Raw genomic sequence first — 112833 nt, 5'->3', positions numbered from 1 at the left:
CCTTCTACATGTCGGCCTATGCGGCCATCGCCTTCCTGATCGGGCTCTCCAAGGGCACCGCGGCGGGCAGTGCGGTCTCGGCGATCCTGCTCAACACCCCGGGGGAGCCCTCCTCGGCGGCCACCTGCCTGGACGGCTACCCCATGGCGAGCTCGGGCAAGCCGCGCAAGGCCCTCAAGGTGGGCCTGCTGGCCTCGGTGATCGGCGACCTGCTGGCCACCCTGCTGCTGATCGCGGTGGCCATTCCCTTCGCGTCGATCGCGCTGAAGTTCGGTCCCTACGAGCTGGCCGCGATCCTGCTCTTCGCGCTGGTGTTCATCGCCGGCATGGCGGGGGGCTCCTTTCTCAAGGGCCTGGCCGCGGGCGGCATGGGGGTGATCCTCGGCACCGTGGGACTGGACCCGGAGACCGGCGCCATGCGCCTGACCTTCGGCCATGCGGAGCTGATGGAGGGGGTGCCGATCCTGCCGCTGGTGATCGGGACCCTGGCGCTGGCCGAGATGTTCGTGCAGCTCGACGAGTACCGCCGCAACAGGGGCGGCCGCGTGATCAAGCTGGGCCAGGAGGCCGATGACGACCTCTCCTGGCCGGAGTTCAAGGGCACCCTGCCGACCATCTTCAGGAGCACCGGCGTGGGGGCCTTCGTGGGGGCGCTGCCGGGCCTGGGGCCGTCGGTGGGGGCCTTCATGGCCTATGGCCTGGCCAAGCGCACCGACAAGGACCCGGAGAGCTTCGGCAAGGGCAACCCCAAGGGCATCGCCGCCGCCGAGGCCTCGGACAACGCGGTGATCCCGGCCAGCTATATCCCGCTGTTCGGCCTGGGCATCCCCGGCAGCGTCTCGGCGGCGCTGCTGGTGGGGGCCTTCATGATCCATGGCATCCAGGTGGGGCCGCTGATGCTGCGCGACCACCCTCAGATGCTCTTCACCCTGTTCTCGGGAATGATCGTGGCAAGCCTCTTGATGCTGGCGGTGGGCTGGTACGGCCTGCGCCTCTTCGCCAAGGTCACCAGCGTGCCGGCCCACATCGTGATCCCGGTGGTGATCTTCCTGTGCCTGGCCGGCATCCAGGTCCAGGGCTACGGCACCTTCGGGCTGGTCACGGTGTTCGCCTTCGCGATCTTCGGCTACTTCCTGAAGAAGTTCGACTACTCCTTCGTGACCTTCCTGGTGGCCTTCATCGTGACCCCGATGCTGGAGATGAACCTGCGCCAGTCGGTGATCCTCTCCGGCGGCGACATCGCCATCCTGCTCGACCGGCCCATCGCCCTGGCCTTCGTCATCTTCACCGTGCTGATGGCGCTGCACCTGGGCTGGAGCAGCTACCGCCAGTGGCTGCGCAAGCGGCTCAAGGCGCCCAAGGCATGACCGATCGCCGGCCGTGCCGGCGCCCCGCGATCGACTTCGATCGCAACGCTCCACCGCGAGCGACGACGCCCCATAACGCTCCATAACAACGCAACCGTGAGGTTCTGATCATGAAAGTGAAACTGCTGGGCTCCGCCCTTCTCGCCTCCGCCGTGGCCCTCGCCGGCACCGGCCTGGCCCAGGCCGACGACTTCCCGAGCAAGCCGCTGACCCTGGTGGTCGGCTGGGGCGCCGGCGGCAGCACCGACATCCAGGCCCGGGTGCTGGCCGACATCATGAGCGAGGAGCTCGGTCAGCCGGTCAACGTGGTCAACCAGCCCGGCGCCGGCGGCGGCGTGGCCCTGGCCCGCCTGGCCAACAGCCGCGACGAGGGCTACACCTTCGTGTTCGGCACCTCCATGACCATCACCTTCGGCCCGCTCTCCTCCGAGACCACCTACGACCTCGACGACTTCCGCTACGTGGCCGGCGTGACCCTCGGCCAGTCGGCCATCGTCACCGGCGAGAACCGCCCCTTCGGTGACAGCTGGGAAGACCTGGTGGCCTACGCCCAGGAGAACCCGGGTACCAGCTACGCCACCCAGACCGCGCTCGACCGCATGATCATCGAGTACATCGCCCAGCAGGAGGGCCTCGACCTGCGCATCGTGCCCACCTCCGGCGGCGCCGGCATGGCCCCGCTGATCCTCTCCGGCGACGTCGACTTCGCCTACAGCGGCGGCACCCACTCCGGCTACGCCGAGACCGGCGAGATGCCGGTGCTGCTGAGCCTGGCCGAGGATCGCCTGGTGGCCTTCCCCGACGCCCCGACCCTGCAGGAGGCCGGCTACGACATCAACGCCGCCGAGATCCGCGTGGCGATGGTGCCGCAGAACACTCCGGACGCCCACGTCGAGCGCCTGGCCGAGGCCCTCAAGGCGGCCACCGAGGACGCGCGCTTCATCGAGATCACCGAGGAGCGCATCCTGATGCCGGTGACCTGGATGCCCGAGGAGGAGGTGACCCAGCTGCTCAGCGACCAGATCGAGGGCTACAAGGCGCTGATCGAGGAGCTCGGCGGCCTGCCCGGCCAGGAGTGAGCCGCACCGGCCCGGCCTCGCCGGGCCCGGTGAGACCCGATGACGGGCGCCCCGGGGCGCCCGTCTCGCGTTGACAGCCCATCGAAAGCGCGAATCCGCTATTACCTGGCCGGGGGAGCCTGTACAATGCGCGCCCTACATTCCCTGCCCCGCGCCTAGGGTACTTAACAAAACGTGTACATAGGTGCGTACATATCAGTGAGACACACCTCATGAGCACGACATCCAGTCATACCGACGTCAGCAACCTGCGCAACATTGCCATCATCGCCCACGTCGACCACGGCAAGACCACCCTGGTCGACAAGCTCCTCAGCCAGTCCGGCACCCTGGATCGCAAGGCCGAGGGGCAGGAGCGCGTGATGGATTCCAATGACCAGGAGAAAGAGCGCGGCATCACCATCCTGGCCAAGAACACCGCCATCCGCTGGCAGTCTCCGGATGGCCAGGACTACCGCATCAACATCGTGGACACCCCCGGACACGCCGACTTCGGCGGCGAGGTCGAGCGCGTCATGTCCATGGTGGACTCGGTACTGCTGCTGGTGGACTCGGTCGACGGCCCCATGCCGCAGACCCGCTTCGTCACCCAGAAGGCCTTCGCCCAGGGCCTCAGGCCCATCGTGGTGGTCAACAAGATCGACCGCCCCGGCGCGCGTCCCGACTGGGTCATCGACCAGATCTTCGACCTGTTCGACAACCTCGGCGCCACCGACGAGCAGCTCGACTTCCCGATCATCTACTGCTCGGCGCTCAACGGCATCGCCGGCCCCGAGCCGGACCAGCTGGCCGAGGACATGACGCCCATGTTCCAGGCCATCGTCGACATCGTCGAGCCGCCCAAGGTCGAGCTGGATGGTCCCTTCCAGATGCAGATCTCCGCGCTGGACTACAACAGCTACGTGGGCGTCATCGGCCTCGGGCGCATCAAGCGTGGCTCGGTGAAGCCCAACCAGCAGGTCACCGTGATCGGCACCGACGGCGCCACCCGCAAGGGCAAGGTCGGCCAGGTGATGACCCACATGGGCCTGGAGCGCGTGCAGACCGACGTGGCCACCGCCGGCGACATCGTCTGCATCACCGGCATCGACCCGCTCTCCATCTCCGACACCCTGTGCGATCCGTCCGCCGTCGAGGCGCTGCCGCCGCTCTCCGTCGACCAGCCCACCGTCTCCATGACCTTCCAGGTCAACGACTCGCCGATGGCCGGCCGCGACGGCAAGTTCGTCACCAGCCGCAACATCAAGGATCGCCTCGAGCAGGAGCTGATCCACAACGTGGCGCTGCGCGTCGAGCAGGGCGAGACCCCCGAGAAGTTCAAGGTCTCCGGCCGCGGCGAGCTGCACCTTTCGGTGCTGATCGAGACCATGCGTCGCGAGGGCTTCGAGCTGGCCGTGGGCCGCCCCGAGGTGATCATCCGCGAGATCGACGGCGTCAAGCAGGAGCCGTACGAAGAGGTGATCATCGACTGCGAGGAGCAGCACCAGGGCGCCATCATGGAGGAGCTCGGCTACCGCAAGGGCGAGCTCTCCAACATGAACCCCGACGGCAAGGGCCGGGTACGCCTGGACTTCATGATCCCCGCCCGCGGCCTGATCGGCTTCCGCGGCCAGTTCATGACCCTGACCTCCGGCACCGGCATCCTCACCAGCCGCTTCGACCACTACGGCCCGCTCAAGCCCGACGCCGCCATCGAGCGTCGCAACGGCGTGATGGTCTCCATGGTCGACGGCAAGGCGCTGGCCTATGCGCTCTACGCCCTGCAGGATCGCGGCAAGCTGATCATCGACCACGGCACCGAGGTCTACGAGGGCATGCTGGTGGGCATCCACAGCCGCGCCAACGACCTGGTGGTCAACCCCACCAAGGGCAAGAAGCTCGACAACATGCGCGCCTCGGGCAACGACGAGAACATCGTGCTGACCCCGCCGGTGAAGTTCTCGCTGGAGCAGGCCATCGAGTTCCTCGACGACGACGAGCTGGTGGAGATCACCCCGAACCACATCCGCCTGCGCAAGAAGTTCCTCAAGGAAAACGAGCGCAAGCGCGCCAGCAAGAAGTAAGGCGAGGCGATCGCGCCACGACGCCCGCCCGGGGAGCTCCCCGCGGCGGGCGTCGTCGTTCTCGGCCCCGGCATCTTCTATGCTGGTAGCCTGCCAACTCGATCCGCCATCCACAGAGGAGAACCGGCATGCACAAGCACGTGGAGTGGGACGACCCCGGCGCCGACAGCGTGATGCGCCACTTCGAGAAGGACCCCATGGGCCACTCGGCCCCCGGCCCCGGCGACATCCTCTCGGCGCGCTACCAGGGCGCCGTGGTTCGGGTGAAGGTGGAGGCCTACGTGGAGGGCACCAGCATCGGCGAGGTGGCGGCGATCATCGCCGTCAACAACGGCCGGCGGCTGAAGTCCCACGGCAAGCTCGCCCTGGGCGACACCGTGCGCCTGCCGGACGACTCCCGCGCCCTGGAGCCCCGCGTCGGCGAGGCCCGGGACGACGACGAGGATGACGACGAACAGCGCTAGTCGATAGCGACACCATCGCCGAACTTAACGGCCGATAAACGCTTGGTGGCTGGCTCCTGACCGCGTTTTGCCGCAAAGTTGCGACACGGGCCCACAAGGCCATCGATTCGCGTTCTGGAGCCACCATGAGCAAGCATAACGTCTGGACCCACAAGGGCACCTTCCTGCTGGCCGCCGTCGGCTCGGCGGTGGGTCTCGGCAACCTCTGGCGCTTTCCCTACCTGACCGGGGAGAACGGCGGCGGTGCCTTCATTCTGGTCTACGCCCTGACCATCTTCGCGGTGGGCATCCCGATCCTGATCGCCGAGACAATGCTCGGCCGCAGCAGCCGCCGAAGCCCGATCATGGGCATGCGCTTCCTGACCCGCACCCACAACACCTCGCGGGCCTGGGAGTCCATCGGCTGGCTGGGGGCCGCCTCGGCCTTCCTGATCCTCAGCTTCTACTCGGTGATCGCCGGCTGGGCGATCCACTACACCTGGCAGATGCTCACCGGCTCGCTGGCCGGCGCCGATGCCGCCACCATCGGCGCCGGCTTCGAGGCCCTGCTCGCCTCGCCGGCCCTGCTGACCCTCTACCACACCCTGTTCATCATCGCCTCGGGGCTGATCGTCGGCATGGGCATCCACAAGGGCATCGAGAGCGGGCTGCGCATCATCATGCCGGCGCTGTTCGTCATCCTGCTGGTGGTGCTCGCCTACGGCGTGGCCAACGGCGACTTCGGCGCCGCGGCCAGTTTCCTCTTCACCTTCAACCTCGCCGACCTGAGCCTGGAGGGCTGGCTGGCCGCCATGGGGCAGTCGTTCTTCACCCTGAGCCTCGGCATGGGCGCGATCATGGCCTACGGCGCCTACATGTCCAGCGACCTCTCGCTGACCCGCACCGCCGTCACCATCGTCGACACCGCCGTGGCCATGGTCGCGGGCCTGGCGATCTTCTCGCTGGTGTTCGGCGCCGGCCTCGACGCCGGCCAGGGCCCGGGGCTGATGTTCGTCACCCTGCCGCTGGCCTTCGCCGAGATGCCCTTCGGCGCGCTGATCGGCGGGGTCTTCTTCATCCTGGTGCTGGGGGCGGCCATCAGCTCCTCCATCTCGCTGATCGAGCCGGTGGCCGCCTTCCTGGTGGAGCGCTTCGACATGACCCGCCCCCAGGCGGTGTTCGCCATGGTGGTGGCCAGCTGGGCGCTGGGCCTGCTCACCGTGGTCAGCTTCAACGTCTACGCCGAGGGCACCCTCTTCCACGCCCTGTTCGGGCGCAGCGCCTTCGACTTCATCGAGCTGCTCACCAACATCTTCATGCCGCTGGGCGGCCTTCTGATCGCGCTCTTCGCCGGCTGGGCGCTGACCCACAGCGAGGTGATGAAGGAGATGCGCACCAACGAGACCTGGTTCGCCATCTGGCGCTTCCTGGTGCGCTTCGTGGCCCCGGCGGCGGTGGCCTTCGTCTTCCTGCGCGCCATCCCCCAGGTGGAGGGCTACCTGATCCCCACCGTCGGCGCCCTGGTGATCGTCGGTGCCTTCGCCGCCGGGCGCACCTTCCTGGTGGAAGACAGCCAGGAGCAGTGACGGTCGCGCCGCCGCCCCGGGCGGCGGCGCCTCGACCGCGCGAGCGGCAGCGAATTCGGCAAGCACAATGCACCTGGAACCATGCAACAAGAACAATGGAAGCATCCATGACACCCATGATCGACGTGCGGCACGTCCACAAGGCCTTCGGTGGCCTCAGGGTCATCAACGACTGCTCGCTCTCGGTGGCGAAGGGCTCCATCACCGGGCTGATCGGCCCCAATGGAGCGGGCAAGTCGACGCTGTTCAACATCATCGCCGGCGCCCTGCCGCTGGACAGCGGCCAGGTGCTGCTCGACGGCGAGGAGATCACCAACCGCCCCGCCAACGAGCTCTTCCACAAGGGGCTCTTGCGCACCTTCCAGATCGCCCACGAGTTCTCCCAGATGACCGCCCTGGAGAACCTGATGATGGTGCCCCCCGCCCAGGCCGGCGAGGGGCTCTTCAACGCCTGGCTCAAGCCGGGGCTGGTGCGGGCCCAGGAGGAGGGGGTGCGCCGCAAGGCCTTGGAGGTGATCGACTTCATCGGGCTCTACCACGTGCGCAACGAGCTGGCCGGCAACCTCTCCGGCGGCCAGAAGAAGCTGCTCGAGCTCGGCCGCACCATGATGACCGACGCCCGGGTGGTGCTGCTCGACGAGATCGCCGCCGGGGTCAACCGCACCCTGCTGGGCGACCTGGTGGAGAACATCGAGCGCCTCAACCGCGAGCTGGGCTACACCTTCCTGGTCATCGAGCACGACATGGACATGATCGCGAGGCTCTGCGACCCGGTGATCGTGCTGGCCCAGGGCAGCGTGATGGTGGAGGGTACGATCCAGGAGATCCAGAGCAACCCGGAGGTCATCGAAGCCTATTTCGGCTCCGCCTGACGCACGCTGCAGCGACATCCACAACGAACTCCAAAGAACAACACACCCAGGGACTCCCCCACGATGCCACTCCTAGATGCGCGCGACGTCCATGGCGGCTACGGCGGCATGAACATCCTCAACGGGGTGAACATGGCCATCGAGGCCGACGAGATCGGCGTCATCGTCGGCCCCAACGGCGCCGGCAAGTCCACCATGCTCAAGGCCGTGTTCGGCCTGCTGACCGTGACCCAGGGCGAGATCCTGCTGCGCGGCGAGCCGATCCACAACCTGCCCCCCAACAAGCTGGTGCAGCAGGGCATGGGCTTCGTTCCCCAGGAGAAGAACGTCTTTCCGAGCCTCACGGTGAAGGAGAACCTGGAGATGGGTGCCTTCCTCAAGCCCCAGAACGTCAAGCGCATGCTCAAGCGGATCTACGACTTCTTCCCACCGCTCTATGACAAGCGCCACCAGCCCGCCGGCGAGCTCTCCGGCGGCCAGCGCCAGATGGTGGCCATGGGCCGGGCGCTGATGGCCGAGCCCAGCCTGCTGCTGCTCGACGAGCCCACCGCGGGCCTCTCGCCGCTCTACATGAACGAGATCTTCGAGCAGGTGAAGCAGATCAACGCCGCCGGCGTGGGCATCCTGATGGTGGAGCAGAACGCCAAGCAGGCGCTGGCCATCGCCGACAAGGGCTTCGTGCTGGCCGCCGGCCAGAACCGCTTCACCGATACCGGTGCCGCCCTGCTGGCGGACCCGGAAGTGGCCAGGAGCTTCCTGGGCGGCTGAGCCAGGGACAGGAGAACAACCGTCGTGAACGAACTCGTCTTCTTCATCAACAACGTGATCATCGCCGGCAGCGTCACCGGCTCGATCTACGCCATCGGCGCCATCGGCGTGACGCTGATCTTCAGCATCATGCGCTTCGCCCATTTCGCCCACGCCGACATGATGACCTTCGGCGCCTTCATGGTGCTGCTGCTCACCGCGGCCTTCCCGGGCGTGGGGGCCGTCGTGGGGCTGCCCACCCCGGTGGTCATGCTGCCGGCGGCCATGGTGCTCACCGCCCTGCTCGCCGTGGGCATCGACAAGGCCTTCTACAAGCCGCTGCGCGCCCACGGGGTGAAGCCCATCGTCATCGTGATCGGCTCGCTCGGGGTCACCCTGATGCTGCAGGGGCTGATCCGGCTGTTCGCCGGCACCAGCGCCCAGAACCTCTACATGGCCGGCGAGCGCAAGGAGATCTACCGCCTCGCCCTGCCCTTCGAGGGGGTGCGCGCGCCCATCGTGATCACCGAGCCGCAGATCATCCTCTTCGTGCTGACCATCGCCTGCGTGGTAGGCCTGCACCTCTTCCTCAACCGCTCGCGGCTGGGCAAGGCGATGCGCGCCATGTCGGACAACCCCGACCTGGCCCGCGCCTCGGGGATCAACACCAACGCCATCGTGGCGGTGACCTGGGTGATCGCCGGGGGGCTCGCCGCCATCGCCGGCACCCTGCTGTCGCTGGACGTCACCTTCAAGCCGGACCTCAGCTTCTTCCTGCTGCTGCCGATCTTCGCCGCGGCCATCGTCGGCGGCGTGGGCCACCCCTACGGCGCCATCGCCGGCGGCTTCGTGGTGGGCTTCGCCGAGACCCTGGCGGTGTTCAACTGGTCGGTGCTGCTGCGGCCCATCGCCCACCACTTCCCGGAGTGGCTGGAGCTGCCGCGCAACCTGGCCTTCGTGAGCACCGAGTACAAGATCGTGGTTCCCTTCTTCATCCTGGTGGCCATCCTGGTATGGCGTCCGACCGGCATCTTCAAGGGCAAGGTGATCTGATGAACACGACCGACAAGCGCCGCGAGGACCTGGTCGCCGCCCCCTCGCGCTTCCCCCTCCGCGAGGTGGTGCTGTTTGCCGCCCTGCTGGCGGCCATCCTCGGGGTCTACATGGCGATGGGGGCGGCCTACAGCACCCGCATGCTGGTGGAGGCCGCCTGCTACGCCATCCTGGCCCTCGGCCTGACCATCCAGTGGGGCTACGCCGGCCAGTTCAATGCCGGGGTGATGGGCTTCGTGGCCCTCGGCGGCTACTGCGCCATGGCCTTCAGCGTCCCGGTCAACCCCGCCTTCTGGGAGAGCGAGCTGCCCGGCGAGCTGGCCCGGGTGCTGCTCTACGCGGCGGCCGCCGCCATGCTGGTGTTTGGCGCCACTAGGCTCGACCGCATCGGCGTGCCCAAGCGGCTGCGCACCCTGATCGCCATCGTGCTGGCGGTGGTGCTCTACCTGGTGGTGATCAGCCTGCTGCGCGGAGTCACCGGCGAGATCCAGTCACGGGCGGGCTTCGTCGGCGGCCTGGGCCTGCCGGCCTGGACCGGCTGGATCGTCGGCGGGGCGCTGGCCGGGGCGGTGGGCTACTTCATCGGCCATATCTGCCTGGGGCTGCGCAGCGACTACCTGGCCATCGCCACCCTGGGCATCGCCGAGATCATCAAGGCCTTCCTCAAGAACTCCGACTGGCTGACCCGCGGCACCGCCACCGTCTCGCCGCTGCCCTGGCCCACCCCGGGGCCGGCGGAGCTGGGCTTCACCCTGGCTCGGGCGCTCTACCTCTCGGTGACGGCGGTGATGATCGCGGTGATCTTCTTCCTGCTGCACCGCGCCTATAACGCCCCCTGGGGGCGGATGATCCGCGCCATCCGCGACAACGAGGTGGCCGCCTCCGCCATGGGCAAGGACATCAACCAGCGCCGCCTGGAGATCTTCGTGCTGGGCTGCGTCCTGATGGGGCTGGGCGGCGGGGTGCTGGCCACCTTCAACAGCCTCTTCGACCCCCAGGGCTACCTGCCGCTCAACCACACCTTCCTGGTGCTGGTGATGGTGATCCTGGGCGGGCCGGGCAACAACCTGGGCACCATCTTCGGCGCCGTGGCGGTCTACATCATCTGGATCATGTCGGAGCCGCTGGCGCTGGCGGTGATGAACCTGGCGGTGCACCTCGGCGACCTGTGGTTCGCCTGGGAGCCGCCGCGCAACATCGAGAGCCGCGCCCTGCAGGCCCGGGTCTTCGTGATCGGCCTGCTGATCACCCTGGTGCTGCGCTTCGCGCCTCAAGGACTCTTACCTGAAAAGGTCAGGCACCACGGGTAGGCTTTATCGAAAACTGTCTACGCTCGGCCATACGGCGTTAAAAATCAGCTCAAGGTACTCATTTACAGCTGTAAACTCCGTCCTTTCGCTGATTTTTGCCTTGTCTGGCCTTCGCTCGACGACTTTTCGAAAAAAGCCTTATCAACGTGAAAGGCCCCGGCGGGAAACCGCCGGGGCCTTTCTGGTCAGAGAGCTCGGATCAGCTCAGCGCGGGAGGCTCAGGGCTCGACGAAGCCCTTGCTGACGAAGCGGCCGTCCTCGACCACCATCTCCACCACCACGCCCGGCACGTCGCCATCCTCGTCGAACTCGTGGCTGCCGGAGGCGCCCTCGTAGTTGATCTCGGTGCCGGCGGCAATCAGCTCCACGGCCTTCTCCCACTCGCCGGGCAGGATGATCTCGCCCGGGGCACTGGAGACGCTGCGCAGCGCCGCGGAGAGCCCCTCGCGCTCGGCGCTGCCGTTCTGCTCGATGGCCAGCGCCACCAGGAAGGCGGCATCGTAGGCCTGGGCGGCGAACACCGCGCTGGGGTCGATGCCGGCGGCCTCGGCGGCCTCGTTGAAGATCTCGGTGCCCGGCAGGTCGGGGCTGCCCGGGCGGGTGGCGATCATGCCCTCCAGCACATCGGCGCCCACCGCCTCGACCAGGCTGTCGCCCACCATGCCGTCGGCGCCCACGTACTGGGTGAAGGTGCCCGCCTCATAGGCCTGGCGCAGCACCGTCTGGCCGGAGGAGTCGGCGTAGGCCAGCACCACCAGGGTGTCGGCACCGGTGGCCGACAGCGAGCCCAGCTCGGAGCGGTAGTCGGCGCGGCCATCCTCGTGGGCCAGGTTCTCGGCCACCTCGCCGCCACCCGCCACGAAGGCCTCGGTGAAGGCGTCCGACAGGCCGCGGCCATAGTCGTTGTTCACATAGGTCACGGCCACATAGTCGATGCCCTTGTCGAGCACCAGCTTGGCCAGCATCTCGCCCTGGAAGGCGTCCGAGGGCACGGTACGGAACACCAGGTCGTTGTCGTCGAGCTCGCTCACCGCCGGCGCCGTGGAGGCCGGCGAGACCATCACCACCCCGCCGGGGATCGCCGCGTTGTTGGCCGCGGCGATGGTCGCCCCGGTGCAGAGCGCGCCGACGATGGCGGTGACGTTCTCGGTGTTGACCATGCGGTCCGCCGCGTTGGAGGCCGCGGAGGCGTCGGCGCAGGTGGTGTCGGCGCTGGGCATCACCAGGGTCTGGCCGCCCAGGATGCCGCCCTGCTCGTTGACCTGCTGCACCGCCAGGCGGGCACCCTCGTAGATCGGTGGCGTCAGGCTCTCGATGGGGCCGGTGAAGCCGCCCAGGAAGCCGACCTTGACCTCGGCCTGGGCCGCGCCGGCCAGACTCAGTGCGGAGGCCGCGATGGCCATCGACAGGATGCTCTTCTTCATATTGTGTTCCCGTGCAGGTTGCGATGTTCAGGAGTCTTTGAGGGTTTCCCGATTCCAATCTGGAAGGCCTCGAGGAAAAACACAAGCCGTCGCTGCCAACGCTGGCTGCCCCATCGGTCAACTCCCTGCGCCGCCAGCAGGGCACGCCAGCCTGCCTATACTGAAAGGCCCCGACCCCGTCCGTTGCCTGGAGCACGCCATGCGCCCCCTGTCCCTCGTCCTGCCTCTGACCGCCACCCTGGTGCTTGCCGCCGGCGGCGCCCACGCCTACACCCCCGCCGGCACCGATCTCGTCTACGAGGTGAACGGCGAGGCCTTCGAGGGCTATCTCGCCACCGCCGAGGGGGAGGCCCGCGGCAGCGTACTGATCATCCACGACTGGGACGGCCTGGACGACTACGAGCGCCAGCGCGCCGACATGCTCGCCGCGCAGGGGTATGACGCCTTCGCCGTGGACCTCTACGGCCAGGGCAACCGGCCCCAGGAGATCGAGAACAAGCGCACCGAGACCGCCCGCCTCTACGAGGACCGCGAGCGCATGCGCACCCTGACCCTGGCCGGCCTGGCCGAGGCCCGCGCCCAGGGCGCCGCCGAGCCCAGCGTGATCATGGGCTACTGCTTCGGCGGCGCCGTGGCCCTCGAGCTGGCCCGCTCCGGCGAGGCCGAGGCGGTGCACGGCTTCGCCAGCTTCCACGGCGGCCTGGCCACCCCCGAGGGGCAGAGCTGGCCACAGGGCGCCGGGCCGATCCTGATCGCCCACGGCGGCGCCGACAGCGCCATTCCCATGAGCGAGGTCGCCACCCTGGCCGAGGAGCTGGAGGCCGCCGAGGCGACCTACGAGATCCAGGTCTACTCCGGCGCGCCCCACGCCTTCACCGTGTTCGGCAGCGACGCCTACCGGGCGCACGCCGATGCCCGCGCCTGGAGCGCCTTCCTGATCCTGCTCGACGAGGCACTCTGACCATGCTGCAGCAGCTGCTCACCGTCACCGAGCTCGGCGGCAGCCGCCGCGAGATCGGCCTGGCCCACGGCCGCACCCACGCCCGGCTGATCCAGCGCAGCCTGGAGGTCTACGACCGGCTCTTCCACGACTTCGTGGGCATACGCTGGGTGCGGGCCCGGGTCGAGGCGGCACGCTTCGGGCGCATGATCGAACGCGGCTTTCCCGAGATCCTCGAGGAGATGGACGCCATCGCCGAGGGGGCCGGGGTCGAGCCCATCGACATCCTCACCCTCAACTGCCGCAGCGAGATCTCGCTGACCCGCGCCAGCGGCGGCTGCTCCGCCTTCGCCCTGCAGCGCGCCGGCACCCAGTGGCTGGCCCAGAACTGGGACTGGCGCACCGACCAGCTGCACAACGTGGTGGTGCTGAAGATCCAGGGCGAGACCAGCGCCCCGCTGGTGAGCGTCGGCGAGGCGGGCATGGTGGCCAAGATCGGGTTCAACGCCCACGGCATCGGCGTCTGCCTCAACGCCATCCGTTCGCAGACCTGCGGCGAGGGGCTGCCGATCCACGTGGCGCTGCGCAAGATCCTCGAGAGCCCCGACATGGAAAGCGCCCTGGCGGTGGCCAGCCGCGACCGGGTCTGCTCCCCGGCCCACTTCCTGGTGGCCAGCGCCGAGGGCGAGGCGGTGGGGCTCGAGGTGCACCCCGGCGAGCCCGGCCGGCTGCCGGCCGAGGGCGGCGTGGTCACCCACACCAACCACCTCTACGCCCCGGACGCCACCGCCCAGGTGGCGGACTTCCCCCGTGCCGACTCGCGCCCGCGCCTGGCCCGCCTGGATGCCCTGCTGCGCCGGGAACCGGCGCCGAGCGCCCCTGTGGACGAGCGCGCCCTGTTCGAGATCCTCGCCGACCACGACGGCGAACCGCTCTCGATCTGCCGCCACTTCAACCCCGCCCAGCCCCCGGAGGAGCGCATGGAGACGCTGTTCGGGGTGGTGATGAACCTCACCGAGCGGCGCCTCGCCGTGCGCCACGGCAAGCCCTGCGAGTCCGAGGAGGCGCTGGTGGTGAGGCTGTGAGGCGTGCCCCCGGCACAGCGGCCCGGGGGACGCGACGTCCCGCGGGTCAACGCAAGGGCGGCCGGGACAGGCTATGATGGGGGCTGAATTTGCTGCATCGCAGTAACCCACCTCCGGAGCCGCCCCATGGATGCCCCCCACGACAACCGCTACATCGAGAACCGCACCTTCGACGAGATCCAGGTAGGCGACGAGGCGCACCTCGAGAAGCGCCTGACCCTGGATGACATCAAGCTGTTCGCCATCATGTCCGGCGACATCAACCCCTCCCATGTGGACGACGACTTCGCGCGCAGCTCGCGCTTCCAGGAGGTCATCGCCCACGGCATGTGGGGCGGCGCGCTGATCTCCACGGTGCTAGGCACCCAGCTGCCCGGCCCCGGCACCCTCTACCTGGGCCAGACGCTGAGCTTCCGGGCACCGGTCGCCCTCGGCGACGTGCTCAGGGTCAGCGTGCGCGTCAGCGCCAAGGACGATGCCCGCTCGCAGCTGACCCTCGACTGCCGCTGCGAGAACCAGCGGGGCAAGGTGGTGATCGAGGGCGAGGCCCGCGTGCTCGCCCCCACGGAGAAGATCCGCCGGCCCCGTGCCGTGCTGCCCACGGTGCGCCTGGCCGAACGCGGCCGCCTGCACGAGATCCTCTCCGCCGCCGACCACCCCCCCGCCATCCCCGTGGCGGTGGTGCACCCGGTGGACGATGTCTCGCTGACCGGCGCCGTGGCCGCCGCCCACCAGGGCCTGATCATCCCCCTGCTGGTGGGCCCGGAGGCGAAGATCCGCGCCGCGGCGGATGCCGCCCGGCTCGATATCAGCGAGTTCGAGCTGATCGACGTGCCCCACAGCCACGCCGCCGCGGAGCGCGCCGTGGCGCTGGTGCGGGAGGGACGCGCCGAGGCCCTGATGAAGGGGGCCCTGCACACCGACGAGCTGATGCACGAGGTGCTCAAGCGCGACGGCGGCCTGCGCACCGAGCGCTGCATCAGCCACGTGATGGCCTTCGACGTGCCGACCTACCCGCGCCCGCTGTTCATCACCGACGCCGCCATCAATATCTCGCCGAGCCTCGACCAGAAGCGCGACATCATCTGCAACGCCATCGAGCTGGCCCACGCCCTGGGCAACCAGGCCCCCAGGGTGGCCATCCTCTCCGCGGTGGAGACGGTCAACCCCCGGATCCCCTCCACCCTGGACGCCGCCGCCCTGTGCAAGATGGCCGACCGCGGCCAGATCTGCGGCGGCACCCTGGACGGCCCGCTGGCCTTCGACAACGCCATCTCGGAGAGCGCCGCGCGCACCAAGGGCATCGACTCCCCGGTGGCCGGGCGCGCCGATATCCTGGTGGCCCCGGACCTGGAGTCCGCCAACATGCTGATGAAGCAGCTGACCTACCTGGCCGATGCCACCGGCGCCGGCCTGGTACTGGGCGCCCGGGTCCCGATCATCCTCACCAGCCGCGCCGACGAGGCCATCACCCGCATGGCCTCCTGCGCCCTGGCCCTGCTGGTGGCCGACCACCAGCGGCGCCAGGGGCTGCCCGAGCCGGGAGCCTGAGATGCGTCATATCCTGACCCTCAACAGCGGCTCCTCCAGCCTGAAATTTGCCCTCTACCCGCTGGCGGGCGCCGCTTCCCTCGACGCCCTGACGCCCCGCTATCGCGGCAAGTTCACCGGGCTCAACGGCGGCGCCCCCGGCTTCACGCTGGCGGATGGCGAGGGCCGCCCGGTGGCGGCGGAGATGGGCGAGCTGCCCCCGCGCCTCGACCTGCCGGGCGCCACCGCACGCCTGCTGAGCTGGCTGGAGGCGCACCCCGACCTGGCGCTCGCCGCGGTGGGGCACCGCGTGGTCCACGGCGGCCGCGCCTACCATCGTCCGGTGCGCCTCACCCCCGAGATCACCGACGCGCTCAAGGCCTTCGAGTCGCTGGCACCCCTGCACCAGCCCTTCTGCCTGGCCCCGGTGGCGGCGCTGGCCGAGCGCTACCCCGAGCTGCCCCAGGTGGCCTGCTTCGACACCGCCTTCCATGCCGACCAGCCCGAGGTCGCCCGCTGGTTCGCCCTGCCCCGGGAGATGACCGAGCGCGGACTGATCCGCTACGGCTTCCACGGGCTCTCCTACGACTACATCAACCAGGTGCTGCCGGCCTGCCTGGGCGATGCCCCCCGCGAGCGGGTGATCGTCGCCCACCTGGGCAACGGCGCCAGCCTCTGCGCCATCCGCAACGGCCAGAGCGTGGCCTCCACCATGGGCTTCACCGCCATCGAGGGAATGCCCATGGGCACCCGCAGCGGCAGCCTCGACCCGGGGCTGGTGCTGCACCTGATCCAGCAGGAGGGGATGAGCGCCGACGAGGTCACCGAGCTGCTCTACAAGCGCTCCGGCCTGCTCGGCGTGTCCGGCATCAGCAGCGACATGCGCGAGCTGCTCGCAAGCCCCGCGGCGGAGGCCCGCGAAGCGGTGGCGCTCTACGCCTACCGCGCCGTGCGCGAGATCGGCAGCCTGGCGGCCGCCCTGGGCGGGCTCGACCAACTGGTCTTCACCGCCGGTATCGGCGAGCGCGCCGCCCCGGTGCGCGAGGCCATCTGCCGGGGCTGTGAATGGCTGGGCCTGGCCCTCGACCCCGACGCCAACCGCCGCGACGCCAGCCGCATCAGCCGTGCCGAGAGCCGCGTGGGCGCCTGGGTGATCCCCACCGACGAGGAGCGCATGATCGCCTGGTACAGCGCCCGCCTGCTGGGGCAGGCGTAGGCAGTTTTCGGACAGAGCCTAGTCCGCCAGCGCCTCCTCCACCAGGGCCCGCGCCGCGGGGCTCATGGGCAGGCCCAGCGCCAGCTCATGGGCCTTGGGCGACATCTTCTTCCAGGTCATCTGCACGATGCGGATCAGATGGTCGTGGTCGATCTGCCTGGCGAAGTCCGCGAAGTAGTTCTCCAGGAACACCAGGCAGGCGCAGTCCTCCACCGCCTGGGCGCCCGGGTCGCGCCCCAGGCCCTGCTTGCGGATCATGCGCTGCACCGCCTCGGCCGACTCGTCATCGAAGCCCGCCTCGCGCATCAGCGCGGCGGTGGTCTCGCCGGCACGCTGGCCCTGGTCGCGCCGCCAGGTCAGGTAGCCCACCCGCCCCTCCGGGTAGTCGCTGCGCGGCACCTGCCAGCGCTGCAGGTGCTGGCCGCGCACCGCCAGGCGCATCAGCTCGTCGGGGTGCTCATGCAGCCGCTCCAGCCAGGCGCTCATGCGCCCGGCGTGCCACAGCTCCCGGGGCACGGGCGCCGGCGCCCCCTCCACCTCCACATGGCGCGGGTCCTGCGCGTGCAGCGCATCCAGGGCGGCCAGGGTCTTCGCATAGGGGGTATCGGACATGCTCACTCCTTGTGATCGATGAAGGGCCCACTGCCACCCAGCATATCAGCGGACGCCCGCAGCGGGGCGAAGCCACGCCACCGGGGAGATACACTGAGCGGAGAACCGACCGGGAGAGGCGCCATGAAATACATCTTCGAGGTGCATATCCGCGACGGCTACCGGGCCGAGGAGTACGCCGAGGCCTGGGTGCGCGCCAGCGAGATCATCCAGCGGGCGCCGGGGGCGCGAGGCACCGAGCTGCACCGCAAGATCGACGACCCCACCACCCTGATCGCCATCGCCCACTGGGACAGCAAGGCCAGCCGCGACGCCATGGAGGCCAGGCGCGACCCGACGGTGAAGGCGATCATCAAGAGCGCCGCCCCCTGCTGCGAGATCCGCCTGATCGGCGAATTCGAGGAGCCGGAGTGGGTGGTGATGCCCCCCGAGGAATAGGGGCAGGGAAGCAGTAGGACGTTTCTGATTGCCGCCTGATTGCCACGAAGCTTAAGGCGACTGGTGGGAGATCGGCTCTGCCCGCGGTTCGACGCTTCGACGAATGGCGCCGCAGGCGCCCCGGCGGTGTTGGCTGCCGTCAGCTCATGCCACCCATGCCGGGCACAGGATGCTTAGCCTGCTCGCCTAGCGTAAGCTTGGGTAACCAATGCCCGCCCCGCCATCGACAAGCAGGATGCTGCCATGGACAAGAAGGCCCTCAGCGAACGGGACATCTGCACCAAGTTCATCACCCCGGCGCTGGCGCGCGCCGGCTGGGACATTCAGACCCAGGTGCGCGAGGAGGTCTCCTTCACCGCCGGGCGCATCATCGTGCGCGGGCGGATGCATATTCGCGGCAAGCGCCGCCGCGCCGACTACCTGCTCAGCTACCACAAGAACCAGCCCATCGCGGTGATCGAAGCCAAGGACAACAAGCACGGCCTCGGCGACGGCATGCAGCAGGCGCTCGACTACAGCGACGCCCTGGACGTGCCCTTCGTGTTCACCAGCAACGGTGACGGCTTCCTGTTCCACGACCGCACCGGCCTCGGCAGCCAGACCGAGACCGTGCTCGGCCTCGACGACTTCCCCTCCCCGGAGATGCTCTGGGAACGCTACTGCCGCTACCGGGGCCTGGGGCCCGCCGAGCGCCCGGTGGTGGAGCAGCCCTACTATGACGACGGCAGCGGCCGCAGCCCGCGCTACTACCAGCGCATCGCCATCAACCGCACCGTGGAGGCGGTGGCCCGCGGCCAGGATCGCATCCTGCTGGTGATGGCCACCGGCACCGGCAAGACCTTCACCGCCTTCCAGATCATCTGGCGGCTGTGGAAGGCCAAACAGAAGAAACGCATCCTCTTCCTCGCCGACCGCAACATCCTGGTCGACCAGACCAAGAACAACGACTTCAAGCCCTTCGGCCAGGCGATGACCAAGGTCACCAACCGCACGGTGGACAAGTCGTATGAGATCTACCTGTCGCTCTACCAGGCGGTGACCGGCAGCGAGGAGGAGCAGAACATCTACCGCCAGTTCTCGCCGGACTTCTTCGACCTGATCGTCATCGACGAATGCCACCGGGGCAGCGCCGCGGTGGATTCCGCCTGGCGCCGGGTGCTCGACTACTTCGCGTCCGCTACCCATATCGGCCTGACCGCCACGCCCAAGGAGACGAAAGAGGTCTCCAACATCGACTACTTCGGCGAGCCGCTCTACACCTACTCGCTCAAGCAGGGCATCGAGGATGGCTTCCTCGCCCCCTACAAGGTCATCCGCGTGGATATCGACCGCGACCTGCAGGGCTGGCGGCCCAGCAAGGGGCAGCGCGACAAGCTCGGCCAGGAGATCGAGGACCGCATCTACAACCAGAAGGACTTCGACCGCCAGCTGGTGCTGGAGCCACGCACCGAACTGGTGGCGCGCAAGATCACCGAGTTCCTGGAGGGCAGCGACCCCTACCAGAAGACCATCGTCTTCTGCGAGGACATCGACCACGCCGAGCGCATGCGCCAGGCGCTGGTCAACCTCAACCCCAAACGGGTGGCGGAGAACCGCAAGTACGTGATGCGCATCACCGGCGACGAGGCCGAGGGCAAGGCGGAGCTCGACAACTTCATCAACCCCGAAGAGCGCTATCCAGTCATCGCCACCACCAGCAAGCTGATGACCACCGGCGTCGATGCCCAGACCTGCAAGCTGATCGTGCTCGACCAACGCATCCAGTCGATGACCGAGTTCAAGCAGATCATCGGCCGCGGTACCCGCATCAACGACGACTACCACAAGCACTGGTTCACCATCCTCGACTTCAAGAAGGCCACCGAGCTGTTCGCCGACCCAGACTTCGACGGCGACCCGGTAAAGGTCTACCAGCCCGGCGCCGGCGACCCCGTCACGCCGGATGATGAGCAGGAAGCGAGCGAGACAGCAGTGGAAGGCGTCGAGGAAGAGCTCGCCGGCTACGAGCTGGAGGATGGCGCCACCTGGCAGAACGACGACGCCACGGCCGCGCCGGTGACCGCCTTCGGTGACGATGAAGGCCAGGGCAAGCGGGTGAAGTATGTGGTCGATGACATCACCGTCAGCGTGGTGGCCGAGCGAGTGCAGTACCTGGGCCCGGACGGCAAGCTGATCACCGAGAGCCTGCGCGATTACACCCGTCAGAAGGTGAAGGAGCAGTTCGCCTCCCTCGACGACTTCCTGCGCCGCTGGCACGACGCCGAGCGCAAGCAGGCGATCCTCGACGAGCTGGCCGAACAGGGCATCTTCTGGGAGGAGCTGATCGCCGAGCTCGGCAAGAAGCTCGGCGACGAGCCCGACCCCTTCGACGTGATCTGCCATATCGCCTTCGATCGCCCGCCGCTGACCCGCCGTGAGCGCGCCGAGCAGGTGAAGAAGCGCGACCTCTTCGGCCGCTACGAGGGCCAGGCGCGAAAGGTGCTGGAGTCGCTGGTGGAGAAGTACGCCGACGCCGGCATCACGCCCATCGAGGACCCCAAGGTGCTCACCCTGGCCCCCTTCAGCGCCATCGGCGCCCCCATGGAGCTGGTCAACGCCTTCGGCGGCAAGGCCGGCTACACTCGCGCCGTCCACGAGCTGGAAGATGCCCTCTACCACTCCAGCGGCTGACCGGTATCCTGTCGCCATTCGCCATCGCGCCACCCGGCGTTATCCACACCCCGATGCCGCTCCTCCCGCCTGTGGATGAACCGGCATCTGCCCAGCATCGCAAGGAATCGACACCCCCATGAGCATCAGCACCACCATCAAGTCCATCCAGGACATCATGCGCAAGGACGTCGGCGTCGATGGCGACGCCCAGCGCATCGGCCAGCTCGTCTGGATGCTGTTCCTGAAGATCTTCGATGATCGGGAGCAGGAGTGGGAGATGTTTGACGACGCCTACCGCTCGCCGATCCCCGAGCCGCTGCGCTGGCGCCGCTGGGCCGCCGACCCCGAGGGCATGACCGGCGACGAGCTCAAGGAGTTCGTCGACACCATGCTCTTCCCCGGCCTGCAGCAGCTGCAGCCCCGCGGCGACGACACCCGCGCCGTGGTGATCCGCAACGTCTTCGAGGACGCCTACAACTACATGAAGTCCGGCCAGCTGATGCGCCAGGTGATCAACCGGCTGCAGGACGGCATCGACTTCAACACCCAGGCCGACCGCCACCAGCTCGGCGACATGTACGAGCAGATCCTCAAGGACCTGCAGAGTGCAGGCAACGCCGGCGAGTTCTACACCCCGCGGGCGGTGACCGAGTTCATGGTCAACCGGGTGGACCCCAAGCTCGACGAGATCGTGATGGACCCGGCCTGCGGCACCGGCGGCTTTCTCACCTGCACCATCGAGCACAAGCGCAGCCGCTACGTGCAGACCCCGGAGGACGAGCAGACCCTGCAGGCCAGCATCCGCGGCATCGAGAAGAAGCCCCTGCCCCACCTGCTGGCCACCACCAACCTGATCCTCCACGGCATCGAGGTGCCGGAGCAGATCCGCCACGACAACGCCCTGGCCCGCCCGCTGATCAGCTGGGGGCCCAAGGAGCGGGTGGATGTGATCATCGCCAACCCGCCCTTCGGCGGCATGGAGGAGGACGGCATCGAGACCAACTTCCCCCAGGCTTTCCGCACCCGCGAGACCGCGGACCTCTTCATGACGCTCTTCATCCAGCTCTTGAAGGAGGGCGGCCGCGCCGCCGTGGTGCTGCCGGACGGCTTCCTGTTCGGCGAGGGCATGAAGACCCGCCTCAAGGAGAAGCTGCTTTCCGAGTGCAACCTGCACACCATCGTTCGCCTGCCCAACGGGGTGTTCAACCCCTACACCGGCATCAAGACCAATCTGCTCTTCTTCACCAAGGGCCGGCCCACCGAGCAGATCTGGTACTACGAGCACCCCTACCCCGAGGGGGCCAAGAGCTACAGCAAGACTCGGCCGATGCGCTTTGCGGAGTTCGCCACCGAGATCGACTGGTGGGGTGAGGAGAGCGACGGCTTCGCCGCCCGGGAGGAGACCGAGCAGGCCTGGAAGGTCGGCATCGAGGAGATCAAGGCGCGCAACTACAACCTGGATATCAAGAACCCCCACCAGGGTGAGCAGATCAGCCACGACCCAGAGGAGCTGCTGGCCAAGTACGCCCAGCAGCAGGCGGAGATCCAGGAGCTGCGCGACCAGCTCAAGGAGATCCTTGGCGATGCGCTGAGTCATGCGACTTCCAGGGAGGGCGAACAGGCATGAGCGCGCGCGAGCTGATTACCGACCACCTCGACCTCTGGACCGGAGCCGTGACCCAGAAGCGCAGCGGTGGCCGCGGCAACAATGGAAAGATCGAGCTGACCGGCATCAAGAAGCTGCGCGAGCTAATTCTGGAGCTCGCCGTGCGCGGCAAGCTGGTGGAGCAGGACCCCAGCGACGAGCCCGCCAGCGTATTGCTGGAGCGCATCGCCGAGGAGAAGGCCAGGCTGGTCAAGGAAGGGAAGATCAAGAAACCGCGACAGCTGCCCAAACTTGCAGGAATGGAAAAACCTTTTGACCTTCCTAATGGGTGGAGCTGGGGTCAGCTTGAGGATGTTGGGCACGACTGGGGGCAAAAGCAGCCAGACCAGCAACTTACATATATTGATGTTTCTGCAATTGACAACATCAAGGGGGAAATAAGAAGGCCTGAAGTCATTAGCGCGGATGATGCCCCTTCGCGTGCTAGAAAGAAGGTTATGCCTGGCACACTCATATACTCGACCGTTCGCCCCTATCTTCAAAACATTGCCGTATTAGAAGATCAGTTTGACCCTGAACCTATCGCCAGCACTGCTTTCGCCGTCATCAACCCTTTAGGCGGAATTCCAGCTAGATTTTTGCTTCACTACCTGAGAAGCCCTGCCTTCGTTCGCTACGTGGAGTCAGTTCAGTCAGGCATTGCTTACCCAGCCATCAATGACAAGCAATTTTTCTCGGGCTTAGTACCAATCCCACCGGCTCTGGAGCAACACCGCATCGTCGAAAAAGTCGACGAGCTAATGGCCCTATGTGACCGGCTTGAGCAGCAGGTCGGCGACCAGCTGGAAGCGCATGAGGTGTTGGTCGATACCCTGCTCGACGCCCTCACCCGCTCCGCCGATGCCGCGGAAGTGACCGCGAGCTGGGCCCGCATCGCCGAGCATTTCGATACCCTCTTCACCACCGAAGCCAGCATCGACAAGTTGAAGCAGACCATCCTTCAGCTGGCGGTGATGGGGCGACTGGTGGAGCAGGATCCCAATGATGAACCCGCCAGCGTGCTGCTGCAGCGTATCGCCGAGGAGAAGGCCAGGCTGGTCAAGGAAGGGAAGATCAAGAAGCCGAAGAAATTGCTGGAGGTTGCGGAGGAAGAGAAGTCGTTTGAGGCACCTCATAACTGGGCTTTTACAAGGATGACAGAGCTATACGATCTTCAAAACGGATACGCATTCAAAAGCGGATGGTTTAGCCATTCTGGCATTAAGCTTCTGCGAAATATAAACATTTCACATGGTGTAATTGATTGGAGTGAATGCGCCCTACTGCCGGAAAGCATGGCGAGTGAATATCAAAGATTCTCCCTGCGCAGTGGAGACTTGGTGATCTCACTCGACCGCCCTCTAATCAGCACTGGATTAAAATACTCAGTCGTTAAAGAAAAAGACCTTCCATGTCTTTTGCTTCAGCGTGTCGCTCGTTTCCAGCCGTATTCGGACACAGTTATCACTCGCTACTTAGAATACTGGCTCAACTCTGCTATGTTCACAAGCTCAATTGATCCCGGACGAAGCAACGGAGTACCGCACATATCTACGGGCCAGATTGGAAAAGTCGTCTTTCCACTCCCCCCGAAAGATGAACAACACCGCATCGTCGACAAAGTCGACGAGCTGATGGCCCTCTGCGACCAGCTCAAGGCCCGCCTGGGCGAGGCCGGCGCGACCCGCACTCACCTCGCCGAGGCAGTGGTGGAACAGGCGGTGAACTGATGGCTTAGACCACCTGAGCCATCCCGGGAGGACAGAGCAAGTAAGAACCCCCGCGTAAGCTCGTGAGAGCCAAGAGGCGGGGGCCGTGTTGACGCATGTGTACGGCGCTCAGCGCATCAGGCTCAAGCCTGCATCCGGAACACATTGGCCGGCATTGCCGGTCGGTCATCCAGTCGGATCCGGGTCAGTACATAGACCAGGGGGCGCTCTGGGCTGCCATTGATGCGAAATACCTCGCCGTCGAGGGCAGCACCCCGGTCCAGCATGCGGTGAAGCATGTCCAGGTGCCCCCGCGGAACATAACCGAGCTTTCGTCCGGCGCTCTCCATCCTGATAGCGTGTGCATCAACCTGGTTTTCAGGTTCCGGCACGAACTGCACGGGTTCGCCCTTGCTCAGGTCTGAGGCGTCGAGTTCTGCTTCATGGCGGAACCCAGCCACCTCCACCAGCACCTCGAAGGCTTCAGGCGGATCATCGAAGGGATGAACCAGCTCGAAGCCATCGTTGGGTAGCTTGGCACCGCTGTACCCCAGCAGGGCGAAGTCGCTGATCTCGGCATCGGCAGGGATGGCACGCAGCTCCAGATAGCGACTGAAATCGCCTCGGCTTCGCGGCGGCAGGCGCCGCTTGAAGGCCTCCATCACCTGGTGGCTGTGCTCCACCTGCTTCAGCGGGAAGGCGGGATAGCCTTCGAAGCCCATTTGCTTCGCCTCTGTCATCTCGGGGCCGTGGTCATATTGAAGCACTACCTGACCGCCCTTCATCACCAGCTGGCCCACGCGATAGCGAGAGCGTTTCTTGCTCTCGCGGGCCTGCCAGAAGAGCAGCAGCCGCTGTGGTTCCACCAGATGTTCGATAAAGCGGGTCATGTCAGTTCTCCAGCGCCTCCAGCAGGCGCGCTCTCCTTGTCAGCGTCAGGAAGGCAATAAATTCAGCACGTTGAGCTGTATGCGGGTGCGGAAGGTCGAACTGTGTGAGGCGGTACAGCATGGCCTCCAAGTCATCTTCGCACCATCTTTGCAGCCGTTCTATCAGTATCGGTCGGATATGGGGAAAGTGCCGACAGTACGCGACGACTCCTTCGATCAATGGTAGGCGCCGACTGTCGTCCCTGGCCCAGCGCATCTGATGCTGGCCCCTTCGCAGGTATCCCGCGAGCTCGTTCGGGTCGCGCATCATGCGCTGCATCTTCTCCGGTAACAACTCATGCCCCAGGCTGGTGCCGTTGTCGAAGTAGGGCGCGAACCGTGCCAAAGGCCCTTCCTCGCTCCAGATCAGCCCCCAGTTTTCCTGATGGCGGTCGGTGTTACCGATCAGCGCATCGAAACAGAGACACAGCCCCCAGTAGCGCCGCCAGTCATGGGTCAGCCACTTGCCACGCTCAAGAATGCGGCTGATCTCGATGATGGTAGCCAGGTTGTGCTGCTTCCCCTTTTCACGGTCATAGCCCGGAATACGGCGCTGCATGTAGTCGCCTCCGGGGAAATAGCGCTCATCTCCACTGCCGGGGTAGCCCATGAACCACTCGTTCAGGGTGCCGGGTTCATTACGCTCCGAATCGATCGCCACGAACACCGGCGGCAGGGTCAGCCCCATCAGGCGTCCGATGCGAAAGGCGATCAGCTCGGCCCAGTACTGATCGGGGTGACGTGGCTTGCCAGGGTCGTTGGCACTCTTGATGGCTTCCTTGAACAGGTAGTTATGGCCCGGCAAACAGAAGTCGAACGGAGCCGGATTCGGGCAGACCAGCAGCGACTTGTCCCGAGCGCCAACCGGGAAGACCTCGTATTCCTGATGGATGTCCCAGCTCGCAATATCGATGACCTGATCTGGTCCTTGCTCGACTCCCTCACGATCGATCATGGCGCGGTCCCTGGCAGCCCGGAATCAAAAAACCCCTCAGCAGCATCACCGCAGAGCGGATCCGCCGATCGGGGCCGTGTTGGTAATTACTATAACACCCCTGCAAAACCTGCCCACCACCCACAAAAAACCCCCACAAGGTGCGGGGGCGAAGGACGCGGTCCGGCCGGACATGCCGAGGGGACGGGGGAACCTGGGCCGGCCGCGTCGGGGAACACCATACATCGGGACCGGGCCTGGGCCCGGTCCGCGAGCCTTACGACTCGACCTTCTCCTGAACGCGCTGCATCAGCTCGGGGTCCTGCTGAACCGCCATGCCGATGGCGTTGAAGGTATCCACGTCGAGACCACCCTCCTCGACCGCTTCGACCATCTTGTCGTTGGCCTCCATCTGCACTTCCTGCTGGGCGGCTTCGTCCTCGGCGGCCTGCAGGCGCTCGGTGTACTCCTGGGAGATCACGACGATCTCCTGGGAGACCTCCGCAAACTGCTCGAGCTGCTCATCGGTGAAGTCCGTCGCCGGGGCCGCGGCCTGGGGCTGCTCGGGAGCGGCGGCCGGATCCTGCTGGGCGTGGGCGGTGGCCGACATCAGGCCGGCGCTGAGCAGGGCGGCGGAAAAAAGGGCTGTCATCCGTTTCATTGATACCTCCAGAGAATCACCCCAGGGGGGCGTTACGTGCATGTGCCCCCTGTGACGACACTCACCCACTCGCGTTCAACATTTTCCGGTAACCCTTGGTAACAGGTTGATTCATCAGGTGTCAGGCCGCGGTTCCCCTCGCCTCGGCATCCAGCCGCTGGGCGGTCTGGTCCACCGCACGCAGCCAGATCAGCAGCAGCGCCCCCAGGGCCACGAAGCCGCCGGCCAGCCACAGGCCGGTGTAGTAGTGGCCGGTGGCCTCGGCGAGCATGCCGGTGAGCGCCGGGGCGACGATCTGCGCCACGCCGTAGGCCAGCGTCATGCGCCCCATCATCCGCGCCGGGCTCTGGGGGTAGAGCCGGCCGGCCATGGTCAGCACCAGGCTCACACAGCCGAGGAAGGTGCCGCCGTAGAGCACGGCGCTGATCAGCACGCCGGCCAGGCTAGAGGTGAGCGCCGGCAGCACGATGCCCACCACCTGCAGGGCCATGGCCGCGATCAGCGCGCCCAGGTAACCGAAGCGCCGGGCGATCAGGTCCCACACCATCACCGCGGGGGCGGCGGCCAGGCCCACCAGGGCGAAGGTCCAGTTGCCGGCGCCGGCCAGCAGCGGCTCGCGCTCCACGATGGCCACGATGAAGGTGGCGCTGATCACGTAGCCGTAGCCGGCGCAGAAGTAGGCGGCCAGCATCAGCCGCATAAAGGTGCGGCTGCGCGGTATGGCCGCGGGCGCGGCACTCGCGGCGGCGCCTTCTACAGGCTTCGTCGGTCGCGGCAGCCAGCGCCAGGCAGGCACCAGCAGCGCCGCGGCCAAGGCGGTGAAGCCCCACCACTGGGCCTGCCAGTCGAAGGAAAGGCGCAGCATCAGCTCCACCGCCAGGGCAGCCACCAGCATGCCGAGCCCCACCCCGGCGAAGTGGATGCCCAGCTCGCCGCGCTGCCGGTGGCTGATCAGCCAGTGCAGGATCAGCCCCGAGGCCAGCAGCATGGCACCGCTGCTTGAGAAACCGGCCACGAAGCGCATGGCCGCCCACAGCCAGAAGCTGTCCGCGAGGGCCATGCCGGCGGTGGAGAGCACCGCCAGCACCAGGGTGAGGCGGTAGAGGGTGTCCTTGAGCCGGATGCTGTGGATGGAGGCCGCGGTGAGCGCCCCCAGCATGTAGCCGGCGTAATTGAGCGCGGCCAGCCAGCCGCCCTGGGCGTCGGAGAGCCAGGCCTGCTGCTGCATCACCGGCAGCAGCGGCGTATAGGCGAAGCGTGCCACGCCGATGCAGAGCAGCTGGCTGAACACCCCGGCCAGCAGCACCCGATAGCGCGGGGAGAGAAATCCCGGGGAAGGCACCCCGAGGGAGGATGACGAAGGCGTGGCCATGCCTGGCGCTCCTGAGGTCCGTGTTGTCGTTGTGTCGTTATGACGCTAAGGGTTCTACCTTACCCCGACTCGCCCCACACCACCCCCCCGACGAAAGCCAAGGAAGCGCCCCGCCGCATGACGTCGCCGAATACCGACATATCGCTGCCACATTGTCGGCATAACTTGCTACTCTCGGGCTCAGACCACCCCCAACAGGAGAGTGCCCCATGTGGGACGACCGCTACAGCACGGATGACTATGTCTACGGCACCGAACCCAACGACTTCCTGCGCGAGCAGGCCGGCCTGATCGGCGAGGCGCCGAAGCGTGTGCTCTGCCTGGCCGACGGCGAGGGGCGCAACGGAGTCTACCTGGCGGGGCTCGGCCACTGGGTCACCTCGGTGGACGCCTCCTCGGTGGGCCTGCGCAAGGCCGCCCAGCTGGCCGAGGAGAAGGGCGTGGCGCTGACCACCCTCAACGCCGACCTCACCGCCCACGAGTTCGCCCCCGAGTCCTACGACGCCGTGGTCTCGATCTTCTGCCACCTGCCCACCGCGGGGCGCCCCCACCTGCACCGCCAGGTGATCCGCGCCCTCAAGCCCGGCGGCGTGCTGATCCTCGAGGCCTATACGCCCCAGCAGGCGACCCGCAATACCGGCGGCCCCGGCACCCCGGACCGCACCCTCACGGCCGCCGAGCTCGATGCCGCCTTCGCCGAGCTGGAGATCCAGCTCAGCCGGGAGTGCGAGCGCGAGGTGCTGGAGGGGCGCGGCCATACCGGCCTGGGCGCCGTGGTGCAGTTCATCGCCCGCAAGCGCTGAGAACGAGGAACCCCGTGATGACGCTTTTCTCCCGCCTTCAGGACGTCGGCTCCCCCGCCATCGGCCTGGGCTGCATGAACCTCTCCCACGGCTACGGCCAACCGGTGCCCGAGGCGGAGGCGCTGCGCGCCCTGGATGCCGCCTTCGACATGGGCTATCGCCACTTCGATACCGCCACCCTCTACGGCGCCACCGCCAACGAGCGGCTGGTCGGCAAGGCCCTCTCCGCCAAGCGCGGCGAGATCCTGCTGGCCAGCAAGTGCGGCATGGCCATGGACCCCGAACAGGGCAGGAAGGTGATCGACGGCCGCCCGGCCACCCTGCGCCGCCAGTGCGAGGAGAGCCTCGAGCGCCTGGGCACCGACCATATCGACCTCTACTACCTGCACCGCTGGGACCGCCAGGTGCCCATCGAGGAGAGCGTGGGGGAGCTGGGCCGCCTGGTGGCAGAGGGCAAGATCGGCGCCGTGGGGCTCTCCGAGGTCTCGGCGGCCACCCTGCGCCGGGCCCAGGCCGAGCATCCCATCGCCGCGGTGCAGTCGGAGTACTCGCTGTGGACCCGCAACCCGGAGATCGCGGTGATCGAGGCGTGCCGCGAGGTGGGCGCGGCCCTGGTGGCCTTCAGCCCTCTGGGCCGCGGCTTCCTGGCCGGGGCGATCCAGGCCGACACCCCGCTGGCGGAGGGCGACATGCGCCGCACCATGCCGCGCTTCAGCGCCGAGCACCTGCCGCACAACCTGGCGCTGCTGGCCGAGCTTGAGGCCGTGGCAGAGCGGCTCGAGGTGACCACCGGCCAGCTCGCCCTGGCCTGGCTGCGCGCCCAGGGCGACGATATCCTGCCGATCCCCGGCACCCGCTCCATCGCGCACATGGGCGAGAACCTGGCCGCCGGTGAGCTGCGCCTGGAGGCCACCACCGTGGCGCGGCTCGATGCGCTGCTGGCCCCGGAGCGGGTGGCCGGCGGACGCTACGCCGAGGCGCAGCAGGCCGAGGTGGATACCGAGGAGTTCGCGCACGCCTGAGGCTCACCTGGGCAGCACAAATGAACCCCGCGCAGGCGTGAGCCTGGGCGGGGTTCTCGCTATCAGAGGCAGGCCGCCGGGGCGCCGGCCTCAATCCAGGGCGCGGTCGTCGTCCTCGCTGGGGAAGTCCAGGTCCTCCAGGCGGCCGGTCACCGCGGTGGCGATGTTGGCCAGGTGCGAGGCCACCCGCTTGTAGTGGCGGGCCAGCAGCGAGTAGGCCACCGCCTCGTGGAACTCGACCGCCTCCTCCTCGCGCAGCAGCGCCTCGATCAGCTTGTCGCAGCGGCTGCGGATCTCGCGGGTGGCGGTGATGACCCGGTGGGCCTTGGCCTCGTCGGAGTCGCGGGTGGCGGCGATCAACTCCTGGAACAGGCCGTTCAAGCGCTCGGCCATCTCGTCCAGCGGCTTCTGGTAGCTCGGCACGTGGAAGCCTTCGCTGTAGAAGACGCCGACCTCGAAGACGTTCTTGCAGTAGTCGCCGATGCGCTCGGCGTCCTTGGCCACGCTCATCAGCGCCAGGCAGATGGCCACGTCGTGGCCGGGGTTGACGGTGAGATGGCGCAGCACCTTGCGGCGGATGGAGCGCTCGAGCTCGTTGACGGCGCCATCGCGCTGGTAGAGCGGCTGGCGCACCTCCTCGGCGGGCACGGTGCTGTAGAGCACCTCGTTGGCGCGGGCGAACATCCAGGCGCCGTGCTCGAGCATCCCGGTCAGGTCCGCGTAGGCCTGGTCGATGCTGTTCTCGGAGGTGAGGGCGCTATAGAGCTGTCGAAACATGGGGAACCTCCCGGTTGGCCGCGCTCAGCGCAGGCTCATGAACAGTTCGGTGAGGGTGATGCCGACCAGCGGCACCACCAGAAATACGCCGATCAGGAACAGGAAGGCGTAGCGGATCTGCTTGCCGGCCAGGCGGCCGTACCAGGTGGCGATGCGCAGCGGGATGACCCGCAGCGGCCACCAGATGGCGGTACCCGTCAGGTTGAAGATGACATGGAACAGCGCCACCGTCATCGCCGCGGCGATGGGATTGGCGGTGGCGGCCAGCACGCTGGTCACCGTGGTGCCCAGGTTGGCGCCCATCATGAAGGGCAGCACCCGGCGCAGGCGCACCACCCCGGCCCCGGCCAGCGGCACCATCAGGCTGCTGGTGATGGAGCTGGACTGCACCAGCACGGTGGAAACCACCCCGACCCCGTAGGCACGGGTGTCGGTGCGGAAGAAGTAGGTGCGAAACAGGCCGTCCATGTGGCGCAGCAGGGCACCGCGCAGGTTCTGCACCATGAACACCAGGGCGGCGAACATCAGCAGCAGGCCGATGCCGGCCGTCAGCAGACCGGCCGCCGCCGGGCTCGGCATCAGGGTGGCACCGATCCAGTTGGCGCTGTCCACGATAGGCGCGGTGATCACCTTGATCGGGCTATTTGGGCGCGCGACCTCCTCCAGGCCGATCAGCTCCGCCAGCCAGGCGGCCAGCCGGGTGAAGATGCCGCGGCCGCCCTCGTGGAACATGCCGGTGAACCACTCGATCGGGAAGACGATCAGCACGGTCAGGATATTGAAGAAGTCGTGCATCATCGCCGCGGTGAAGGAGCGGCGGAAGTTGCGCTTGATGCGCACGTTGGCCAGCGCCACGATCACCCCGGTCACCGCGGTGCCGATGTTGGCGCCCATGATGGCGAACACGGCGGTGCCCAGCGTCATCTCGCCGCTGGCCACCAGGGTGACGATCAGCGCCGAGGTGAACGACGAGCTCTGCACGATCATGGTGACCAGCACACCCGCCATCAGGGCGATGAAGGGGTTCTCGCCATAGGCGAAGGCGCGGGTCAGCATATCGCTGTCGCTGCCGAAGGTGCCGAGCCCGGCGCCCAGCACGTTGAGGGCGGCCAGGAACAGGTAGAGGCACAGGCCGGCGTAGATGCCCCTCAGCCAGGCAGGCACCTCGTGAGTGGCCTGGCGGGCGAGAGCGGGACGATCGGTGGAAGGTCCTGGATTCGACATTAGCGGTCTGCCGTGTAGGTGAACGGTCCCTTCGTGACGGTTACGTGACGATTCCGTGTCAGTGGGCGCAACGTAGCGCCACTATGTGACACTTTGATGACACCCGCACCTTACATCGTCAGGAGTCGTCACGCGATGCTGTCCGCCGCACGCGGCGGCGCTGGCCCAGGCGGGAGATCCCGCGGCGCACCGGGCGCCATAGCCGGGTGAGCAGCCACAGCGCGGGAATGCCCAGCACCAGCCAGGGAGTGAGGAAGACCACCACCAGGATCACCTGGCCCACCGACTCGAAGAAGAGGCTGACGCTGCGGTCCAGGGCGCGCCACAGTGGGGCCAGGGGGCCGTGCTGGTGGGGCTCCACCCAGCGCTGCTGCTGGAAGCTGGCGGTCACCGAGACGCTCTCGGTGACCCGGGAGAGATGGCGCTGGCGGCCCTGCATCGACTCGATCTCGCCCTGCACCCGGGCCAGCTCCCGTTCCACCTGCAAGAGGTCCTGGATGCGCCGCTCGCTGAAGCCGCGCCCCTCCTGGGCCAGCTCGGCGAGCCGTTCGCGCAGCACCACCTGCTGGGCCAGGCGCGCCTCCAGGTCGATCATCTGCTGGGTACGGTCCTCGCGGGTGATCTCCGCGCCGCTCAGCGCCGGGGAATCGCCGAGGCGCTGCACCGGCTCGGCCTCGTCGATGCGGTCGCGGTCGATGCGCATCACCAGGGTGCCGCCGGCCAGCCCCTGGCGCGGGGTGTTGAGCCGCCCCTGCTCCACCTGGCAGCCGCCCATGCCCAGGCAGGCCTCATGGACCTCGTGGTAGGCGACCACCAGAGCGTCGGCGGCATCGAACTGCAGCTGGTAGTGGCGCCGCTCCTCGATGCGCGAGGCGTCCGCCTCGGCGCCCGCTTCCGGGGCCCGGGCACCGCCGGCCAGATCGGCCTGGCGTACCATGGCCTCGCCGGCGAACTCCTTGCCGGAAAACTCCTGGCCGGTGGCGTAGGGGTCGGAATAGGGCGAGGAGACCTGGCCGCCATCGAAGGCGTCGCAGCCGGAGAGCCCCAGCGCGGCCAGCAGGCCCAGGCCCGAAAAAAGGAGACCCGGCAGGCGGGGGCGGAAGGAGATAAAAGCACGGGAGGGCATGCCGGGGTCGTCCATGACGGGGAGAATGCCTGAAGCGTAGCACTTCACCGCCGTCAGCCGCTGCGCAGCGTTGCCGATGGGCGACGGTGGGCTCCCCCCGGCCGGCGGTGCTAGGCTTCCCCTGCCGGGTCCCGATGCGTCCCGATTCGCTGGAGATCGCCATGCCCCGTCTCGCCCGCTTCACTCGATTCACCCGCCTCGGCTGCCTGCTCGCCCTGCTGCTGCCCCTGCCCGCCCTGGCCCAGGCGCCGGACGGCGAATGGCAGGGCTATGAGGCCGCCCTGAATGACGGCGCCCGCCACGCCAACACCTGGCAGGTGGGCTGGACGACGATCTACGCCGGCAGCCTGGCGCTCAACGCCTGGCAGGCCAGCGAGGCGAGCGACCGCGACGACCGCTTTGATGCCCGCGTCGGCGTGGTGAAGTCGGCCCTGGCGCTGGGCGGCATGTTCCTCGATCGCCAGCCTCACCCCGCCGCCGCCCGGGAGCTTGCGGCAGGCGAGCCGGGCGATATCGAGGGCGCTCGAGCGCTGCTGGAGTCCGTCGCCGCCGAGGAGCAGCGGCGCCGCAGCTGGGAGGCACGCCTGGGGTCGCTTGCCGTCAACACCGCGGCGGGGCTCCTGATCGCCGTGGGCGACGGCCGCGAGCGCGACGGCGCCATCAACTTCGCCACCGGCATGCTGATCAACGAGCTGCAGCTGCAGACCCAGCCGCGCCAGGCCACGGCGGCGGTGAACCGCTTCCAGCCGGCCCGGGTGAGCCTCGGCGACCTGCATCTCGAGGGCGAGTACGCCCTGCTGGTGGGGCCGAACCAACTGGGCGTGGCGCTGCGCTACTGACGCCTGCCACGCCCCTCGCCGGCGTATTCCCGTGACGGTGGCCAGGATCGCTATTGTTATGTTATAACCTCCGCCATTCCGACGGAGGTTTCCCCATGGCACACCGTGCACACCGGCACCGCCCGGAAGGGCCCTGCCACTTCTCGCTGATGTCGCTCTCCGCCACCCGCCGGCTGCTGCTGGCGGCGGCACTGCCCCTGGCCGGCCTGTGGCTGGCGGTCTCCTGGGCTGCCGGGTGGTGGTCCTGATGTCGCGCCTGCAGCTCGAGGACCTGCAGCTCGCCCGGGGCGGACGCACCGTGCTGGAGCACCTGGACGGCCGCTTCCAGGATGGCGCCATCACCGCCCTGATCGGCGCCAACGGCGCCGGCAAGAGCACCCTGATCAGCGCCATCATGGGCATGCTGCGCCCGGTGGCCGGCCGCGTGGCCTGCCAGGTGCCCAAGGAGCGCTGCGCCTGGCTGCCCCAGCAGCTGGCCCTGGACCTCACCTTCCCGATGAGCGTGGAAGAGCTGATCATGACCGGCACTTGGCCCAGCCACGGCGCACTGAAGGGCTACTGTGCGGCCCACTACCGCCGCGGCCGCGAGATCATGGCCCGCCTGGGCATCTCCCACCTGGCCCACCGCCAGCTCGGCGAGCTCTCCGGCGGCCAGCGCCAGCGCGCCCTGCTCGGCCGCACCCTGATGCAGGAGGCCGAGCTGCTGCTGCTCGACGAGCCCTTCGCCAACGTCGACATCGAGACCGTCGACGTGCTGATGGAGGTGCTGCGCGACATGGCCCGGGAGGGCGCCACCATCATCGTGGTGCTCCACGACATGGAGCAGCTCTCGCGCCTGGCCGACGACGTGCTGCTGCTGGCCGGTGGCCACGGCCGCTGGGCCAGCCCCGAATCACTGCTCGAACGCTATGCCGGCCAGCCGCCCCGCGCGCCGCGCCTGCCCCTCACCTTCCCGGATACCCTGCATGCTGGAACTGCTTGACGCCTGGCTGCTCGCCCCCTTCGACTACGGCTTCATGAGGCGCGCCCTGGTGGCGGGCCTGGCCCTGTCGCTGGCCGCCCCGCCGCTGGGGGTCTTCCTGATGCTGCGCGGCATGAGCCTGATCGGCGATGCCATGGCCCACGCCATCCTGCCCGGCGTGGCGCTGGGCTTCCTGTTCGCCGGCTTCTCGCTACCTATCATGAGCCTGGGCGGCGTGCTCTCGGGCCTGCTGGTGGCGGTGCTGGCCGGCAGCGTCTCCCAGATGACCGGCCACCGCGAGGACTCCGCCATGGCCAGCTTCTTCCTGATCTCCCTGGCCGCCGGGGTGATGCTGGTATCGCTGGGCGGCAGCAGCGTGGACCTCACCCACGTGCTATTCGGCTCGATCCTGGCCGTGAACACCACCGCCCTGGTGCTGATCGCCGCCATCAGCAGCCTGATCGTGGTGACCCTGGCGGTGATCTTCCGCGCCCTGGTGGTGGAGTGCCTGGACCCGCTCTTCCTGCGCGGCCAGGGGCTGCACAGCGGGCTGATCCAGGGCGTCTTCCTGGGCCTGGTGGTGCTCAACCTCACCGCCGGCTTCCAGACCCTGGGCACCCTGATGGCGGTGGGCCTGATGATGCTGCCGGCCACCACGGCGCGCTTCTGGAGCAAGCGTCTGGAGGGGCTGATCGGCATCGCCGTGGCCATCGCCCTGGTCGCCAGCACCGGCGGGCTGCTGCTCTCCTACCACCTGAGCCTACCGTCCGGCCCCGCGATCATCCTGCTGGCCGGCGCGGCCTACCTGCTCTCGGCGCTGCTGGGCCGCCACCACAGCCTGCGCGAGCGCCTGCAGCGCCGCGCCTCGCCCCTGGGCGCCCCCGAATCCCACTGACCCCAACGACACGACACTCGAGGAACCCTGCCCCATGCGCATCGTGAACGCCTCCGCCGCCCTGCTCGGCGTCTCCGCCCTGCTGGCCCTGCCCGCCGCCTTCGCCGCCGAACGCGTGCAGGTGGTCACCAGCTTCAGCATCCTCGCCGACATGATCGAGAACGTCGGCGGCGAGCACGTCGAGGTGACCTCCCTGGTCGGCCCCGACAGCGACGCCCACGTCTACTCGCCGCGCCCCACCGACGCCCGGTCCCTGGCCGAGGCCGACCTGGTGGTCTTCAACGGCCTGCAGTTCGAGGGCTGGATGGAGCGCCTGATCGACGCCAGCGACTACGCCGGCCCCCTGGTGACCACCACCGAGGGCATCCGCAAGCTGGCGTATCACGGCCACGACCATGGCCATGCCCACGGGCATGACGATCACGGCCACGACGACCACAGCCACGACGACCACGGCCACGACGACCACGGGCATGACGATCACGGCCACGACGACCACGGCCATGACGACCACGGCCACGACGACCACGGGCATGACGACCACGGCCACGACGACCACGGCCACGACGACCACGGTCACGACGACCACGACGGCCATGATGACCATGACCATGGCGACCAGGACCCCCACGGCTGGCAGGACCTGGCCATGGGCAAGATCTACGTGGCCAATATCCGCGACGGCCTGATCGAGGCTGACCCGGACAACGCGGCCGCCTATCGCGAGAACGCGGAACGCTACATTGCCGAGATCCAGGCCATGGACGAGGAGATGCGTCGCCTGCTCGGCGAGATTCCCGCCTCCACCAGCGTGATCACCGGCCACGACTCCTTCGGCTACTTCGCCAACGCCTACGGCCTGCGCTTCCTCTCGCCGGTGGGTCTCTCCACCGAGGCGGAGCCGAGCGCGGCCAACATGGCGCGGCTGATCGACGTGATCCGCGAGCAGAACGTCCAGGCGCTGTTCCACGAGAACATGACCAGCCCGGCGATCATCAACCAGCTCGCCGAGGAGACCGGCCTGGCCATCGCCGGCACCCTCTACGCCGACGCCCTGGCCGCGGAAGGCGAGGCCAGCACCTACCTGGGCATGATGCGCCACAACGCCCAGACCCTGCATGACGCCCTGGCCCAGCCCGGCCATGACGACCATGGCCACGATGGCCACGAGGACCACGACCACGACCACGACGATCATGGCCACGGCCATCGCCACTGAGCGAACGGCTCGGCAGTGATGCACAGGGGCGCCTTCGGGCGCCCCTTGACGTTTACGGCACCCCTTCTCCCGCCTGGCCGGTTATGTCGGCATCCGGCCCCTTTCGTTTGCCTGCTTGATAAAAGCGCCCGCCAGATTGGCACGAAATGCAAAAACTCTGGCTCGATAGGTCAATTCCGGCCCGGCCTTTGCCCCTACCATGGGTGTCGGGCGCCGGCCTCGGCGCACCGGAAGAGACGCACAACAACAACGCGACCACGCAAAGGCCTCTCCATGATCAAGACCCGTCAGTTCGCCCTGGGCACCCTCGCCGCCTCCGTCCTGCTCGCCTCCCAGGCGGGTGCCACCGAGATCACCGACAACGAGATCCGCATCGGCTACCTGGCCGACATGTCCGGCGTCTACCGCGACCCCATCGGCCCGCTGGGTCTCGATGCCATCCAGATGGCCATCGAGGACGTCGGCGGCAGCGTGGCCGGCGCCGACATCGTGGTGTTCAGCGCCGACGACCGCAACAGCGCCGACGTGGGCTCCAGCGTCGTGCGCGAGTGGATCGACGAGCGCAACGTCGACATGGTCACCGGCCTGGTGGCCTCATCGGTCACCCTGGCCGCCGTGCGCCTGCTGGAGGAGGAGAACCGCCTGGGGCTGGTCAACGGCGCCGTCTCCTCCGGGGTGACCAACGAGAGCTGCTCGCCCAACCATATCCACTGGGTCTACGACACCTGGGCGATGTCCAACGGCACCGCCCGCGCCATCACCCAGGAGGGCAACCCCAACTGGTACCTGCTCAGCGCCGACTACTCCTTCGGCCACGCCCTGGAGAGCGACGTGGAGCGGGTGGTCCTCGAGAACGGCGGCAACATCGTGGGCAAGGCGCGCCACCCCTTCCCGAGCACCGACTTCTCCTCCTTCATGCTCCAGGCCCAGGCCTCGGGCGCCGACGTCATCGCCCTCAACAACGCCGGTGGTGACACCATCAACGCCATTGCCACCGCCAGCGAGTTCGGCATCACCCAGGCGGGCCAGATCCTGGCCGGCATGGTGCTGTTCAGCACCGATATCCGCAGCATCGGCCTCGAGGATGCCCAGGGCCTGCAGTTCACCAAGGCCTGGTTCTACGACCGCGACGAGGAGTCCCGCGCCTGGGCCGAGCGCTTCCGCGAGCGCACCGGCAGCATGCCGACCATGGTCCACGCCGGCCTCTACTCCAGCACCCTGCACTATCTGCAGGCAGTCGACGCCATCGGCACCGACGAGGCCCAGGCGGTACGCGAGCAGATGGCCGCCACGCCGATCAACGACATCTTCGCCACCGGCGGCTACATCCGCGAGGACGGCCGCATGGTGCACGACATGTACCTGGTGGAGGTGAAGTCGCCGGAGGAGGCGGTCGACGAGGACGACCTCTTCCGGCTGGTGCGCACTATCCCCGCCGAGGAGGCCTTCCGCCCGCTGTCCGACAGCCAGTGCCACCTGGTCAACAACGGCGCCTGAGGGGGGAACGACATGAGCCTCAACCCGAAGATCCAGCAGAACACCATCGGCGCCGCCCTCAACCGCAGCGCCCGCAAGCACGCCGACCGGCTGGCCCTGGCCTTCCACGACCGCGAGTGGCGCTATGCCGACCTGAACCGGGCCGTGAACCGGGTGGCCAACGCCCTGCTCGGCGCCGGCCTCGCCCCCGGCGACCGCCTGGCGGTCTACGGCAAGAACTCCGATGCCTACGTGATCGCCTGGCTGGCAGCGACCCGCGCCGGCCTGGTGCACGTGCCGGTGAACTACGCCCTCACCGCCGACGAGCTCGGCTACATCCTCGAGCAGTCCGGCGCCGCCGGCCTGCTCAGCGACCTGAGCTTGGCCGAGAACGTCGCCGCCGCCACGGAGGGTATGACGCTGCCTCTCACCGGCACCCTGCATGCCGGGGGCGATAGCGGCTTCGATGTGCTGGCCACGGCCACCGGCGAGGGCAGCGCCGCCGAGCCGGAGGTAGCCGTGGAGGGCGCAAGCCTTGCCCAGCTGCTCTACACCTCCGGCACCACCGCCGCCCCCAAGGCGGCGATGATGACCCACCAGGCGCTGCTCGCCGAGTACCTGGCCTGCATGGTGGAGCTGGACCTCAGAGGCGACGAGCCGATGCTGGCCGCCCTGCCGCTCTACCACTCCGCCCAGATGCACGTCTTCCTGATGCCGGCGCTGCTGCTGGGGGCGCCGGTGCACCTGCGCGAGGCGCCGCTGCCGGACGACTGCCTGGCCCAGATCAGCCGCCAGGGCATCGCCTCCTTCTTCGCCCCGCCCACGGTGTGGATCAGCCTGCTGCGCCACCCCGACTTCGCACGCTCCGACCTGAGCCGCCTGAAGAAGGCCTACTACGGCGCCTCCATCATGCCGGTGCCGGTGCTGGAGGAGCTGCGCCAGCGCATCCCCGGCGTGGGGCTCTACAACTGCTACGGCCAGAGCGAGATCGCCCCCCTGGCCACGGTGCTGCGCCCGGAGGAGCACGACGCGCGGCCAGCCTCGGCGGGCCGCCCGATCCTCACCGTGGAGACCCGCATCGTCGACGCCGAGATGAACGACGTCGCCCCCGGGGAGCACGGCGAGATCGTCCACCGCTCGCCCCAGCTGCTCACCGGCTACTGGGACAAGCCGGAGATGACCGAGGAGGCCTTCCTCGGCGGTTGGTTCCACTCCGGCGACGTGGGCTACTTCGACGAGGCGGGCTACCTCTACATCGTCGATCGCATCAAGGACGTCATCAATACCGGCGGCGTGGTGGTGGCCAGCCGCGAGGTGGAGGAGGGGCTCTTCCAGCACCCCGCCGTCTCCGAGGTGGCAGTAATTGGCCTGCCCGACGAGAAGTGGATCGAGGCGATCACCGCCGTGGTGGTGCTCAAGGAGGGCGAGGAGGTGAGCGAGGAGGCGCTGATCGCCCATGCGAAGGGCGTCATGGCGCCCTACAAGGTGCCCAAGCGGGTGCTCTTCGCCGACGCCCTGCCCAAGAGCACCGCCGGCAAGATTCTCAAGCGACACCTGCGCAAGGAGCTGAACGCGTGACCGAGGCCATCCCCCAGGACGAGCTGACCCCGCTCTTCCACGACATGATCTGCCGCTTCCTGGAGCAGGAGGTGGCGCCCCACTACGAGGCCTGGGAGGCGGCCGGCGAGCTGCCCCGCGAGCTCTGGAGGCAGATGGGCGAGGTGGGGCTGCTGGGCATCGACATGCCGGAGCCCCTGGGCGGCGCCGGGGTCGACTTCACCATCACCCAGCTGGTCATCGAGGAGATCTCCCGGCAGGGCTTCGGCGGCCTGGCCAGCGCCTACAACATCCACGCCAATATCGTGATGCCCTACCTGCTGCATATCGCCACCCCGGCCCAGCAGCAGCGCTGGCTGCCGGCCATGGCCCGCGGCGAGGTAATCGGCGCCATCGCCATGACCGAGCCCGGCGCCGGCAGCGACCTGGCCGCCATGAAGACCCGCGCCCAGCGCACCGAGGGCGGCTGGCGACTGGACGGCAGCAAGCTCTTCATCACCAACGGCCAGGTGGCCGACCTGGTGATCGTCTGCGCCAAGAGCGACCCGGAGGCGGGCGCCAGGGGGGTCTCGCTCTTTCTCGTCGACACCACCCTGCCCGGCTTCTCCCGGGGCCAGCCGATCAAGAAGATCGGCCAGCACGCCAGCGATACCGCCGAGCTCTTCTTCGACGGCATGGAGCTCCCCGCCGACGCCCTGCTCGGCGAGGAGGGCCAGGGCTTTGCCTACCTGATGCAGGAGCTGCCCCGGGAGCGGCTCGGCGTCGGCGCCCAGGCCCTGGGCGCCATGGAGGGGGCCCTGGCGCTGACCCTCGCGTATGTCCAGGAGCGCCGCGCCTTCGGCCAGCGGGTGGGCGACTTCCAGAACACCCGCTTCACCCTGGCCGAGGTGCAGGCCGACATCGAGCTCGGCCGCGCCTACCTCGAGAAGTGCATGGCGCAGTATCGCCAGGGCGCCATGGGCCCCACCGAGGCCGCCATTCTCAAGCTGCGCCTCACCGAGATGCAGTGCGCCACCGCCGACACCTGCCTGCAGCTCTTCGGCGGCTACGGCTACACCCGCGAGTACCCCATCTCGCGCTTCTATCTGGATGCCCGGGTACAGACCATCTACGCCGGCACCTCGGAAATCATGAAGGAAGTCGTTGCCCGCTCGCTGCTGGGCAAGGCCTGAACCGGGAGAGACCCCATGCAACTGGATTCCGTTGTCATTCTGGGCGGTGCCCGCACCGCCATCGGCGGCTTCGGCGGCAGCCTGGCCGGCCTCGCCCCCCACGAGCTCGGCACCGTCACCGCCCGGGAGGCGCTGGCACGCTCGGGCGTCGAGGCGGCGGCCATCGACCACGCCGTCTACGGCCATATCATCACCACCGGCCCCGAGGACGCCTACCTGGCGCGCCATATCGCCAGAGAGGCCGGCGTACCCGACGAGGCCGGCGCCTTCAACGTCAATCGCCTGTGCGGCTCCGGGGTGCAGGCGCTGCTCTCCGCCGCCCAGCAGATCACCCTGGGCGACAGCCGCCTGGCACTGGCCGGCGGCGCCGAGTCCATGAGCCGCGGCGCCTACCTGCTGCCGCCCCAGACGCGCAGCGGCCTGCGCATGGGGCACGCAGCGGTCACCGACCTGACCCTCGGGATTCTCAGCGACCCCTTCGGCAGCGGCCACATGGGCTGCACCGCCGAGAACATCGCCAGCCGCCACGGCCTGACCCGCGAGGCGGTGGACCGCTTCGCCCTGGAGAGCCACCGGAAGGCGGCAAGGGCCATCGCCGAGGGCCGCTTCGAGGAGCAGATCGTGCCGGTCACCGTGCGCGACGGGAAGGCGGAGCGCGTCTTCGCCCAGGACGAGCACGTGCGCGACGGCGTCACCCTGGAGGACCTGGGCCGACTCCGACCCGCCTTTCAGAAGGAGGGCATCGTCACCGCCGGTAACGCCTCGGGCCTCAATGACGGCGCGGCCAGCCTGGTGCTGGCCCACGCCGACGAAGCCGAGCGGCGCGGCCTCTCGCCCCGCGCACGCTTCCTGGTAGGCACCACCGCCGGGGTCGAGCCCCGTCTGATGGGGCTCGGCCCGATTCCCGCCGTGCGCCGCTGCCTGGAGCAGGCCAAGCTCACCATGGCCGATATCGACGTCATCGAGTCCAATGAGGCCTTCGCCGCCCAGGCCATGGCGGTGGCCGACGAGCTGGGCTTCCCGGCCGAGAAGCTCAACCCCAACGGCGGCGCCGTGGGGCTGGGCCATCCGGTCGGCGCCACCGGTGCCATCCTGACCATCAAGGCGCTGGCGGAGCTGGAGCGCACCGGCGGCCGCTACGGCCTGATCACCCTCTGCATCGGCGGCGGCCAGGGCATCGCCCTGCTGATCGAGCGCCTGTGACAAGACGCCAGGAGAGAGCACCATGACCACCGTCCACCCGAAGATCCTGCCGCCCACGCCCTCGGCCACCAACCCGCCGCTGCTGATCGGCGAGCTGCTGGAGAGCGGCGTGCGCATGGCCGGCGACAATCCCATCGTCTACCGCGACCTGAGCCGCCACAGCTACCGCCGCTTCCGCGAGCGGGTGCACCAGCTCGCCCACCTGCTCACCGCCCGGGGCGTGCGCGCCGGCGATGTGGTGGCGGTGCTCGACTGGGACAGCCACCGCTACCTGGAGGCCTTCTTCGCCGTGCCCATGCTGGGGGCCATCCTGCACACCGTGAACGTGCGCCTCTCCCCGGAGCAGATCCACTACACCATGGAGCACGCCGAGGACGCCTTCGTGCTGGTCCACCAGGACTTCGTGCCGCTGCTCGCCTCGCTGCATGAGCGGCTGCCGCGCATCCACGGCTACCTGCTGTGCCAGGACGAGCCCGGCGAGGTCGACACTCCCCTGCCGCTGGTGGGCGAGTACGAGGCGCTGCTGGCCGAACAGCCCGGCCACTACGACTTCCCCACCTTCGACGAGAACGCGGTGGCCACGCTCTTCTACACCACCGGCACCACCGGCAACCCCAAGGGGGTCTTCTTCACCCATCGCCAGCTGGTGCTGCACACCCTGGGCGAGGCCAGCACCTTCCAGGCGCCGGGGTTCGAGCTGCTCAACCGCGACAAGGTCTACATGCCGATCACGCCGATGTTCCACGTGCATGCCTGGGGCGTGCCCTACACCGCCACCCTGCTCGGCGCCACCCAGGTCTACCCGGGGCGCTACGAGCCGGAGATGCTGGTCAAGCTGCTGGTCAGCGAGAAGGTGGACTTCTCCCACTGCGTGCCCACCCTGCTCGGCATGGTGGTGGGCGCCGAGGCGATCGCCTCGGGTCGGGTCGACCTCTCCGGCTGGAAGGTGCTGGTGGGCGGCAGCCCGCTGACCGAGGCGCTGTCGCGCAGGGCCTGGGAGCTCGGCATCGATACCCGCAGCGCCTACGGCATGTCCGAGACCTGCCCGCTGCTCACCGCCGATATCCTGCCCCGGGACATCGTCGAGGCGGACTTCGAGACCCAACTGCCGTGGCGCTGCAAGGCGGGCGTGGCGGTGCCGCTGGTGCACCTGCAGGTGGTGGATGAGAGCGGCACCCCGCTGCCCCAGGACGGCGAGAGCGTCGGCGAGGTGCGGGTCCGCGCCCCCTGGCTCACCCAGGCCTACTACAAGGAGACCACCCGCAGCGAGGAGCTGTGGCGCGACGGCTGGCTGCATACCGGCGACGTGGCCACCCTGGACGAGCGCGGCTTCCTGCAGATCCGCGACCGCATCAAGGACGTGATCAAGACCGGCGGCGAGTGGGTCTCCTCCCTGGAGCTGGAGAACCTGATCGCCCAGTGCCCCGGCGTGGCCGAGGTGGCGGTGATCGGCGTGCCCGACGAGCAGTGGGGCGAGCGCCCCGCCGCCCTGGTGGTGCCCACGGACCTCAATGCGCCGCCGACAAGCGACGAGATCCTGGCCTTCCTCAAGCGCTTCGTCAGCGAGGGGCAGATCAACCGCTGGGCGCTCCCCTCCACCGTTCGCTGCGTCGACGAGATCCCCAAGACCAGCGTCGGCAAGCTCGACAAGAAACGCATCCGCCAGGAGGCGTGAGGGCGCAGGCCCGGGCGCTAGCGGGGCGTGGCCAGCGCCCGCCGATAGGCGGCGGGCGTATCGCCGGTCCAGGCGCGGAAGGCGCGGCTGAAGCAGGCCAGGTCCTGGAAGCCGAGGGACTCGGCGATGCCCGGCAGCGGCTGGTCGCTGCGGGTCAGGGCCTGGACGGCGAAGTCGCGCCGGCACTCGTCCTTGACCGCCTGGAAGCGGGTGCCCTCCGCCGCCAGGCGGCGCGACAGGCTGCGGACCGACATGTGCAGCGCCTCGGCGACCTCCGCCACGCTGGCCGAGTAGGCGTGCTGGCGGCTCAGGTGCTCGCGCACCCGATGGGAGAGCAGCCGCTCCTCGAAGGAGACGTAGAACCAGTCCGCCGGGGCCCGCTGCAGGAAGGCCCCCAGGTGTCGCTTGGTCTGGCGGATCGGCTCATCGAGAATCGCCCGGTCGAAGTAGATCGCGGTCTGCGGCCGATCGAAGGCCAGCTGCCCGGGATAGAAGTAGCGGTAATCGGCGCTGTGCTCCGGCTGGGGATAGGCGCACTCCATCATGATCGGCGGGATCTTGCGGGCGATCATCCACGACGCGATGCCGTGCAGCAGCTTGAGCATCAGCTCATGGACCAGGATGCGGTTGCCGGCGGGGGGCCGGCTCTCCACCAGGCCGATACGCACCAGGGTGTCGCCGTGGCTGACCGCGTAGCCGAAGTCGTCCAGCAGGATGCGGAAGAAGAGCTGGTAGCGATGCAGCGCCACCTTGAGGGTCGGCGCCTCCAGCAGGCTCAGGCAGAGCAGCTTGAGGGTGCCGCCACGCAGGGGGCGGGCGAAGAAGCCCGGCGTCTCGTCGTCGCACTCGTTGACCAGCAGGCGATAGAGGGTGGCGAACTGGTCGACGGTGACACGCCCGTGGGGTGACTCCAGCAGCCGCGGCGAGATGCCGGCACGGCGCAGCAGGGCGGCACGCTCGGCCGCGAGCGCCGGGACGCCCAGGAACAGCTCGCTGACAAAGTGTCTCGAGACGGTAACCGTCACGCCCTCTCCTCCCCCGGCCATGGGGCCGCCCATCCAGGTGTCCGGTTATACCCGATCGCCGCGCGGGCTTCATTGCTCCGTGAGTCGTCTGTGGCGGCGGGGCGTTCTGTGCCACCATGCCGGAGGGAACGCCACCGGGAACTCGCCATGCTGGAATTTCGCCAGGTCTACCGCGCCTACGCCACGCCCCAGGGGCCGCTCGAGGTGCTCGCCGGGGTCGACCTGACGCTGGCCCCCGGCGAGAGCCTGGCGCTGATGGGCGAGTCGGGCAGCGGCAAGTCGACCCTGCTGCACCTGGCTGCGGGGCTCGACCTGCCCGATGCCGGCGATGTTCGCCTGGGCGGCCGGATGATCTCGTCGCTCAGCGAGCCCGAGCGGGCCCGGCTGCGCCGCGAGGCAGTGGGCCTGGTGTTCCAGCAGTTCCACCTGGTGCCGAGCCTCTCGGTGCACGACAACCTGCGCCTGCAGGCGCGGCTGGCCGGCGTGGAGGACCCGGACTGGTCGGCGGAGCTGATCCGTCGCCTGGGCCTTTCGGGCCTGGAGCGGCGCTACCCCGAGCAGCTCTCCGGCGGCCAGCAGCAGCGCCTGGCCATCGGCCGCGCCCTGGCCCCGCGGCCCGCGCTGCTGCTGGCCGACGAGCCCACCGGCAACCTCGACGAGGCCAGCGCCGGCGAGGTGCTCGAGCTGCTGCTGGGCCTGGTGCGCCAGGCCGGCTGCACCCTGCTGATGGTGACCCACAGCCCCCAGGTGGCCGCCCCCCTGGACCGCTGCCTGGTGCTCTCCCGGGGCCGGCTCGCCCCCCGCGAGGCCGCCGAGGCAGACGCCTGATGGCCGTGGTGCTGGTCACCCTGCTCTCGCACTATAGGCGCCACCCCGGCCAGCTGGTGATGCTGCTGCTGGGCCTGTGGGTGGCCAGCGCCCTATGGAGCGGCGTCCAGGCGATCAACGCCTCGGCCCGGGACAGCTACGCCCGGGCCGAGGCGCTCTTCTCCACCGGCCTGGACCGCCTGGAGCGCCGCGACGGCGAAGCGCTGACCCGGGAGGACTACCTGGCCCTGCGGCTGGCGGGGCTGCCGGTCTCGCCGCTGCTGGAGGGCACCCTGGCGGCGCCGGACGGCACCCGCCTGACGGTGATCGGTATCGACCCGCTCACCCTGCCCGGCGACAGCGAGTTCGCCACCGCCGGCAGCCATTCCGCTTCACACCCGGGCGAGCTCACCGGTTTCCTCTCGCCTCCCTGGCAGACCCGGCTGGCGCCGGATCTCCTGGTCGCCTTCGGTCTGGCCCGGGCCGATGCCGAGGGCGCCACCCCGCGGCTGGCCGACGGCCGCCCGCTGCCGCCGCTGACCCTGGCCCCCTCGCTGCCGCCGGATACCCTGGTGATGGATATCGCCGCCGCCGCGGCCCTGCTGGAGAGCGGCGCGCGGATCACCCGGCTGGTGGCCGCACCGGGGGCGCTCGGCGAGGCGCCGCCGGGGCTGGCCCTGACCCGGGCCGATGTGCTGGTCTCGCCGGGCCAGCTCACCGAGAGCTTCCACCTCAACCTCACCGCCCTGGCCCTGCTGGCGCTGGTGGTGGGGCTCTTCATCGTCCAGGCGGCGCTGGGCCTGGCCCTGGAGCAGCGCCTGGGGATGCTGCGCACCCTGCGCGCCCTGGGGGTCTCCAGCCGCGCCCTGGTGGCGGCGCTGGCGCTGGAGCTTGTGCTGCTGGGCCTGATCGGCGCCCTGGCCGGCATCGCCGGCGGGGTGTGGCTGGCCCGGGCGCTGCTGCCCGACGTGGCCGCCACCCTGGGCAGCCTCTACGGCGCCGGCGTGGGCGCCGAGCTGCGCCTGCCCTGGCACTACTGGGTCGGCGGCGTGGCGGTCACCCTGGGCGGCCTGCTGCTGGCCGGCAGCGGGGTGCTGTGGCGGGCGGCGCGGCTCAGCGTGCTGGGGCTGGGGCAGGCCCAGGCCTGGCGCTCGGGGTTCCGCCGCCAGCTGGCGCTGATGGGCGCCGCAGGCGCGGTGGCGGCCCTCGTCGGCCTGGCGCTGGCGGCCTGGCTCTGGCGCCTGCCCCCGGGCGAGGGGCTGGTGGCCGGCTTCGGCCTGGTGGGCGCCCTGCTACTGGCCTGCGCCCTGTGGCTGCCCCCGCTGCTGGGCGCCGCCCTGGCCGGCCTCACCCACCTGGCGAGACGTCGCCCCCTGGCCCAGTGGGCCCTGGCCGACCTGCAGCTGCAGCTGCCGCGGCTGTCGCTTGCCATGATGGCGCTGCTGGTCGCGCTCTCCGCCAACCTGGGGGTGAGCAGCATGGTGGGGGGCTTTCGCCTCACCTTCCTGGAGTGGCTGGACCAGCGCCTGGTGGCCGACCTCTACCTGCGCCCACCGGCGGAGCAGTTCGCGGCGATCGACGCCTGGCTGGCCGAACGCCCGGAGGTGGCCGAGCGCCTGGCCACCCGGCGCAGCGAGTCGCGCCTGCTGGCCATCGAGCCCGGCAACGAGGCCTCGCGCCCGGCCCGGGAGCGCCACCTGCCGGTGGGGCTCTACGCCATCACCCCCGGCGAGACCCTGACCCCGAGCTGGCCGCTGGTCGCCACCCAGGACGGCCGCGAGGCGGCCTGGGGGGCATTTCGCGACGGCGCGGCCTTCGTCAACGAGCAGCTGGCGGTGGCCGAGGGCATCGCCCCGGGGGACCGGCTGCGCCTGGAGGCCCCGGGCGGCGAGACCCGGCTCGAGGTGGCGGCGATCTACCCGGACTACGGCAACCCCCGCGGCGAGGTGCTGCTGGCGGTTCCCCACCTGGCCGAGCGCTTCGGCGCACCGCCGGGCTCGCTGGGCATCGTGCTCGGCGATGGCGCCGACGGCGCGGCCCTGGCCGAGGCGCTGGCCGGGGAGTTCGGCCTGGGCCGCGACGGCATTCAGGACCAGCGCGAGGTGAAGCGCATCGCCACCGGCATCTTCGAGCGCACCTTCACCATCACCCGGGCGCTCAACGCCCTGACCCTGGGGGTGGCGGCCCTGGCGCTGCTGGCCAGCCTGCTCGCCCAGGCTGCGGAGCGCCGCCGCCGGCTGGCACCGCTGTGGGCCCTGGGCGTGCCCCGGGCCGAGCTCGCCCGGGTCCAGCTCGCCCAGTTGGGCGGCGCGGCGCTGACCACCGGTCTCATGGCGATTCCGCTGGGCATCGCCATCGCCTGGGGGCTGGTGGCGGTGATCAACGTGGCGGCCTTCGGCTGGCGCCTGCCGCTGCACCTCTTTCCCGGCGAGATCCTGCTGACCCTGGCCACCGCGGTGGGGGTGGCGCTCCTCGCCGCGGTCCTGCCGGTGCTGCGCCTGTGGCGAACGCCGCCGCGCGACCTGCTGGCCGAGGAGGAGGCCTGATGCCCCATTTCCTGCGCCCGCGCCTCGCCGCCCTGCTGCTGGTCCCCACGCTAGCCCTGGCCGGCTGCAAGGAGCCACCCCCCGAACCCCGCAGCGCGGGATTCGCGGGCCTGGGCGAGAGCGCGGAGGGCTATACCCAGGCACGCCCGGGCACGCCGCTGCGCTTCCCCGAGGATCACGGCGCCCACCCGGATTACCGCATCGAGTGGTGGTACCTCACCGCCAACCTCGAGGACGAGGCCGGCGACCCCCTGGGGGTGCAGTGGACCCTGTTCCGCCAGGCGCTCTCCCCTCCTGAGGAGGCACCGCCGGAGGCGCGCCCGGCGCCGGACGACTGGGTGGCCGACCAGCTGTGGATGGCGCACCTGGCGGTCTCCCGGGGCGAGCGGCACGCCGTGGCCGAGCGCTTCGCCCGCAGCCACTCCGCCGACCCGAGCGAGGGCCGCGCCGGCCAGGCCGGCGCCGTGGCCCAGCCCTTCCGCGCCTGGCTCGACGACTGGACGCTGGCCACCCGGGTGGAGGACCCGGACGCCGATACCTTCGAGCACCTCACCCTGACCGCCTTCGACGGCGAGGGGCAGGAACGCGTCGGCTACCGCCTCGAGCTCACCGCCGAGGGTCCGCTGGTGCTGCACGGCGACGCCGGCTTCAGCCAGAAGTCCGCCGACGGCCAGGGCTCGATGTACGTCAGCCAGCCCTTCTGGCGCGTGGAAGGCGAGGTGGTGCTGGAAGGAGAGACCCATGCGGTGAGCGGCCAGGGCTGGCTCGACCGGGAGTGGAGCAGCCAGCTGCTGGGCCCCGAGCAGGCGGGCTGGGACTGGTTCTCGCTGCACCTGGAGGACGGCCACCGGCTGATGGCCTTCCAGCTGCGCGGCGGCGGCGAGGCCGGCGGCGACTACCGCTCCGGCACCTGGATCACCCCGGCAGGGGAGCCCCGGGCGCTGGCGCCGGACGAACTCGTCCTCACGCCGCTGGCCACCTCGTCGGTGGCCGGCCGCGAGGTACCCACCCGCTGGCGACTCGAGGTGCCCGCGGCGGGGCTCGACCTGATCGTCGAGGCGCCCCATGCCGAGCGCTGGATGGCCACCACGGTGCCCTACTGGGAGGGGGAGGTGGTCGCCCGCGACCATGCCACGGGGGCGCCTCTCGGCCTCGGCTACCTCGAGATGACGGGCTATTGAGATGACGGGCTATTGACAGGCGATTCTTTCATAAGCCTGCTATCGATACTTCCGACCCGAGCCGCTATCCTGAAGGCATCCCTCTCCTGGAGCGCCCCATGCTGCCCAGCCTCTTCATCTCCCACGGCTCCCCCATGCTGGCCCTGACCCGGACGCCAGCCCATGACTTCCTGCGCGGGCTCGGCCAGCGGCTGCAGCCGAAGGCGGTGGTGGTGGTCTCGGCCCACTGGGCCAGCCGCCAGCTGCTGGTGAGCACCAGCGCCCACCCCGAGACGATCCACGACTTCGGCGGCTTCCCCCGGGAGCTCTTCGAGTGCCAGTACCCCGCCCCCGGCGAGCCCGAGCTGGCGCTGCGCCTGGCCCGCGAGCTCAACGCCGTCCCCACCGAGCGCGGCCTGGACCACGGCGCCTGGGTGCCGCTGTCGCTGATGTTCCCGCAGGCGGAGGTGCCGGTGGTGTCGCTGTCGCTGCCGGTGCAGTGGTCCAACGCCGAGCTGGCGGCTCTGGGCGAGCGGCTCGCCGCGCTGCGGGACGAGAACATCCTGGTGATCGGCTCCGGCAGCCTGACCCACAACCTCTACGAGATGCAGGCCCGCGACGCCGCCATGCCGGCCTGGGTGGGCGAGTTCGCCGACTGGGTCGAGGCGCGGCTCGCCGAGGACGATCGCGAGGCCCTGCTGGCCTGGGAGTCCGCTCCGAAGGCCCGCGAGAACCACCCCACGCCGGAGCACTTCCAGCCCCTGCTGGTGGCCATGGGCGCCGGGGGCCAGGCCGAGCGCCTGCACCACAGCGTCGAGCACGGCGTGCTGGCCATGGACGTCTACGCCTTCGGCTGAGGCAAGCGCCGGCCCTGAAACGCACGAAGGCGCCGCCCCTGAGGGGGCGGCGCCTTCGCATCAGGCCGTGCCCGGGTCAGTCGCCCAGGGCGGCCAGCCGGTCGGCCTGCACCACCTCGATCCAGTAGCCGTCGACGTCCTTCACGAACACCACGTTCTTCATCTTGCCCTGGTCTGCGCGCTTGACGAACTCCACGGCGTTGGCGTCGAACCAGGCCTCGGCGGCCTCGAGATCCGGCACGCTGAAGCAGATGTGCCCGAAGCCCTGGGGCTCGGCGTTGCCGTCGTGGTAGGAAAAGTCGGCCTGATTCTCGGTGCCCCAGTTGTGGGTCAGCTCCAGCAGCCCCTTCTGGCTGAAGGTCCAGACGGTGCGCTCGCCGGTCGCCTCGGGGACCTCCTCCCCCTCCTCCACTCGGGCCAGGAAATAGAGCGAGAACTGCATCTCCTCGAAGTCGAGGCGGCGCAGCACCCGCATGCCGAACACCCGGGTATAGAAGGCCAGCGCCTTCTCGGGGTCCTTCACCCGCAGCATGGTGTGGTTGAGGCGAAAGCCGGTGCTGTCGGCGGTGGGGGGCTGAACGCCGGGGTGCTGCTCTCCCTTGAAGCTCATGGGCTACTCCTGTCTGCCATGGGAATACTGTCTCGTGTAGATGGGGACAGCGGCGGGAGTTTTCCAGTTCCGGCGGCGTCAAACCTGTACAACACCTTTCATTACTAAATCACGAAGCCACGATGGCGAAACAATCACGGCAACAGCGCCCAAATAGCTCTACATTGATTATACAAGACCGACAATCCGCCACCCCCGGAGATCCCCATGTCTGCCCATGCCTACCAGCTGAGTGACCATATCACCCTCAAGGAGCTGGCCCGCGCCCTCTCCCAGGGCTTCTCACCCATCGTCGAGGTGGAGTCCCTGGACGGCATCTACACGGTACGCCTCCACCATGGGACCGGCGTCTCGGAGCTCTCGGATGCCGAGGGACGCACCCTGACCTTCCTGGGCACCGGCGAGATTCGCGACAAGCTCGGCGAGCTCGGCCTGACCCACGGGGTGCTGACCTGGTCCGACCAGTGCGGCGACGAGATGATCGGCGTGCCGGGCCATGCCATGACGCCGGACGAGATGCTCGCCAACGGGACCCGCATCGCCTTTCGCTGAGGCTTTCCGAGCCGGGCGGCAGGCGCTAATGTAGAGGCATGTCTGTCTCTGCGGAGCTCCCCGCATGCCCACCCTGCCCCGTCCGGCCGCCTGGCGACTCTCCGCGACCCTTGCGCTGCTCCTACTGCTGGCCGGCTGCGCCGGCCGGGAGCTGGCCGTGCATGACCCGGCTCCCGCAGAGGGGCTCTCCATCGAGCGGGCGCTGATCCTGGCCGCCGCCCAGAACGCCTTGGGCACCCCCTATCGCTTCGGCGGCAACTCCCCCGCGGGGCTCGACTGCTCGGGGCTGGTGGAGCTGGCCTACCGCGCCGCCGGCATCCCGGTGCCGCGCACCGCCGACGACCAGTTCCGCGCCCTGCCCGCCGCCCCCAGGGCCCGCCCCGGCGACCTGCTCTTCTTCGATATCGCCGGACGCGGCAAGGCGAGCCACGTGGGGATCTACCGCGGCGACGGCCAGATGATCCACGCCCCGGGCCGAGGCCGCCGGGTGGAGACGGCGCCGGTGGAGATCGCCTACTGGCAGGAGCGCTTCCTGGGCGCCGCGGCCGTGGCGCCCTGAGCCTTCGACAGCGGCCCGGCCGGCAGCCAGACCCGGGCCGACAATCCGCCGAGCGCCGAGCCCCCGAGCGTGAATCGCCCCCCATACAGGGTGACCAGATCGCCCACGATGGCGAGTCCCAGGCCGCTGCCGGGCTCCTGCTCGTCGAGCCGCACCCCTCGCGCCATGGCCTGGCGCCGCTGCGCCTCGCTCATGCCGGGGCCATCGTCCGCCACTTCGATCCAGCACTCGCCCCCCTCATCGCCGCCGCTCACCACCACCCTGGTGGCCGCCCAGCGCAGGGCATTCTCCAGCAGGTTGCCGACCAGCTCCTGGAGGTCCTGGGGGTCCATGCGCAGCGTCATCGTCTCCGGCAGCGAGTAGCTCAGGCGGATGCCGCGCCGCTCGGCCAGCCGGCCCAGCCCCTCCAGCACCGGCGCCAGCACCTCGAGGCAGCGGCTCGGCCGATGCAGCCCGGCGTCGCCGGCGGCGGAAGCCCGGGCCAGGTGGTGGCGCACGGCCTCGTCGATGCGCTTGAGCTCGGCCCTCATCTGCCACCGCCGGGGCTCCTCGAGGCCATCCGCCTGGGTATAGAGGACGCTCACCGGGGTCTTCAGGGCATGGGCCAGGTTGCCGGCGGCGTGGCGAGCGCGCTCCATCAGCCGCCGGTCCCGCGCCAGCACCCCGTTGATGGCGCCGGCCAGCCGCGACAGCTCGGCGGGCAGCCGGGTATCCAGGCCCTCGGCCTCGCCGTTCTCGACCTCATGCAGGCTGGCCTGCAGCCGCCGCAGCGGCGCCAGGGCCCAGTGCACCTGGGCCGCTAGCGCGGCCAGCAGCAGCAGCGCCAGCCCCAGCAGGGAGAGCACCAGCAGGCGGGTGAAGCCGGCGAGCTCCGCGTCCAGCGCTTCCCGGCTGATCGCCACCCCGACGTGCAGCGGCGCCTCGAGCGGGGCGAGGCGGATATCGCGCTCGATCAGGCGCAGCGGCACGCCCCTTGGCCCCAGGACGTCACGCACCTCGGGGCCCGAGGCCGACACCACCGGCAGCCGCTGGTCCCACAGCGAACGCGACGCCAGCACCCGCTCGCCGCCGTCGCTGACCTGCCAGTACCAGCCGGAGAAGACCTGCTCGAAACGAGGATCGCCCAGCGAGCGCTCGTACTGGAGCCGCTGCTCCCGCGCGTCGTAGCGCACCTCGACGATGACCACGTTGAGCAGGGCCGCGAGGCGCTCGTCGAAGGCGGCGGTGGCGGAGGCCCGGAAGTGATGGGCGAGGCCGAGGCCCGCCAGGGGCAGCGAGACCAGGATCACCACCAGGGCGGCCACCAGCAGGCGGGTCGCCAGGGAGGCGTGCGCCAGCGAGGGCAGGCGACTCATCCGGCCTCCTCGCCGCCCGTCAGCCGGTAGCCCTGCCCGCGCAGGGTCTCGATGTGCGCGGCCCCCAGCTTGCGTCGCAGCCGACTGACCTGGACATCGATGACGTTGGAGTCGGGCTCGTGGTCGCGGTCGTAGACATGTTCGGCCAGCTCGCTGCGGCTGACCACCCGCGGGGCGGCATGGGCCAGGTAGGCGAGCAGCCGCGCCTCCTGGGCGGTGAGGCTCACCGGGCAGCCGGCGCGGGTCACGCTGCCGGTGTGGGTGTCGAAGGCCAGGTCGCCGATGCGCAGCACCGGGTGGGCATGGCCGTGGCTGCGCCGCACCAGGGCACGCAGCCGGAACAGCACCTCGGCGGTCTCGAAGGGCTTGGTGACGTAGTCGTCGGCGCCCGCGGAAAAGCCCGCCGCCTTGTCGGCCCAGCGGGTGCGGGCGGTGAGCACCAGCACCGGCAGCTCGATGCCGTCCTCGCGCCACTGGCCCAGCCAGCGGGTGCCATCGCCATCGGGCAGCCCCAGGTCGAGGATCACCGCATCGTAGGTCTCGGTGCGCACCAGGAAGTCGGCCTCGCCACCGCTGGCCGCCCGCTCCACCAGCACCCCGCCCCCGGCCAGGGCCTCGCCCAGCGCCTCGGCCAGGGCGGGGTCATCCTCCACCAGCAGCACCTTCATGGGTGGCGCCTCATGCCGGCGATGCCGACCCCCTCGATGCCGATGAGCTCGCCGCTGGCGGCATCGAACTCGAACTCCACCCGCTGGCCCCGGGGGCCGAGCATCTCCACCTCGTACACCAGCCGGCCCTCTTCATTCTCCAGCGCCACCTCCAGCACCTGGCCCTCGTAGCGGGCCTCCAGCCAGTCGAGAATGGCGGTCATGGGCACCAGCTCGCCGCGATTCACGCGTCCGTGGAGCTCCTGCCAGTCGTCGTCGGCAGACGCCGGAAGCGGGCCGGCCAAGGCGAGCAGCAGCATCAGGGCGACGGCGAGGCCCGGGCGGAGAGAGGCAGGAAAGGGGAGTGAAGGGTTCATGGGGGCAGCTTGCCAGCCGTAACATGAATGCAGCATGAACGAGGCCGTCAGCTTCGGGCAAGGTCGCGGGTGATACAAGGGTGTCGTACCCAACAGAGAGGAGTTCACCCCATGACCATCAAGATGCTGATTGCCGGTTCCCTCGCCGCCCTGGCACTGGGCGCTACCGCCGCCCACGCCGATGACGCCCTGCCCGTGGGCAGCCTCGACGCCGTGCTGGAACGGGGTGCCGCCTACGGCTTCACCCACTACCTGGAGATCGAGGCCAAGGAGCGTAGCCAGGTGGAGATCGAGGGCTGGCTCGGCGACGAGTGGCAGGCCGAGGTGCGGCTCGCCCTGGAGAGCGGCGAGCTCTACAAGGAGGAGCGCAAGCGCAGGGAGAACGGCCCCTGGGGCATGAGCGAGGCCGAGGTGCGGCTGGCCATGGAGGTCGCGGTCGCCGAGGGCATGGCCGAGTTCGAGGAGATCGAGATCAAGCGTGACGACCTGATCGAGATCGAGGGGCGCGATGAAGGCGGCCGCGAGCTCGAGGTGACCACCCGCCGCAACGAGGAGACGGCAGTGAAGGTCGAGCGCGACTGAGCAACGGCCGACCATCGGAAGACGCGGCCCGGGGTGCCACCAGCGCCCCGGGCCGCTTGCGTCCGTAGGCACGGAAGCCCTCGAATCGCTTAAGCCTTCGTTAAGCTGCCGGGGCCAGGGTATCGGTGACACGTCATGGAGACGACCCGATGCCTGAACCTAAATGTCTGCCCTGCCTGCCGGCCGCGGCCACCCCCTCGCCGCTGCACTGGCAGGAGGCCCGGCACTGGACCGGGCGGCGCCGCCTGGAACACCTGATCCGACGCCGCTTCGCCGAGGAGCATGGCGCCGTCATCACCCACCTGCTGCCGCGGCTGTTCGGCCTGTGGCAGGGAGAGCAGGCCGAGGCCGCGGTGGGGGTACGCTCGGCGGCGAGCGGCCCGCTGTTCCAGGAGCGCTACCTGGACGTCCCCGCCGAGCGCCTGCTGGCCGAGCGCTTCGCCCGCCCCGTGGCGCGCCACCAGGTCGCTGAGATCGGCAACCTGGCCAGCCGCCGGCCCGGCCTGCAGCCCCCGCTCTTCCTGCACCTGGTGGAGCAGCTCGGCCGCGAGGGCATCGGCTGGCTGCTATTCACCGCCACCCCCGAGGTGGCCAACGGCATACGCCGACTGGGCCTCACCCTGGAGCCGGTGATGGCCGCCGACCCGGCACGCCTCGGCGCCGAGCAGGCCCGCTGGGGCCACTACTACCAGCGCCGTCCCTGGGTGATGGCCGGGGACCTCGCCCGCGCCCATCGGGAGCTCGCCGAACGGGGGCTGCTGCCCTCGACCCGGGCCCGCGCGAGCGAGGTGGCCCATGCGCACCTCGCCTGAGGCCTTCCTCGCGCGGCTGGCACGCCACGCCGGGGCGCAACCAACCCGCATCGCGCTGGACGACGGCGAGCGCCGCGTCACCTTCGCCGGGCTGTCGGGCGAGGTCGAGGCGCGCCGGCGGCGCCTGAATGATTGCGGTGCCAAGCGGGTCGCCCTGGCCCTGGACAACGGCATCGACTGGACGCTGTGGGACCTGGCGCTGCTCCGGGAGGGCCGCGTGGCGGTGCCGGTGCCCGCCTTCTTCAGCGATGCCCAGCGCCGCCACCTGGTGGATGCCGCCGGGCTCGACGCCTGGATCGGCCCCGGCGGCGGGGCCCACGGCTTCGCCGCCACCCGGGACCCGGCCATCGCCACCCGGCGGGTCGCCTCGCCCCCAGCCCTGCCTGCCGGCACCACCCGCATTACCTTTACCTCCGGCACCAGCGGCAGCCCCAAGGGGGTCTGCCTGGACGCCGCCGCAACGCTGAGCGTGGCCACGAGCATCGCCGCGGTGGTCGAACCGCTCGGCATCGAGCGCCACCTGGCGATGCTGCCGCTCACCACCCTGCTGGAGAACATCGGCGGCCTCTACGTGCCGCTGTGGCTGGGCGCCACCGCCTGCCTGCCCGGGGTCGCCGAGCTGGGCTGGAGGGGCGCCAGCGGCTTCGATCCACGTCGGGCGCTGGCCACCCTCGACGCCTGCCGGCCCCACAGCCTGATCCTGGTGCCCCAGCTGCTCCAGGCGCTGGTGGCGGCACGCCCGAAGGCCCCCGAGAGCCTGCGTTTCGTGGCGGTGGGCGGGGCGCGGGTCGCCGACACCCTGCTGGCCAGCGCCCGGCGCGGCGGCTGGCCGGTGTTCGAGGGCTACGGGCTCTCGGAGTGCGCCTCGGTGGTCTGCCTCAACCGCCCCGGGGAGCCCGCCCGCGGCGTGGGCCGGCCACTGCCCCATGCCGAGGTGCGCCTGGCCGACGACGGCGAGGTGCAGGTCCAGGGGGCCAGCATGCTCGGCTATCTCGGTGAGCCCCCGCCCGCCTCGGCCTGGCACGCCACCGGCGACCTGGGGCGCTGGGAGGGCAACGCCCTGGTTCTGGAGGGGCGGCGCCGCGAGGTCTTCATCACCGCCTACGGCCGCAACGTCGACCCCCAGTGGGTGGAGGGCGAGCTCTGCGCCCGCCCCGCCATCGCCCAGGCCCTGGTCCACGGCGAGTCGCTGCCCGCCAACCGGGCCCTGCTGGTGCCCGCCTCGGCCGAGGTCGATGACGCCATGCTGGCCGCCGCGGTGGCCGAGGCCAACGCCGGCCTGCCCGACTACGCCCGCATCCACGAATGGCGCCGCTGCGCCCCCTTCACCCCCGATAACCACCAGCTGACGGCCAACGGCCGCCTGCGCCGCGACGCTATCCTCGCCGCCCATGGCGACTGGCTGCCCGCTACCTCGTCCTGCCCACGGCTCGAACCGAGCTCGACCCTCAAGAAGGAGTGCCCCATGACCCCCTACCAGCAACTGCAGCAGGCCACCCGCGACGAGCGCGACTGGCTGCTCGCCACCCCGCTGCTGACCCGCGCCCTGGAAGGCCGCGTCAGCCGCGACGAGTACCTCGCCTTCCTCGGCCAGGCCTACCACCATGTGCGCTTCACGGTGCCGCTGATGATGGCCTGCGGCGCCCGCCTGCCCGACCGCCTGGGCTGGCTGCGCGACGCCCTGGTGGAGTACATCGAGGAGGAGCACGGCCACGAGCGGTGGATCCTCGACGACATCTGCGCCGCCGGCGGCGACGCCGAGGCGGCGGCCGCGCGCCCGGCGGATCCCGCCACCCGGCTGATGGTGGCCGCCGTGCGCGACCCCATCGAGCACGGCAACCCGGTGGGCTTCTTCGGCATGGTCCAGGTGCTGGAGGGCACCAGCACGGCGCTGGCCACCCAGGCCGCCGAGCGGCTGCAGGTGAGCCTGGCGCTGCCCGACGAGGCGGTGCGCTACCTGACCTCCCACGGCAGCCTGGACATCGGCCACCTGGCCTTCTTCGAGGGGCTGGTGAACCGCCTGGAAGCCGACGACCTGGCGGCGGTAGTCGACACCGCGAGGCTGGTCTACCGCCTCTACGGCGCCATGTTCCGGGGCGTCGAGGCGCGCTGTGCCGGCGACAGTGCCGCCCGGGAGCTCTGCGATGCGCTGGCCTGATCGCCGCGCCCGGCGCCCGCGGCTGCCGGAAGGGGGCTGGCCAGCCCAGCGGGTGCTGATCACCGGAGCCAGCGGCGGCATCGGCCAGGCGCTGGTGGACGAGCTGGCCGCCGCCGGGGCGCAGCTGCTGATCACCGGCCGCCGCGCCGAGGCCCTGGAAGCCACGGCGGCCCGCCACCCCGACCGCATCACCGCACTCCCCGCCGACCTGACCCGCGCCGAGGCGCGCGCCCGGCTGGTAGCCGCCGCGGACAGGGCAGGCATCACCATGCTGATCAACGCCGCCGGGGTGAACCGCGTGGCGCTGTTCACCGAGGGCTCGGATGCAGACCTCGAACGGCTCATCACCCTCAACCTCACCGCCACCCTCCAGCTGACCCGCGCCCTGCTCCCCGGGCTGATAGCGGCGCGCCAGGGCTGGGTGATCACCCTGGGCTCCACCTTCGGCACCCTGGGCTACCCCGGCCAGGTCGGCTACTGCGCCACCAAGTTCGCCCTGCGCGGCTTCAGCCAGGCCCTGCGCCGGGAGCTCGCTGACACCCGGGTGCGGGTGCTGCATGTCTCGCCCCGGGCCACCCGCACTGCCATGAACGCCCCCGAGGTGGAAGCCATGAACGCGGCCCTGGGCAACGCCATGGACAGCCCGGTGCGGGTCGCCCAGGCGGTGCGCCACGCCGTGGAGCGTGGCCGCCAGGAGGCCCAGCTGGGACGACCCGAACGCCTCTTCGTGCGCCTCAACGCCCTGCTGCCGGGGGTGGTGGACCGCGCCCTCGCGCGCCAGCTTCCCGTCATCCGCCGATTTATCGACGCTCCGGAGACCACGCCATGAACGCTCGACGACTCCCTTGCCTCGCCCTTCCACGGCTCCTGATCACCCTGCTGGTCGCCGCCCTCGGCGGCCTGTTCGCCATCGCATCCCTGGCCGCGGGCGACGGAGCCGCCACGGACCCGGCAGTGGCCCGTCTCCAGGCGCGCTGGGCCGAGATCCGCTACCAGCTGCCCGAGAAGCAGCAGGCCAAGGCCCTGGCCGAGCTGGGGGACGAGGCGGAGCGCCTGCTGGCCGAGCGGCCCGACTCCGCCGAGCGGCTGATCTGGGCCGGCATCGTCCGCGCAAGCCAGGCCGGCGCCGAGGGCAGGCTGGGGGCGCTGGGCCTGGTCAAGCAGGCGCACCGCCACCTGGAGGCCGCCCTGGCGCAGGACCCGCTGGCGCTCAACGGCTCCGCCTATACGAGCCTCGGGGCGCTCTACTACCAGGTGCCGGGCTGGCCGATCGGCTTCGGCGACGACGACAAGGCCGAGTGGCATCTCAGGCGGGCGCTGGCCATCGACCCCGACGGGCTCGACAGCCTCTACTTCTGGGGCGACTATCTGCATGAGCAGGGCCGCGACGGCGAGGCCCGCCAGGCCCTGGAGCGGGCCCTCCAGGCGCCGCCCCGGCCCGGCCACGAGCTGGCCGATGCCGGCCGCCGCGAGGAGGTCCGCCACCTGCTGTCACGACTGGAGCAATGACGACCCGATGCGCATCCTGCTGGTCGAAGATGACCCGAGCCTGGCCTCGGGCATCCGCCTGGCCCTCAAGCCCGAGCACTACACCGTGGACCACCTCGCCGACGGCGCCATGGCGCTGGCCGCCCTGCAGGGCGGCGAGCCCTTCGACGCGGTGATCCTCGACCTGGGCCTGCCCGGGCTCGACGGCATGCGGGTGCTGGAACGTACCCGGCACGGCGGCAATCGGGTACCGGTGCTGGTGCTGACCGCCCGGGACGCCGTGGACGACCGCATCAAGGGCCTCGACGCCGGCGCCGACGACTACCTGGTCAAGCCCTTCGAGGTGGCCGAGCTCAAGGCGCGACTGCGCGCCCTGCTGCGTCGTAGCCAGGGCCAGGCCAGCCCGCTGCTGGAGTGCCGCGGCATCCGCCTCGACCCCGCCAGCCGGGAGGTGTGCTACCGCGGCGAGGCGATCCCCCTGTCGCGCCGCGAGTTCACCCTCCTCCAGGAGTTCATGGGCCACCCGGGGCGGGTCTTCACCCGCGACACCCTGACCCGGCTGGTCTACGGCTGGGAGGAGGACGTGGAGAGCAACGCCATCGAGGTGCATGTCCACCACCTGCGCCGCAAGCTCTTCCCGGGGCTGATCCGCACGGTGCGCGGCATCGGCTACGTGCTGGACCACGCCCCCCGGGAGGCCGAGGCGTGACCTCCATCCGCCGCCGCACCCTGGGGCTGGTGCTGCTGGTGTTCGGGGTCAGCATGCTGGCCATCGGCCTGGTCAGCTACCGCTACGCCGCCCACGAGATCGAGGAGCTCTACGACGCCAGCCTGGCCCAGAACGCCCGTCTGCTGGAGGGGCTGGTCCAGGCGCCGCTGCCGGAGGCGCAGCGCGAGGCGCTGCTGGCCAGCCTGGAGAGTGCCCTGGCGCGCGCCGACCAGTCGGATAAGGACCTGCCCGGCCACCGCTACGAGAGCAAGCTGGCCTTCCAGCTGTGGGAGGGGGAGCGGCTGCTGCTGCGCTCGGCCAGCGCCCCGGTGGAGCCCTTCACCGAGGCGCCACCCGGCTATGCCAGCAGCCGGGTGGTGGACCACGACTGGCGGGTCTATGTGCTGGACGTGGCCGCGTCGTCGCGGCGCATCATGGTCGCCGAGCGCGACGATGTCCGCGGCGAGCTGACTCGCGCCGTGGCCCTGCGCACCCTGCTGCCGGACCTGGTCGGCCTGCCGCTGCTGGCGCTGCTGCTGTGGTGGGCCACCGGCCATGGCCTGCGCCCGCTGTCGCGGCTGGCGGCGGCGATCCGCCAGCGCGACCCGCATAACCTGCAGCCGCTGGTGATGCGCCCCCTGCCCCGGGAGCTGGACACCATCGTCGGCGCCCTCAACCGGCTGCTGGAGCGCATCCGCCACCTGCGGGTGCGCGAGAAGCGCTTCATCGCCGACGCCGCCCATGAGCTGCGCACCCCCCTGGCGGTGCTCGACCTGCATGCCCAGAACGCCCTAGCCGCCGAGGACCCCGCCGACCGGCGCGAGGCGCTGGAGGAGCTGCGCAGCGGCGTGGCCCGGGCCACCCGGCTGGTCACCCAGCTGCTGACCCTGGCGCGCCTGGAGCCCGAGGAGGAAGAGCAGGGGGCGAGCGCCCGGGTCGATAGCGACCTTCTGGCCGAGGTACGCGAGGCCCTCGCCGAGCTCTCGCCACTGGCGGTGGAGCGCGGCCAGTCGCTGGATCTCGCCGCCGACGAGGGCAGCGACTGGCGGCTGGCGACCGAGCCGGGCGCCATCGCCACCCTGGTGCAGAACCTGGTCGGCAACGCCCTGCGCCATACCCCGGACGGCGGCCGGGTGACGGTGGCCCTGGCGGCCGACGCGAACCGCCTGACGCTGCAGGTGGACGACCAGGGGCCGGGGATTCCCGCCGCGCAGCGCGAGCGCGTCACCGAGCGCTTCCATCGCGCGGGTGCCGGCGCCGGCGCCGGCCTGGGGCTCTCCATCGTCGAGCGCCTGCTGGCCCGCCATGGCGGCACGCTAGGCCTGGAGGAGGCGCCCGGGGGCGGGCTGCGCGCCGTGGCGACGCTGCCGCGGGGCACCTGAGCCGTCGCGCCAGGCGGCTGACAAGGCTTCGTTAGGCTTTGTCTGAAAAGTCGGCGAGCGAAGGACAGGCAAGGCAAGAAACAGCGAAAAAACGGGGTTTACGGGGTGTAAATGAGTACTTTGATCGGACTCGCGCACGAGCTGATTGTTAACGCCGTATGGTCGAGCGCAGCCAGTTTTCGGACAGAGCCTAAGACACACCGACCAGCATGGCGGCATGGCCTTTCCAGCTGCCGCGCCCCGCAGACCAGGGGATCGAGGGCTGGGTAGCGAGGCAGGCGCGACCCGGTCCGGAGCCTCAGAGGTCGTGGCCCGTCACTACTCGGCAGATATCGGCGAAGCTTTGCGCCACCGGGACACCGCTCAGCTTTCCGCCGTTCGAGCCCACCGCGCGACGAATGTCCGCCGCCGAGACCAGGCCGCGAATCCACTCGCGCCCCTGGTGGCCATGCTCGGTCACCAGCAGGTGCTGGTCGGTCATCGCCTCCAGCGACAGCAGCAGGTCCTCGATGGTCAGCGAGGCCAGCTGCTCCAGCGGCATGGCCGACAGCTTGTGCCAGGGGGTCATGATCATGCCCACGGTGACCTCGTCACGCGACAGGTCGCGCTCCTGCATGGCGAGGGTGATGCGCCGGTCGCCGATCACCTCCCGGGCGGTCAACACCCCGAGGCAGTGCCCCCGGTCATCGATGACCAGCAGCAGGCGAATGCCACCGTGACGCATCATCAGGTGCGCCTCGTCCACACCAACATCGGCAGCAATGGTGCGTGGCGTAAGCACCGAGAAGTCGGTGAGCACCTCGAGGGCGGAACTCGATGCGCTCAGCGGCGGGCGGTGCGGGTTGACCAGCAGCAGCGGGGCCGCGAGCTGGCGAAGCGGCTGGTGGGAAAGATTCAGGGTATTCATGGAAGGGCCTCCTCGGCAGGACAGTGGGGTGCCAACGGCACCTCTCGTCTCCAGGTTTCCAGAGCTCTCTTAAGGCAGGCTTAAGGCGGCGACACCCCCGCACGTCCCGTTGCGCGACAGCCAACGGCGCCACCCGGCGAGGCTCACGGCCGGGCGGCGCCGCTGCCTGACTCACACCATGCGCTTCAGGGTGTGGTCGCGCAGCCAGAACTGGTGGGCCAGGCTGGCCAGCACGTGCACGCCGATCAGCAGCCACAGCAGGTTGGCCAGCACCTCATGGCTCTCCTCGGCGGCCTCCTCCAGCCACTCGATCTCGGGGCCCGGAGCGATCAGCGCCGTGCCGAAGAATTCCACGCCGTGGCCGCTGCCCAGGGCGGCGAGCAGGCCGCTCACGGGGATCAGCAGCATCGCCGCATAGAGCGCCAGGTGCCCCAGCCGGGCCGCCCACTGCCAGTGCGCATGAGACTCGAGCCTGCCGTGGTTTACCCCGCGCCACAGCAGCCGGAACACCAGCAGACCCAGCAGCAGCAGCCCGACGCTCTTGTGCAGCGTCATCGCCTCCCGCTCGCTCATCCCGACGAGCTCCGCCAGCCACTCGGTGCCGAGCATCAGGATCAGCAGCGTGGCCATGCCCCAGTGAAGCGCCCGAGAGACGGCGCCGTAACGTTGTGCGGAATCCAGCCAGTTCATGTCGTCACCCTCCTCGTTCGATGGATGATGACCGTTCTACGCCAGTGCGGCTGACAGGAACCTTAACGCCCCGTTCATGGGGCGTTCATCCTCGCGTCGTGGCGCGCATCGACGGTCCCGAGCCGCTCAGTCCGCAACGGCGGTGTCACACCCCGGTCATGCCGCCGTAAGCCATCCTTAAGAAAGGGGCGCCACAGTCGGATGTGATGACGGATCACTCACGCGAGGCGACGCCATGACCCGGAGCGCAACGATGTTGCTCGATGCCACCCCCATCACCGAGAACCGCGCCCTCCTGCCGCTGCTGATCATGGGCCTGGCGCTGCTGGCGCTTGGCGTGCTGGCCGCCGGCTGGGATCCCGTGGAGCTGCCCATGGGGCTGGTCGCCCTGGGGGCCGCGACGGCCGTCCTGCTGGGCCCCGAACCGTGGCGGGGCAAGGAGGCACTGGAGGCCACCAACTGCCTGGTGCTGGCCAGCCTGATCACCCTGGTGGGGTTTCAGGTGATGGCCTGACCCCCCGCCTTTACAGCCCTGCCGCAGGCGTGGATAGTGGGTCCTGACGACAGGGGCGCCGCGCAGCAGCAGCTGGGCGGCTGAGAGGCACCCTTGGAACCTGAACCGGATCATGCCGGCGTAGGGAGTCGTGCAGCCCCGGCGCTCGCCTGCCTGCACCTCCCGCGCCCGGGAGGCCCCATGCTCACCCCCCTTTCCCCCTCGCTGGATGTCGCCGCCCACCTGGCCCGGGTGCGCGAGCGCGCCCCGCTGATCCACAACATCACCAACCTGGTGGCCATGAACACCATGGCCAACGTCCTGCTGGCCATCGGCGCCTCGCCGGCCATGGTTCACGCCCGGGAGGAGGCCGCGGAGTTCACCGCCCTCGCCGACGCCCTGACGGTCAATATCGGCACCCTCTCGCCCCACTGGGTGGACGCCATGGACGAGGCCGCCGAAGCGGCCCGCCTGACCGGCAGGCCCTGGGTGCTGGACCCGGTGGCGGTGGGTGCCACCGCCTACCGGCGCGAGACAGGCGCGCGCCTGCTGGAGCGCCTTCCCACGGTGATCCGCGGCAACGCCTCGGAGATCATCGCCCTGGAGGCCCGCGGGGCCGGCGGGCGCGGCGTGGACAGCAGCGACCCGGCCGCGGCCGCCGAGCAGGCCGCCGTGCGACTGGCCCGGCGCATCGGCTGCGTGGTGGCGGTGACCGGCGAGGTGGATCTCGTCACCGACGGCCGCCGCCTGGCCCGGGTGCGCGGCGGCCACCCGCTGATGCCGAGGGTCACCACCCTTGGCTGCTCGCTCACCGGGGTGGTGGCCGCCTTCCTGGTCGGGGCCGAGGATCCCTTCGAGGCCAGCGTGGCGGCGCTGGCCTGCTACGCCGCGGCCGGGGAGCTCGCCGGCGAGAGTGCCCGGGGGCCGGGCAGCTTCGCCGTGGCCTTCCTCGACGCCCTGCACGCCCTGGATGGCGAGACCCTGAGGGACCGACTGCGACTGGAGATGACCGATGAGACTTGATCTATCCCTGTACCTCGTTACCGACCCCGGCCTGTGCGCCGAGCGCGGCCTGGTGGAGACCGTGGTGGCCGCGGTGCGCGGCGGGGTGACCGTGGTCCAGCTGCGTGACAAGCACGCCGGCGACGGCGCGATGATCGACCAGGCGCGCCGGTTGAAGGCGGCCCTGGCCGGCAGCGGCGTGCCGCTGATCATCAACGACCGACTGGCGGTGGCCGTGGAGAGCGGCGCCGACGGCCTGCATATCGGCCAGGACGACGGTGAGGTGGCGGCCGCCCGCGCGGCGCTGGGCGAGCGGGCGCTGCTCGGCCTCTCGGTGCAGACGCTGGAGCAGATGGCGCGCCTCGATGCCGAGCGCCTCGACTACCTGGGGCTGGGGCCGGTGTTCGCCACCCCCAGCAAGCAAGACCACGCCGAGCCGCTGGGCTTTGCGGGCCTCGCCTCGCTGGTGGCGGCGAGCCCCCTGCCGGCGGTGGCCATCGGCGGGCTCAAGGCCGAGCACGTAGCGGCGGTCCGCCAGGCCGGCGCCCAGGGCCTGGCGGTGATCTCGGCGATCTGCGGACGCCCCGACCCGGAGCTCGCGGCGCGCGGTTTCTTCGGCTGATGCCGGTCAGGAGGTCGGGCGGCGCTTGAGCGTCGTGCGGCCTTCGCGGTAGGCGATGGCCAGGCCGCTGCCGATGATCAGGGCGCTGCCGACGAAGACCCAGAGGTCCGGCATCTCGCCCCAGAACCACCACCCCAGCAGCACCGCCCAGAGCATGGCGCTGTAGTCGAAGGGGGCGGCGATGGCCGCCGGCGCATGGCGGAAGGCCAGGGTGATGAAGGTGGTGGCCCCCACCCCGAACAGCCCCGACCCCAGGAAGGCGAGCCAGTGCCAGGGATGGGGGGTCTGCCACACCCAGGGCAGCGCCAGGGCGGTGATCACGAAGGGCACCAGGGTCATGTAGAAGACCATGGCCCAGAGGTGCTCGCGCCCGCCCCAGCGGCGCGCGGTGATCATCATCAGCGCATAGAAGAGCGCCGCGCCGATCAGCACCAGGGAGCCGGGATGGAAGGCTCCGCCCCCCGGGCGCACCACGATCAACACCCCCACGAAGCCCACCAGGGAGGCGACCAGCACCGGCCCCTCGATGCGCTCGCCGAGCAGCGGCACCGAGAGCAGGGTGACGAAGAGCGGCGCCACGAAGGCGATGGCGGTGGCCTCGGCCAGCGGCAGCAGGGTCAGCCCCAGCACGAAGCAGACCATGGTGCCGGTGTAGATCAGCCCGCGCAGCAGGTGCACCCTGGGGCGGCGCGTGCGCAGCTTGATCAGGCCGCCACCGAAGTGGGCCAGCAGCGCGATCAGGGGCAGCGAGACCAGGGTACGAAAGAAGATGATCTGCAGCGGCGAGTGCACCTCGCCGAGCCACTTGGCGATGGCGTCACCGATGGCCAGGCAGAGCACGCCCAGGCACATGAAGCCGATTCCCTTGAATGACGATGACATGCTCCCTCCCTGCACGACGCAACCGCGGACCCAAAGCGACCACCCCGCCGACCAGTGGGCGGCGGGGTGGTGGTCCCGTGAGGCTAGCGACTCTGCCGGCAGGCGGCAAGGCCGTGCGGGGTCGGGTCAGAGGCCGGCGTTGATCACCATGCAGTCGATGCCCTCGCGCGCCAGGTTGCGGCAGGCGCGATAGGCCTGGTTCTCGTCGAGGTTGACCAGCCGGGCACGGAAGATGGCCTGGGAGCCGCTCACCTCGTCGATATCCACCCGGGCATTGAAGAGCTCCTGGCTCAGGCGGTCGGCGGCGCGGCTGGCGTGCTGGCGGGCGTTGTCGGGATTGGAGAAGGCCCCGACCTGTACCCCCCAGCTGGCGCTTGCGCCCACCGGCTCGAGCCGGTGCAGGGTCTCGGCGCGCGGCGCCTCGGGCGCCTCGCTGCGGGCGATCAGGTCGCGAATGGGGTCGTTGGCCGAGCCCTGGGCGGTCTGCGGCAGCGAGGGCTGGACCGTGGGCAGCGGCTCCGGCGCCTGCAGGCTGGCCAGCTGGCGCTCGAGCTCCGGCGAGGGGCCGGCCGGCATCACCGGGGCGGCCGCCGGCAGGCCATCGCCGCTCATCCGGTCGCCGGAGAAGTCCGCCTGGGCCACCCAGTCGCCGCGCCCGAAGAGCGAGGCACGCACGAAGCCGCGATCGAGCAGGTCGGCCATATGGGTATCCCGGGAGGCGGCGGTGAAGCCGCCCATCACCACCGAGACCAGGCGGCGGTTGTCGCGCACCGCCGAGGTGGCCACGTTGAAGCCGGAGGCGCGGATGAAGCCGGTCTTCAGGCCGTCGGCCCCCGCGTAGTTGCGCACCAGGCGGTTGTGGCTGTTGTGGGTGGCGCCACGGTAGGTGAAGCTCTGCCGCGAGAAATAGTGGTAGTACTGCGGGAAGTCCTGCATCAGGCGGATGGAGAGGGTCGCCATGTCCCGGGCGGTGGTGGTCTGGCCGTTGTCGGGCAGGCCCGAGGCGTTGCGAAACACGGTGTTGGGCATCCCGAGCTCCCGCGCCCTGGCGGTCATCATCTGGCCGAACTGGCGCTCGCTGCCGCCCAGCGCCTCGGCCACCACCACGGCCACGTCATTGGCCGAGCGCACGATCAGCGCCAGGATCGCCTCCTCCACGGTGATGGTGGAGCCCCGCTTGAGCCACAGCTTGGAGGCCGGCATCGCCTCGGCCTGGGCCGAGACCGGCAGCGGCTGGTTGAGCCGCATGGTGCCCTTCTCCAGCTCCTCGAAGAGCAGGTAGAGCGTCATCATCTTGGTCAGCGAGGCCGGATAGCGCGTGGCATCGGCATTCGCCGCGTGCAGCACCTCCCCGCTCTCGACGTCCACCACGATGGCGGCGTAGCGCGGATTGGCCTGGGCCGTGGCGGTGATGGATATGGCCAGACACGCCAGCAGCGCGATCACGGCGATGCCATGGCGCCGGATTCTGGTTATGGTTGCGGTCACCATCTGCATTCCCTCTGGGTTCCCTGCGTGCCGTCAAAAACGGCACTGCCTCATCAAGCATTATGAACGGGAATGCTCGGCTGTACAGGGCGCCAGGGCAGGAAAAACGCCGCCATTTCGCGCTTTCACATTTCTCCTGCCCCGAGTTCAGTCGATGCGCCCCTCCTCCACCGCGTGGCAGGCCACCTCACTGCCGTCGCTGCGGGCGATCAATGTCGGCACCTCGGCCTTGCAGCGCGCCTCGGCGTGAGGGCAGCGCGGGTGGAAGGCGCAGCCCGAGGGCGGATGCACGGGGTTGGGCACCTCCCCCTCAATCACGGTGCGCTCGCGCCCCTCTCCCTCCAGCGAGGGCACCGCCGCCAGCAGCATCCGCGAGTAGGGATGGTGCGGGGTGGCGAACAGCTGATCCGACGGGGCGATCTCGGCGATGCGCCCCAGGTACATCACCGCGATGCGGTCGGCCATGTGCTTGACCACCGCCATGTCGTGGCTGATGAAGAGGTAGGTGAGCCCATACTGCGCCTGCAGGTCCTTCATCAGGTTGAGGATCTGCGCCTGCACCGATACATCCAGCGCCGAGGTGGGCTCGTCGCAGACCATGAACTCCGGCTCGTTGGCCAAGGCACGGGCGATGGAGATTCGCTGGCGCTGGCCGCCGGAGAACTCGTGGGGGTAACGGTTGGCGTCCGCCGCCGACATGCCCACCTGCTCGAGCAGCTCGCCCACCCGGCGGCGGCGGTCGACGCTGCTCATCTCGGGGCGGAAGAAGCGCAGCGGCTCACCGATGATGGTGCCCACCCGCCACAGCGGATTGAGGCTGGCGTAGGGGTCCTGGAAGATCATCTGGAAGCGCTGGCGGATCGCCGCCGACTGGCGGCCGGAGCGCCGGGCCAGGTCACTGATCTCCTGGCCGTCGAAGACCAGCCGACCGCGGGTCAGGCCATAGAGCCCGACGATCAGCCGCGCCACCGTGGACTTGCCGCAGCCGGACTCCCCCACCAGGGCGAGGGTCTCGCCGCGGCGGATGGTGAAGCTCACCCCGTCCACGGCCTTGAGCGTCAGCTTGTCGGCGCGCTCCAGCACCCGGTTGAGCCAGGGCCTGGAGACATCGAAGTGGCGCGCCAGGTCGGTGGCTTCCAGCAGCACCTCGCCGCCCCCGGCGGTCCGGGGGGAGCCGGCCTGAAGCGCCCCGGTCTGGCGAGACCCGGCCTGAGCGGGTTGCGTCTGGCTCATCGGGCCACCTCCGGAGTATCACGCGGCGCGTCACGGCGCGCCACGGGGTTGTCCGGGTCGTGCAGCCAGCAGGCCGCCTGGCCGGCGCCGGCGGGCAGCAGCTCCGGGCGCTCGGTGCGGCAGCGCTCGACGGCGTGGGGGCAGCGCGGATTGAAGGCGCAGCCCGTGGGGATCGCCGCCAGGCGCGGCATGGCCCCCTCGATCTGGTAGAGCCGCTCGCGGCGCTCGGCCAGGCCCGGGATGGAAGCCATCAGCCCCTCGCTGTAGGGGTGCTGCGGCCGGCGGATCACCTCCTTCACCGGGCCGATCTCGATCAGCCGCCCGGCGTACATCACGGCGACGCGGTCGGCGGTCTCGGCGATCACCCCCATGTCGTGGGTCACCAGCATCACCGCCGCACCGCGCTCGGCGCAGACCCGCTTGAGCAGCGCGAGGATCTGCGCCTGCACCGAGACGTCCAGTGCCGTGGTGGGCTCGTCGGCGATGATCAGCTCCGGCTCCGCGGCCAGCGCCAGGGCGATCACCACCCGCTGGCGCATGCCGCCGGAGAACTGGTGGGGGTAGCTGTCCAGGCGCGTCTCCGGGGCGGGAATGCCCACCTCGCGCAGCAGCGCCAGGGCCCGCTCCCGGGCCTGCCTCTCGTTCATGGGCAGGTGGGCGCGGATGGTCTCCACCAGCTGGTCGCCGATGGAGAAGAGCGGGTTCAGGCTGGTGAGCGGGTCCTGGAAGACCATCCCGATATGACGCCCGCGCAGGGGCACGAAATCCTCCTCTGGAAGGTCGTCGATGCGTCGCCCCGCCAGGTGGATCTCGCCGCCGGCGATATGGCCCGGCGGCTCGAGCAGCTGGATGACGGCGTTGCCGGTCATCGACTTGCCGGCGCCGGACTCGCCCACCACGCCGAGCACCTCGCCCGGGGCGATATCGAAGGAGACGTCGTCCAGGGCCACCAGGGTGGCGTGGCGGGTGGGGAACTCCACCCGCAGGTGGCGCACGGAGAGCACCGGCTCCCGCTCGCCGTCGGGCTTGCGGCCCATCGCGGCGGCGTTGCGGTCGCCCGGCACTTGCTCGGCGGCGCTTGGCTCGACGGTGCTTGGCTCAACGGAGCTTGGGGTTGAGGACATCACGCAACCAGTCTCCCAGCAGGTTGACGGAGAGCGCCAGCAGCAGCAGCGCCACCCCGGGGAAGAGCAGGATCCACCACTCTCCCGAGAACATGTAGTCCTGGCCGACCCGGATCAGGGTCCCCAGGCTTGGCTGGGTGGCCGGCATGCCGACCCCCAGGAAGGAGAGCGTCGCCTCGGCGATGATGGCGAGCGCCAGGCCAATGGTGCCGATCACCAGCACCGGGCGAAGCACGTTGGGCAGGATGTGCTGGAAGAGGATGCGGCGATCCGGCAGGCCGATCACCCGCGCCGCCTGCACGTACTCCTTGCCCTTCTCCACCATGGTCGCCCCGCGCACCGCCCGGGCGTACTGCACCCAGTCGGAGAGGCCGATGGCGATGATCAGCACGATGATCGCCACCTCCGCGTGCATGGAGCGCGGCAGGAAGCCGCGGATCACCCCGAAGATCAGCAGCGCCATCAGGATCGACGGGAAGGTGAGCTGGACGTCGGCGATGCGCATGATCAGGGCGTCGCGCCAGCCGCCGCGGAAGCCGGCCAGCAGGCCCAGCGCGGTGCCCAGCGCCAGGGCGAAGAGCACCGCAGCGAAGCCCACCAGCAGCGAGATGCGCGAGCCGTAGAGGATCGCCGAGAAGACGTCACGCCCCTGGCTGTCGCTGCCCAGCAGGTAGAAGTTGCCGGTGAAGTCCGAGGTGGTCAGCGGCGGCGTGAAGGCGTCGATCAGCTCCAGCTGGCGCGGGTCGAAGGGGTTCTGGGGGGCGATCCAGGGGGCGAACAGGGCCCCGGCGAACATCACCAGGGTGACCAGGGTGGCAAGAATCACCACCGGCTGGCGCTGCCAGGAGTAGACGATATCGCTTTCCAGGAAGGTCCTGAGCCGGCTCGGTTTCTTCGGGGCGATGGGCGCCGCGACGTGCGCGCTCTCGCGGGTCTTGAGCTGCTGGCTCATTTGGCACCTCCCTGCACGCGCAGGCGCGGGTCGACGGCGTAGTAGAGCAGGTCGACGACCAGGTTGATGACCACGAACACCAGGGCAATCATCATCAGGTAGGCGGCCATCACCGGGATGTCCACGAACCGCACCGCGGTGATGAACAGCGCCCCCACGCCGGGCCACTGGAACACCGTCTCGGTGATGATGGCGAAGGCGATGATGGTGCCGAGCTGCAGGCCGATGATGGTGATCACCGGGATCAGGGTATTCTTCAGCGCATGGCGCAGGTTGACCACCCGCTTCGACAGCCCCCGGGCCCGGGCGAACTTGATGTAGTCGGTGCGCAGCACCTCGAGCATCTCGGCGCGCACCAGGCGCATGATCAGCGTCAGCTGGAAGAGCCCGAGGGTGATGGCCGGCAGGATCAGCGAGCGCAGTCCGCTGGTCGTGAGCAGGCCGGTGGTCCACCAGTCGCCGAGGCGTACCGTCTGACCGCGGCCGAAGGCGGGCAGCCAGCCCAGCTCCACGGCGAAGACGTAGATCAGCAGGATGCCGATCAGGAAGGTGGGCAGCGACACCCCGATCAGCGAGGCGGTCATGATGAACTTCGACAGCCAGTTGCCGCGCTGGATGGCGGTGTAGATGCCGAGCACGATGCCCATCACCACGGCGAAGATCGCCGAGATGATGGCGAGCTCCAGGGTCGCCGGCAGGCGCTCCATGATCAGGTCGGTGACCGGCCGCGCCGAACGATAGGAGATGCCGAACTCGAACTGGGCGGCATTGACGATGAACTGCCAGAACTGCACCACCACCGGCTGGTCGAGCCCGAGCTGTGCTCGCAGCGCGGCGCGGTCCGCCTCGGTGGCCTCCTGGCCGAGCATGTTGAGTACCGGGTCGCCGACGTAGTGGAACAGCGAGAAGGAGATGAGCGCGACCACGAACATCACGAAGATGGCCTGCAGCACGCGCTGGATCAGGAAGGCTAGCATGGGGTCTCCACGTCACCGCCCCCCGGCCGCGGATGGCAGCCGGGGAGCGGGCACAGTCACGATCAGCGGTTGAACTTCAGGTACTTGAAGTGCGGGGTATTCTCGCTCTGCACCTTGAAGTCGATATCGTCACGCATCGACCAGGTGAGCATCTGATGGTGGATGGGCACGTAGACGATCTCGTCGTGCACGAGCTGCCACGCCTCCTCGATCATGGCGTTGCGCGCCTCCTCGTCGGTCTCCTGGCCCATGGCCACGGTCAGCTCGTCGACCCGCTCGTCGGAGTAGCCGGTGAAGTTCCAGCTGCCGCGGTCGCCCTCCTTGGTGTGGTAGAGGTAGTTGAAGACGTACTCGGAGTCCATGGTCGGCACGCCCCAGCCCAGCATGTAGAAGTCGTACTCCTCGCGGGCCAGCTCGGCGAAGTGCAGCGAGCGGGTCTGGGCGACCAGGTCCACGGTGATGCCGATGCGCGCCAGCATGCTGACCACCGCCTGGCAGATCTGCTCGTCGTTGACGTAGCGGTCGTTGGGGCAGTGCAGGGTGACCCGGAAGCCATCGCCGTAGCCCGCCTCCGCCATCAGCTCGTTGGCGCGGTCGATATCGGCGGGCAACACCTCGTCGAGTGCCTCCGAATAGCCGTTGACGAAGGGCGGCGCGATCATGCCGGCGGGCTGGGAGTTGCCGCGCATCACCGCCCGCTGGATGGTGGTCTGGTCCACGGCGAGATCGATCGCCTCGCGCACGCGGCGATCGGCGAAGGGGTTGTCGTCGGTGTCGGCGGTACGCAGCTCGGCGGAGCCGATATCCATGCCCAGGAAGATGGTGCGGTTCTCCGCCCCCTGCTCGTTCTTCAGGCCCGGGGCGTTGGCGAGGCGCTCGATGTCCTGCACCGGGGTCTCCTGGAGCAGGTCTACCTCGCCGGAGAGCAGCGCCGCCACTCGGGTGGCCGCCGACTCGATGGGGGTGAAGATCAGCTCGGAGATCTCCATGGGGTAGTGGTCGATGCCCCAGTAGTCGTCGTTGCGGACCAGCACGGTGCGCACGTCGGGCTCGCGGCTCTGCACCCGGAAGGGGCCGGTGCCGTTGGCGTTGCGCACCGCATGGGTCTCCTCGCCCGCGGCGTAGTTCTGCGGCTCCTCGACGCCGTGCGCCTCGGCCCACTCGCGGCTCATGATGAAGAGGTTGGTGAGGTTGTTGGGCAGCAGCGGGTTGGGGTCGTGGGTCTCCACGTGCACCGTGAAGTCGTCCGCGGCGCGCACCTCCTTGATGGAGGTGAGCAGGCCGCGCATGTCGGCATTCTCGTGACGCGCCCGGTTCAGCGAGAAGACCACGTCATGGGCGGTCAGCGCCTGGCCCTCGTGGAAGGTCACCCCCTCGCGGATCTTGAACACCCAGACGTGGGGGTCGTCCTCATGGACATGCCACTCGGTGGCCAGGCCCGGCTGGTACTCCACGTCCATGTCCTGATAGATCAGCACGTCGAAGATCTGGTGGTTCAGCGCGTGGGTCGGTCCCTCGTTCTGGGAGTGCGGATCCAGGGTCAGGCCGTCGGCGGAGCGGGTCCAGCGCAGGGTCTCGGCATGGGCGGCGGAGGCGACCATGGCGGCCGCCATAGCGGAAACGAGCAGTGTCTTCCTGAACATCTTGTTGTTCCTCGTTCAAGCGTTTGATGGGCACAGGCCCTGACAGGGTTTCTCCCATAACGTAGACGAGAAAGGAAGGCAGTGGCCGTCAACGCTTTCAGCGCCACCCCGCCCTCAGCACTCGATGGCGTTGACCGCCAGCCCTCCCATCGAGGTCTCCTTGTACTTCGCCTGCATGTCGGCCCCGGTGTCGCGCATGGTGCGGATCACCTTGTCCAGGGAGATGAAGTGCTCGCCGTCGCCGCGCAGCGCCATCTGGGCGGCGTTGATCGCCTTCACCGAGGCGATGGCGTTACGTTCGATGCAGGGTACCTGGACGAGCCCACCCACCGGGTCACAGGTCAGCCCCAGGTTGTGCTCCAGGCCGATCTCGGCGGCGTTCTCCACCTGGCCCACGCTGCCCCCCATCACCTCGGCGAGGCCGGCGGCGGCCATGGCGCAGGCGGAGCCCACCTCACCCTGGCAGCCCACCTCAGCGCCGGAGATCGAGGCGTTCTTCTTGCACAGGATCCCCACGGCGCCGGCGGCGAGCAGGAAGTCCACCACGTCGCGCTCACAGGCATCCGGCTGGAACTGCATGTAATAGTGCAGCACCGCCGGGATGATGCCCGCCGCGCCGTTGGTGGGGGCGGTGACCATGCGCCCGCCGGCGGCGTTCTCCTCGTTGACCGCCAGGGCATAGAGGTTGACCCAGTCCATGGCCGACATGGTCGAGGCGATCAGCGAGGGGCTCTCCTCGGCCGCCAGCAGCCGCTGGTGCAGCGAACGGGCGCGCCGGCGCACGTTGAGGCCGCCGGGCAGCACCCCCTCGGCCTCCAGCCCCCTGGCCACGCAGGCCTTCATGGCCTGCCAGATCCGGCACAGCTCGGCGCGCACCTCGGCCTCGCTGCGCCAAACCTTCTCGTTCTCCAGCATCAGCTCGCTGATGCGCAGGCCACTCTCCCGGCACATGCGCATCAGGTCGTCGGCGGTCTGGAAGTTGTAGGGCAGCGCCGTGGCGTCGCTGTCGAGCTCGCCCCGCTCGGCCTGGGCCTCGTCGATGACGAAGCCGCCGCCCACCGAGTAGTAGGTGTTCTGATAGAGCTCGCCGGCGTGGCCGTGGGCGATCAGGCGCATGGCGTTGGGGTGATGCGGCAGGCTGTCGGCGTGCAGCTGCATGTCGCGGGCCCACAGGAAGGGCACGCTGTGGCGCCCGTCCAGTCGCAGGGCGCCACACTCCTGCAGCTCATCGATGCAGGGGGCGATGATGGCGGGGTCGATGCGGTCGGGCCGCTCGCCCATCAGCCCCATGATCACCGCCCGGTCGGTGGCGTGGCCGATGCCGGTGGCGGAGAGCGAGCCGAACAGCTGGACCTCGAGGCGACAGACGCGCTCGAGCAGCTCACGCTCCCTGAGTTCGCCGACGAAATCATGGGCCGCCCGCATGGGCCCCACGGTATGCGAGCTCGACGGCCCGACACCGATCTTGAACAGATCGAAGACGCTGATTGGCATGGCTTGTCACTCTCGAAAACGGTTGTTGTTGTCAGGATCAGCGGTCGAAGACCACGGTGCGACCGGCGTGCAGGAAGACCCGCCGCTCCACGTGCAGGGCCACCGCCCGGGCCAGGGTGAGGCACTCGATGTCGCGCCCCTTGGCCACCAGGTCCTCCGGGTAGTCGGTGTGGCTGACCGGCTCGACCCCCTGGGTGATGATCGGCCCCTCGTCGAGGTCGTCGTTGATGTAGTGGGCGGTGGCGCCGACCAGCTTCACGCCCTTGTCGTAGGCCTGGTGGTAGGGCTTGGCGCCCTTGAAGCCCGGCAGCAGCGAGTGGTGGATATTGATCGCGCGGCCGCTGAGCCTCTCGCACATCTCGCTCGACAGGACCTGCATGTAGCGGGCGAGGATCACCAGCTCGGCGCCGGTCTCCTCGACCACTGCCCACACCTTCGCCTCCTGCTCGGCCTTGGTCTCGGCGGTGATCGGGAAGTGGTGGTAGGCAAGGCCGTGCCACTCCGCCAGGGGAGCCAGGTCCGGGTGGTTGGAGACGATGGCGCGAATATCGATCGGCAGCTGGCCGATGCGGTAGCGATAGAGCAGGTCGTTCAGGCAGTGATCGGCCCTGGAGACCATGATCACCACCGGCATTCGTGTGCCCGGGGCGGTCAGCTCGAAGTGCATCTCGAACTCGGCGGCGCGCTCGGCGAAGCCGGCCTCGAAGGCCGCCTGATCGAACCCTTCCGCCTCGGGACGGAACTCGGTGCGGATGAAGAAGCCGCCGCTCAGGCGGTCATCGAAGGAGTGCTGCTCGGTGATGTAGCAGCGGCGCTCCTTGAGGAAGCGGGTCACCACGTCCACGGTGCCGAGTCGGCTCGGACATTGAGCCACCAGAATCCAGTTGCTTTCCTTGGGCCCCATCATCCTCTCTCCTCTGTTTGTCGCGCCGAGCGTCTGGCTCGGCGCGACACTGGCTCAGGCGAACACGAAATACTTGCGAACGGTCTCGACGACTTCCCAGGTGCCCTTGAAGCCGGGCTCGACGATGAAGATGTCACCGGCCTTCAGGTGAATCGGCTCGCCACCCTCCGGCGTGAGCACGCAGTACCCCTCGCGAAAGTCGCAGTACTCCCACTTGGTATAGTTGACCGCCCACCTACCCGGCGTGCAGATCCAGGTGCCCATCGTCTTGGTGCCGTCCTCGGACGCATAGGCATTGAGGTTGACGGTGTGGGGGTCGCCGGAGAGCTTTTCCCAGGAGCTGGCGTCCAGCAGCACGTCCGGCTGGGCGTCACGCAACAGCTTGATCTTGTTGGTCATCATCCTTCCTCTTCTCAACGTTCAACGCCGATGGCGTATTCGCTTCCCGCATCCAGAATCCAGCGGTAGCAGTAGTCGGCGAAGCTGCGGCGCAGCACCAGCTCCCAGCGCTCCTCGCTGGGGCGGCGCAAGATCAGGTTGGCCTTGGCGAACACCGTGGTGACGCCCTTGCCCACCGGAAAGGCGTCCGGGTGCACGTCGTAGGGCGTCGACTTCATCAGAAGCTCCCGGGCCATCTCGCCCTCGAGCTCGATCAGGGTCTGACCGCCGCTGACGTTGACGATGGCGTAGTTTTTGACAGAGGTATCGCGGGCGCCGCCCAGGGCCTCGCGCAGCCTTCCCTCCAGGGCGAACTCCTCGCCGCCGGGCACGATCAGGAGCCACTCGTCGGGGGAGAGCCACTGGATCGAGCGCTCGCCGCCGTCGTCATGGGCCAGGGTATTGGGGCGCCCCGGCAGGCCGAAGCCGAGCACCTGGCGGACGGCCTCGTCGATGACGATGGCCCCGCCGCGCAGGATCAGGTGACCCAGCATGGCGCGCTCGCGCAGCACCACGCGGCTCTTCTGGCTGACCGCCGGGCGGCCGGTCCTGTGGTAGGACCAGGCCAGCGGGGACTCGGCGGGCACCTCGGTCTCGGGGCGCGCGTCGTAGAGGTTGAACCAGGTGGCAGTTTGCTCAGACATGCTGGCGCTCTCCCTTGGGATCGACAAAGATCGGGCTGACGATTTCGGCGGCGTGGGTCTTGCCGTCGGCCATGGGCAGGTAGACGGTCTCGCCCATCCGCGAGTGGCCGCCCTTGACCACGGCCAGTGCAAAGCCGCTCTTCAGGGTCGGGCTGTAGTAGCTCGAGGTCACGTGGCCCACCATGGGCATGGGGATGGCGTGATCCGGGTCGAAGACGATCTGGGCGCCCTCCTCCAGCACCACCGCCGGGTCCTTCGGCCTGAGGCCCACCAGCTGCTTGCGGTCGGCTCGCCGGGTATCCGAGCGCGACAGCGCCCGCTTGCCCACCCAGGAATAGGGCTTGTCGTAGCCGACGGCCCACTGCATGCCGAGATCCTCCGGGGTCACCGAGCCGTCGCTCTCCTGGCCGGCGATGATGAAGCCCTTTTCGGCGCGCAGGACATGCATGGTCTCGGTGCCATAGGGGGTCAGGCCGTACTTCTCGCCGTGCTTGAACAGCGTCTTCCAGACGTGCAGGGCGTAGTTGGCCTGAACGTTGATCTCGTAGGCGAGCTCGCCGGTGAAGGAGATGCGGAAGACCCGCGCCGGCACGTCGGCCACCCTGCCCTCGCGCCAGTCCATGAACTTGAAGCTGTCGCGATCGAGATCGATGTCGGTGATCTCGGCAAGGAGCTTGCGCGCCTCGGGCCCGGTCACCGTCATGGTCGCCCAGTGGTCGGTCACCGAGGTGAAGGTGACGTCGAGCTCGGGCCACTCGGTCTGGTGCCACAGCTCCAGCCACTCCATCACGCCCGCGGCGCCGCCGGTGGTGGTGGTCATCAGGAAGTGGTTCTCGCCCAGGCAGCTGGTGGTGCCGTCGTCCATCAGCATGCCGTCGTCGCGACACATCAGCCCGTAGCGGCACTTGCCGACGGCCAGCTTCTCCCACTTGTTGGTATAGATGCGGCCCAGGAACTCGCGGGCGTCCGGCCCCTGGATGTCGATCTTGCCAAGCGTCGAGGCGTCGAGGATGCCGACCTTCTCGCGTACCGCCAGGCACTCGCGGGCTACCGCCTCATGCATGGTCTCCTGCTTGCCGTTCACGCTCTTCGGGAAGTACCAGGGGCGCTTCCACTGGCCCACGTCCTCGAACTCGGCGCCGTTCTCCACGTGCCACTGGTGCAGGGCGGTGTAGCGCTCGGGGTCGAAGAGGTCACGGCAGTGGCGGCCGGCGATGGCGCCGAAGGTCACCGGGGTGTAGTTGGGCCGGAACACCGTGGTGCCCACCTCGGGGATCGACCTGTTCAGGCAGCGCGCAGCGATGGCCATGCCGTTGATGTTGCCGAGCTTGCCCTGGTCGGTGCCGAAGCCCATGGCGGTGTAGCGCTTGACGTGCTCGATGGACTCGAAGCCCTCGCGGGTGGCCAGTTCGATGGCCGCCGCGGTGACGTCGTTCTGCAGGTCGACGAACTGCTTGGGCGCACGCAGGGTGGGCTTCTCGTGGGGCACCTGGTAGAGCGCACAGGCCTTGCCCTCGCGGCGGGCGTCGACCTGGGGCAGCGCGATGGCCTGGGCCGTGAGGCCCAGCGCGGCCAGTGCCTCGCACGCCCTGGCCACGCCGTCGGCCAGCCCCTCGGCCAGGTCGTGGATCCCCCGGGCGCTGCCGGCGGCGTGCACGCCCTTCACCAGGCTGGGTACGAAGCCGAGGATCTCGTCGTTCCAGGTCGGCCGGGCACCGGTGTGGGAGGCCAGGTGGATCACCGGGCTGTAGCCGCCGGAGCTGGCGATGGTGTCGCAGGCCAGGGTCTCGGCCTGGCCGGTCACCTTGAAGGCCTGGGCATCGATGGTGGCCACGCGGGCGCCGCTGACACGGCTGCCGCCCTTGGCCTCGATCACCGCGGCACCTTCGATGATGCGAATGCCGCGGGCGCGGGCCTGCTCCACCAGCTCGCCGTCCGGCGCCTGGCGCGCATCGACGATGGCCACCACCTCGCGGCCGGCGTCATCCCAGTCCAGGGCGGCGCGATAGGCGTGGTCGTTGCTGGTGGAGAGCACCAGTCGGTTGCCCGGCACCACCCCAAAGCGGCGGATATAGGTGGAGACGGCGCCGGCCAGCAGGTTGCCCGGCACGTCGTTGCCGGCGTAGACCAGCGGCCGCTCGTGGGCACCGGTGGCCAGCAGCACCTGGCCGGCGCGCACGCGATGCATCCGCGACCGGGAGGGCCGGACGCCGTCGACCAGCGGCGCGGTCTCGCCGAGGTGCTCGGTGCGCCGCTCGTGAAGGGTCACGAAATGATGGTCGTGGTAGCCGTTGGCGGTGGTGCGCGGCAGCAGGGTGACGTTGTCGAGCCCGGCAAGCTCCTCTACCACACGCTGCACCCACTGGGCGGCGGGCTGATGGTCGAGCAGCTCGCGGCTGTCCAGCAGCGAGCCGCCCAGCTCCTCCTGCTCGTCACACAGGATCACCCGGGCGCCGCCGCGCGCGGCGGTCAGCGCCGCGGCAAGGCCGGCGGGGCCGGCGCCGATCACCAGCAGGTCGCAGTGCTGGTTGAGGTGGTCATAGGTATCCGGGTCGGACTCCATGGGGCTGCGGCCCAGGCCCGCGCCCTTGCGGATGAACTTCTCATAGGTCATCCACATGGAGGCCGGGGCCATGAAGGTCTTGTAGTAGAAGCCCGGCGGCATGAAGCGACCGCCCAGCTTGCCCACCAGGCTCATGGCGTCGCGCTGGACGTTGGGCCAGCCGTTGGTGCTGCGCGCCACCAGGCCGTCGAACAGCGCCTGCTGGGTGGCGCGCACGTTGGGCACCTGGGCCGCCTCGCTGCTGCCCAGCTGGACCAGCGCATTGGGCTCCTCGGCGCCGGCGGCGACGATGCCCCGGGCGCGCGAATACTTGAAGCTGCGGTTGACGATATCTACCCCGTTGGCAAGCAGCGCCGAGGCCAGGGTGTCACCGGCATAGCCCTGATAGCGCTTGCCGTTGAAGGTGAAGGTAAGCCGGCGGGAGCGATCGATGCGCCCGCCCTCGTTGAGGCGATTCGGCTGATTGGACGACTGGCTCATGCCTTGACTCCTTCCTTGCGCTCGACCACTTCCGCCCTGGGGGCGACGCTCTCGGCGGCCTCGGCCGGCCGGCCATCGGGATACTCGGCGGTGAAGCGTGGCCGCTCGCCGACCTTGTAGCTCTCGAGGATCTCGTAGCTCACGGTATTACGCGTGACGTTGAAGAACTTGCGACAGCCGACGGCGTGCACCCACAGCTCGTGGTGAATGCCGCGCGGATTGTCACGGAAGAAGAGGTAGTCACCCCACTCCTTGTCGGAGCAGGCCTCGGGCTCCGCGGGGCGCGCGATGTGCGCCTGGCCCTTGGGACGGAACTCCTCTTCCTCGCGGTGCTCCTCGCAGTGGGGGCAGTAGATAAGAAACATGGGATTGCCTCCTTAGTGAGCCACGCCGGCCGCACCGTGCTCGTCGACGAGAGCACCGGTGTGGAAACGGTCGATGGAGAACGGGGCCGCGAGGGGGTGGGCCTGGTTCTTGGCCAGGGTCCAGGCGAACACGTGGCCGGAGCCGGGGGTGGCCTTGAAGCCGCCGGTGCCCCAGCCGCAGTTGAAGAAGAGCCCCTTCACCGGCGTGGCGGAGAGGATCGGGCAGGCGTCCGGGCAGGTGTCGACGATGCCGCCCCACTGGCGGTTCATGCGCACCCGGGAGAAGATCGGGAACATCTCGACGATGGCCTGCAGGGTGTGCTCCACGGTGGGGTAGCTGCCGCGCTGGCCGTAGCCGTTGTAGCCGTCGATGCCGGCGCCGATCACCAGGTCGCCCTTGTCGGTCTGGCTGATGTAGCCGTGCACATGGTTGGACATCACCACCGTGTCGAGAATCGGCTTGAGCGGTTCGGAGACCAGCGCCTGCAGCGGGTGGGACTCCAGCGGCAGCTTGAAGCCGGCCATCCCGGCGAGCACGCCGGAGTTGCCCGCCGCCACGCAGCCCACGGTCTTCGCCTCGATGTCGCCACGGTTGGTGTGCACCCCGTAGACGCGGCCGTCGCGGATCTTGAAGCCGGTCACCTCGGTGTTCTGCAGCAGGTCGACGCCGAGTGCGTCGGCGGCCCGGGCATAGCCCCAGGCCACGGCGTCGTGGCGCGCCACGCCGGCCCGCGGCTGCCAGGAGGCGCCGAGGATCGGGTAGCGGGCGTTCTTCGAGCAGTCCATGATCGGCACGATCTCCTGGATCTGCTTGGGCGTGAGCACCTCGCCGTCGATGCCGTTCAGGCGATTGGCGTTGACCCGGCGCTGGATGTCACGCATGTCCTGCAGGGTGTGGCCCAGGTTCATCACGCCGCGCTGGGAGAACATCACGTTGTAGTTGAGGTCCTGGGAGAGCCCCTCCCACAGCTTCATGGCGTGCTCGTAGAGCGCCGCCGCCTCGTCCCACAGGTAGTTCGAGCGCACGATGGTGGTGTTGCGGGCGGTGTTGCCGCCGCCCAGCCAGCCCTTCTCGACCACCGCCACGTTGGTGATGCCGTGCTCCTTGGCCAGGTAGTAGGCGGTGGCCAGGCCGTGGCCGCCGCCGCCGACGATGATCACGTCGTACTGCTTCTTCGGCGTGGGATTGCGCCACTGGCGCTCCCAGTTCTCATGGTGGCTGAGCGCGTGCTTGGCCAGCCCGAATCCTGAATAGCGTTGCATCTCGTCTCTCCTCGACCGGCCCCGCCGAACGGGGCCGGTTCCACGGGGTTCAGGCGGTGGCGGTTTCGCGTGCCGGGGCTTCGCTGGAGGCGGTGGCGTAGACCGGATGGCGCTCGCAGAGCGCGGCGACCTTCTCGCGCACCTCGGCCTCCACGGCATCGCTGTTGCGCTGCTCGGCCAGCACATCGAGGATGTCGCAGATCCAGCCGGCCAGCTCGGTGCACTCGGCCGCATCGAAGCCGCGGGTGGTCACCGCCGGGGTGCCGATGCGCAGGCCGGAGGTGACGAAGGGGCTCTGGGGGTCGTTGGGCACGGCGTTCTTGTTGACGGTGATATGGGCGCGGCCCAGCGCCGCATCGGCGTCCTTGCCGGTCACGCCCTGCTTGATCAGCGAGACCAGGAAGAGGTGGTCGTCGGTGCCGCCGGAGACCACGTCATAGCCGCGCTCGATGAACACGCCGGCCATGGCGCGGGCGTTGTCGATCACCCGCTGCTGGTACTGGACGAACGCCTGGCTCATGGCCTCCTTGAAGGCCACCGCCTTGGCGGCGATGACGTGCATCAGCGGACCGCCCTGCTGGCCCGGGAAGACCGCGCCGTTGAGCTTCTTGTAGAGGTCCGCATCGCCGTGGGCGGAGAGAATCAGGCCGCCGCGGGGGCCGCGCAGGGTCTTGTGGGTGGTGGTGGTGACCACGTGGGCGTGGGGCAGCGGGCTCGGGTAGAGGCCGGCGGCGATGAGGCCTGCCACGTGGGCCATGTCGACCATGAACCAGGCGCCCACCTCGTCGGCGATGGCGCGGAAGCGGCGCCAGTCGACGACGCGGGCGTAGGCGGAGAAGCCGGCGATGATCAGCTTGGGCTTGTGGCTGCGCGCCAGACGCTCGACCTCCTCGTAGTCGATCTCGCCGGTCTCCGGGTTCAGGCCGTACTGCACGGCGTGGTAGTGCTTGCCGGAGAAGTTCGGCGCCGCCCCGTGGGTCAGGTGGCCGCCGTGGGCCAGGCTCATGCCCAGCACGGTGTCGCCCGGCTTGACCAGGGCCATGAAGGCCGCGGCGTTGGCCTGGGCACCGGAGTGCGGCTGGACGTTGGCGTAGTCGGCGCCGAACAGGTCGCAGGCGCGGTCGATGGCCAGCTGCTCGACCACGTCGACGTGCTCGCAGCCGCCGTAGTAGCGCTTGCCCGGGTAGCCCTCGGCGTACTTGTTGGTCAGCTGGGTGCCCTGGGCCTCCATCACCGCCCGGCTGGCGTAGTTCTCGGAAGCGATCAGCTCGACGTGCGCCTCCTGGCGCACCACCTCATCGGCGATGGCGGCGGCGACCTGGGAATCGAAGGCGGAAAGCGTGGCGTGGTTCATGGAGGACTCCTTTAATTGTTGGATCACGGTACATGCCCCATGCCAGCAATCTATTTTCCAAGGCGTCCAAGAACCAATTTGAAGGGCAAATGCCGGGATAAGGGGGGAGATCCTGCCCTAACCAGGCCGAGGGGAGCCCTGCAGAAGACGCAACAAGACCACGCCCGCAACGGTGTGCGGGCGTGGCCTTGTTTCCGATCAATCCGGCAGCTAACTCATGCGACTTGCCGACGATAGCCGGGTCGCCGGGTCAGCAGGGAGATGCCCACATAGCAGGCCGAGGAGACGGCACAGCCGGTCAGCGGACCGATCAGCCAGCCCACGTCGGCGAAGAGCATCATGTAGCCGCTGGTGAAGAAGCCCACCAGCATGGCACTGAGTGCCCCCCAGGCGCTGCCCTGCCAGAAGGTGGAGATGAACACCGGGCCGATCATGCTGGCCAGCAGGGTGCCGGAGCCGAGGATCCCCAGCCAGGAGAGCATGAAGGGCGGGGCATAGAGCATCATCAGCAGGGCCACGATGCCCAGCACCACCACCGCCGAACGGTTGATCGTCAGCGCCAGACGCTCGCTGGAGACCGCTCCGAACAGCGACAGGCGCAGGTCATGGGAGGTCGCCGAGGCCACCGTATGCAGCAGCGAGTTGGCGGTGGACTTCATGGCGAAGATGATGAACAGCGTGATCACCCCCTGGATCGCCGGATGCATGAACTGCTCCAGGTAGACCGGCATCGCCATGTCGGGGTCGGCCAGGTCGGGCACATGCATGCGCACGTAGAGCCCCACGATGGGGATCAGGCTCAGCAGGGCCCCCAGGATGGCCACATAGACGCCCACCTTGTGCAGCTTGACGTCCGGCCTCATGGCCAGGAAGCGGATGGCCATGTAGGGCAGCACGGCCGCGAACAGGAAGGCATAGGGCAGCACCAGGAAGACGGTGCCGATGGAGTCGCCGTAGTGTGCCCCGGTGGTGGGGTTGAGCAGCTCCGGGTCGATGGCGTTGAGCGACGCCTCCCAGGTGCCCAGGTCCACCGAGGTGAGGATCTGCACCAGGATGATGACCGCCGCCAGGGCCATGCCGCAGACCATGACCGTATCGGTCCAGGCGACGGCGGCCAGGCCACCGAGCATGGTGTAGACGATGATGACCGAGACCATCAGGAAGGCGCTCTGGTTGAGCTCGATCCCCAGCCAGCTGGCACCCAGCAGGCCCACGGCCTTGATCTGGCTGGTCAGGAACACCATCAGCAGCAGGATGGTGATGAAGCCGGCCACGCCCTGGAGCACCCGCCCCATGGCACCGCCGCCGTGGCTCTGGGCGATATACTCGGGAATGGTGTTGCTGCCCATCTCCAGAGCGCGTCGCTGCAGGAAGCGCGCGAAGTAGAGCACCGCGATCATCATGGCGGGGGCGAAGAAGAAGTTGCCCAGCACCTCGATGGCGCCGAACTGGTAGGTAACGCCGGGGGAGCCCATGAAGCCCCAGCCGCTGAAGCCGGTGGCCACGATGGTGCCGGCCGCCACGAAGGCCCCCAGCGATCGTCCGGCCACCAGGAAGCCACCCTCGTCACTCTTGTTCATGTATTTCGACGAGAGGAAGCCAAGATAGATCAGCAGGCCGAAGGTGAGAATCAACAGCCCCCAGTTGAACAGCTTGTAGGCATCCATGATCACCTCCTCAATGAGCTTTCAGCGGATTTACGCTTCAGCTCCCTGCGAAGGTAGGCGGCACCAGCATGGATCAACATGTAGCAGGTAAGCACCAGAAAAGTGCTCAACACCCAGGAATTCATCTGCACACCCTCTTGTTCTTGGTCCGGCCCTCGATGCGGGGCTAGTGGGTTGCCGCTTGCGGCATCATCAAGGTATTTTACGCCCTGATGACCCGCCAATTTGTATGCTCAATGGCCTCATAAAAGATCAAAATGGCATAACCATGACAAATATCCCCACTGACCTGCTGAGAACCTTCGTCACCATCAAGGATCTGGGCGGCTTCACCAGCGCGGGCGAGCTGCTCGGCCGCTCACAGCCGGCCATCAGCCTGCAGATCAAGAAGCTCGAAGAGATTCTCAATACCAAGATATTCCTGCGGGGATCCAGCCTGGAGCTCACCGAGGATGGGGAGTATCTCTACGAGGCCGCTCGCCAGATCCTGGAGATCAATGACCAGATCATCGCCAAGGTCCGTGGCGATCATGTTTCGGGGAAAGTCAGGCTCGGTATTCCCAACGATTTCGAGCTGGCTTTCCTGCCCAAGGCGCTGAGAAACCTGTCGCGGGTCTACCCCAATATCATCATCGAGGTCGACTGCGAGATCAGCAAGGTGATACTGCAGCGCTACCAGAAGGGGCACTACGATATCGCCCTGGCAATGGAGCGCGCCAAGCCGAATGAGGACCGGGATGCTCGCGACTATCGGCTGGAAAGCCTGGAGTGGGTCTACAAGGACAGCCGGCTCGTCAATGGCGATGATGACCCCATCCCGCTGATCGCCTACCCGCAGGGGTGCGTCTATCGCTCCATCATGGAGGAGGCCCTGCAGGGGCAGAAGCACCCCTTCCGCTTCATGTACACGAGTACCAGCCTGCTGGGGATCTTCTCCGCCGTCGAGGAGGGCCTGGGGATCACGGCGATGGCCCGGTCGGTGATTCCCGAGAACCTGAAGCACGCCAGCAGCACCCGGGACCTGCCGGAACTCGAGCGGGTCTGCATCGGCCTCTACTACAAGGAGCGCGAGCTCAACGTCGCCTCTCGCCATGTGCTCGACTTCCTGCGTTCGGGGCTGGCCAATATCTAGCCCGGCCGCACCGGCTCGCTGAGCCCCCAGGCGCCATCACGCAAGGGGCCCGGCAGCCTTGTCGGCTGCCGGGCCCCTCTTCAGGAGGCGCCGCCTCCTTCTCGCGCGACGCCGCTATCCATCAGGCCGAAGCGCTATCGCAAGCCGGCCCCACTCGGCTGCAGGCCGCCGTCGCTCACGGTCTGCATCTCGCCTTCGTCATCGACCTTCAGCACGAGGTTGGGGTCAGGGTTGTTCACCGCCTTCTCCAGCTCCTTGATCGAGCGATCCCGGTTGAGCAGCCGCCTGATCGTGTTGATGATCATCAGCAGGATCACGATCGAGAAGGGGAAGGCGCCGATGATAGTGCCGGTCTGCACCGTGTCGACGACGCCGCTGCCGCCCAGGGTCAGCAGGATCGTAGCCACCGCGCCGATGCTGAGCACCAGGACGACCCGGAACCAGGCGCCGGCCCGCTTCGGCGCCGAGACGAAGTCGGCGAGCGCGTAGGTGCCGGCATCCAGGGAGGTCACGTAGTAGGTCGCCACCAGCACCGTCGCGATCACCAGCAGCAGGCTGCCGACAACCGGGATCGACTCCAGCATGGCGAACAGTCCACTGGCGACGTTGTCGTTCACCGCCGCCGATATGCCGCGCCCAGAGCGATCATCGTAGTAGATGGCGGCCGATCCCAGCACGCCGATCCACACCATGACGATGAGGGACGGAATGACGGTCACGCCGATCACGAATTCACGCAGCGTGCGCCCCCGCGAGATCCGTGCGATGAAGCCGGCAACGAAGGGCGAGAAGGCGATCACCCAGCACCAGATGAACACGGTCCACCAGCCGTTCCAGCTCTGCTGCCAGGAGGTCAGCGGCTCGGTAGTGCTCGGAGCATCGGTCCAGAAGCTCATCGGCACGAAGTTGGTGACATAGGCGCCGAAGGTCTGGGTGATGTTGGAGATGATGAACAGCGTCGGCCCGAAGATGAAGGCCGCGACCACCAGCACGACACTGAGGATCGAGTTCGTTTCACTGATCAGGCGCATCCCGCGGCTGATGCCGAAGAAGGCCGAGATGGCCGCCGCCGTGCCCAGCCCTACGATGACGAACAGCCAGATGGCGGGGCTCGAAGCCAGCCCGGTAAAGGAGGTGAGGCCGGCGGTGAACTGCATCGCCGCGAAGGCGAAGGAGGTGGAGAGGCCGAGGATGGTGGCCATGATCGCCAGCAGTTCGACGACCACGCCGGCACCGCCCCGCGCCCAGCGTGGCAGGAGGTCGACGGTCGCCTCGCGGAACGTCAGGGTCTTGCCCAGGTTGTGGTGGGAATAGGCCAGGCACACCGCCACGACGCAGTACATCGCCCAGGCGGTGAAGCCCCAGTGGAAGTAGGCCCAGACCAGGCCGCCATCCGCCGCGTTGCCTTCGGCCAGCTGAATGACCGGGCTGTCATCACGCAACATGATCGGCTGGGCCACGGACCAGAAGATCAGGCCGATGCCCTGCCCGCACGCGAAGAGCATGGAGTACCAGGCGAAGTTGCTGTATTCCGGCTTCGCACCGGGGCCGCCCAGCCTGACCTGCCGTCCCAGCTTGCTGAACGCCAGCCAGGCACATACCGCCACGGCAAAGAGCGAATAGAGGATGAACAGCCAGGTGAAGCCGCCGGTGACGTAGGTTCGCATGTCGAAGATGACCGAGGCGACGCCGTCCGGCTTGCTCAGCACCATCACGATGAGCGCGATGATGGCGATAGGAGGAGTGAATTGAATGAACAGCCTGCCGATGGGCGGCAGGTCGCGTCCCGTGAATCGTGGGATCGTTACCGGTTCTTTCTTGGACATCTTGATACCTCACTATTCTTGTATTGGGCATCGTCCCTGATATCACAGGCCTCGAGGAGTGCTCGAGGCGCATGGCCAGTGAATCAGTTCAAGTGCGACAGGATTCCCGATATGCACTCCTCCAGGATCAGCTCGCCCTTTTCCGCCGTGGCTTTCAGCGGTGATGACAGGGTGCCGGAGGGCGCCACCCAGGAGGGGTCGGGCGGGAAGACATCGTAGGGAGGGAAGGTCGCCGGCTCCACATCGACGGCCTTGGACATGTCGACCAACTCCGGATGAAGCTTCAGCATGATCGAGGTTTCCAGCACCCCGCCATGCTCGACCGCCCAGCCGGTAAAGCCATCGGGGAAGACCTTCTCAATCGTCGCTTCGCTGATGAAATCCCAGTAGGAGAGCAGGTAGACCTTGACGCTGATTCCCTCCGATTTGCACTTGTTCACCAGCTTGTCGGCCGCCTCGCACAGGCACATGGAGTTCTCGAAGTGCCCATTGATCAGGATGAATTCCCGATTGCCATGATTCACATAGGCCTGGAGAACATCGAAGACATAGTTTTCCAGGGAGCTGGCGGAAACACAGGTCGTTCCCGGGAAGAAGTTGCCGCCACCGGACTTGACCTGCGACTTGTAGCCGTAGCTGATCGGAGGTGCCACCAGCATGTTGTCGCCGCGCGCCGCTACCTGTTCACTGATATGGCTGGGAATCAGCACGTCGGGGTTCAGCGACATATGCGGGCCATGCTGTTCGATGGCTCCAATCGGAAGAATGATCCTGCTTTTTCCGCTCGCGGTCAGTTCCTTGTAGGTTATCCAGTCCAGATTTTCGATCTTTACGTTCTTCATTTCGACTCCTGCCACCGCCGTACTGCCTTAGCCAATCTCGATATCTTCCCGCCACCATAGAACATAAGTGCATAAATAAATCATGAAACATGGCAGCAAGACGCGAGGTCCGGTACACCAAAAAGGGGGGAGCATGAGCTCCCCCCTGGATGGAAATTACTTGATGATATTATGCTCCGGACCGTACGGGAAGCCGGTGATGTTCTCGGCGCCGTGCTCGTTGACCACCAGGATATCGTGCTCGCGGTAGCCACCGGCTCCCGGCCGCCCTTCCGGGACCATGATCATCGGCTCCATGGAGACGACCATGTTGGGTTCGAGCACCGTCTCGATGTCCTCGCGCAGCTCGAGGCCTGCCTCGCGGCCGTAGTAGTGGCTCAGGGTGCCGAAGGAGTGGCCATAGCCGAAGGTGCGGTACTGCAGCAGATCGTGCTTGGCGAAGATCTCATTGAGCTCGTGGGCGATGTCGCAGCAGCGCACGCCGGGCTTGATCAGCTCCTGTCCGCGGCGGTGAACCTCGCAGTTCACTTCCCACAGGCGCAGGTGCTCGTCGGAGGCGTGGCCGAGGAAGAGGGTGCGCTCCAGGGCGGTGTAGTAGCCCGAGATCATCGGGAAGGTATTCAGGCTGAGGATGTCACCGGGCTGCACGCGGCGGCTGGTCACCGGGTTGTGGGCGCCGTCGGTGTTGATGCCGGACTGGAACCAGACCCAGGTGTCCATCAGCTCGCTGTTGGGGTAGGTCTTGGCGATCTCACGCACCATCGCCGCCTGACCGGCCAGTGACACCTCATACTCCGGCACCCCGGCATGAATGGCATCGCGCACGGCCACGCCGCCGACGTCGGCGATGCGCGCACCCTGGCGAATCAGCGCGATCTCCTCGGCAGACTTGACCATGCGCAGCTTCATGGTGGGCGCGCCGATATCCACCAGCTCCACGTCACCCAGGGCGGCCATGAGCTTCTGCTGGTTCTGCAGGGTCAGGTGGTCGAACTCGACGCCCACTCGACGCTTGCCTTCGCAGAGCTGCTTCACGGCCTTGAAGAAGTTGTCCTTCTGCCAGTCGGTGTAGACGATGTTGTCGCCGAGGCGATTGCGGCGATAGGGCTGGCCGCCGTCGATGTTTGCCGTCACCGTGGTGAAGCGGTCCTGGGTGACCACCAGGCCATAGTCGCGCCCGAACTTGCAGTAAACGAAATCGCTGAAGTAGTTGATGTTGTGGTAGGAGGTCAGCACCACGGCATCGACGTCATGGGCGGCCATGGTCTGGCGCAGGCGCGAGAGGCGCCCCTGCATCTCGGCATCCGAGAAGGTCGGCACCACCTTGTCGCCATTGGGGATCTCGATCAGTGACGGCAGTTTCATCTTGTTGTCTCCTCATTGTTCAATGGGTATCGCCTTGACCAGCCCGGGCGTATCCGGCTCCTTGACGTCGGCCGCGGTGCCCTTCGCTTGTCATCTCCCGCAGAGTCCTGCTGGTGATAACGACTATGGCCAGGCGCTCTCCGCGCGACCAATGACAAGTGCAAATGGCCGCATTGATGGACGAAATACCGAGCCTGAACAATGCGTTGGCCTTACTTACGCGATGCCTTTCAGGGTGGTGACGCAAGCCAGACCGCCCCCCCGGCATGCCGGAAGCGCAATCGGGGAGAGAGGAGGAGTGTGGAGAGAGGAGAAGAGAAGAGTAGAGTAGAGAGGCGTAACGGGGCCCGACGAAGGCGTCGGGCCCGTGAGACCGCTTAGCCGCCAGTCATGTTCATGAAGCGCACCACCTGGACATCGCCGTCGGTGGTGAAGTGGTGGCGTTCGGGCTTTCTCGCCATGGCGGCGACGATGGCGGCCTTGAGGCGCTCGGTGTCGCCGGGATGGCGGCGCAGCACGGCGCGCAGGTCCACCGAGTGCTCGTTGCCCAGACACAGCAGCAGGCGCCCCTCGGCGGTGACGCGCACCCGGTTGCAGGCGTCGCAGAAGTTGTGGCTGTGGGGCGAGATGAAGCCGATCCGACTCTCGGAGTCCGCCATGCGGTAGTAGCGCGACGGCCCAAGCGTCGTCTCGGTGGTGGGCACCAGGGCGTGGCGGGACTCGATGATCCCGCGCACCTCGTCACTCGAGCAGAAGGTGGTGGCGCGGTCGTGGCCGATCGCCTGGCCCAGTGGCATCTCCTCGATAAAGCTGATGTCCACCCGCTCCCGGCGGGCAAACTCGACCAGGTCGAGCACCTCGTCGTCGTTGCGCCCCTTGAGGATCACCGCGTTGAGCTTGATGCGCGCGAAACCGGCCTCCCGGGCGGCGCGGATGCCGTCGATCACCCTGGCGAGGTCGCCGGTGCGGGTCAGGGCGCGGAAGCGTGCCGGGTCCAGGGTGTCGAGGCTGACGTTGAGACGCTTGAGGCCGCCCTCGCGCAGGGCCCGGGCATGCTTGACCAGGCCGGCGCCGTTGGTGGTCATGGCGAAATCGCGCAGCCCCGGCAGGGCGCCGACCTCACCGACCAGGGTCTCGATGCCGCGCTTGACCAGCGGCTCGCCACCGGTGAGGCGGATCTTCTCCACGCCCAGCTCCACGAAGGCGCGGCAGAGGGTGGCCATCTCCTCCAGGGTGAGCACCTGGGCGCGGGGCAGGAAGGTCATCTCCTCGGCCATGCAGTAGACGCAGCGGAAGTCGCAGCGGTCGGTGACCGAGAGGCGCAGGTAGCGGACGGTGCGGCCGAAGCCGTCGACGAGGGCGCTCATGTCGTCTGCTCCGCCACTCGGGACTCGGCGTCCATGGGCAGCCGGGCGATCAGCTCGCCCACGTCGCTTGCCACCTCGGCGACGGTGGCCTCGTCATAGAAGTGCCCGCGGCGCTTGCGCAGGCCGCGCTCGTAGAGCCGAACGTGTTCGGTGGGGGTGACGCCGGCCCTGGCCAGGCAGTGGCTGGCGCAGTGCATCTGGCAGCCGTCGATGGCCACGATAGGGCGCCCGGAGCGGGCGGTACGGACCAGGCCAGGCACCCCGCCGCCGACGCCGGCGATGCAGGACATCTCGGCCACGCCGCCGTGGTCGAGGCGCAGCGCCACGTCGTTGGCGAGCTGGGCCACGTCGGAGCAGCCGGAGCAGGAATAGACCAGGGTGCGGGGCTTGCTCGCGGGTCGGGACATGTCGGCCTCCGGGGGACGGAACGACGGCCCTGCCAGGGGCAGGCTCAGTCGTCGGTCATCATGAAGTCGCGCAGCTTCTGCTCATCCAGTACGGTGAGCCGCTGACGGTCGATATTGATGGCGCCGCTGTCGCGCAGCTTGGCCAGCAGCCGCGACAGGGTCTCGGGCGTCATGGCGAGCTGGGCCGCCAGCCAGCGCTTGGGGATGGTCAGCCTGATCACCCGGGGCGTTCTCGAGCGTCCCGAGGGCAGCTGGCGCAGCACGTAGCTGACCAGCCGCGACATGGCATCGCCCTGGGTCAGCAGCGCCAGATCCTCGAGGCGGTCGGTGAGCTCCAGGGCCAGGCGGCTCATGAACTCGGCCCGGCAGGCCGGCTGACGATCCAGGATCTCGCGGCAGAGCGCCGCCGGGATCGACAACACGTTGGTCCGCCGCAGCGCCTCGGAGGAGTAGAGATAGACGCCGGCGCTGGAGACCATGCTCAGCTCGCCGAGGGTGCCGCCGCGCTCCACGCAGCGGATGGTGGCCATGCGGCCGTCACCGGCGGCACGCACCAGGCGCACGGTGCCGCTGATCACCACGTGCAGCCACTGGGCCGGGGTCTCCTGGCGGAACAGCCACTCGCGGGGCTTGAGGGTGCGCAGCTCGGATGCCTCGAGCAGCGCCTCGAGCTCGGCCTCCTCCAGGCCGGCGAGCCAGGGCACCCCCAGCACCAGCTCGCGCAGCTGGCGCGGGTTGAACAGCAGCTCAGTCGAGGAACTGGGCGGCGGGACAGTATTCGTAGGCATGGCCGTTCTCCACGTTGTTGTTGGCGTCGATCACCAGGTAGCCATGGGCCTGGCTTGCCGCGCTGAGCATGTGCGACCCCTGGCCGCCGGCCAGGCGCGCCACCGGCGTCCCCGCCGCCCAGTCGAGCACCACGCGCAGCAGCTCACGACGCCCCCTGGGGCCGCGCCGGGAGAAGCCGGCAGTCACCGGGAAGCGCTGCAGTGGCGCCGCCTCACGGCCCTGGCGGACCTGCACGAAGGGCAGTGCCAGCAGCTGCCAGCCCACCAGCGAGGCCACCGGATTGCCCGGCAGGGCAATCAGCGGCGTGCCGGCCTGGAGCGACTCGCCCAGGTAGCCGAGGGCGAAGGGCTTGCCGGGCTTCATGGCCACGCCGTGAAAGGCGATCCCGCCCAGCTGCTCGATGACCGGTCGCACATGGTCCTCTTCTCCCACCGACACACCACCGGTACACATTACCAGATCGGCCGTATCACGGGCCTCGGCAAAGGCGTGATGCAGGTCAAGGGGAGCGTCCGGAATGACGCCGAAATCAAGCAGTTCACAGCCGGCCTGGGCCAGCAGGGCCGCCAGCATGGCGCGGTTGCTGTCGTAGACCTGGCCGGGCACCCGAAGGGCACCGGGCTCGATCAGCTCGTCGCCGGTGGAGAGCAGCGCGACCTTGAGCCGGCGCACCACCGCCACCTCGCCGACGCCATGGCTGGCCAGCAGGGCGATGGCCGCCGCGTCGAGCCGGGCACCGGCCGGCAGCAGCAGCTCGCCCGCACGGGTCTCCTCGCCGCGGCGGCGGATATTGGCCCCCTCGCCGAGCTCGCCCTCGACGTGCATGCGCCCCTCGGCATCCAGGGTCACGCGCTCCTGAGGCACCACGGCATCGGCGCCCAGTGGCACCGGCGCACCGGTGAAGATCCGCGCGCAGCCACCCGCCGGCAGGTGCATCACGCCGGCCCCGGCGGGCACGCGCAGCGTCACCGGCAGGCCCTCGGGGGAGCGCTCGGCCAGGCGCAGCGCATAGCCGTCCATGGCGCTGTTATCGACCCCCGGCATGTCCAGGGTCGCGAGGACATCCTCGGCCAGCACCCGGCGGGCGGCCTCGGCGAGGGATACCCGCTCGGTGCCGTCGACGGGGCGGGCCGCCTTGATCATCCGCGCTCGGGCGTCGAAGAGATCGAGCAGGCCCGGGGTGATGACCTCGGCGCAGCCGCAGCCGCTCATGACTCCACCGCCTGGCGGGCCGCCTCGCCCTCGGCCGCCGGCCTGGGCGCCTGCCGGCTGGCGCAGCGCTCGGCCTGCGGCAGCACCATGGCCACGAAGTTGCAGGGCCGGGTGCGGGCATCGAGCTGGGCGGCCAGGATGCCATCCCAGGCGGTGGCGCAGGCTTTGGGCGAGCCGGGCATGGCGAACACCAGGGTGCGGTCGATCAGCCCGCCCACCGCGCGGGACTGGATGGTGGAGGTGCCGATGCTCGCAAGCGACAGGTGGCGGAACAGCTCGCCATAGCCGTCGATGGCCTTGTCGAACAGCGGCGAAAGCGCCTCGGGGGTCCTGTCGCGCGGGGTAAAGCCGGTGCCACCGGTGACCAGCACCACCTGGATGTCGTCACGCACCACCCACTTCGAGACCACCGCGCGGATGCGATAGATGTCGTCGGGCACGATGCGCCGCTCCACCAGGGCGTGCCCCGCCTCGGTGACGCGCTCGCTGAGCAGGTCGCCGCTGCCATCCTCGTCGAACCCGCGGGTGTCGGAGACGGTCAGCACAGCGATACCCAGCGGGGCGAAGGGGGTGTTGGCGTGGACATGGGCCATGGGGTCCTCCTGACCGCCCGCAGGACGGGCGGCGGCAAGCAAAGGGGAATCGCGAAACGGGAGGGCCGGGCGGCCCTCGGCTTACTGCATCAGGGAGTTGGCGCTGTCGTCATCCAGGGCCACCCCCTCGACGCCGATCTCCGACTCCAGCACCAGCAGGTAGTGGCGCAGAGCACGGCGGGTGGACTGCTCGCGCAGGCTATGGCGCACACGCTCGGCCACCTGCTCATAGGGCAGCTCGCGGCCCTCGCGACGCTCGTCGATGCTGACCAGGTGCCAGCCGTAGCGGGAGGCCAGCGGGCGGTCGTGCAGCCCGACGGGCAGGTGCTGCAGGGCGCGGTCCAGCTCGGCGACGGTCTGCCCCGGCGCCAGCCAGCCCAGCTCGCCGCCCTGCTCCTTGGAGGGGCAGGCGGAGTGGCGCATGGCGAACTCGGTGAAGCGCTCGGGAATGGCCGAGAGCTCCTTGAGCAGCTTCTCGCCCTGACGGTAGCCGGCATCCCGGGCCTCGGCGTCGTCCGGTGCCGCGGCCAGCAGGATATGGCGCACCCTCAGGAGGGTGGGCTCGCTGAAGCGCTCGGCGTGGGCGGCATGGAAGCGGCGGCAGTCCTCCTCGGAGGGCTCCGGCACGTCCAGCTCCTGCTCCAGCAGGGCGGCGATGGCGGCATCGCCCTCCTCCAGCTCGCTGCCGGCGGCCTCGGCCAGGCCAAGCTCGGCGGCGCGCTGGCGCAGCAGTTCGCGCACCACCAGCGCCCGGGCTGCCTTGAGCTGGGCGGTGCCGGCGGAATCCGCCGGGTGGTACTGCATCTCCTGGGCAATATCGGCCTCCTCGATGGTGACCGCGCCGACCTTGATGGGAGGGGGGCTCGCGCCCCCCGGGATCATCTCGATATCGATCTTCTGCATGGTGATAAATCCTTACAGCTCAATTCATGTCCCCAGCGCCGGCGAGAGGGGCTGATCCGGCGGCAGGCCCCGGAGCGCCGGACCGACGAGGAGGCGCTGTGAACCCATCCCTGGGCGCTACCGATGCCATCCCTGGCATAGGACCTCCTCTTCGGCCTGCCCCCGGCGCCCCTACCGAAACGCTTTGGCTCGACCGATCAGCCCCGCTTGCGCACGAGCTGGTAGCGACGAGTGATATAGCCGAGCGGAATGCTCCACACGTGCACCAGGCGCGAGAAGGGGAAGAGCAGGATGATGGTCAGCCCCAGGAAGATGTGCAGCTTGTAGATCCAGGAGACGTTCTCCATGTAGGCCGCCGCGCCGCCGCCGAAGAAGACGATGGCCTGGGCCCAGCTGGAGAGGGTCAGCATCATCTCGCCGTCCATGTGGCCCAGCGAGAAGATGATGGTGATCATGCCCAGGAAGGCCTGGAAGACGATCAGCCCGAGGATGGCGGTGTCCATGGTGCTGGAGGAGGCGCGCACCCGCGGGTTGGTGATGCGGCGATGCAGCAGCATGGCGCCACCCACCAGGCACATGGCCCCGGCGATACCGCCCACCACGATGGCCAGCAGCTGCTTGGTGCCGGCGTGCAGGAAGGGCGAGTAGACCCAGTGCGGCGTCAGCATGCCGAACAGGTGGCCGAAGAAGATCACGATGATGCCGATGTGGAAGAGGTTGCTGGCCAGACGCATGTTCTTCGACGAGAGCATCTGGCTGGAGCCGGTCTTCCAGGTGAACTGCCCGTGGTCGTAGCGCAGCAGGCTGCCGACCAGGAACACGGTGCCCACCAGGTACGGGTAGTAGCCGTAGATCAGGTGGTCGAGATAGGTGCCGAATGCGGACATGGTGATTCTCCTGTTAACGACCCGTCACCGGAGGCATCGCCTCGGGTGAGAGAATGCGAACGGCCTCGCTCTGCACGCCCTGCTTGCGCTCGGCCAGGCGTCGGCCCTCGGCGGACTGCAGGGCGCAGTCCTGGTCGGACTCGGCGGAGAAGCGCACCGCCTCCTCTTCCCAGACCGCATCCAGCGCCTCGGGGGTGTCATCGCGCGACTCGCCCTGGACCTCCTCGCGATGGGCGTCGGCCTCGGCCTCGGCGCCGATCAGCGCCAGCAGCGCGCGCGGCACCAGGGCATGATCGGCACCGCGCTCCTCGAGGCGCGCGGTGATCAGGCCGAGGATGTGGCGAATCTCGCCCAGCCAGCGGCCGATCTCGGCCTCCTCCCGGGTGGAGAGGTACTCCAGGAAGATCGGCAGGTAGTCGGGCAGCTCCCGGGCATCCAGCTCGAAGCCGGCGGCCTGGTACTCCGCCATCAGGTCGACCATGGCCTGGCCGCGGTCGCGGGACTCGCCGTGGACATGCTCGAAGAGCAGCAGCGAGGTGGCGCGTCCCTTGTCGAAGCGGGCCACGTACTCGGACTGCAGCTCGAGCAGGTCGCCGTCGGCAATGCGCTGGCACCAGTCCATCAGGGCGGTGCGCAGCGCCGCCGGCAGGCGGCGCTCCTGGTCGATGATCTCGATGAGCTCGCCGGCCGCGGCCTGGAGCTCCTCGGTGGGATAGTCGAGCAGGCGGGCCAGCACGCGCAGGCTGCGCATGCCAACCGCCGGCGCGGCCATCTTCAGGGCAGCATCAGCCATGACGGGCCTCCTCGGCTTTCGGGTCGAAGGATTCCACCGGCTTGACCAGGGTAGTGGTCTGGGAGCGGCCGTTGAACAGGCTCGGCTTGCTCTCGCCATGGCAACCGTCGCCGAAGGTGAAGCCGCAGCCGCCGCGCTCCGGGAAGGCCTCGGTGGCCATCTCGCGGTGGCTGGTGGGGATCACGAAGCGATCCTCGTAGTTGGCGATGGCCAGGTAGCGGTACATCTCCTCCACCTGCGCCTCGGTCAGCTCGACGTCCTCCAGCACCGCGGTGTTGGGCTGGCCGTCCACGTGCTTGCCGCGCATGTAGAGGCGCATGGCCATCAGACGCTTGAGCGCCAGCACCACGGGGGCCTCTTCACCGGCGGTGAGCATGTTGGCCAGGTAGCGCACCGGGATGCGCAGCGACTCGATCTTCGGCATCACGCCGTCGAACTCGATCTTGCCGGCCTCGGCGGCGGACTGGATCGGCGAGAGCGGCGGCACGTACCAGACCATGGGCAGGGTGCGGTACTCCGGATGCAGCGGCAGCGCCAGGCCCCACTCCATGGCCATCTTGTAGACCGGGCTCTCCTGGGCGGCCTTGATCACGTTGTCGGTGATGCCGTCCTTCTTCGCCTGGGCGATCACCGCCGGATCGTTGGGATCCAGGAAGATCTCGCACTGGCGATGGTAGAGGTCGCGCTCGTCCGGGGAGCTGGCCACTTCCTCGATGCGGTCGGCGTCATACAGCAGCACGCCGAGGTAGCGGATACGGCCCACGCAGGTCTCGGAGCAGATGGTCGGCTGACCGGACTCGATGCGCGGGTAGCAGAAGATGCACTTCTCCGACTTCCCGGTCTTCCAGTTGTAGTAGATCTTCTTATAGGGGCAGCCGGAGATGCACATCCGCCAGCCGCGGCACTTGTCCTGGTCGATCAGGACGATGCCGTCCTCCTCGCGCTTGTAGATCGCGCCGCTGGGGCACGAGGCCACGCACGCCGGGTTGAGGCAGTGCTCGCACAGCCGCGGCAGGTACATCATGAAGGTGTTCTCGAACTGGCCGTAGATATCGGCCTGCACCTTCTCGAAGTTCATGTCCTTGCGACGCTTGGCAAACTCGGTGCCGAGGATCTCCTCCCAGTTCGGGCCCCACTCGATCTTCTTCATGCGCTCGCCGGAGATCAGCGAACGCGGGCGCGCCACCGGCTGGTGCTCACCGATCTTGGCGGTGTGCAGGTGCTCGTAGTCGAAGGTGAACGGCTCGTAGTAGTCGTCGATCTCCGGCAGGTCGGGGTTGGCGAAGATGTTCGCCAGCACCCGCCACTTGCCGCCGATCTTCGGCTCGATCTTGCCGTCCTTGCGGCGCAGCCAGCCGCCCTTCCACTTCTGCTGGTTCTCCCACTCCTTGGGATAGCCGATGCCGGGCTTGGTCTCGACGTTGTTGAACCAGGCGTACTCGACGCCTTCACGGCTGGTCCAGACGTTCTTGCAGGTCACCGAACAGGTGTGGCAACCGATGCACTTGTCGAGGTTGAGGACCATGCCTACCTGGGAACGAATCTTCATTTCACGGCCTCCTGCACGTAGTCATTGCCCTCGCCATCCAGCCAGTCGATGTGCTTCATCTTGCGAACCATGACGAACTCATCGCGGTTGGAACCGACGGTGCCGTAGTAGTTGAAGCTGTAGGAGAGCTGCGCGTAGCCGCCGATCATGTGGGTCGGCTTCGGGCAGACCCGGGTCACGGAGTTGTGCATGCCCCCGCGGGTGCCGGAGACCTCGGAGCCCGGCACGTTCACCTGGCGCTCCTGGGCGTGGTACATCATCACCATGCCGGCCTTGACCCGCTGGCTGACCACAGCCCGCGCGGCGATGGAGCCGTTGGCGTTGTACAGCTCGACCCAGTCGTTGTCCTCGATGCCCACCTCGGCGGCGTCGGTCTCGGAGAGCCACACCACCGGGCCGCCGCGGTTCAGCGTCAGCATCAGCAGGTTGTCCGAGTAGGTGGAGTGGATCCCCCACTTCTGGTGCGGCGTGATGAAGTTCAGCGCCTTGCTCTTGTAGCCGTTGTCTGCCGGCGCCTCGAAGCTCACCAGGGTCTTGGTGTTGATCGGCGGACGGTAGATCAGGAGGCTCTCGCCGAAGGCGCGCATCCAGGCGTGATCCTGATAGAACTGCTGGCGGCCGCTCACGGTGCGCCACGGAATCATCTCGTGCACGTTGGTGTAGCCGGCGTTGTAGGAGACGTGCTCGTCCTCGAGGCCGGACCAGGTCGGGCTGGAGATGATCTTGCGCGGCTGGGCGACGATGTCGCGGAAGCGGATCTTCTCCTCCTCCTTGTTGATCGCCAGGTGGGTGTGATCCCGCCCGGTGATCTTGGAGAGCGCGCCCCAGGCCTTCACCGCCACCTGACCGTTGGTCTCCGGCGCCAGGGTCAGGATCATCTCGGCCGCGTCGATGGCGGTCTCGATCTGCGGGCGGCCCTTGGAGGAGCCCTCCAGCTTGCGATGGTTGAGCTTGCCGAGCAGTTCCACCTCGGAGTCGGTGTTCCAGCTGATGCCCTTGCCGCCGTTGCCGATGCTCTCCAGCAGCGGGCCCACGGAGGTGAAGCGCTCGTAGGTCTCGGGGTAGTTGCGCTTGATCTCGATCAGCGCCGGCATGGTCTTGCCGGGGATCGGTTCGCACTCGCCCTTCTTCCAGTCCAGTACTTCGGGCTGGGCCAGCTCGGCGGGGGAGTCATGCTGATGCGGCAGGGTGACCAGGTCGGTCTCCTCGCCCAGGTGCCCCACGCAGACCCGGGAGAACTCCTTGGCGATGCCCTTGTAGATATCCCAGTCGCTGCGCGACTCCCACGCCGGGTCGGTGGCCGCGGTCAGCGGGTGGATGAAGGGGTGCATGTCCGAGGTGTTGAGGTCGTTCTTCTCGTACCAGGTGGCCGTCGGCAGCACGATGTCCGAGTAGAGGCAGGTGGAGGACATGCGGAAGTCCAGGGTCACCACCAGGTCGAGCTTCCCTTCCGGCGCCTCGTCGTGCCACTTCACCTCTTCCGGCTTCTGGCCGCCGAAGTCGCCCAGGTCCTTGCCCTGGATACCGTGGCGGGTGCCCAGCAGGTACTTGAGCATGTACTCGTGGCCCTTGCCGGAGCTGCCCAGCAGGTTGGAGCGCCAGATGAAGAGGTTGCGCGGGAAGTTCTGGGGGTTGTCCGGATCTTCCGCGGCGAAGGCCAGCTTGCCGGCCTTGAGCTGCTCGACGGCATAGTCCTTGGTGGACAGGCCGGCGGCCTCGGCGGCCTTGGCCAGGCGCAGCGGGTTGGCCCCCAGCTGGGGCGCGGAGGGCAGCCAGCCCATGCGCTCGGAGCGCACGTTGAAGTCGATCAGGCTGCCGGTGTACTTGCTGTGGTCGGCGAGCGGGGAGAGGATCTCCTTGATCTCGAGCTTCTCGTAGCGCCACTGGGAGGAGTGGTTGTAGAAGAAGGAGGTGGAGTTCATGTGGCGCGGCGGACGGTTCCAGTCCAGGCCGAAGGCCAGCGGGGTCCAGCCGGTCTGCGGGCGCAGCTTCTCCTGGCCGACATAGTGGGCCCAGCCGCCGCCGCTCTGACCGATACAGCCGCACATGATCAGCATGTTGATCAGGCCGCGGTAGTTCATGTCCATGTGGTACCAGTGGTTCATCGCGGCACCCACGATGATCATGGACCGGCCCTGGGTCTTGTCGGCGTTCTCGGCGAACTCGCGGGCGATGCGCGCGACCTGCTCGGCGGGCACGCCGGTGATCTTCTCCTGCCAGGCGGGGGTGTAGGGCTTCACCTCGTCCAGGGAGGTGGCGCCGTCATCCTCACCGAAGCCGCGGTCGATGCCGTAGTTGGCACACATCAGGTCGAAGACGGTGACCGCCAGCACCTCGCTGCCGTCGGCCTTCTTCAGGCGCTTGGCGGGCAGGCTGTGGTAGAGCAGCTCGTCGCTGGCCCCGCCGCTCTCGACGTGGTCGAAGTGCTCGTGCTTGAGCCCGCCGAAGTAGGGGAAGGCGACCTTGGCGACGTCGTCGTGGTGGTCGGCCAGGGTCAGCAGCGGCTTGATCTCGTCACCGACGGCGTCGCGGGGCTCGAGGTTCCACTTGCCCTCCTCGCCCCAGCGGAAGCCGATGGAGCCGCGCGGCACCACCAGCTGGTCGCGGGTCTCGTCCCACGCCACGGTCTTCCACTCGGGGTTGTTCTCCTGGCCCATGCCGCCGTCGAAGTCGCTGGCGCGCATCTGCTTGCCCGGCACGTAGCTGCCGTCCTCGCGCTGCTCCAGCTCCACCAGGAAGGGCATGTCGGAGTACTGGCGCACGTACTCGGTGAAGTAGGCGCTGGGCCTCTCGAGATGGAACTCCTTGAGGATCACATGGCCCATGGCCATGGCGATGGCCGCATCGGTGCCCTGCTTGACCGACAGCCACTCGTCGGTGAGCTTGGAGACCTCGGCGTAGTCCGGGGTGATGGAGACGGTCTTGGTGCCCTTGTAGCGCACCTCGGTGAAGAAGTGGGCGTCCGGGGTACGGGTCTGGGGCACGTTGGAGCCCCAGGCGATGATGTAGCCGGAGTTGTACCAGTCGGCGGACTCGGGCACGTCGGTCTGCTCACCCCAGGTCTGGGGGCTGGCCGGCGGCAGGTCGCAGTACCAATCGTAGAAGCTCATGCAGACGCCGCCGATCAGCGACAGGTAGCGGCTGCCCGCGGCGTAGCTGACCATGGACATGGCGGGGATCGGCGAGAAGCCGATGATGCGGTCCGGGCCGTACTGCTTGGCGGTGTAGACGTTGGAGGCGGCGACCAGCTCGTTGAGCTCGTCCCAGTTGGCCCGCACGAAGCCGCCCATGCCGCGGGCGCGCTTGTACTGCTTGGTCTTGGCGGGATCCTCGACGATGGAGGCCCAGGCGTCGACCGGGTCCTTCTTCTCCTTGAGGGCGTCGCGCCACAGCTTGAGCAGCGGCTTTCTGATCAGCGGGTACTTGAGGCGGTTGGCGCTGTAGAGGTACCAGGAGTAGCTGGCGCCCCGCGGGCAGCCGCGCGGCTCGTGGTTGGGCAGGTCCGGGCGGGTGCGCGGATAGTCGGTCTGCTGGGTCTCCCAGGTGACCAGGCCGTTCTTGACGTAGATCTTCCAGCTGCAGGAGCCGGTGCAGTTCACCCCGTGGGTGGAACGCACGACCTTGTCATGCTGCCAGCGCTGACGATAGCTGTCCTCCCAGCCGCGGGACTCCTCGCGGGTCTCGCCATGCTCGTTGGCGAAGGGCTCGCGGGTCTTGCGGAAGAAGTTCAGCCGATCAATGAAGTGACTCATGGTCGATCTCCAGGCTTCTTGGAAAGTGGGTGTGACCGCCCTGGGCCACCCGGCCTGTCGTGCAGCGTGGCGCAGTGAACCGCACGCCAGACAGGAACCTTGCAGAGGATTCTGGGCGAACAATCGACGGATTACTGCCCGGTTACCTCCATATACCGCCCCTCTACCCCCAAGGTGATAGGCCCGCCGAACGAGGGGGATAAGCGCGACGGCTCAGGCCCGCCCGGCGCGGCCGCTGGCGTGGTCCCAGACCATCACCAGCATGCACACGACCAGCGAGCCGTAGAGGAACATGAAGCCGGCGGTGCGGATGCCGACCCACTCGTTGCCCACCACGAAGACCAGCGGCAGCAGGGCGGCGAAGAGCCCGCCCAGGCTCAGCGCCAGGCCACCCACCAGGGGCATCTCGTCACGATGGTCGCGGTGGATCAGGCGCATCAGGCTGCCCTTGCCGACCCCCATGGCCGCCCCCATCAGCGAGAGCAGCAGCAGGAAGCCCCACAGCGGCGCCTCGTAGTGCAGGGTGATGGGGGCATGCACCCCCTCGACCCGCATGGTGAAGGGGGGGTAGGAGAGCAGGAACAGGCAGACCAGCACGAAGGCGCTGACCCACCAGCGCAGGGCACGGAAGTCGCGCCGATCGGCCCAGGCCCCGCCGATCACCTGGCCGATACCCACCGCCAGGACGAAGGGCACCGCCGTCAGGGCGGCCTGCTTGAGTTCGAGGTGGTACTGGGCGCTCAGATAGGCCGGCAGCCACAGTGCCAGCGCCACGAAGGCGCCGTAGAAGAAGCTGTAGACCAGTGCCAGGCGCCACAGCCGCCAGCAGGCCAGGCGGGCCAGCAGTGCTGCCAGCGGCAGCGGCCGCGCGGGGCGAGCGCTCGGCTCCGCCTCGAGGTCGTCGGCAAAGAGCCACAGCAGGGCGGCCACCACCAGCACCGGCAGCAGGTAGAGCAGCGGCGCGCTGCGCCAGCCATAGGCCTGGCTGACCAGCGGCAGCAGCAGGTAGCTGAGCCCTGCGCCCACCATGCCGGCGCCATAGAGGCCCAACGCCAGACCAGCGTGGCGCCGTGGGCAGAGCCCCGCCACATAGACCAGCCCCGCCGAGAGCGACCCGGCGCCGAGGCCCAGGCCGGCACCGGCGAGCAGGAAGTGGTAGTAGTCCCGGGAGTGGGAGAGCCCCCACAGGAAGGGGCAGATCAGCAGCAGGCAGGCGATCATCACCCGCCGCCCGCCTAGTCGTTGTGCCAGCAGCGCCATGGGCAGCGCGGCCAGGGCACCCATCGCCATGGGCATGGCCAGCAGCACGGCGAAACGCGCCTCGCCGAAGCCAAGCAGTCCCTTGAGCTCGACCCCCAACACCGCGAAGATGGTCCAGCTGGCGAACACCAGCGCGAAGGCCAGCGGCGAGAGCAGCACGACGACCAGGGGCCGATAGCCCCCGGAGGGTTCCTGGTCGAGCGGGTGTGCGGCTGGCATCATCGAGGGCCGGAGAAGGTGTGGAGTCTCGAAAGAGTCTCGGGAGCTCACCCCCGGGGGTCAAAGGGGCATCGGAGGTATGCGTTCTACCCCCAAGGGTGTAGTAGACTGGCCAAGACCCCCGACCCATCTCGAGGCGCGATGAAACTGCTCCGACACTCCCTGGTGGCCCGGATCACCGCCTCCCTGCTGGCCATCAGCGCCATGGCGCTGGTCAGCATCGTGGTGACCATGACCGTGGCGGCCGACAGCCGCGGCGACGCCGCCGCCATCAATATGGCCGGCTCGCTGCGCATGAACACCTACCAGATCGTCAGCGCCCTGCAGCGCTATGAGCAGCGGCCCGGGGCCGAGACCCGCGCCCAGGTCGCCGAGCTGGCCGAGCGCTTCGAGCAGCGCCTGGCGAGCCCCGAGCTCAACAACGCCCTGCCCCGGGCCCAGGACCATGCCCTGCAGCATCAGCACCGCCAGCTCCAGACGCGCTGGGCCGAGGAGCTGGCCCCCCAGGTGGCGCGGGCGACCGCCGGCGGCGACGTCGCGCCCGACGCCCTGCGCGAGACCCTGGACGAGCTGGTCGCCGAGATCGACGCCCTGGTCACCCTGCTCGAGCAGAACAGCGAGTCGAAGATCCAGCTGCTCAGCGCCCTGCAGATCCTCTTCCTTGCCCTCACCGCCGTGGTGGTGGTGATCGCCCTCTACGATATCCGCCACAACCTGGTGATGCCGCTGCGCCACCTGGTGGTGCTGGCCCGGGAGGCCGCCCACCGCAACTTCGACCACCGCACCCGGCTCTCCGGCAACGACGAGCTGGCCCTGCTGGGGCGCACCTTCGACGCCATGGCAGAGGAACTGGGCGCCAGCTACGCCGAGCTGGAGACGCGGGTCTCCAGCAAGAAGGCGGAGCTCGAGCGCAGCAACCGCGCCATGCAGGTGCTGCACGACGGCAGCCGTGCCCTCTACGGCGGTGGCAACGACCTCTGCGCCAGCGCCGCCCCCATGCTGCGCCGCCTGGAGCAGCTGCTCCAGATCGGCCCCATCCGGCTGTCGCTCCACGACCCCCACGACGAGCGCGATATCCCGATACTCGCCACCCACTCGGCGCGCCGCCCCGAGTACTGCCGCGACCACGACTGCCACGCCTGCCTGCTCGACCCCCAGCCGCTGACGCTGCAGGCCACCGAGGCCGGCGAGTGCCAGCTGCTGCCGGTGAGCGTGGGCGACCTGATGCTCGGCACCCTGGAGGTCTGGTATCCGCGAGACGTGCCGCTCACCGACAGCGTAAAGCGCCTGCTCAACGCCCTGGCCGACCAGCTGGCCACCGCGGTCTACCTGCAGCGGCGCATCGAGGAACAGCAGCAGGTGACGCTGATGAACGAGCGCACCATCATCGCCCGGGAGCTCCACGACTCCCTGGCCCAGTCGCTCTCCTACCTCAAGATGCAGGTGGCCAGGCTCGAGCGCATGCAGGCCAAGGGGGTGGGGCCGGAGACCCAGGCCCCGGTGTTCGACGAGCTGCGCACCGGCCTGGACAGCGCCTATCGCCAGCTGCGCGAGCTGCTCACCACCTTCCGCCTCAAGCTCGAGGGTCCGGGGCTCGCCAGCGCCCTGCGCCAGACCGTCACCGAGTTCGGCGAGCGCCTCGAGACCCGCATCGACCTGACCGTCGACCTGCCGCCCCATCTGCTCAATCCCAACGAGGAGATCCACGTGCTGCAGGTGGTGCGGGAGTCGCTGGCCAACGTGGTCAAGCACGCCAACGCCCACTGGGCGGCGGTTTCGGTGACCTTCCACGCCGCCCGGCTCCACGTCATCATCGAGGATGACGGCGTGGGCCTCGCGGACGACAGCTCGCCGCCCATGCACTACGGCCTGGTGATCATGCGCGACCGCGCCGAGACCCTCGGCGGCAAGCTGACCCTGAGCAATCGCGCCCAGGGCGGCACCCGGGTGGAGCTGGTCTTCACCCCCCAGACCGCGCGCCTGATCAGCCAGCACGTCGGCGCCGGCAGCATCCCCGCCACCCTCGTCGACCCGCGGGCCGACGCCATCGCCACCGACCACCACGGGAACAGGGACTAATCCAGGCATGACCGACAAGACACCCGATACCCCCGCCAGCATCCTGATCATCGACGACCACCCGCTGCTGCGTCGCGGCGTCTCCCAGCTGCTCGAGCTGGAGGATGACATGGCGCTGATCGGCGAGGCCGGCGAGCCCGAGACGGGCATCCGCCTGGCCCTGGAGCGTGACCCCGACATGGTGCTGCTGGATCTCAACATGCCCGGCATGAACGGCATCGAGACCCTCAAGCGGCTGCGCGACGAGGGCTACGCCGGCCGCGTGGTGATGTTCACCGTCTCCGACCACGAGGAGGACGTGGTGGCCGCCCTGCAGGGCGGCGCCGACGGCTACCTGCTCAAGGACATGGACCCGGACGAGATGATCCGCCAGCTGCGCCAGGCGTCGCTCGGGCGCATGGTGATCAGCGAGAGCCTCACCGCCCTGCTGGCCGAGGCGCTGCGCAGCCAGCGCAGCCAGCCGGCGACGCCGGATATCCACAGCCTGACCCAGCGCGAGCGCGAGATCCTGCGCGAGCTGGCCGGCGGCCTCTCCAACAAGATGATCGCCCGCAAGCTGGACATCACCGAGGGCACGGTGAAGGTGCACGTCAAGCACCTGCTCAAGAAGCTCAACCTGCGCTCCCGGGTCGAGGCCGCGGTGTGGGCGGTGCAGGAGGGGGTAGACCGCTAGCCGGGGCGGTTCTGTGTGGATACCTCCAAATAATCCGGGGGCACCGCCAGCCCCCCACCGCCCCACCCTCCCCGCCACAAAGCTTTTTATAAACAGTCACCTGCAGATTATCCCCCCGTACCTCCCTGGAGGTATCCCCCCGCCTGGCGGCCGCCGAGGCCACGTTTCGCGCACCCGTACGGCGGCGTATCTTTGCCCCAGAGCTCCTGCCCTTGATACCGGTCAACCGCTATCGGGCACCACGAGCACACCGCTGGACCTCAAGGGGATACGCCATGACCAGGAAGAATGCCGACATCGAACACTGGGATGTCGAGAACGAGGAGTTCTGGGAGAAGGAGGGCAAGCGGGTTGCCAATCGCAACCTGTGGATCTCCATCCCGAGCCTACTGATGGGCTTTGCCGTCTGGATGATGTGGGGAATGATCACCACCCAGATGCAGAACCTCGGGTTCCCGTTCACCGTGAGTGAGCTGTTCACCCTGACGGCGCTGGCGGGCCTCTCCGGCGCCACCCTGCGCATCCCGGCCTCCTTCATGATCCGCATCGCCGGCGGGCGCAACACCATCTTCCTGACCACCGCCCTGCTGATGATCCCCGCGGCCGGTACCGGCTTCGCGCTGATGAACCCCGAGACGCCACTGTGGGTGTTCCAGGCCCTGGCGCTGCTCTCCGGCATCGGCGGCGGCAACTTCGCCGCCTCCATGAGCAACATCTCCACCTTCTTCCCGAAGAAGCAGCAGGGCTATGCCCTGGGCATGAACGCCGGGCTTGGCAACTTCGGCGTCACCTCCATGCAGATCCTGATCCCGCTGGTGATGACCGTGGGCCTGTTCGGCGTGATCGCCGGCGGCCCCATGGAGCTGCAGAACGCCAGCGGCACCCTGATCGGCCGCATCGAGGCGGGCACCGACACCTGGATCCAGAACGCCGGCTTCATCTGGCTGGTCTTCCTGATCCCGCTGGCCTTCGCCGGCTGGTTCGGCATGAACAACCTGCGCACCATCACCCCGGACCCGGGCTCCCCGGCGTCGGCCTTCGGCAAGATCCTCGGCCTCTACGCCGTGGGCGCGGTCACCAGCATCATCGGCATGATCGCCCTCAACCTGCTGGGCATGTGGGTCGCCCTGCCGCTGACCATCGTGCTGACCGTGGTGCTGCTGCGCCTGATTCCGGGCAGCATCAAGCCCAATATCCAGAAGCAGTTCGCGATCTTCTCGAACAAGCACACCTGGTCGATGACCGTCCTCTACATCCTGACCTTCGGCTCCTTCATCGGCTTCTCCGCCGCCCTGCCGCTCTCCATCAACGTCATCTTCGGCAACATGATGGAGATCGCCGCCGACGGCAGCGTGACCCGCGTCGCCAACCCCGATGGCCCCAGCGCCCTGACCTGGGCCTGGATCGGCCCCTTCGTCGGCGCCCTGATCCGCCCCATCGGCGGCTGGGTCTCCGACAAGGTGGGCGGCTCCATCGTCACCCAGATCATCTCGGTGGTCATGGTGGTGGCCTCCGCGGTGACCGGCTACGTGATGATGCTGGCCTACAACTCCACCGACCCGAACAGCTACTTCGCGATCTTCATGATCATGTTCGTGATCCTGTTCGCCGCCAGCGGCATCGGCAACGGCTCCACCTTCCGCAGCATCGGCGTGATCTTCGATGCCCAGCAGAAGGGCCCTGTGCTGGGCTGGACCTCCGCGGTCGCCGCCTACGGCGCCTTCATCGCCCCGGTGGTGATGGGCGGCCAGATTCGCGCCGGCACACCTGAGCTCGCCATGTACGGCTTCGCGATCTTCTACGCGGTGTGCCTGGTGATCAACTGGTGGTTCTACCTGCGCAAGAACGCCTACGTGAAGAACCCGTAACCCGCCACCTTCGCCCGGCGACCGGCCTCCCGGTCGCCCCGCCAGAGCCCTGCAGGAGAGACCCCATGAAGATCATGGTTGCCTATGACGGCTCCCGGAACGCCAAGCTCTGCCTGGCCCAGGCCGTGGAGATGTTCCGCTGCACCCAGCCGAAGCTGCTGCTGGTGGCCGTGGCCGAGAACCCCCGGGACTATACCGACGCCAACGAGGACCTCTTCCAGGAGGAGGTCCAGGAGCTGACCGCCGCCCTGGCCGAGGCCAAGACGTTCGCCGAGGCCGAGGGCTGTGAAACGGAAGTGCATATCGCCGAGGGAGACGCCCGCAAGCAGCTGCTCGAGGCCACCCGCAAGCTGGCCCCCGACCTGCTGGTGATGGCGCGCCACAGCCAGAAGCCCGACGGCGGCATCATCGCCCAGTCGCTGAGCTACTTCGTCGACGAGCTCGACTACATGACCTTCGGCAGCGTCAGCTCCTTCCTGGCCCGCCGCGCCGAGGTCCCGCTGCTGATCTTCCCCAGCCCCTAGGCGGAGAGGATCCCCTTGTCAGTGTCATCACGTCCTTCGCTTAAAGGATGACCCCATCATGAAAGTCGCCGACCTCTTCAAGGTTCGCACCCCGGAGATCAGGGCCCTGCACCTGACCTGGATCGCGTTCTTCATCACCTTCTACGTCTGGTTCAACATGGCACCGCTGGCCACCAGCATGCTGCGCGACGTCGACTGGCTGACCCAGGACCATATCCGCCTCTTTGCCATCTGCAACGTGGCGCTGACCATCCCGGCGCGCATCATCGTCGGCATGGCGCTGGACCGCTTCGGCCCCCGCCGGGTCTTCTCGATCCTGATGGTGACCATGGCGATCCCGGCCCTGGCCTTCGCCTTCGGCAACACCTTCACCCAGCTGCTGGTCGCGCGCCTGGTGCTGAGCTCCATCGGCGCCAGCTTCGTGGTCGGCATCCACATGACCGCGCTGTGGTTCAAGCCCAAGCACATCGGCTTCGCCGAGGGCTTCTACGCCGGCTGGGGCAACTTCGGCTCCGCCGCCGCCGCCATGACCCTGCCCACCATCGCCATCGTCTGGTACGGCGGCGACGAGGGCTGGCGCTGGGCCATCGCCCAGAGCGCCTTCGTGATGGCCGCCTACGGCGTCTACTACTGGTTCGCCATCACCGACGGCCCCTCCGCCACCTCCCACCGCAAGACCCGCAAGGCGATGGCCATGGAGGTCAGCAGCTGGGGCGACATGATCAAGCTGATCCTGTGGACCATCCCGCTGGTGGGCTGTCTGGCCATCCTGGTGTGGCGGATCCAGGACATGGGCTTCATGTCCACCACCGCGGCGGTGATCGCCTACCTGGCGATCCTGGCCATCGTCATCTATCAGGTGGTGCAGATCATTCGCGTCAACGTGCCGATCCTGAAGAAGGGCGTGCCGGAGGACGACAAGTACCACTTCAACAGCGTGGCCGCGCTGAATACCACCTACTTCGCCAACTTCGGCGCGGAGCTGGCGGTGATCTCCATGCTGCCGATGTTCTTCGAGCAGACCTGGGGGCTGACCGCCGCGGCCGCCGGCCTGATCGCCTCGTCCTTCGCCTTCGTCAACCTGGTGGCGCGCCCCATGGGCGGCGCGGTCTCCGATCGCATGGGCAACCGGCGCTTCGTGATGCTCAGCTACATGTTCGGCATCGGCATCGGCTTCACCCTGATGGGCATGATGAACGAGACCTGGCCGCTGATCCTGGCCATCGCCATCACCATCTTCACCTCCTTCTTCGTGCAGGGCTCCGAGGGCGCCACCTTCGGCATCATCCCCTCGATCAAGCGCCGCATCACCGGTCAGATCTCCGGCATGGCCGGCGCCTACGGCAACGTGGGGGCGGTGGTCTACCTGACCCTCTTCACCTTCGTCACCCCGACCCAGTTCTTCTACATCCTGGCGGCGGGCGCCTTCTTCAGCTGGCTGGTCTGCTTCATCTGGCTCAAGGAGCCGGAGAGCGGCTTCGCCGACGAGTACTACCTCTCCTCGGTGGACAAGATGATCGAGGAGCAGGAGCAGCTGAAGGCGGAAGGCAAGGCCTGACGCTCACGCCCACCACCCGACCCGCTGCGCCCGGCCCCGCCGGGCGCAGCCGTTTCCGGCCTCACCGGCCGCGACCTTGATTTCCGACAAAGACGCCGGGGGACTCGGGCGTCATAGTAGTATCCAGAATGCATCAAATCAGGCAGCACTCGACAGGAGCCAAGGCGACATGTCCCACACCGACACCACCCTCGCACCCGACACCCGGGGCCGTGGCCTGGCCGCGGCCATCTACGTGCTCTACCTGGGCAGCATCATGGCGGTGATCACCGCCCCCATCGGGGTGCTGATCGCCCATATCCGCCACGGTCGCGTCCCCCCCATGGCCGACAGCCACCTGCTGTTCCAGATCCGCACCTTCTGGCTGGGGGCCCTGGGCGGCGCCATCGCCCTGGCGGCCTGGAACCTGCTGGGCTGGGTCGGCGCCCCCGCCTGGGCCTCCTGGGTGCTGGGCTACGGCTTCTTCACCGCCTGCCTGATCTGGACCATCGCGCGCTGCGGCGTCGGCATCCAGCGGCTGATGGCCGCGCGCCCCGTCGACAACCCGCGCAGCCTGCTGTTCGGCGGTGCCGCCGTTCGCCTCGATGACTGACGGAGCCCCACCATGACGCACACCACGCTATCGCACCGGCCATCCGTGCCGCGCTCCCCTGCCGTGACCGGCCTGGCCTGGGGCTTCATCCTGTTTGCCCTCGCCACCCTGCTGCTGGTGATCCTGAGCCGCGCCCCGGGCGATGCCCTGGCCATGACCCTGGGCGTCGATGCCGGCAGCGGCGGGCTGACCGGGGGCGTGGCCTGGATGATCGAGCGCAGCACCCGGGTCGCCAGCCTGCTGCTGCTCGGCGCCCTGATCACCCTGGGTCTGGCCGTCGCCCTGCTGCGCCGCCTGCCCTGGGCGCGGCGCGCCTTCATCGCCCTGATGGCGGCGGGCTTCGTCGGCGTGCTGGGCGGCGCGGCCCTGACGCCGCTGACCTTCAGCCTGCTGCCGGACACCGCCACCACCGAGGCGGTCAACGTCGAGGACCCGGTGGCCGGTCTGATCGGCCTGCTCGGCGGGCTGATCCTCTTCGCCACCCTGCTCACCGCACTGTTCGCCTGGGCCGGCTGGAAGCTGACCACCCCGGCGGTGCGCGCCGAATTCGAGCGCACGCCCCTCCCCGCCGAGGGCTGAGATGACAAGGGCCGACATGGAGGGCCGACGTGGATAGGGCTGAAATGGACAGGGCTGACATGGAAAGGGCCGAGCGGAGCGAACAGGACGCCGGCCGGGAGCGCCCGCTGCCCAACCCGGGCTGGGGGCCGCTCTCGGCGCTGCCGGGCAACCCGCTGATGTGGGTGCTGATCCTGAGCGAGATGCTGGTGTTTGCCGCCTTCTTCGGCATGTTCGCCTGGCTGCGGGCCGCCGAGCGCGAGGTGTTCGATGCCTCCCAGCAGCTGCTCGACCCGGTGGCCGGCGGCCTCAACACCCTGGTGCTGCTGACCAGCGGCCTGTTCGCCGCCCTGGCGTGCCAGGCCATCGCCGCAGGAGAGGTTCGCCGCTGCCGCCAGTGGCTGGGCGGGGCCTTTGCGCTGGGGGTGGTGTTCTGCGTGGTCAAGGTGGTGGAGTACGCCGACAAGCTCGGCCAGGGGCTCATGCCCGAGACCAACACCTTCTTCACCTTCTACTACCTGCTGACCGGCTTCCACTTCGCCCATGTGCTCTTCGGCCTGGGGCTGATCGCCCTGGTGGCCTGGAAGGTCTCCCACGACAACGTGGAGACCGCCGCCGCCTTCTGGCACATGGTCGATCTGATCTGGATCCTGCTCTACCCGATCCTCTACCTGCTGAGGTAAGCCGATGAATGTCTCGACGAAGGCCGCCCCCGATGGCGCCACCCGCGGGCTGCTGATCACCTGGGCGGTGCTGATGGGCCTGACCCTGATCACCATGGCCTCGGCCCGGCTGGCCGGCGAGGCGCGCCTCGAGGCGCTGCCGCTGTGGTCGGCGGGCCTGCTGCTGGCCACCACCTTCTTCAAGGCCCATCGGGTGCTGATGGTCTACCTGGGTCTTCACGCCTCGACGCCGGCCTGGCGCGGCGCCTTTACCGGCCTCACCCTCTTCACCCTGCTGCTGGTGGGCGCCGGCTACCTGGTAGCCCAGGCGGCTTGAACTAGCCTCTCGCTGTCGCGGAAGCCTGTAACGAAAAGCGCCGCCCATCACGGGCGGCGCTTCTCGTTACTGCGGCAGTAAGGGTGAGCCTTCAGGGCGGCGGGCCGACGCCGGCCCAGTCGGCCAGGCGGCGCCCCAGCCAGATCAGTCCCCAGACGGCGAAGGGCACCACGAACATCACCAGGATGCCCCAGTCGCGGGTGTTGATCAGCCAGGCCAGCGGGGTGATCACCGCCAGGGCGACCAGCAGGCCCACGGCGACGGCAATGGCGGGACGGCGATTCGGCACGGCGGCGTTGCTCATGATGGTCGCTCCTCAGTGGCCGATGATCTGGCGGTAGATGCCCGGCAGCGCCAGGGCCAGGTGCTCGGGCCGATTGACGATGGCGTAGCTGCCGCGGCCGAACAGGTGCGAGACATACTGGTGCGCCTCGCGGTCCACGGTGACGCCGAACACCCGCACCTCCTGCTGGCGCGCCTCGAGCACCGCCTTGCGGGTGTCCTCGATGCCGTAGCGCCCCTCGTAGTAGTCGGTATCGTTGGGCTTGCCGTCGGTGATCACCAGCAGCAGGCGATGGCGGTTGGGGCGCTTGGCCAGCTCCCCGGTCACGTGGCGGATCGCCGGCCCCATGCGGGTGTAGTGGCCCGGCTTCAGCGCC

The 112833-nt window shown here is 68.7% G+C and carries 103 protein-coding genes and 1 riboswitch (2 of these 104 only partly in view); of the genes, 55 read left to right on the top strand and 48 right to left on the bottom strand.

The genetic code is table 11. The annotated features are described in order from the left end of the window. From D1793_RS06140 to D1793_RS06100, 9 genes are all read left to right on the top strand, one after another. On the top strand, positions 1–1367 hold the 3' portion of the coding sequence (locus tag D1793_RS06140; RefSeq protein WP_119021367.1) for a tripartite tricarboxylate transporter permease. The gene continues 151 nt to the left of window position 1, outside the view; the window shows 1367 of its 1518 coding nt (coding positions 152–1518); the start codon falls outside the window, past its left edge; the stop codon is at positions 1365–1367. Positions 1368–1477: 110 nt separating this feature from the next. Further along, positions 1478–2446 (top strand): tripartite tricarboxylate transporter substrate binding protein, encoded by a 969-nt coding sequence (locus D1793_RS06135; RefSeq protein WP_119021366.1) that lies wholly within the window; start codon positions 1478–1480, stop codon positions 2444–2446. 212 nt (positions 2447–2658) lie between these two features. Next, a complete protein-coding gene (gene typA, locus D1793_RS06130; RefSeq protein ID WP_119021365.1) occupies positions 2659–4509 on the top strand; it encodes a translational GTPase TypA in 1851 nt (616 codons plus the stop codon). Between the two features lie 128 nt (positions 4510–4637). Continuing rightward, the gene (locus D1793_RS06125; RefSeq protein WP_119021364.1) at positions 4638–4973 is read left to right on the top strand and encodes a hypothetical protein; all 336 of its coding nucleotides are present in this window, start codon (positions 4638–4640) and stop codon (positions 4971–4973) included. Between the two features lie 125 nt (positions 4974–5098). After that, entirely contained in the window at positions 5099–6538 is a 1440-nt protein-coding gene (locus D1793_RS06120) for a sodium-dependent transporter (protein WP_119021363.1), read from the top strand. 107 nt (positions 6539–6645) lie between these two features. Continuing rightward, positions 6646–7410 carry an ABC transporter ATP-binding protein gene (locus D1793_RS06115; protein WP_119021362.1) on the top strand — a complete coding sequence of 255 codons (765 nt, stop codon included), beginning with the start codon at positions 6646–6648 and terminating at the stop codon, positions 7408–7410. Positions 7411–7473: 63 nt separating this feature from the next. After that, positions 7474–8178 carry an ABC transporter ATP-binding protein gene (locus D1793_RS06110; protein ID WP_119021361.1) on the top strand — a complete coding sequence of 235 codons (705 nt, stop codon included), beginning with the start codon at positions 7474–7476 and terminating at the stop codon, positions 8176–8178. 24 nt (positions 8179–8202) lie between these two features. Further along, positions 8203–9210, top strand: coding sequence for a branched-chain amino acid ABC transporter permease (locus D1793_RS06105; protein ID WP_119021360.1), 1008 nt, complete (start codon positions 8203–8205; stop codon positions 9208–9210). Then, positions 9210–10520 (top strand): branched-chain amino acid ABC transporter permease, encoded by a 1311-nt coding sequence (locus D1793_RS06100; protein ID WP_119021359.1) that lies wholly within the window; start codon positions 9210–9212, stop codon positions 10518–10520. The genes D1793_RS06105 and D1793_RS06100 overlap by 1 nt, the downstream gene beginning before the upstream one ends. A 218-nt stretch (positions 10521–10738) precedes the next feature. On the opposite strand, the gene D1793_RS06095 is transcribed toward D1793_RS06100, so the two are convergent. Continuing rightward, complete coding sequence (locus D1793_RS06095; protein ID WP_119021358.1) at positions 10739–11944, bottom strand: ABC transporter substrate-binding protein; 1206 nt, start codon at positions 11942–11944, stop codon at positions 10739–10741. A 199-nt stretch (positions 11945–12143) separates the two neighbouring features. On the opposite strand from D1793_RS06095, the gene D1793_RS06090 reads away from it, so the two are divergent. From D1793_RS06090 to D1793_RS06075, 4 genes are all read left to right on the top strand, one after another. Beyond that, positions 12144–12905, top strand: a complete 762-nt coding sequence (locus tag D1793_RS06090) for a dienelactone hydrolase family protein (protein WP_119021357.1) — start codon at positions 12144–12146, stop codon at positions 12903–12905. 2 nt (positions 12906–12907) lie between these two features. Then, positions 12908–13969 carry a C45 family peptidase gene (locus D1793_RS06085; protein ID WP_119021356.1) on the top strand — a complete coding sequence of 354 codons (1062 nt, stop codon included), beginning with the start codon at positions 12908–12910 and terminating at the stop codon, positions 13967–13969. Positions 13970–14095: 126 nt separating this feature from the next. Then, positions 14096–15520 carry a bifunctional enoyl-CoA hydratase/phosphate acetyltransferase gene (locus tag D1793_RS06080; protein WP_119021355.1) on the top strand — a complete coding sequence of 475 codons (1425 nt, stop codon included), beginning with the start codon at positions 14096–14098 and terminating at the stop codon, positions 15518–15520. A 1-nt stretch (position 15521) separates the two neighbouring features. Then, the gene (locus D1793_RS06075; protein WP_119021354.1) at positions 15522–16715 is read left to right on the top strand and encodes an acetate/propionate family kinase; all 1194 of its coding nucleotides are present in this window, start codon (positions 15522–15524) and stop codon (positions 16713–16715) included. A gap of 18 nt (positions 16716–16733) precedes the next feature. Here the strand turns inward: D1793_RS06075 and D1793_RS06070 are convergent, their stop codons facing one another. Beyond that, the gene (locus D1793_RS06070) at positions 16734–17327 is read right to left on the bottom strand and encodes a DUF4202 domain-containing protein (RefSeq protein WP_119021353.1); all 594 of its coding nucleotides are present in this window, start codon (positions 17325–17327) and stop codon (positions 16734–16736) included. A 123-nt stretch (positions 17328–17450) separates the two neighbouring features. Between D1793_RS06070 and D1793_RS06065 the strand changes: the two genes are divergently transcribed. The 4 genes from D1793_RS06065 to D1793_RS06050 all read left to right on the top strand — a co-directional run bounded on the left by D1793_RS06065 (position 17451) and on the right by D1793_RS06050 (position 23792). Then, positions 17451–17765 (top strand): antibiotic biosynthesis monooxygenase family protein, encoded by a 315-nt coding sequence (locus D1793_RS06065; protein WP_119021352.1) that lies wholly within the window; start codon positions 17451–17453, stop codon positions 17763–17765. 243 nt (positions 17766–18008) lie between these two features. Further along, complete coding sequence (locus tag D1793_RS06060) at positions 18009–20435, top strand: DEAD/DEAH box helicase family protein (protein ID WP_119021351.1); 2427 nt, start codon at positions 18009–18011, stop codon at positions 20433–20435. A 118-nt stretch (positions 20436–20553) separates the two neighbouring features. After that, entirely contained in the window at positions 20554–22044 is a 1491-nt protein-coding gene (locus D1793_RS06055; RefSeq protein WP_119021350.1) for a class I SAM-dependent DNA methyltransferase, read from the top strand. Continuing rightward, on the top strand, positions 22041–23792 hold the full coding sequence (locus D1793_RS06050; protein WP_119021349.1) for a restriction endonuclease subunit S: 1752 nt from the start codon (positions 22041–22043) through the stop codon (positions 23790–23792). Before D1793_RS06055 ends, D1793_RS06050 begins: the two co-directional genes overlap by 4 nt. Before the next feature lie 122 nt (positions 23793–23914). On the opposite strand, the gene D1793_RS06045 is transcribed toward D1793_RS06050, so the two are convergent. From D1793_RS06045 to D1793_RS06030, 4 genes are all read right to left on the bottom strand, one after another. Further along, the gene (locus tag D1793_RS06045; protein ID WP_119021348.1) at positions 23915–24661 is read right to left on the bottom strand and encodes an HIRAN domain-containing protein; all 747 of its coding nucleotides are present in this window, start codon (positions 24659–24661) and stop codon (positions 23915–23917) included. A gap of 1 nt (position 24662) precedes the next feature. Then, positions 24663–25655 carry a hypothetical protein gene (locus D1793_RS06040; protein ID WP_119021347.1) on the bottom strand — a complete coding sequence of 331 codons (993 nt, stop codon included), beginning with the start codon at positions 25653–25655 and terminating at the stop codon, positions 24663–24665. A 256-nt stretch (positions 25656–25911) separates the two neighbouring features. Continuing rightward, positions 25912–26295, bottom strand: a complete 384-nt coding sequence (locus D1793_RS06035) for a DUF4168 domain-containing protein (RefSeq protein ID WP_119021346.1) — start codon at positions 26293–26295, stop codon at positions 25912–25914. 121 nt (positions 26296–26416) lie between these two features. Continuing rightward, entirely contained in the window at positions 26417–27667 is a 1251-nt protein-coding gene (locus D1793_RS06030; protein WP_119021345.1) for a YbfB/YjiJ family MFS transporter, read from the bottom strand. A gap of 209 nt (positions 27668–27876) precedes the next feature. Here D1793_RS06030 and D1793_RS06025 point away from each other — a divergent pair, with 209 nt between their 5' ends. Both D1793_RS06025 and D1793_RS06020 read left to right on the top strand, forming a co-directional pair. Next, the gene (locus tag D1793_RS06025; RefSeq protein ID WP_119021344.1) at positions 27877–28470 is read left to right on the top strand and encodes a class I SAM-dependent methyltransferase; all 594 of its coding nucleotides are present in this window, start codon (positions 27877–27879) and stop codon (positions 28468–28470) included. A gap of 17 nt (positions 28471–28487) precedes the next feature. After that, complete coding sequence (locus D1793_RS06020) at positions 28488–29492, top strand: aldo/keto reductase (protein ID WP_240407788.1); 1005 nt, start codon at positions 28488–28490, stop codon at positions 29490–29492. A 90-nt stretch (positions 29493–29582) separates the two neighbouring features. Here the strand turns inward: D1793_RS06020 and D1793_RS06015 are convergent, their stop codons facing one another. The 3 genes from D1793_RS06015 to D1793_RS06005 form a co-directional block, all read right to left on the bottom strand. Then, positions 29583–30269 carry a PhoU domain-containing protein gene (locus D1793_RS06015; RefSeq protein ID WP_119021343.1) on the bottom strand — a complete coding sequence of 229 codons (687 nt, stop codon included), beginning with the start codon at positions 30267–30269 and terminating at the stop codon, positions 29583–29585. Positions 30270–30293: 24 nt separating this feature from the next. Next, on the bottom strand, positions 30294–31493 hold the full coding sequence (locus D1793_RS06010; protein WP_240407787.1) for a Na/Pi cotransporter family protein: 1200 nt from the start codon (positions 31491–31493) through the stop codon (positions 30294–30296). 118 nt (positions 31494–31611) lie between these two features. Next, entirely contained in the window at positions 31612–32619 is a 1008-nt protein-coding gene (locus tag D1793_RS06005; protein WP_162899926.1) for a DUF4349 domain-containing protein, read from the bottom strand. A gap of 161 nt (positions 32620–32780) precedes the next feature. Here D1793_RS06005 and D1793_RS06000 point away from each other — a divergent pair, with 161 nt between their 5' ends. The 10 genes from D1793_RS06000 (at position 32781) to D1793_RS05960 (ending at position 43616) form a co-directional block, all read left to right on the top strand. Beyond that, complete coding sequence (locus tag D1793_RS06000) at positions 32781–33458, top strand: hypothetical protein (protein WP_162899925.1); 678 nt, start codon at positions 32781–32783, stop codon at positions 33456–33458. A gap of 95 nt (positions 33459–33553) precedes the next feature. Further along, on the top strand, positions 33554–33706 hold the full coding sequence (locus D1793_RS19390; protein WP_162899924.1) for a hypothetical protein: 153 nt from the start codon (positions 33554–33556) through the stop codon (positions 33704–33706). Next, positions 33706–34440 carry a metal ABC transporter ATP-binding protein gene (locus D1793_RS05995; protein WP_119021341.1) on the top strand — a complete coding sequence of 245 codons (735 nt, stop codon included), beginning with the start codon at positions 33706–33708 and terminating at the stop codon, positions 34438–34440. Before D1793_RS19390 ends, D1793_RS05995 begins: the two co-directional genes overlap by 1 nt. Further along, complete coding sequence (locus D1793_RS05990) at positions 34424–35314, top strand: metal ABC transporter permease (RefSeq protein ID WP_119021340.1); 891 nt, start codon at positions 34424–34426, stop codon at positions 35312–35314. Before D1793_RS05995 ends, D1793_RS05990 begins: the two co-directional genes overlap by 17 nt. A gap of 34 nt (positions 35315–35348) precedes the next feature. Next, positions 35349–36533, top strand: coding sequence for a zinc ABC transporter substrate-binding protein (locus D1793_RS05985; protein WP_119021339.1), 1185 nt, complete (start codon positions 35349–35351; stop codon positions 36531–36533). Between the two features lie 273 nt (positions 36534–36806). Next, on the top strand, positions 36807–38030 hold the full coding sequence (locus D1793_RS05980; RefSeq protein ID WP_119021338.1) for an ABC transporter substrate-binding protein: 1224 nt from the start codon (positions 36807–36809) through the stop codon (positions 38028–38030). A 12-nt stretch (positions 38031–38042) separates the two neighbouring features. Beyond that, positions 38043–39587 carry a fatty acyl-CoA synthetase gene (locus D1793_RS05975; protein ID WP_119021337.1) on the top strand — a complete coding sequence of 515 codons (1545 nt, stop codon included), beginning with the start codon at positions 38043–38045 and terminating at the stop codon, positions 39585–39587. A 44-nt stretch (positions 39588–39631) separates the two neighbouring features. Next, entirely contained in the window at positions 39632–40738 is a 1107-nt protein-coding gene (locus tag D1793_RS05970; RefSeq protein WP_119023598.1) for an acyl-CoA dehydrogenase family protein, read from the top strand. Positions 40739–40753: 15 nt separating this feature from the next. Then, on the top strand, positions 40754–41941 hold the full coding sequence (bktB, locus tag D1793_RS05965; protein ID WP_119021336.1) for a beta-ketothiolase BktB: 1188 nt from the start codon (positions 40754–40756) through the stop codon (positions 41939–41941). Positions 41942–41963: 22 nt separating this feature from the next. Next, complete coding sequence (locus D1793_RS05960) at positions 41964–43616, top strand: fatty acid--CoA ligase (RefSeq protein WP_119021335.1); 1653 nt, start codon at positions 41964–41966, stop codon at positions 43614–43616. 17 nt (positions 43617–43633) lie between these two features. On the opposite strand, the gene D1793_RS05955 is transcribed toward D1793_RS05960, so the two are convergent. Beyond that, positions 43634–44641, bottom strand: coding sequence for an AraC family transcriptional regulator (locus tag D1793_RS05955; RefSeq protein ID WP_119021334.1), 1008 nt, complete (start codon positions 44639–44641; stop codon positions 43634–43636). A gap of 147 nt (positions 44642–44788) precedes the next feature. Between D1793_RS05955 and D1793_RS05950 the strand changes: the two genes are divergently transcribed. The 4 genes from D1793_RS05950 (at position 44789) to D1793_RS05935 (ending at position 50011) form a co-directional block, all read left to right on the top strand. Next, positions 44789–45469, top strand: coding sequence for an ABC transporter ATP-binding protein (locus D1793_RS05950; protein ID WP_119021333.1), 681 nt, complete (start codon positions 44789–44791; stop codon positions 45467–45469). After that, entirely contained in the window at positions 45469–47994 is a 2526-nt protein-coding gene (locus D1793_RS05945; RefSeq protein ID WP_119021332.1) for an ABC transporter permease, read from the top strand. The genes D1793_RS05950 and D1793_RS05945 overlap by 1 nt, the downstream gene beginning before the upstream one ends. Continuing rightward, entirely contained in the window at positions 47994–49175 is a 1182-nt protein-coding gene (locus D1793_RS05940; protein WP_119021331.1) for a lipocalin-like domain-containing protein, read from the top strand. Before D1793_RS05945 ends, D1793_RS05940 begins: the two co-directional genes overlap by 1 nt. Positions 49176–49273: 98 nt before the next feature. Further along, on the top strand, positions 49274–50011 hold the full coding sequence (locus tag D1793_RS05935; protein ID WP_119021330.1) for a class III extradiol ring-cleavage dioxygenase: 738 nt from the start codon (positions 49274–49276) through the stop codon (positions 50009–50011). Positions 50012–50087: 76 nt separating this feature from the next. Here D1793_RS05935 and gloA read toward each other — a convergent pair whose 3' ends face one another. Next, positions 50088–50621: a lactoylglutathione lyase gene (gloA, locus tag D1793_RS05930; protein ID WP_119021329.1), complete on the bottom strand. Its 534-nt coding sequence runs from the start codon at positions 50619–50621 to the stop codon at positions 50088–50090. Between the two features lie 207 nt (positions 50622–50828). Between gloA and D1793_RS05925 the strand changes: the two genes are divergently transcribed. After that, positions 50829–51173 (top strand): DUF6482 family protein, encoded by a 345-nt coding sequence (locus D1793_RS05925; RefSeq protein ID WP_119021328.1) that lies wholly within the window; start codon positions 50829–50831, stop codon positions 51171–51173. A 64-nt stretch (positions 51174–51237) separates the two neighbouring features. Then, entirely contained in the window at positions 51238–51732 is a 495-nt protein-coding gene (locus tag D1793_RS05920; RefSeq protein WP_119021327.1) for a C40 family peptidase, read from the top strand. Here the strand turns inward: D1793_RS05920 and D1793_RS05915 are convergent. Genes D1793_RS05915 through D1793_RS05905 form a run of 3 tightly spaced genes read right to left on the bottom strand, consistent with a single transcriptional unit; the run spans position 51687 to position 54111 of the window. Further along, positions 51687–53087 carry a HAMP domain-containing sensor histidine kinase gene (locus D1793_RS05915; RefSeq protein ID WP_119021326.1) on the bottom strand — a complete coding sequence of 467 codons (1401 nt, stop codon included), beginning with the start codon at positions 53085–53087 and terminating at the stop codon, positions 51687–51689. The genes D1793_RS05920 and D1793_RS05915 overlap by 46 nt on opposite strands. Then, complete coding sequence (locus D1793_RS05910; RefSeq protein ID WP_119021325.1) at positions 53084–53755, bottom strand: response regulator transcription factor; 672 nt, start codon at positions 53753–53755, stop codon at positions 53084–53086. Before D1793_RS05910 ends, D1793_RS05915 begins: the two co-directional genes overlap by 4 nt. Further along, positions 53752–54111: a PepSY domain-containing protein gene (locus tag D1793_RS05905; protein WP_119021324.1), complete on the bottom strand. Its 360-nt coding sequence runs from the start codon at positions 54109–54111 to the stop codon at positions 53752–53754. Before D1793_RS05905 ends, D1793_RS05910 begins: the two co-directional genes overlap by 4 nt. A 111-nt stretch (positions 54112–54222) precedes the next feature. On the opposite strand from D1793_RS05905, the gene D1793_RS05900 reads away from it, so the two are divergent. From D1793_RS05900 to D1793_RS05870, 7 genes are all read left to right on the top strand, one after another. Beyond that, entirely contained in the window at positions 54223–54693 is a 471-nt protein-coding gene (locus D1793_RS05900) for a PepSY domain-containing protein (protein WP_119021323.1), read from the top strand. Positions 54694–54842: 149 nt separating this feature from the next. Further along, the gene (locus D1793_RS05895) at positions 54843–55505 is read left to right on the top strand and encodes a thermostable hemolysin (RefSeq protein WP_119021322.1); all 663 of its coding nucleotides are present in this window, start codon (positions 54843–54845) and stop codon (positions 55503–55505) included. Then, a complete protein-coding gene (locus tag D1793_RS20100) occupies positions 55489–57663 on the top strand; it encodes an AMP-binding protein (RefSeq protein ID WP_119021321.1) in 2175 nt (724 codons plus the stop codon). Before D1793_RS05895 ends, D1793_RS20100 begins: the two co-directional genes overlap by 17 nt. After that, complete coding sequence (locus D1793_RS05885) at positions 57650–58492, top strand: SDR family oxidoreductase (protein WP_119021320.1); 843 nt, start codon at positions 57650–57652, stop codon at positions 58490–58492. Before D1793_RS20100 ends, D1793_RS05885 begins: the two co-directional genes overlap by 14 nt. Then, positions 58489–59172 (top strand): hypothetical protein, encoded by a 684-nt coding sequence (locus tag D1793_RS05880; RefSeq protein ID WP_205527636.1) that lies wholly within the window; start codon positions 58489–58491, stop codon positions 59170–59172. Before D1793_RS05885 ends, D1793_RS05880 begins: the two co-directional genes overlap by 4 nt. A gap of 7 nt (positions 59173–59179) precedes the next feature. Further along, positions 59180–59860 (top strand): response regulator transcription factor, encoded by a 681-nt coding sequence (locus D1793_RS05875; protein ID WP_119021319.1) that lies wholly within the window; start codon positions 59180–59182, stop codon positions 59858–59860. Further along, entirely contained in the window at positions 59857–61242 is a 1386-nt protein-coding gene (locus D1793_RS05870; RefSeq protein ID WP_119021318.1) for an ATP-binding protein, read from the top strand. Before D1793_RS05875 ends, D1793_RS05870 begins: the two co-directional genes overlap by 4 nt. A 298-nt stretch (positions 61243–61540) precedes the next feature. On the opposite strand, the gene D1793_RS05865 is transcribed toward D1793_RS05870, so the two are convergent. Together D1793_RS05865 and D1793_RS05860 are read right to left on the bottom strand one after the other, a co-directional pair. After that, positions 61541–62149: a CBS domain-containing protein gene (locus D1793_RS05865; RefSeq protein ID WP_119021317.1), complete on the bottom strand. Its 609-nt coding sequence runs from the start codon at positions 62147–62149 to the stop codon at positions 61541–61543. Positions 62150–62320: 171 nt separating this feature from the next. Continuing rightward, entirely contained in the window at positions 62321–62839 is a 519-nt protein-coding gene (locus D1793_RS05860) for a cytochrome b/b6 domain-containing protein (RefSeq protein ID WP_119021316.1), read from the bottom strand. A gap of 253 nt (positions 62840–63092) precedes the next feature. Here D1793_RS05860 and D1793_RS05855 point away from each other — a divergent pair, with 253 nt between their 5' ends. From D1793_RS05855 to thiE, 3 genes are all read left to right on the top strand, one after another. After that, complete coding sequence (locus tag D1793_RS05855; protein WP_119021315.1) at positions 63093–63353, top strand: hypothetical protein; 261 nt, start codon at positions 63093–63095, stop codon at positions 63351–63353. 41 nt (positions 63354–63394) lie between these two features. Next, positions 63395–63497, top strand: a riboswitch (TPP riboswitch). Between the two features lie 36 nt (positions 63498–63533). Continuing rightward, positions 63534–64355, top strand: a complete 822-nt coding sequence (thiM, locus tag D1793_RS05850; protein WP_119021314.1) for a hydroxyethylthiazole kinase — start codon at positions 63534–63536, stop codon at positions 64353–64355. After that, the gene (gene thiE / locus D1793_RS05845) at positions 64345–64956 is read left to right on the top strand and encodes a thiamine phosphate synthase (RefSeq protein WP_119021313.1); all 612 of its coding nucleotides are present in this window, start codon (positions 64345–64347) and stop codon (positions 64954–64956) included. The genes thiM and thiE overlap by 11 nt, the downstream gene beginning before the upstream one ends. A gap of 6 nt (positions 64957–64962) precedes the next feature. On the opposite strand, the gene D1793_RS05840 is transcribed toward thiE, so the two are convergent. From D1793_RS05840 to D1793_RS05765, 16 genes are all read right to left on the bottom strand, one after another. Then, positions 64963–65838 carry a DMT family transporter gene (locus tag D1793_RS05840; RefSeq protein WP_119021312.1) on the bottom strand — a complete coding sequence of 292 codons (876 nt, stop codon included), beginning with the start codon at positions 65836–65838 and terminating at the stop codon, positions 64963–64965. Between the two features lie 126 nt (positions 65839–65964). Beyond that, the gene (locus D1793_RS05835) at positions 65965–67329 is read right to left on the bottom strand and encodes a serine hydrolase (protein WP_119023596.1); all 1365 of its coding nucleotides are present in this window, start codon (positions 67327–67329) and stop codon (positions 65965–65967) included. A gap of 144 nt (positions 67330–67473) precedes the next feature. Further along, positions 67474–68559 carry an oligopeptide/dipeptide ABC transporter ATP-binding protein gene (locus D1793_RS05830; RefSeq protein WP_119021311.1) on the bottom strand — a complete coding sequence of 362 codons (1086 nt, stop codon included), beginning with the start codon at positions 68557–68559 and terminating at the stop codon, positions 67474–67476. After that, positions 68556–69683 carry an ABC transporter ATP-binding protein gene (locus tag D1793_RS05825; RefSeq protein WP_240407786.1) on the bottom strand — a complete coding sequence of 376 codons (1128 nt, stop codon included), beginning with the start codon at positions 69681–69683 and terminating at the stop codon, positions 68556–68558. The genes D1793_RS05830 and D1793_RS05825 overlap by 4 nt, the downstream gene beginning before the upstream one ends. Further along, entirely contained in the window at positions 69658–70635 is a 978-nt protein-coding gene (locus tag D1793_RS05820; RefSeq protein WP_119021310.1) for an ABC transporter permease, read from the bottom strand. Before D1793_RS05820 ends, D1793_RS05825 begins: the two co-directional genes overlap by 26 nt. Next, positions 70632–71612 carry an ABC transporter permease gene (locus D1793_RS05815; RefSeq protein WP_119021309.1) on the bottom strand — a complete coding sequence of 327 codons (981 nt, stop codon included), beginning with the start codon at positions 71610–71612 and terminating at the stop codon, positions 70632–70634. Before D1793_RS05815 ends, D1793_RS05820 begins: the two co-directional genes overlap by 4 nt. Positions 71613–71674: 62 nt before the next feature. Next, positions 71675–73255, bottom strand: a complete 1581-nt coding sequence (locus tag D1793_RS05810; RefSeq protein WP_119021308.1) for an ABC transporter substrate-binding protein — start codon at positions 73253–73255, stop codon at positions 71675–71677. Between the two features lie 114 nt (positions 73256–73369). Continuing rightward, positions 73370–74749 (bottom strand): L-serine ammonia-lyase, encoded by a 1380-nt coding sequence (locus D1793_RS05805; protein WP_119021307.1) that lies wholly within the window; start codon positions 74747–74749, stop codon positions 73370–73372. A gap of 37 nt (positions 74750–74786) precedes the next feature. After that, entirely contained in the window at positions 74787–75653 is an 867-nt protein-coding gene (gene purU / locus D1793_RS05800) for a formyltetrahydrofolate deformylase (RefSeq protein WP_119023594.1), read from the bottom strand. Between the two features lie 54 nt (positions 75654–75707). Then, complete coding sequence (locus D1793_RS05795; RefSeq protein WP_119021306.1) at positions 75708–76052, bottom strand: cupin domain-containing protein; 345 nt, start codon at positions 76050–76052, stop codon at positions 75708–75710. A gap of 14 nt (positions 76053–76066) precedes the next feature. After that, positions 76067–76735 (bottom strand): sarcosine oxidase subunit gamma family protein, encoded by a 669-nt coding sequence (locus D1793_RS05790; RefSeq protein WP_119021305.1) that lies wholly within the window; start codon positions 76733–76735, stop codon positions 76067–76069. After that, a complete protein-coding gene (locus tag D1793_RS05785) occupies positions 76728–79778 on the bottom strand; it encodes a sarcosine oxidase subunit alpha family protein (protein WP_119021304.1) in 3051 nt (1016 codons plus the stop codon). The genes D1793_RS05790 and D1793_RS05785 overlap by 8 nt, the downstream gene beginning before the upstream one ends. Continuing rightward, positions 79775–80143 carry a sarcosine oxidase subunit delta family protein gene (locus D1793_RS05780; RefSeq protein ID WP_119021303.1) on the bottom strand — a complete coding sequence of 123 codons (369 nt, stop codon included), beginning with the start codon at positions 80141–80143 and terminating at the stop codon, positions 79775–79777. The genes D1793_RS05785 and D1793_RS05780 overlap by 4 nt, the downstream gene beginning before the upstream one ends. A gap of 12 nt (positions 80144–80155) precedes the next feature. Next, a complete protein-coding gene (locus tag D1793_RS05775) occupies positions 80156–81406 on the bottom strand; it encodes a sarcosine oxidase subunit beta family protein (RefSeq protein ID WP_119021302.1) in 1251 nt (416 codons plus the stop codon). Between the two features lie 49 nt (positions 81407–81455). Continuing rightward, the gene (gene glyA, locus D1793_RS05770) at positions 81456–82760 is read right to left on the bottom strand and encodes a serine hydroxymethyltransferase (protein WP_119021301.1); all 1305 of its coding nucleotides are present in this window, start codon (positions 82758–82760) and stop codon (positions 81456–81458) included. Between the two features lie 215 nt (positions 82761–82975). Further along, positions 82976–84427, bottom strand: coding sequence for a sodium:solute symporter family protein (locus D1793_RS05765; RefSeq protein WP_119021300.1), 1452 nt, complete (start codon positions 84425–84427; stop codon positions 82976–82978). 268 nt (positions 84428–84695) lie between these two features. Here D1793_RS05765 and D1793_RS05760 point away from each other — a divergent pair, with 268 nt between their 5' ends. Continuing rightward, on the top strand, positions 84696–85559 hold the full coding sequence (locus D1793_RS05760; protein WP_162899923.1) for a LysR family transcriptional regulator: 864 nt from the start codon (positions 84696–84698) through the stop codon (positions 85557–85559). Positions 85560–85693: 134 nt separating this feature from the next. Here the strand turns inward: D1793_RS05760 and D1793_RS05755 are convergent, their stop codons facing one another. From D1793_RS05755 to D1793_RS05690, 14 genes are all read right to left on the bottom strand, one after another. Next, positions 85694–87385: a BCCT family transporter gene (locus D1793_RS05755; protein WP_119021298.1), complete on the bottom strand. Its 1692-nt coding sequence runs from the start codon at positions 87383–87385 to the stop codon at positions 85694–85696. Positions 87386–87468: 83 nt separating this feature from the next. After that, a complete protein-coding gene (locus D1793_RS05750) occupies positions 87469–88227 on the bottom strand; it encodes a creatininase (protein WP_119021297.1) in 759 nt (252 codons plus the stop codon). A 156-nt stretch (positions 88228–88383) separates the two neighbouring features. Beyond that, a complete protein-coding gene (locus D1793_RS05745; RefSeq protein ID WP_119021296.1) occupies positions 88384–89592 on the bottom strand; it encodes a M24 family metallopeptidase in 1209 nt (402 codons plus the stop codon). A gap of 377 nt (positions 89593–89969) precedes the next feature. Beyond that, positions 89970–90959: a GTP 3',8-cyclase MoaA gene (gene moaA, locus D1793_RS05740; RefSeq protein WP_119021295.1), complete on the bottom strand. Its 990-nt coding sequence runs from the start codon at positions 90957–90959 to the stop codon at positions 89970–89972. Then, the gene (locus D1793_RS05735) at positions 90956–91366 is read right to left on the bottom strand and encodes a putative zinc-binding protein (protein ID WP_119021294.1); all 411 of its coding nucleotides are present in this window, start codon (positions 91364–91366) and stop codon (positions 90956–90958) included. Before D1793_RS05735 ends, moaA begins: the two co-directional genes overlap by 4 nt. A 44-nt stretch (positions 91367–91410) precedes the next feature. Further along, entirely contained in the window at positions 91411–92154 is a 744-nt protein-coding gene (locus D1793_RS05730; protein ID WP_119021293.1) for a Crp/Fnr family transcriptional regulator, read from the bottom strand. After that, positions 92114–93367 (bottom strand): gephyrin-like molybdotransferase Glp, encoded by a 1254-nt coding sequence (gene glp / locus D1793_RS05725; RefSeq protein WP_119021292.1) that lies wholly within the window; start codon positions 93365–93367, stop codon positions 92114–92116. Before glp ends, D1793_RS05730 begins: the two co-directional genes overlap by 41 nt. Continuing rightward, the gene (gene moaB / locus D1793_RS05720) at positions 93364–93960 is read right to left on the bottom strand and encodes a molybdenum cofactor biosynthesis protein B (protein WP_119021291.1); all 597 of its coding nucleotides are present in this window, start codon (positions 93958–93960) and stop codon (positions 93364–93366) included. Before moaB ends, glp begins: the two co-directional genes overlap by 4 nt. An 81-nt stretch (positions 93961–94041) precedes the next feature. Further along, positions 94042–94863, bottom strand: coding sequence for a peptidylprolyl isomerase (locus D1793_RS05715; RefSeq protein ID WP_119021290.1), 822 nt, complete (start codon positions 94861–94863; stop codon positions 94042–94044). A 197-nt stretch (positions 94864–95060) separates the two neighbouring features. Then, positions 95061–95750, bottom strand: coding sequence for a respiratory nitrate reductase subunit gamma (gene narI / locus D1793_RS05710; RefSeq protein ID WP_119021289.1), 690 nt, complete (start codon positions 95748–95750; stop codon positions 95061–95063). A 13-nt stretch (positions 95751–95763) separates the two neighbouring features. After that, on the bottom strand, positions 95764–96543 hold the full coding sequence (narJ, locus tag D1793_RS05705; protein WP_119021288.1) for a nitrate reductase molybdenum cofactor assembly chaperone: 780 nt from the start codon (positions 96541–96543) through the stop codon (positions 95764–95766). Next, the gene (gene narH / locus D1793_RS05700; RefSeq protein WP_119021287.1) at positions 96536–98092 is read right to left on the bottom strand and encodes a nitrate reductase subunit beta; all 1557 of its coding nucleotides are present in this window, start codon (positions 98090–98092) and stop codon (positions 96536–96538) included. Before narH ends, narJ begins: the two co-directional genes overlap by 8 nt. After that, positions 98089–101844, bottom strand: coding sequence for a nitrate reductase subunit alpha (locus D1793_RS05695; protein ID WP_119021286.1), 3756 nt, complete (start codon positions 101842–101844; stop codon positions 98089–98091). The genes narH and D1793_RS05695 overlap by 4 nt, the downstream gene beginning before the upstream one ends. Before the next feature lie 213 nt (positions 101845–102057). Continuing rightward, entirely contained in the window at positions 102058–103323 is a 1266-nt protein-coding gene (locus D1793_RS05690; protein WP_162899922.1) for an MFS transporter, read from the bottom strand. Positions 103324–103464: 141 nt separating this feature from the next. On the opposite strand from D1793_RS05690, the gene D1793_RS05685 reads away from it, so the two are divergent. From D1793_RS05685 to D1793_RS05645, 9 genes are all read left to right on the top strand, one after another. Next, positions 103465–105402 (top strand): type IV pili methyl-accepting chemotaxis transducer N-terminal domain-containing protein, encoded by a 1938-nt coding sequence (locus D1793_RS05685; protein WP_119021284.1) that lies wholly within the window; start codon positions 103465–103467, stop codon positions 105400–105402. A gap of 7 nt (positions 105403–105409) precedes the next feature. Further along, complete coding sequence (gene narL, locus D1793_RS05680) at positions 105410–106075, top strand: two-component system response regulator NarL (RefSeq protein WP_119021283.1); 666 nt, start codon at positions 105410–105412, stop codon at positions 106073–106075. A gap of 275 nt (positions 106076–106350) precedes the next feature. After that, positions 106351–107943 carry an MFS transporter gene (locus D1793_RS05675; RefSeq protein WP_119021282.1) on the top strand — a complete coding sequence of 531 codons (1593 nt, stop codon included), beginning with the start codon at positions 106351–106353 and terminating at the stop codon, positions 107941–107943. A 65-nt stretch (positions 107944–108008) separates the two neighbouring features. Next, complete coding sequence (locus D1793_RS05670; protein WP_119021281.1) at positions 108009–108467, top strand: universal stress protein; 459 nt, start codon at positions 108009–108011, stop codon at positions 108465–108467. 58 nt (positions 108468–108525) lie between these two features. Continuing rightward, the gene (locus D1793_RS05665; RefSeq protein ID WP_119021280.1) at positions 108526–110025 is read left to right on the top strand and encodes an MFS transporter; all 1500 of its coding nucleotides are present in this window, start codon (positions 108526–108528) and stop codon (positions 110023–110025) included. Between the two features lie 169 nt (positions 110026–110194). Then, positions 110195–110617, top strand: a complete 423-nt coding sequence (locus tag D1793_RS05660; protein WP_119021279.1) for a hypothetical protein — start codon at positions 110195–110197, stop codon at positions 110615–110617. Positions 110618–110629: 12 nt separating this feature from the next. Next, positions 110630–111196, top strand: coding sequence for a hypothetical protein (locus D1793_RS05655; RefSeq protein ID WP_119021278.1), 567 nt, complete (start codon positions 110630–110632; stop codon positions 111194–111196). 59 nt (positions 111197–111255) lie between these two features. After that, entirely contained in the window at positions 111256–111858 is a 603-nt protein-coding gene (locus D1793_RS05650; RefSeq protein ID WP_119021277.1) for a cytochrome c oxidase subunit 3, read from the top strand. Positions 111859–111862: 4 nt separating this feature from the next. Continuing rightward, positions 111863–112174 (top strand): cytochrome C oxidase subunit IV family protein, encoded by a 312-nt coding sequence (locus D1793_RS05645; protein WP_119021276.1) that lies wholly within the window; start codon positions 111863–111865, stop codon positions 112172–112174. A gap of 91 nt (positions 112175–112265) precedes the next feature. On the opposite strand, the gene D1793_RS05640 is transcribed toward D1793_RS05645, so the two are convergent. Both D1793_RS05640 and D1793_RS05635 read right to left on the bottom strand, forming a co-directional pair. After that, positions 112266–112478 carry a hypothetical protein gene (locus D1793_RS05640; RefSeq protein ID WP_240407785.1) on the bottom strand — a complete coding sequence of 71 codons (213 nt, stop codon included), beginning with the start codon at positions 112476–112478 and terminating at the stop codon, positions 112266–112268. 12 nt (positions 112479–112490) lie between these two features. After that, a protein-coding gene (locus D1793_RS05635; RefSeq protein WP_119021275.1) for a VWA domain-containing protein crosses the window boundary here: on the bottom strand, positions 112491–112833 show its end. The gene runs 1598 nt beyond the window's last position; only the last 343 of its 1941 coding nucleotides appear in the window; its start codon lies beyond the right edge, outside the window; its stop codon occupies positions 112491–112493.

The sequence above is a fragment of the Halomonas sp. JS92-SW72 genome (assembly GCF_003547075.1).
Lineage (GTDB): Bacteria > Pseudomonadota > Gammaproteobacteria > Pseudomonadales > Halomonadaceae > Halomonas > Halomonas alkalicola.
This window is presented reverse-complemented; position numbering and strand designations above follow the sequence as displayed.

What these genes read in the sequence shown, in the direction of transcription:
- D1793_RS06015 (WP_119021343.1), bottom strand. Translation starts at nt 30,269, where the DNA reads ATGTTTCGACAGCTCTATAGCGCCCTCACCTCCGAGAACAGCATCGAC.
- D1793_RS05685 (WP_119021284.1), top strand. Translation starts at nt 103,465, where the DNA reads ATGAAACTGCTCCGACACTCCCTGGTGGCCCGGATCACCGCCTCCCTG.
- D1793_RS05730 (WP_119021293.1), bottom strand. Translation starts at nt 92,154, where the DNA reads ATGCCTACGAATACTGTCCCGCCGCCCAGTTCCTCGACTGAGCTGCTG.
- D1793_RS05695 (WP_119021286.1), bottom strand. Translation starts at nt 101,844, where the DNA reads ATGAGTCACTTCATTGATCGGCTGAACTTCTTCCGCAAGACCCGCGAG.
- D1793_RS05830 (WP_119021311.1), bottom strand. Translation starts at nt 68,559, where the DNA reads ATGAGCCAGACGCAACCCGCTCAGGCCGGGTCTCGCCAGACCGGGGCG.
- D1793_RS05905 (WP_119021324.1), bottom strand. Translation starts at nt 54,111, where the DNA reads ATGAACCCTTCACTCCCCTTTCCTGCCTCTCTCCGCCCGGGCCTCGCC.
- D1793_RS05975 (WP_119021337.1), top strand. Translation starts at nt 38,043, where the DNA reads ATGAGCCTCAACCCGAAGATCCAGCAGAACACCATCGGCGCCGCCCTC.
- D1793_RS05750 (WP_119021297.1), bottom strand. Translation starts at nt 88,227, where the DNA reads ATGAAGAACGTAAAGATCGAAAATCTGGACTGGATAACCTACAAGGAA.
- D1793_RS05925 (WP_119021328.1), top strand. Translation starts at nt 50,829, where the DNA reads ATGTCTGCCCATGCCTACCAGCTGAGTGACCATATCACCCTCAAGGAG.
- D1793_RS06090 (WP_119021357.1), top strand. Translation starts at nt 12,144, where the DNA reads ATGCGCCCCCTGTCCCTCGTCCTGCCTCTGACCGCCACCCTGGTGCTT.
- D1793_RS06070 (WP_119021353.1), bottom strand. Translation starts at nt 17,327, where the DNA reads ATGTCCGATACCCCCTATGCGAAGACCCTGGCCGCCCTGGATGCGCTG.
- D1793_RS20100 (WP_119021321.1), top strand. Translation starts at nt 55,489, where the DNA reads ATGCGCACCTCGCCTGAGGCCTTCCTCGCGCGGCTGGCACGCCACGCC.
- D1793_RS05760 (WP_162899923.1), top strand. Translation starts at nt 84,696, where the DNA reads ATGACAAATATCCCCACTGACCTGCTGAGAACCTTCGTCACCATCAAG.
- D1793_RS05745 (WP_119021296.1), bottom strand. Translation starts at nt 89,592, where the DNA reads ATGAAACTGCCGTCACTGATCGAGATCCCCAATGGCGACAAGGTGGTG.
- D1793_RS06055 (WP_119021350.1), top strand. Translation starts at nt 20,554, where the DNA reads ATGAGCATCAGCACCACCATCAAGTCCATCCAGGACATCATGCGCAAG.
- D1793_RS05785 (WP_119021304.1), bottom strand. Translation starts at nt 79,778, where the DNA reads ATGAGCCAGTCGTCCAATCAGCCGAATCGCCTCAACGAGGGCGGGCGC.
- D1793_RS05655 (WP_119021278.1), top strand. Translation starts at nt 110,630, where the DNA reads ATGACGCACACCACGCTATCGCACCGGCCATCCGTGCCGCGCTCCCCT.
- D1793_RS05970 (WP_119023598.1), top strand. Translation starts at nt 39,632, where the DNA reads ATGATCTGCCGCTTCCTGGAGCAGGAGGTGGCGCCCCACTACGAGGCC.
- D1793_RS05690 (WP_162899922.1), bottom strand. Translation starts at nt 103,323, where the DNA reads ATGCCAGCCGCACACCCGCTCGACCAGGAACCCTCCGGGGGCTATCGG.
- D1793_RS06000 (WP_162899925.1), top strand. Translation starts at nt 32,781, where the DNA reads ATGCCCCGTCTCGCCCGCTTCACTCGATTCACCCGCCTCGGCTGCCTG.
- D1793_RS05645 (WP_119021276.1), top strand. Translation starts at nt 111,863, where the DNA reads ATGAATGTCTCGACGAAGGCCGCCCCCGATGGCGCCACCCGCGGGCTG.
- glyA (WP_119021301.1), bottom strand. Translation starts at nt 82,760, where the DNA reads ATGAACCACGCCACGCTTTCCGCCTTCGATTCCCAGGTCGCCGCCGCC.
- D1793_RS05805 (WP_119021307.1), bottom strand. Translation starts at nt 74,749, where the DNA reads ATGCCAATCAGCGTCTTCGATCTGTTCAAGATCGGTGTCGGGCCGTCG.
- narL (WP_119021283.1), top strand. Translation starts at nt 105,410, where the DNA reads ATGACCGACAAGACACCCGATACCCCCGCCAGCATCCTGATCATCGAC.
- narI (WP_119021289.1), bottom strand. Translation starts at nt 95,750, where the DNA reads ATGTCCGCATTCGGCACCTATCTCGACCACCTGATCTACGGCTACTAC.
- D1793_RS05985 (WP_119021339.1), top strand. Translation starts at nt 35,349, where the DNA reads ATGCGCATCGTGAACGCCTCCGCCGCCCTGCTCGGCGTCTCCGCCCTG.
- D1793_RS05880 (WP_205527636.1), top strand. Translation starts at nt 58,489, where the DNA reads ATGAACGCTCGACGACTCCCTTGCCTCGCCCTTCCACGGCTCCTGATC.
- narJ (WP_119021288.1), bottom strand. Translation starts at nt 96,543, where the DNA reads ATGGCTGATGCTGCCCTGAAGATGGCCGCGCCGGCGGTTGGCATGCGC.
- moaB (WP_119021291.1), bottom strand. Translation starts at nt 93,960, where the DNA reads ATGGCCCATGTCCACGCCAACACCCCCTTCGCCCCGCTGGGTATCGCT.
- D1793_RS05815 (WP_119021309.1), bottom strand. Translation starts at nt 71,612, where the DNA reads ATGCTAGCCTTCCTGATCCAGCGCGTGCTGCAGGCCATCTTCGTGATG.
- D1793_RS05640 (WP_240407785.1), bottom strand. Translation starts at nt 112,478, where the DNA reads ATGAGCAACGCCGCCGTGCCGAATCGCCGTCCCGCCATTGCCGTCGCC.
- D1793_RS05875 (WP_119021319.1), top strand. Translation starts at nt 59,180, where the DNA reads ATGCGCATCCTGCTGGTCGAAGATGACCCGAGCCTGGCCTCGGGCATC.
- purU (WP_119023594.1), bottom strand. Translation starts at nt 75,653, where the DNA reads ATGGGGCCCAAGGAAAGCAACTGGATTCTGGTGGCTCAATGTCCGAGC.
- D1793_RS05885 (WP_119021320.1), top strand. Translation starts at nt 57,650, where the DNA reads ATGCGCTGGCCTGATCGCCGCGCCCGGCGCCCGCGGCTGCCGGAAGGG.
- D1793_RS06050 (WP_119021349.1), top strand. Translation starts at nt 22,041, where the DNA reads ATGAGCGCGCGCGAGCTGATTACCGACCACCTCGACCTCTGGACCGGA.
- D1793_RS06110 (WP_119021361.1), top strand. Translation starts at nt 7,474, where the DNA reads ATGCCACTCCTAGATGCGCGCGACGTCCATGGCGGCTACGGCGGCATG.
- D1793_RS06020 (WP_240407788.1), top strand. Translation starts at nt 28,488, where the DNA reads ATGACGCTTTTCTCCCGCCTTCAGGACGTCGGCTCCCCCGCCATCGGC.
- D1793_RS05915 (WP_119021326.1), bottom strand. Translation starts at nt 53,087, where the DNA reads ATGAGTCGCCTGCCCTCGCTGGCGCACGCCTCCCTGGCGACCCGCCTG.
- D1793_RS06075 (WP_119021354.1), top strand. Translation starts at nt 15,522, where the DNA reads ATGCGTCATATCCTGACCCTCAACAGCGGCTCCTCCAGCCTGAAATTT.
- D1793_RS05855 (WP_119021315.1), top strand. Translation starts at nt 63,093, where the DNA reads ATGTTGCTCGATGCCACCCCCATCACCGAGAACCGCGCCCTCCTGCCG.
- typA (WP_119021365.1), top strand. Translation starts at nt 2,659, where the DNA reads ATGAGCACGACATCCAGTCATACCGACGTCAGCAACCTGCGCAACATT.
- D1793_RS05835 (WP_119023596.1), bottom strand. Translation starts at nt 67,329, where the DNA reads ATGGTGACCGCAACCATAACCAGAATCCGGCGCCATGGCATCGCCGTG.
- D1793_RS05715 (WP_119021290.1), bottom strand. Translation starts at nt 94,863, where the DNA reads ATGCAGAAGATCGATATCGAGATGATCCCGGGGGGCGCGAGCCCCCCT.
- D1793_RS05990 (WP_119021340.1), top strand. Translation starts at nt 34,424, where the DNA reads ATGCTGGAACTGCTTGACGCCTGGCTGCTCGCCCCCTTCGACTACGGC.
- D1793_RS05660 (WP_119021279.1), top strand. Translation starts at nt 110,195, where the DNA reads ATGTCCCACACCGACACCACCCTCGCACCCGACACCCGGGGCCGTGGC.
- D1793_RS05910 (WP_119021325.1), bottom strand. Translation starts at nt 53,755, where the DNA reads ATGAAGGTGCTGCTGGTGGAGGATGACCCCGCCCTGGCCGAGGCGCTG.
- moaA (WP_119021295.1), bottom strand. Translation starts at nt 90,959, where the DNA reads ATGAGCGCCCTCGTCGACGGCTTCGGCCGCACCGTCCGCTACCTGCGC.
- D1793_RS05825 (WP_240407786.1), bottom strand. Translation starts at nt 69,683, where the DNA reads ATGTCCTCAACCCCAAGCTCCGTTGAGCCAAGCACCGTCGAGCCAAGC.
- D1793_RS05945 (WP_119021332.1), top strand. Translation starts at nt 45,469, where the DNA reads ATGGCCGTGGTGCTGGTCACCCTGCTCTCGCACTATAGGCGCCACCCC.
- narH (WP_119021287.1), bottom strand. Translation starts at nt 98,092, where the DNA reads ATGAAGATTCGTTCCCAGGTAGGCATGGTCCTCAACCTCGACAAGTGC.
- D1793_RS05780 (WP_119021303.1), bottom strand. Translation starts at nt 80,143, where the DNA reads ATGTTTCTTATCTACTGCCCCCACTGCGAGGAGCACCGCGAGGAAGAG.
- D1793_RS06040 (WP_119021347.1), bottom strand. Translation starts at nt 25,655, where the DNA reads ATGATCGATCGTGAGGGAGTCGAGCAAGGACCAGATCAGGTCATCGAT.
- D1793_RS05935 (WP_119021330.1), top strand. Translation starts at nt 49,274, where the DNA reads ATGCTGCCCAGCCTCTTCATCTCCCACGGCTCCCCCATGCTGGCCCTG.
- D1793_RS05735 (WP_119021294.1), bottom strand. Translation starts at nt 91,366, where the DNA reads ATGTCCCGACCCGCGAGCAAGCCCCGCACCCTGGTCTATTCCTGCTCC.
- D1793_RS05950 (WP_119021333.1), top strand. Translation starts at nt 44,789, where the DNA reads ATGCTGGAATTTCGCCAGGTCTACCGCGCCTACGCCACGCCCCAGGGG.
- bktB (WP_119021336.1), top strand. Translation starts at nt 40,754, where the DNA reads ATGCAACTGGATTCCGTTGTCATTCTGGGCGGTGCCCGCACCGCCATC.
- D1793_RS05980 (WP_119021338.1), top strand. Translation starts at nt 36,807, where the DNA reads ATGATCAAGACCCGTCAGTTCGCCCTGGGCACCCTCGCCGCCTCCGTC.
- D1793_RS05765 (WP_119021300.1), bottom strand. Translation starts at nt 84,427, where the DNA reads ATGGATGCCTACAAGCTGTTCAACTGGGGGCTGTTGATTCTCACCTTC.
- D1793_RS05860 (WP_119021316.1), bottom strand. Translation starts at nt 62,839, where the DNA reads ATGAACTGGCTGGATTCCGCACAACGTTACGGCGCCGTCTCTCGGGCG.
- D1793_RS05820 (WP_119021310.1), bottom strand. Translation starts at nt 70,635, where the DNA reads ATGAGCCAGCAGCTCAAGACCCGCGAGAGCGCGCACGTCGCGGCGCCC.
- D1793_RS05775 (WP_119021302.1), bottom strand. Translation starts at nt 81,406, where the DNA reads ATGCAACGCTATTCAGGATTCGGGCTGGCCAAGCACGCGCTCAGCCAC.
- D1793_RS06030 (WP_119021345.1), bottom strand. Translation starts at nt 27,667, where the DNA reads ATGGCCACGCCTTCGTCATCCTCCCTCGGGGTGCCTTCCCCGGGATTT.
- D1793_RS06080 (WP_119021355.1), top strand. Translation starts at nt 14,096, where the DNA reads ATGGATGCCCCCCACGACAACCGCTACATCGAGAACCGCACCTTCGAC.
- D1793_RS05960 (WP_119021335.1), top strand. Translation starts at nt 41,964, where the DNA reads ATGACCACCGTCCACCCGAAGATCCTGCCGCCCACGCCCTCGGCCACC.
- D1793_RS05940 (WP_119021331.1), top strand. Translation starts at nt 47,994, where the DNA reads ATGCCCCATTTCCTGCGCCCGCGCCTCGCCGCCCTGCTGCTGGTCCCC.
- D1793_RS05865 (WP_119021317.1), bottom strand. Translation starts at nt 62,149, where the DNA reads ATGAATACCCTGAATCTTTCCCACCAGCCGCTTCGCCAGCTCGCGGCC.
- D1793_RS06100 (WP_119021359.1), top strand. Translation starts at nt 9,210, where the DNA reads ATGAACACGACCGACAAGCGCCGCGAGGACCTGGTCGCCGCCCCCTCG.
- D1793_RS05675 (WP_119021282.1), top strand. Translation starts at nt 106,351, where the DNA reads ATGACCAGGAAGAATGCCGACATCGAACACTGGGATGTCGAGAACGAG.
- D1793_RS06085 (WP_119021356.1), top strand. Translation starts at nt 12,908, where the DNA reads ATGCTGCAGCAGCTGCTCACCGTCACCGAGCTCGGCGGCAGCCGCCGC.
- D1793_RS06045 (WP_119021348.1), bottom strand. Translation starts at nt 24,661, where the DNA reads ATGACCCGCTTTATCGAACATCTGGTGGAACCACAGCGGCTGCTGCTC.
- D1793_RS05895 (WP_119021322.1), top strand. Translation starts at nt 54,843, where the DNA reads ATGCCTGAACCTAAATGTCTGCCCTGCCTGCCGGCCGCGGCCACCCCC.
- D1793_RS05755 (WP_119021298.1), bottom strand. Translation starts at nt 87,385, where the DNA reads ATGTCCAAGAAAGAACCGGTAACGATCCCACGATTCACGGGACGCGAC.
- D1793_RS05650 (WP_119021277.1), top strand. Translation starts at nt 111,256, where the DNA reads ATGGAAAGGGCCGAGCGGAGCGAACAGGACGCCGGCCGGGAGCGCCCG.
- D1793_RS06120 (WP_119021363.1), top strand. Translation starts at nt 5,099, where the DNA reads ATGAGCAAGCATAACGTCTGGACCCACAAGGGCACCTTCCTGCTGGCC.
- thiM (WP_119021314.1), top strand. Translation starts at nt 63,534, where the DNA reads ATGCTCACCCCCCTTTCCCCCTCGCTGGATGTCGCCGCCCACCTGGCC.
- D1793_RS06025 (WP_119021344.1), top strand. Translation starts at nt 27,877, where the DNA reads ATGTGGGACGACCGCTACAGCACGGATGACTATGTCTACGGCACCGAA.
- D1793_RS06115 (WP_119021362.1), top strand. Translation starts at nt 6,646, where the DNA reads ATGACACCCATGATCGACGTGCGGCACGTCCACAAGGCCTTCGGTGGC.
- D1793_RS06005 (WP_162899926.1), bottom strand. Translation starts at nt 32,619, where the DNA reads ATGCCCTCCCGTGCTTTTATCTCCTTCCGCCCCCGCCTGCCGGGTCTC.
- D1793_RS06010 (WP_240407787.1), bottom strand. Translation starts at nt 31,493, where the DNA reads ATGTCGAATCCAGGACCTTCCACCGATCGTCCCGCTCTCGCCCGCCAG.
- thiE (WP_119021313.1), top strand. Translation starts at nt 64,345, where the DNA reads ATGAGACTTGATCTATCCCTGTACCTCGTTACCGACCCCGGCCTGTGC.
- D1793_RS05840 (WP_119021312.1), bottom strand. Translation starts at nt 65,838, where the DNA reads ATGTCATCGTCATTCAAGGGAATCGGCTTCATGTGCCTGGGCGTGCTC.
- D1793_RS06095 (WP_119021358.1), bottom strand. Translation starts at nt 11,944, where the DNA reads ATGAAGAAGAGCATCCTGTCGATGGCCATCGCGGCCTCCGCACTGAGT.
- D1793_RS05900 (WP_119021323.1), top strand. Translation starts at nt 54,223, where the DNA reads ATGACCATCAAGATGCTGATTGCCGGTTCCCTCGCCGCCCTGGCACTG.
- glp (WP_119021292.1), bottom strand. Translation starts at nt 93,367, where the DNA reads ATGAGCGGCTGCGGCTGCGCCGAGGTCATCACCCCGGGCCTGCTCGAT.
- D1793_RS19390 (WP_162899924.1), top strand. Translation starts at nt 33,554, where the DNA reads ATGGCACACCGTGCACACCGGCACCGCCCGGAAGGGCCCTGCCACTTC.
- D1793_RS06135 (WP_119021366.1), top strand. Translation starts at nt 1,478, where the DNA reads ATGAAAGTGAAACTGCTGGGCTCCGCCCTTCTCGCCTCCGCCGTGGCC.
- D1793_RS05920 (WP_119021327.1), top strand. Translation starts at nt 51,238, where the DNA reads ATGCCCACCCTGCCCCGTCCGGCCGCCTGGCGACTCTCCGCGACCCTT.
- D1793_RS05795 (WP_119021306.1), bottom strand. Translation starts at nt 76,052, where the DNA reads ATGACCAACAAGATCAAGCTGTTGCGTGACGCCCAGCCGGACGTGCTG.
- gloA (WP_119021329.1), bottom strand. Translation starts at nt 50,621, where the DNA reads ATGAGCTTCAAGGGAGAGCAGCACCCCGGCGTTCAGCCCCCCACCGCC.
- D1793_RS06065 (WP_119021352.1), top strand. Translation starts at nt 17,451, where the DNA reads ATGAAATACATCTTCGAGGTGCATATCCGCGACGGCTACCGGGCCGAG.
- D1793_RS06125 (WP_119021364.1), top strand. Translation starts at nt 4,638, where the DNA reads ATGCACAAGCACGTGGAGTGGGACGACCCCGGCGCCGACAGCGTGATG.
- D1793_RS06035 (WP_119021346.1), bottom strand. Translation starts at nt 26,295, where the DNA reads ATGAAACGGATGACAGCCCTTTTTTCCGCCGCCCTGCTCAGCGCCGGC.
- D1793_RS05810 (WP_119021308.1), bottom strand. Translation starts at nt 73,255, where the DNA reads ATGTTCAGGAAGACACTGCTCGTTTCCGCTATGGCGGCCGCCATGGTC.
- D1793_RS05665 (WP_119021280.1), top strand. Translation starts at nt 108,526, where the DNA reads ATGAAAGTCGCCGACCTCTTCAAGGTTCGCACCCCGGAGATCAGGGCC.
- D1793_RS05790 (WP_119021305.1), bottom strand. Translation starts at nt 76,735, where the DNA reads ATGTCTGAGCAAACTGCCACCTGGTTCAACCTCTACGACGCGCGCCCC.
- D1793_RS06060 (WP_119021351.1), top strand. Translation starts at nt 18,009, where the DNA reads ATGGACAAGAAGGCCCTCAGCGAACGGGACATCTGCACCAAGTTCATC.
- D1793_RS05670 (WP_119021281.1), top strand. Translation starts at nt 108,009, where the DNA reads ATGAAGATCATGGTTGCCTATGACGGCTCCCGGAACGCCAAGCTCTGC.
- D1793_RS05995 (WP_119021341.1), top strand. Translation starts at nt 33,706, where the DNA reads ATGTCGCGCCTGCAGCTCGAGGACCTGCAGCTCGCCCGGGGCGGACGC.